The sequence below is a fragment of the Geothrix sp. genome (assembly GCF_049292215.1).
Taxonomy (GTDB): Bacteria; Acidobacteriota; Holophagae; order Holophagales; family Holophagaceae; genus Geothrix.
The window spans coordinates 111,709-199,659 of record NZ_JBATQW010000023.1 but is presented as its reverse complement, the minus strand read 5'-3'; the positions used below and the strand labels follow the sequence as shown (position 1 = coordinate 199,659).

General features: G+C 67.4%; 73 protein-coding genes and 2 tRNA genes (1 of these 75 only partly in view). 35 read left to right on the top strand and 40 right to left on the bottom strand.

Annotated elements, in window-relative coordinates; translation table 11 throughout:
* Positions 1 to 230, top strand: a 230-nt coding sequence (locus tag WAS25_RS04570) for a hypothetical protein (protein WP_422310324.1), incomplete at its 5' end; no start/stop codon positions are given.
* A gap of 6 nt (positions 231 to 236) precedes the next feature.
* On the opposite strand, the gene WAS25_RS04565 is transcribed toward WAS25_RS04570, so the two are convergent.
* The 3 genes from WAS25_RS04565 to WAS25_RS04555 form a co-directional block, all read right to left on the bottom strand.
* Positions 237 to 1,973: an AMP-binding protein gene (locus WAS25_RS04565; RefSeq protein WP_422310323.1), complete on the bottom strand. Its 1,737-nt coding sequence runs from the start codon at positions 1,971 to 1,973 to the stop codon at positions 237 to 239.
* A 146-nt stretch (positions 1,974 to 2,119) separates the two neighbouring features.
* The gene (locus WAS25_RS04560; protein ID WP_422310322.1) at positions 2,120 to 4,831 is read right to left on the bottom strand and encodes a S9 family peptidase; all 2,712 of its coding nucleotides are present in this window, start codon (positions 4,829 to 4,831) and stop codon (positions 2,120 to 2,122) included.
* Between the two features lie 141 nt (positions 4,832 to 4,972).
* Positions 4,973 to 7,300 (bottom strand): PAS domain S-box protein, encoded by a 2,328-nt coding sequence (locus WAS25_RS04555; protein ID WP_422310321.1) that lies wholly within the window; start codon positions 7,298 to 7,300, stop codon positions 4,973 to 4,975.
* Between the two features lie 148 nt (positions 7,301 to 7,448).
* On the opposite strand from WAS25_RS04555, the gene dtd reads away from it, so the two are divergent.
* Positions 7,449 to 7,883: a D-aminoacyl-tRNA deacylase gene (gene dtd / locus WAS25_RS04550; protein WP_422310320.1), complete on the top strand. Its 435-nt coding sequence runs from the start codon at positions 7,449 to 7,451 to the stop codon at positions 7,881 to 7,883.
* A 175-nt stretch (positions 7,884 to 8,058) separates the two neighbouring features.
* The gene (locus WAS25_RS04545) at positions 8,059 to 8,589 is read left to right on the top strand and encodes a hypothetical protein (protein ID WP_422310319.1); all 531 of its coding nucleotides are present in this window, start codon (positions 8,059 to 8,061) and stop codon (positions 8,587 to 8,589) included.
* Positions 8,590 to 8,647: 58 nt separating this feature from the next.
* Here WAS25_RS04545 and WAS25_RS04540 read toward each other — a convergent pair whose 3' ends face one another.
* A complete protein-coding gene (locus WAS25_RS04540; protein WP_422310318.1) occupies positions 8,648 to 11,287 on the bottom strand; it encodes a zinc-dependent metalloprotease in 2,640 nt (879 codons plus the stop codon).
* Between the two features lie 155 nt (positions 11,288 to 11,442).
* Here WAS25_RS04540 and WAS25_RS04535 point away from each other — a divergent pair, with 155 nt between their 5' ends.
* Positions 11,443 to 13,428 carry a TonB-dependent receptor plug domain-containing protein gene (locus tag WAS25_RS04535; RefSeq protein ID WP_422310317.1) on the top strand — a complete coding sequence of 662 codons (1,986 nt, stop codon included), beginning with the start codon at positions 11,443 to 11,445 and terminating at the stop codon, positions 13,426 to 13,428.
* Here WAS25_RS04535 and WAS25_RS04530 read toward each other — a convergent pair whose 3' ends face one another.
* Together WAS25_RS04530 and WAS25_RS04525 are read right to left on the bottom strand one after the other, a co-directional pair.
* Positions 13,429 to 13,938: a lipocalin family protein gene (locus WAS25_RS04530; protein ID WP_422310316.1), complete on the bottom strand. Its 510-nt coding sequence runs from the start codon at positions 13,936 to 13,938 to the stop codon at positions 13,429 to 13,431.
* A gap of 214 nt (positions 13,939 to 14,152) precedes the next feature.
* Positions 14,153 to 14,674 (bottom strand): DinB family protein, encoded by a 522-nt coding sequence (locus WAS25_RS04525; protein ID WP_422310315.1) that lies wholly within the window; start codon positions 14,672 to 14,674, stop codon positions 14,153 to 14,155.
* Between the two features lie 141 nt (positions 14,675 to 14,815).
* Here WAS25_RS04525 and WAS25_RS04520 point away from each other — a divergent pair, with 141 nt between their 5' ends.
* The gene (locus WAS25_RS04520) at positions 14,816 to 15,391 is read left to right on the top strand and encodes a hypothetical protein (protein ID WP_422310314.1); all 576 of its coding nucleotides are present in this window, start codon (positions 14,816 to 14,818) and stop codon (positions 15,389 to 15,391) included.
* A gap of 10 nt (positions 15,392 to 15,401) precedes the next feature.
* On the opposite strand, the gene WAS25_RS04515 is transcribed toward WAS25_RS04520, so the two are convergent.
* The gene (locus WAS25_RS04515) at positions 15,402 to 16,925 is read right to left on the bottom strand and encodes an acyl-CoA carboxylase subunit beta (protein WP_422310313.1); all 1,524 of its coding nucleotides are present in this window, start codon (positions 16,923 to 16,925) and stop codon (positions 15,402 to 15,404) included.
* Positions 16,926 to 16,969: 44 nt separating this feature from the next.
* Between WAS25_RS04515 and WAS25_RS04510 the strand changes: the two genes are divergently transcribed.
* Both WAS25_RS04510 and WAS25_RS04505 read left to right on the top strand, forming a co-directional pair.
* Positions 16,970 to 18,172 carry an MFS transporter gene (locus WAS25_RS04510; RefSeq protein ID WP_422310312.1) on the top strand — a complete coding sequence of 401 codons (1,203 nt, stop codon included), beginning with the start codon at positions 16,970 to 16,972 and terminating at the stop codon, positions 18,170 to 18,172.
* Positions 18,173 to 18,338: 166 nt separating this feature from the next.
* Complete coding sequence (locus tag WAS25_RS04505; RefSeq protein ID WP_422310311.1) at positions 18,339 to 19,484, top strand: MFS transporter; 1,146 nt, start codon at positions 18,339 to 18,341, stop codon at positions 19,482 to 19,484.
* Here WAS25_RS04505 and WAS25_RS04500 read toward each other — a convergent pair whose 3' ends face one another.
* Together WAS25_RS04500 and WAS25_RS04495 are read right to left on the bottom strand one after the other, a co-directional pair.
* The gene (locus WAS25_RS04500; RefSeq protein WP_422310310.1) at positions 19,485 to 20,252 is read right to left on the bottom strand and encodes an SDR family NAD(P)-dependent oxidoreductase; all 768 of its coding nucleotides are present in this window, start codon (positions 20,250 to 20,252) and stop codon (positions 19,485 to 19,487) included. It lies immediately after the preceding gene.
* A 15-nt stretch (positions 20,253 to 20,267) separates the two neighbouring features.
* Positions 20,268 to 21,623, bottom strand: coding sequence for an aminotransferase class I/II-fold pyridoxal phosphate-dependent enzyme (locus tag WAS25_RS04495; RefSeq protein ID WP_422310309.1), 1,356 nt, complete (start codon positions 21,621 to 21,623; stop codon positions 20,268 to 20,270).
* Positions 21,624 to 21,786: 163 nt separating this feature from the next.
* Between WAS25_RS04495 and WAS25_RS04490 the strand changes: the two genes are divergently transcribed.
* Both WAS25_RS04490 and WAS25_RS04485 read left to right on the top strand, forming a co-directional pair.
* On the top strand, positions 21,787 to 22,932 hold the full coding sequence (locus WAS25_RS04490) for an acyl-CoA dehydrogenase family protein (RefSeq protein ID WP_422310308.1): 1,146 nt from the start codon (positions 21,787 to 21,789) through the stop codon (positions 22,930 to 22,932).
* A gap of 220 nt (positions 22,933 to 23,152) precedes the next feature.
* The gene (locus tag WAS25_RS04485; RefSeq protein WP_422310307.1) at positions 23,153 to 25,084 is read left to right on the top strand and encodes a tetratricopeptide repeat protein; all 1,932 of its coding nucleotides are present in this window, start codon (positions 23,153 to 23,155) and stop codon (positions 25,082 to 25,084) included.
* Here the strand turns inward: WAS25_RS04485 and WAS25_RS04480 are convergent.
* Positions 25,081 to 26,139: a tetratricopeptide repeat protein gene (locus WAS25_RS04480; RefSeq protein ID WP_422310306.1), complete on the bottom strand. Its 1,059-nt coding sequence runs from the start codon at positions 26,137 to 26,139 to the stop codon at positions 25,081 to 25,083. The two genes, WAS25_RS04485 and WAS25_RS04480, sit on opposite strands and share 4 nt — an antisense overlap.
* Before the next feature lie 80 nt (positions 26,140 to 26,219).
* On the opposite strand from WAS25_RS04480, the gene WAS25_RS04475 reads away from it, so the two are divergent.
* From WAS25_RS04475 to WAS25_RS04460, 4 genes are all read left to right on the top strand, one after another.
* Positions 26,220 to 27,140 carry a formyltransferase family protein gene (locus WAS25_RS04475; protein ID WP_422310305.1) on the top strand — a complete coding sequence of 307 codons (921 nt, stop codon included), beginning with the start codon at positions 26,220 to 26,222 and terminating at the stop codon, positions 27,138 to 27,140.
* 122 nt (positions 27,141 to 27,262) lie between these two features.
* Positions 27,263 to 28,318 carry a 3-oxoacyl-ACP synthase III family protein gene (locus WAS25_RS04470; protein WP_422310304.1) on the top strand — a complete coding sequence of 352 codons (1,056 nt, stop codon included), beginning with the start codon at positions 27,263 to 27,265 and terminating at the stop codon, positions 28,316 to 28,318.
* Between the two features lie 133 nt (positions 28,319 to 28,451).
* A complete protein-coding gene (locus WAS25_RS04465) occupies positions 28,452 to 28,805 on the top strand; it encodes a PepSY domain-containing protein (RefSeq protein WP_422310303.1) in 354 nt (117 codons plus the stop codon).
* A gap of 116 nt (positions 28,806 to 28,921) precedes the next feature.
* Positions 28,922 to 29,965 carry an SPFH domain-containing protein gene (locus WAS25_RS04460; protein WP_422310302.1) on the top strand — a complete coding sequence of 348 codons (1,044 nt, stop codon included), beginning with the start codon at positions 28,922 to 28,924 and terminating at the stop codon, positions 29,963 to 29,965.
* Between the two features lie 148 nt (positions 29,966 to 30,113).
* Here WAS25_RS04460 and WAS25_RS04455 read toward each other — a convergent pair whose 3' ends face one another.
* The 4 genes from WAS25_RS04455 to WAS25_RS04440 are packed head-to-tail and all read right to left on the bottom strand — an operon-like array spanning position 30,114 to position 32,323.
* On the bottom strand, positions 30,114 to 31,052 hold the full coding sequence (locus tag WAS25_RS04455) for a cation diffusion facilitator family transporter (protein WP_422310301.1): 939 nt from the start codon (positions 31,050 to 31,052) through the stop codon (positions 30,114 to 30,116).
* Positions 31,052 to 31,837 (bottom strand): enoyl-CoA hydratase-related protein, encoded by a 786-nt coding sequence (locus WAS25_RS04450; RefSeq protein WP_422310300.1) that lies wholly within the window; start codon positions 31,835 to 31,837, stop codon positions 31,052 to 31,054. The genes WAS25_RS04455 and WAS25_RS04450 overlap by 1 nt, the downstream gene beginning before the upstream one ends.
* The gene (locus WAS25_RS04445; RefSeq protein WP_422310299.1) at positions 31,837 to 32,049 is read right to left on the bottom strand and encodes an acetyl-CoA carboxylase biotin carboxyl carrier protein subunit; all 213 of its coding nucleotides are present in this window, start codon (positions 32,047 to 32,049) and stop codon (positions 31,837 to 31,839) included. The genes WAS25_RS04450 and WAS25_RS04445 overlap by 1 nt, the downstream gene beginning before the upstream one ends.
* A gap of 37 nt (positions 32,050 to 32,086) precedes the next feature.
* Complete coding sequence (locus WAS25_RS04440; RefSeq protein WP_422310298.1) at positions 32,087 to 32,323, bottom strand: acetyl-CoA carboxylase biotin carboxyl carrier protein subunit; 237 nt, start codon at positions 32,321 to 32,323, stop codon at positions 32,087 to 32,089.
* Between the two features lie 129 nt (positions 32,324 to 32,452).
* Between WAS25_RS04440 and ychF the strand changes: the two genes are divergently transcribed.
* Positions 32,453 to 33,553, top strand: a complete 1,101-nt coding sequence (gene ychF, locus WAS25_RS04435; protein WP_422310297.1) for a redox-regulated ATPase YchF — start codon at positions 32,453 to 32,455, stop codon at positions 33,551 to 33,553.
* A gap of 62 nt (positions 33,554 to 33,615) precedes the next feature.
* Entirely contained in the window at positions 33,616 to 34,866 is a 1,251-nt protein-coding gene (locus tag WAS25_RS04430; RefSeq protein WP_422310296.1) for a PilZ domain-containing protein, read from the top strand.
* Between the two features lie 38 nt (positions 34,867 to 34,904).
* Here the strand turns inward: WAS25_RS04430 and WAS25_RS04425 are convergent, their stop codons facing one another.
* From WAS25_RS04425 to WAS25_RS04405, 5 genes are read right to left on the bottom strand one after another with little or no spacing between them, the layout of a single operon-like run.
* Positions 34,905 to 36,929, bottom strand: coding sequence for a protein kinase domain-containing protein (locus WAS25_RS04425; protein WP_422310295.1), 2,025 nt, complete (start codon positions 36,927 to 36,929; stop codon positions 34,905 to 34,907).
* Between the two features lie 41 nt (positions 36,930 to 36,970).
* Positions 36,971 to 37,810 (bottom strand): zinc metalloprotease HtpX, encoded by an 840-nt coding sequence (gene htpX / locus WAS25_RS04420; RefSeq protein WP_422310294.1) that lies wholly within the window; start codon positions 37,808 to 37,810, stop codon positions 36,971 to 36,973.
* A gap of 45 nt (positions 37,811 to 37,855) precedes the next feature.
* Positions 37,856 to 39,424, bottom strand: coding sequence for a PP2C family protein-serine/threonine phosphatase (locus tag WAS25_RS04415; RefSeq protein ID WP_422310293.1), 1,569 nt, complete (start codon positions 39,422 to 39,424; stop codon positions 37,856 to 37,858).
* A 19-nt stretch (positions 39,425 to 39,443) separates the two neighbouring features.
* Positions 39,444 to 39,869 carry an ATP-binding protein gene (locus tag WAS25_RS04410; RefSeq protein WP_422310292.1) on the bottom strand — a complete coding sequence of 142 codons (426 nt, stop codon included), beginning with the start codon at positions 39,867 to 39,869 and terminating at the stop codon, positions 39,444 to 39,446.
* 14 nt (positions 39,870 to 39,883) lie between these two features.
* Entirely contained in the window at positions 39,884 to 40,243 is a 360-nt protein-coding gene (locus tag WAS25_RS04405; RefSeq protein ID WP_422310291.1) for an STAS domain-containing protein, read from the bottom strand.
* Positions 40,244 to 40,356: 113 nt separating this feature from the next.
* Between WAS25_RS04405 and WAS25_RS04400 the strand changes: the two genes are divergently transcribed.
* The 12 genes from WAS25_RS04400 to WAS25_RS04345 all read left to right on the top strand — a co-directional run bounded on the left by WAS25_RS04400 (position 40,357) and on the right by WAS25_RS04345 (position 51,265).
* Positions 40,357 to 41,391 (top strand): hypothetical protein, encoded by a 1,035-nt coding sequence (locus tag WAS25_RS04400; protein ID WP_422310290.1) that lies wholly within the window; start codon positions 40,357 to 40,359, stop codon positions 41,389 to 41,391.
* 80 nt (positions 41,392 to 41,471) lie between these two features.
* Entirely contained in the window at positions 41,472 to 41,765 is a 294-nt protein-coding gene (locus tag WAS25_RS04395) for an FYDLN acid domain-containing protein (RefSeq protein ID WP_422310289.1), read from the top strand.
* Positions 41,766 to 41,799: 34 nt separating this feature from the next.
* On the top strand, positions 41,800 to 42,729 hold the full coding sequence (locus tag WAS25_RS04390) for an adenosine deaminase family protein (protein WP_422310330.1): 930 nt from the start codon (positions 41,800 to 41,802) through the stop codon (positions 42,727 to 42,729).
* A 211-nt stretch (positions 42,730 to 42,940) separates the two neighbouring features.
* Positions 42,941 to 43,017: transfer RNA gene (locus WAS25_RS04385), tRNA-Arg, on the top strand.
* A gap of 23 nt (positions 43,018 to 43,040) precedes the next feature.
* Positions 43,041 to 43,125, top strand: a tRNA-Leu gene (locus WAS25_RS04380).
* A 159-nt stretch (positions 43,126 to 43,284) separates the two neighbouring features.
* Positions 43,285 to 44,889, top strand: a complete 1,605-nt coding sequence (gene tig, locus WAS25_RS04375; protein ID WP_422310288.1) for a trigger factor — start codon at positions 43,285 to 43,287, stop codon at positions 44,887 to 44,889.
* 72 nt (positions 44,890 to 44,961) lie between these two features.
* A complete protein-coding gene (gene clpP / locus WAS25_RS04370; protein WP_422310287.1) occupies positions 44,962 to 45,558 on the top strand; it encodes an ATP-dependent Clp endopeptidase proteolytic subunit ClpP in 597 nt (198 codons plus the stop codon).
* Positions 45,558 to 46,685: a pyridoxal phosphate-dependent aminotransferase gene (locus WAS25_RS04365; RefSeq protein ID WP_422310286.1), complete on the top strand. Its 1,128-nt coding sequence runs from the start codon at positions 45,558 to 45,560 to the stop codon at positions 46,683 to 46,685. The genes clpP and WAS25_RS04365 overlap by 1 nt, the downstream gene beginning before the upstream one ends.
* 60 nt (positions 46,686 to 46,745) lie before the next feature.
* Positions 46,746 to 48,374 (top strand): RecQ family ATP-dependent DNA helicase, encoded by a 1,629-nt coding sequence (locus tag WAS25_RS04360; protein WP_422310285.1) that lies wholly within the window; start codon positions 46,746 to 46,748, stop codon positions 48,372 to 48,374.
* A 184-nt stretch (positions 48,375 to 48,558) separates the two neighbouring features.
* On the top strand, positions 48,559 to 50,010 hold the full coding sequence (locus tag WAS25_RS04355) for a cytochrome c3 family protein (RefSeq protein WP_422310284.1): 1,452 nt from the start codon (positions 48,559 to 48,561) through the stop codon (positions 50,008 to 50,010).
* Positions 50,011 to 50,045: 35 nt separating this feature from the next.
* Entirely contained in the window at positions 50,046 to 50,711 is a 666-nt protein-coding gene (cmk, locus tag WAS25_RS04350) for a (d)CMP kinase (RefSeq protein WP_422310283.1), read from the top strand.
* Positions 50,708 to 51,265, top strand: coding sequence for a hypothetical protein (locus tag WAS25_RS04345; RefSeq protein WP_422310282.1), 558 nt, complete (start codon positions 50,708 to 50,710; stop codon positions 51,263 to 51,265). Before cmk ends, WAS25_RS04345 begins: the two co-directional genes overlap by 4 nt.
* Here the strand turns inward: WAS25_RS04345 and cydB are convergent.
* From cydB to WAS25_RS04295, 10 genes are all read right to left on the bottom strand, one after another.
* The gene (gene cydB, locus WAS25_RS04340; RefSeq protein ID WP_422310281.1) at positions 51,262 to 52,308 is read right to left on the bottom strand and encodes a cytochrome d ubiquinol oxidase subunit II; all 1,047 of its coding nucleotides are present in this window, start codon (positions 52,306 to 52,308) and stop codon (positions 51,262 to 51,264) included. The two genes, WAS25_RS04345 and cydB, sit on opposite strands and share 4 nt — an antisense overlap.
* A gap of 9 nt (positions 52,309 to 52,317) precedes the next feature.
* A complete protein-coding gene (locus WAS25_RS04335; RefSeq protein WP_422310280.1) occupies positions 52,318 to 53,640 on the bottom strand; it encodes a cytochrome ubiquinol oxidase subunit I in 1,323 nt (440 codons plus the stop codon).
* Between the two features lie 137 nt (positions 53,641 to 53,777).
* The gene (locus WAS25_RS04330; RefSeq protein ID WP_422310279.1) at positions 53,778 to 54,194 is read right to left on the bottom strand and encodes an OsmC family protein; all 417 of its coding nucleotides are present in this window, start codon (positions 54,192 to 54,194) and stop codon (positions 53,778 to 53,780) included.
* Positions 54,195 to 54,202: 8 nt separating this feature from the next.
* Complete coding sequence (locus WAS25_RS04325; protein WP_422310278.1) at positions 54,203 to 54,562, bottom strand: rhodanese-like domain-containing protein; 360 nt, start codon at positions 54,560 to 54,562, stop codon at positions 54,203 to 54,205.
* A 36-nt stretch (positions 54,563 to 54,598) separates the two neighbouring features.
* Positions 54,599 to 54,772, bottom strand: a complete 174-nt coding sequence (locus tag WAS25_RS04320) for a DUF6132 family protein (RefSeq protein WP_422310329.1) — start codon at positions 54,770 to 54,772, stop codon at positions 54,599 to 54,601.
* Positions 54,769 to 54,981 carry a YgaP family membrane protein gene (locus WAS25_RS04315; RefSeq protein WP_422310277.1) on the bottom strand — a complete coding sequence of 71 codons (213 nt, stop codon included), beginning with the start codon at positions 54,979 to 54,981 and terminating at the stop codon, positions 54,769 to 54,771. The genes WAS25_RS04320 and WAS25_RS04315 overlap by 4 nt, the downstream gene beginning before the upstream one ends.
* 3 nt (positions 54,982 to 54,984) lie before the next feature.
* Positions 54,985 to 58,293 (bottom strand): efflux RND transporter permease subunit, encoded by a 3,309-nt coding sequence (locus tag WAS25_RS04310; protein ID WP_422310276.1) that lies wholly within the window; start codon positions 58,291 to 58,293, stop codon positions 54,985 to 54,987.
* Positions 58,283 to 59,308 (bottom strand): efflux RND transporter periplasmic adaptor subunit, encoded by a 1,026-nt coding sequence (locus tag WAS25_RS04305; RefSeq protein ID WP_422310275.1) that lies wholly within the window; start codon positions 59,306 to 59,308, stop codon positions 58,283 to 58,285. The genes WAS25_RS04310 and WAS25_RS04305 overlap by 11 nt, the downstream gene beginning before the upstream one ends.
* The gene (locus tag WAS25_RS04300; RefSeq protein ID WP_422310274.1) at positions 59,305 to 60,609 is read right to left on the bottom strand and encodes a TolC family protein; all 1,305 of its coding nucleotides are present in this window, start codon (positions 60,607 to 60,609) and stop codon (positions 59,305 to 59,307) included. The genes WAS25_RS04305 and WAS25_RS04300 overlap by 4 nt, the downstream gene beginning before the upstream one ends.
* 55 nt (positions 60,610 to 60,664) lie before the next feature.
* Positions 60,665 to 60,994: an ArsR/SmtB family transcription factor gene (locus tag WAS25_RS04295; protein ID WP_422310273.1), complete on the bottom strand. Its 330-nt coding sequence runs from the start codon at positions 60,992 to 60,994 to the stop codon at positions 60,665 to 60,667.
* 141 nt (positions 60,995 to 61,135) lie between these two features.
* Between WAS25_RS04295 and WAS25_RS04290 the strand changes: the two genes are divergently transcribed.
* Together WAS25_RS04290 and WAS25_RS04285 are read left to right on the top strand one after the other, a co-directional pair.
* Positions 61,136 to 61,723, top strand: coding sequence for a KdsC family phosphatase (locus WAS25_RS04290; protein WP_422310272.1), 588 nt, complete (start codon positions 61,136 to 61,138; stop codon positions 61,721 to 61,723).
* Entirely contained in the window at positions 61,720 to 62,253 is a 534-nt protein-coding gene (locus WAS25_RS04285; protein WP_422310271.1) for a hypothetical protein, read from the top strand. Before WAS25_RS04290 ends, WAS25_RS04285 begins: the two co-directional genes overlap by 4 nt.
* A gap of 9 nt (positions 62,254 to 62,262) precedes the next feature.
* On the opposite strand, the gene WAS25_RS04280 is transcribed toward WAS25_RS04285, so the two are convergent.
* Both WAS25_RS04280 and WAS25_RS04275 read right to left on the bottom strand, forming a co-directional pair.
* Positions 62,263 to 63,690 carry an aminopeptidase P family protein gene (locus WAS25_RS04280; RefSeq protein ID WP_422310270.1) on the bottom strand — a complete coding sequence of 476 codons (1,428 nt, stop codon included), beginning with the start codon at positions 63,688 to 63,690 and terminating at the stop codon, positions 62,263 to 62,265.
* Positions 63,691 to 63,751: 61 nt separating this feature from the next.
* A complete protein-coding gene (locus WAS25_RS04275) occupies positions 63,752 to 65,845 on the bottom strand; it encodes a M3 family metallopeptidase (RefSeq protein WP_422310269.1) in 2,094 nt (697 codons plus the stop codon).
* A 102-nt stretch (positions 65,846 to 65,947) separates the two neighbouring features.
* Between WAS25_RS04275 and WAS25_RS04270 the strand changes: the two genes are divergently transcribed.
* Together WAS25_RS04270 and WAS25_RS04265 are read left to right on the top strand one after the other, a co-directional pair.
* Positions 65,948 to 67,144 (top strand): alpha/beta hydrolase-fold protein, encoded by a 1,197-nt coding sequence (locus tag WAS25_RS04270; RefSeq protein ID WP_422310268.1) that lies wholly within the window; start codon positions 65,948 to 65,950, stop codon positions 67,142 to 67,144.
* A 133-nt stretch (positions 67,145 to 67,277) separates the two neighbouring features.
* On the top strand, positions 67,278 to 67,415 hold the full coding sequence (locus WAS25_RS04265; RefSeq protein ID WP_422310267.1) for a hypothetical protein: 138 nt from the start codon (positions 67,278 to 67,280) through the stop codon (positions 67,413 to 67,415).
* 20 nt (positions 67,416 to 67,435) lie between these two features.
* Here the strand turns inward: WAS25_RS04265 and WAS25_RS04260 are convergent, their stop codons facing one another.
* Together WAS25_RS04260 and WAS25_RS04255 are read right to left on the bottom strand one after the other, a co-directional pair.
* Complete coding sequence (locus WAS25_RS04260; RefSeq protein ID WP_422310266.1) at positions 67,436 to 68,074, bottom strand: PAS domain-containing protein; 639 nt, start codon at positions 68,072 to 68,074, stop codon at positions 67,436 to 67,438.
* A 71-nt stretch (positions 68,075 to 68,145) separates the two neighbouring features.
* Positions 68,146 to 70,224, bottom strand: a complete 2,079-nt coding sequence (locus WAS25_RS04255; RefSeq protein ID WP_422310265.1) for a prolyl oligopeptidase family serine peptidase — start codon at positions 70,222 to 70,224, stop codon at positions 68,146 to 68,148.
* 91 nt (positions 70,225 to 70,315) lie between these two features.
* Between WAS25_RS04255 and WAS25_RS04250 the strand changes: the two genes are divergently transcribed.
* Both WAS25_RS04250 and WAS25_RS04245 read left to right on the top strand, forming a co-directional pair.
* Positions 70,316 to 71,764: an HAD-IG family 5'-nucleotidase gene (locus tag WAS25_RS04250; RefSeq protein ID WP_422310264.1), complete on the top strand. Its 1,449-nt coding sequence runs from the start codon at positions 70,316 to 70,318 to the stop codon at positions 71,762 to 71,764.
* Between the two features lie 2 nt (positions 71,765 to 71,766).
* Positions 71,767 to 72,225 carry an acyl-CoA thioesterase gene (locus WAS25_RS04245; protein WP_422310263.1) on the top strand — a complete coding sequence of 153 codons (459 nt, stop codon included), beginning with the start codon at positions 71,767 to 71,769 and terminating at the stop codon, positions 72,223 to 72,225.
* Between the two features lie 7 nt (positions 72,226 to 72,232).
* Here WAS25_RS04245 and WAS25_RS04240 read toward each other — a convergent pair whose 3' ends face one another.
* Positions 72,233 to 73,642, bottom strand: coding sequence for a hypothetical protein (locus WAS25_RS04240; protein ID WP_422310262.1), 1,410 nt, complete (start codon positions 73,640 to 73,642; stop codon positions 72,233 to 72,235).
* A gap of 88 nt (positions 73,643 to 73,730) precedes the next feature.
* A complete protein-coding gene (locus WAS25_RS04235; RefSeq protein ID WP_422310261.1) occupies positions 73,731 to 75,206 on the bottom strand; it encodes a hypothetical protein in 1,476 nt (491 codons plus the stop codon).
* Positions 75,207 to 75,341: 135 nt separating this feature from the next.
* Between WAS25_RS04235 and WAS25_RS04230 the strand changes: the two genes are divergently transcribed.
* A complete protein-coding gene (locus WAS25_RS04230) occupies positions 75,342 to 76,637 on the top strand; it encodes a tetratricopeptide repeat protein (protein ID WP_422310260.1) in 1,296 nt (431 codons plus the stop codon).
* 45 nt (positions 76,638 to 76,682) lie between these two features.
* Here WAS25_RS04230 and mfd read toward each other — a convergent pair whose 3' ends face one another.
* Positions 76,683 to 80,087, bottom strand: a complete 3,405-nt coding sequence (gene mfd, locus WAS25_RS04225) for a transcription-repair coupling factor (protein WP_422310259.1) — start codon at positions 80,085 to 80,087, stop codon at positions 76,683 to 76,685.
* Positions 80,088 to 80,162: 75 nt separating this feature from the next.
* On the opposite strand from mfd, the gene WAS25_RS04220 reads away from it, so the two are divergent.
* On the top strand, positions 80,163 to 82,457 hold the full coding sequence (locus WAS25_RS04220) for a response regulator (protein WP_422310258.1): 2,295 nt from the start codon (positions 80,163 to 80,165) through the stop codon (positions 82,455 to 82,457).
* Here the strand turns inward: WAS25_RS04220 and WAS25_RS04215 are convergent.
* The 4 genes in view from WAS25_RS04215 to WAS25_RS04200 are tightly spaced (at most 25 nt apart) and all read right to left on the bottom strand, a layout consistent with a single transcriptional unit that may run on beyond the window.
* Entirely contained in the window at positions 82,423 to 83,127 is a 705-nt protein-coding gene (locus WAS25_RS04215; RefSeq protein WP_422310257.1) for a nitroreductase family protein, read from the bottom strand. The genes WAS25_RS04220 and WAS25_RS04215 overlap by 35 nt on opposite strands.
* Positions 83,120 to 86,320 carry an efflux RND transporter permease subunit gene (locus WAS25_RS04210; protein WP_422310256.1) on the bottom strand — a complete coding sequence of 1,067 codons (3,201 nt, stop codon included), beginning with the start codon at positions 86,318 to 86,320 and terminating at the stop codon, positions 83,120 to 83,122. Before WAS25_RS04210 ends, WAS25_RS04215 begins: the two co-directional genes overlap by 8 nt.
* A 3-nt stretch (positions 86,321 to 86,323) precedes the next feature.
* On the bottom strand, positions 86,324 to 87,436 hold the full coding sequence (locus WAS25_RS04205) for an efflux RND transporter periplasmic adaptor subunit (RefSeq protein WP_422310255.1): 1,113 nt from the start codon (positions 87,434 to 87,436) through the stop codon (positions 86,324 to 86,326).
* A 25-nt stretch (positions 87,437 to 87,461) separates the two neighbouring features.
* Positions 87,462 to 87,951: the 3' portion of a TolC family protein gene (locus WAS25_RS04200; protein WP_422310254.1), read on the bottom strand. 824 nt of this gene lie beyond the right edge of the window; 490 of the gene's 1,314 nt are visible here — the last part of the coding sequence; its start codon lies beyond the right edge, outside the window; its stop codon occupies positions 87,462 to 87,464.

The following is an 87,951-nucleotide window of genomic DNA, read 5'->3' as shown; positions in this document are numbered from 1 at the left end:
CGACGAAGGCCCTCGCGGCCTGTGTCCTCATGGGCCTGCTGGCCTGGGTCGGGGCCCGGTTCCTGGCCCTGGACGCGCCCCACGCCTTCACGCGCATGGCCCTCGGGCTCCGCCTTCTGCCCCTGGTGGCGCTCTGTGCCGCGGCCTATGGCCTCGCGGCGGCGGGCCTGGGGCATCCCGAAGCCCGGGAGCTGGCGGACAAGCTGCTGCGGCGGCTGCGCAGGAGCTGAAGGCTCTCAGCCCTCGCTGGCGGCGGGCAGGCGCAGCTCCCGCCGGAGGGCCTTGCCCACGGCGTTCTTGGGGATCTCCGCCAGGAAGCGGAAGCTGGTCGGCACCTTGTAGTTCGCCAACAGGCTGCGGCAGTGGGCGCGGATCTCCTCGACGGAGAGCTCCTTCCGGGACACCACGAAGGCCCGCACGGCCTCGCCGGTGTCCTCGCTGGGGATGCCCACCACGGCCACGTCCGCCACGTCCGGATGCAGGGCGATGCAGGCCTCCACCTCGTTGGGGAAGACGTTGAAGCCGCTGACGATGATCATGTCCTTCTTGCGGTCCGTGATGTCGAGGTAGCCCTCGGCGTCCAGGCACCCGATGTCGCCCGTGCGCAGCCAGCCGTCCTGGAGCGCGCGGGCCGTCTCCCCGGGCTGGTTCCAGTAGCCCTGCATCACCTGCGGGCCACGCACCAGGATCTCGCCGTGCTCGCCGGGCTGGAGGTCCCTGCCAGCGTCGTCCACGATGCGCACGTCGGTCCCCGGCAGCGGCAGGCCGACGCCACCCACTTGCCGCATGGTGCGGCGGAGGCGGCCCCCATCCCGGACAGCGGCGTTGTAAGTGACCAGGGGACTCGTCTCGCTGAGGCCGAAGCCTTCGATCACCAGGCAGCCCGTGACGTCCTCCCAGCGCTGCAGCACCGCGGGGTGGGTGCGCATGCCGCCGGCGAAGGCGCCCAGCATCTTCCGGGTCATCTCGGGCTTGAACCAGTCCTCGTCGGGGAGCGCCTTGAGCAGCGTGTTCACGGCCGTCATCCAGGTCAGCTCGTGGTTCTTGAAGGCCGCCCTCAGGTTCTTGAGGGGCCGCGGATTGGGCACCAGGATGCTGTGGCTGCCGGAGTGGAAGGCGAAGAACAGGTTGATGGTGAACGCGATCACGTGGTACATCGGCAGCACCGTGAGCACGGTCTCCTCGCCGTAGGTCAGGTAGATCTTCGTGATCTCGGCGATCTGCTCCAGGTTGGCCAGCAGGTTGCCGTGGGTCAGCATGGCGCCCTTGCTGGTGCCGGTGGTACCGCCCGTGTACTGGAGCAGCGCGAGACTCTCCCGGGTGGGGGCTGGGCGCGGGGCCGATTCGGGGACGAGGTGCTCCTTGGCCCGGTACAGGGTGCCCTGGTGCAGGGCATGGGGCAGGCGCGTGAATGGCAGGCCCAGGGCCGGCACCGCCCCCGAGAGCTTCAGCTTGGCCTTGATGAGGGTCCGCGAGAGCAGCGGGAAGAAGTCCGCGATGCCCGTGACCACGATGGTCTTCACGGCAGTCCTGGGAACGACAGCCGTCACCTTGTCGCCGAAGTGGTCGAGGACCACCAGCACCTCGGCCCCGCTGTCCTGCAACTGGAGCTCCAGCTCCCGGGGCGTGTAGAGGGGGTTGGTGTTGACAACGACGCAGCCGGCCTTCAGGGCGCCGAAGGCGCAGATGGGATAGGCCAGGCAGTTCGGCAGCAGGATGGCCACGCGGGCCCCCGCTTCGAGCCGGAGGCCGTGCTGCAGGTAGGCTGCAAAGGCATCGGAGAGGTGGTCGATCTCCCTGAAGCTGAGCGAGGCCTCCATACCGTTGGGCAGGACGAGGGTTTCGGCCTTCCGGTCCCCATAGCGTTCCGCCGCCCGCCGCACCAGCTGACCCAGGTTGTCGAAGGGAAAGGGCTGGGCCTCGCGACCTACACCCGCCGGGTACCCAGCCCACCACACGCGCTCGCTGTCCACTCAACCGCCTTCATCCACGGATTTCGACACCAGCCGATCCCTCGGCCGACCCAAGTCCCCACCTGCCGGGACACCCCTCGATCTTAGCCCGTCCGGGCAGGAAAACGGCCGGGCAAGCCCGGCCGTTCCGCAGACTCAGCCCGTGGCTATTGCAGCTCGGTGGTCATGGTCGCACCACCCGCGTTGGGCAGGATGGCGACGACCTTCACGAGCTTGCGGGAGGCCTTGTCGATCCAGGCCGTGGCTCCGCCGGGATCCCCCTCGGCGCTGCCGGTCTCGACCTTCCAGGTCTGGAAAGTGCCGGCGGCCACCTTCACTTCCTGCGAACCGACCACTTTGGCCTGCTTGAGGGCGACCTTCTGCTTCTGGACATCGAAGTTGCGATAGGTCGTGCTGAACCCCTCCGCCAGCGGGAGGCAGGCGATGGATTCGAAAGCCCCGGCGCCATCGGCAAAGAGGTCGCCGCCAAGGTCCGCCGCGACAGGCTTCGCCGCGCCACCCATGGCCATGGAGCCGGCTGCCTTGCCGCCCTCGAAGGCGAGGTCGATGGTGACGGGTCCCTGCTTCACGGCCCGCTTCAGGGAGACCAGGCTCCCCTTGGCGTAGGTGCAGGCATCGCTGAGTTCCGTGGGCCCGATCTTGGCCGTGCCCTCCACGATCCACGTCCCGGCCTCGGCCCGGATGGTGTTGGTCATGGTGACGGGGATGCTCTGTCCGCCCATGGCCAGCGCGCCGGCCCAGGTGGTCGAACCGGCTGTGAACTCGGCCACCGGCTTGGGCGCGGCCGCCGTAACGTCCACCTTCTTGGCCAGCACCACGGTCTTGGGATCCACCGTGATCTCGGGGAGGCGCTGCATGACGTCGGGCTTGCCACCCTCCTGGTAACGGGCGTGCAGGTACTTGGCCAGGAACTTCTCGGCGGCGGCGAACATGGCCTGGCTGTTGACGGGCCGCGCGAAGCCATGGCCCTCGTCGGGCGCGCAGAGGTATTCCACGGGGAAGCCACGGTCGCGCAGGGCGATGACGATCTGGTCGCTCTCGGCCTTCTTCACCCGGGGATCATTGGCGCCCTGCACCACGAGGAGGGGCGTCTTGATCTTGGCGGCGGAGTTCAGCGGGGACTGGCGCTCCAGCTGCTTCTTGCCCTCGGGCGTGCTGGGGTTGCCCATGCGGGTGTGGAAGATGATGCGGAAGGATTCCCAGTAGGGGGGGATGGTCTCCAGCAGGGTGAGGAGGTTCGAAGGCCCCACGATGGGTACCGCCGCGGCGTAGAGGTCGGGGGTGAAGGCCACGCCCGCCAGGGCGGCATAGCCACCGTAGGAGCCGCCCATGATGCCCACGCGCTTGGGATCGACGGTGCCGTTGGCCACCAGGTGCTTGACGCCCCAGGTGATGTCGTCCTGCATGAGGTCGCCCCACTGGTTGTTGCCGGCATTGAGGAACGTCTTGCCGTAGCCTGTGGAGGCGCGGAAGTTGGGCTGCAGAACGGCGTAGCCGCGGTTGGCCAGGAACTGGGCCATGTTGTTGAAGCCCCAGCTGTCCCGGGCCCAGGGGCCGCCATGCGGCACCACGACCAGCGGAAGGTCCTTGGCGGGCACGCCCTTGGGCAGGGTGAGGTAGGCCGGGATCTCCAGGCCATCGCTGGACTTGTAGCGGATGGGCTGCATGGCGGCCATGTGCTCACGCGGCAGGTCCTCCCGGGAGATGTACTCCAGGCTCAGCTTCTTGGTCCGGCGGTTGAAGAGGTAGCGGCCGCCGGGATCACGGTCGCTGTAGGCGGCGATCATGACCAGCTTCTCATCGGCGGTCATGGAGCCAAGGCCGATCTCGCGGCCCGGCAGCTTCTTCTGGAGGAGCTTATAGTCGGCCTCCCAGGCCTTGTTCTTCCAGTAGATCCGGGTGCGCTCATCCTCGTAGGTCGTGGCCAGCAGCTCATCTGTGAGGTCGGAGAAGATGGCGCTACCGAAGTCCACGCGCCCCTTGGGATCGGACTCGAGCTTCTCCTCATGGCCCGTGGCGGGATCGAAGAGCACCAACTCGGCGAAATTCCGCTTGCCCTTGTTGGTCTCCATGTAAACGCGCTTGCCGTCCTTGTGGAAGGCCACGGGACCGGCGGACTCGAACACGGAGCACTCATAGACCTTGACGAAGCGGGTGGGATCCACGCGAAGGATCTCGGTGTCGCCCTTCTCCGTGGTGCGCACGGCGAGGCGCAGGTTGGCCTTCTTGTCGAAGACCCAGCCGGCGATGCGCTCGGTGTTCTTGCGGATGAGGGTGCGCTCGCCCGTGGAGATCTTCACCTTGTAGACGTCGTGCCAGGCGGCGTCCCGGTCGTTGAGGCCCACGTAGATCGTGTCGGGATCGGCCTTGGGCACGGAGAGGATCTGCGCCCGGGCGCCCTTGGCGGCGGTCAGGTTGCGGGCCTCGGGGGCATCCTTGCCGGGGGCCGGGGCCGCTGCGGGATCCACGGCGTAGACGTTGTAGTTCTCGTCGCCGTCCTTGTCCTGCACGAAGAGGATCTGCCTGCCGTCCCGGCTCCAGAAGAAGCCCGGGATGGGGCGCTTGGGGTCCGCGGTGATGAGCCGGCCCTTGCTGTAGGGCTCGCCCACCTTCTTCACCCAGACATTGCGCGTCTCCTTGTAGGGCTTGAGGAAGGCGATCCACTTGCCGTCGGGGGAGAGCTGGGCGCCGGCGATCTCCGGGTTGCCGAAGAACTTGTCCCGGTCGATGAGGGGTGGGAGCTGGGCCTGCTTGGCTTCGGCGGCGACAGCTTTGGCGCCCTCAGCGGCCAGTGGCAGCGCCAAGGCGAGCAAGAGGCCCGGCCAGAGCAGGCGGGACAAGGACGAAGGACGATTCATGGGGGGACTCCTTGAGAAAGATGGGGCGAGAGGAAGAGGTTACGCCGATTTGCATCTACCGTTGAGGAGAAGGGCCTGGCGAGACGGACCGCCGGCCCAGCGGCCGCCTGGGCGGGGCCAGCGGTCATGGGGCGGGGCGGATCAGGGGCGCAGGGCCTCGATCAGGGCCTGCCGCAGAATGCCCATCGAGTAGGGTTTCTGGATGAACCCGGCCAACCCCTCGCCAAGGAAGGCCTTGACCGATTCCTGCTCGCTGAAGCCACTGCACAGCACCACGGGCAGATCGGGTCGGATGGCGCGGAGGGCCTTGAAGCATTCCCGGCCGTCCATCCTGGGCATGGTCAGGTCCACCAGGGCCAGCCGGAAGGCCTCCGGGCGCTGGGAGAACAGCTCGATCGCCTCCCGGCCATCCGCGGCCGTTTCGACGTCGAACCCGAGCCGCTCCAGGGTTTTGGCCGTGACCTCCAGGATGGAGTCCTCGTCATCGACCAGAAGCACCCGGCCGCCCAAGACGACGTCGGAGGGATCTGAGTGGACCTGGACGGCCTGCGGCAGGGTGGTGGAGGTCGCAGGCAGGTAGACCTGGAAGCTGGTCCCGCGGCCGGGTTCGGAATACACCTTCAATCCGGCCCGGTGCCCGCGGATGATGCCCTGGATGGCCGAAAGCCCCAGGCCGTGTCCCGCAGGTTTCGTGGTGTAGAAGGGATCGAAGATCCGCGACAGCACCTCGGGAGTCATGCCGACGCCGGTGTCCCCCACCTCCAGGACTGCATAGAGTCCCGGTGCCAGGCCCTGCCCGGGGAAGGTGCCGGAAATGAAGGTCTCGTCCAGGACCCGGGCACAGGTGCTGACCCGGATCTCCCCTTCTCGATCCCCGATGGCATCGCTGGCGTTGGTGACGAGGTTGAGGATGACCTGCTGAAGCTGGGCCTCGTCCGCTTCCACAAGGGGCAAATCCTCCTGCAGCGAGAAATGCAGGCTCACCTTCTTCGCGATGGAGACCTTCACGAGGTCAGCCACTTCCCGCACGACCAGGTTCAGGTCGTGGGGCCTCACCACGAACCGGCCCTTGCCTGAGTAGGCGAGCAGTTGGCGCGTCAGCTCGGCGGCCTTGAGGGCCGCCCCCTCGGTGGCCCGCAACCGCGCGGCCACGGGACTGTCCTCGGGAACCCCGGCTTCCGCCAGGTTGAGGTTGGCGAGGATGGCAGTCAGCAGGTTGTTGAAGTCGTGGGCGATGCCACCGGCCAGGACACCGAGGCTCTCCAGTTTCTGCGCATGGAGCATCTGGCGCTCCAGCTGAAGCCGATCCTGCTCGGCCCTCTTGCGGTCGGTGATGTCCCGCCAGGAGGTGAACAGGATCTCCTTCCCCCCCAGGGGAATGGGGATGAGCGTCACCTCGACGGGAAAATCCTCGCCGGACATGCGCCGATGCATCCACTCGAAGCGGTGCACACCCATGGCATAGGCGGTGGCGATCATGTCCAGGGCTTTCTCCTCGCTGGTGCGGCCGTCTGGTTGGACCTGCGGTGAAAGCTCCCACGGATGGAGCCGGAGAAACTCCGGTTCGGTGCAGCCCATCATGTTCAGGACAGCCTGGTTGCAGTCCGTGAAGCGATCCCCGTCCAGCAGGAGGAGGCCTTCCACGCTGCGCTCGAAGAGCAGGCGGAACTTGTTCTCGCTCTCCAGGAGATGGCGCTCCTTGGCCAGCCGAGGCCTCAGGTCCACCATGCTGCCCCGGACCAGATCCCCGGCGGATCCCGGCAGCTTCAGCAGGCGGACCTCACAGGGGACGAGCCCACCATCCAGGGACCGGTGGGTCCACTCGAATTCCGCCGTCCCCTCCACCAGGGCCCGGCAGATGTGGGCGTGAGCCGCCTCGGCGCTGGCCCGGCCATCGGGCTGGAACTCCGGGCTCAGTTCGGAAGGGCCCAGCGCCATCAGCCGAGACCGCTCCGCCTTGAACAGCACCTCGGCCTGGGCATTCGCCTCCACGAAGTGGCCGGTGTTGGCATCCAGGATCACGATGGCCTCAGGTGCATGCTCGACGAGGGACCGGAACCGCATCTCGGACAGGCGCAGTTGCTCCCGCTCCCGGGCCAGGTCGGAGATGTCCCGGCCTTCGGGCAGGAGGGCCACCACCTGACCCTGGGCATCCAGGAGGGGGCGGATGCTGAAGCTCACCACCAGCATCCGACCATCTGCGGCGGGATGGGTGGTCTCCATCTCGAAGCACTCACCCCGGGCGGCCCGCCGGATGCCGTCCCTGAGTCGGGCCTGCTCGCCCATGTCGTGCGTCCACCAGGGAGTCTCCCAGAAGGGACGCCCCTGGACCTCGGCCAGAGAAAGGCCCGCGGCCCGCAATGCCGTCCTGTTCGCATCCAGAAGGATGCCTTCCGGCGAAAGCACTCCCATGAAGTGGAGGCTCGCATCGTAAACGGAACGCAGGTCGATCGCGTGGGGATCCCGCATGGTGCCTCTTCATCGGCAGGCCCGGATTCTCTCCTGATAAAGCGTCCATACAGAGGTAACAAGTAATTGACCCGACCCTCAGCCGCTCCGAGACCGCCCCGTGACCACCAGGGGCAGCCGTGGCAGAGTCAGGGTGAGGAGAACGCCCATGAAGGCTGTCATCCAGCGCGTGCAGCGGGCTTCCGTGCGGAGCGGAGAGTTGGAGGCCGCCATCGGCCCCGGCCTGCTGGTGCTGGTGGGCCTGGAGACCGGGGACACCGAGGAGACCTGTGCCTGGGCCGCCGCCAAGCTCGCCACCCTCCGGATTTTCGAGGACGCGGAGGGCAAGATGAACCTCGGCCTGCAGGACGTGGGCGGGGAGATCCTGGCCGTCAGCCAGTTCACCCTGGCCGGCAGCATCGCCCGGGGTCGCCGACCTTCCTTCGATCAGGCCATGAATCCCGAGGCCGCACGGGTGCTCTTCCGGAAGTTCCTGGACCTGCTCAAGGCCCAATACCCCCGTGTGAAGTCCGGTTTCTTCCAGGAGCACATGGAGGTCGAGCTGGTGAACGACGGGCCCGTGACCTTCATCCTGGAGCGCTGAGGGCGCAGGAAATCCGGAGCGCGTTGCAGATCGACGCCGCGTGGCGCGGGTCCGCGCGCGGGTGCAACGCGGCGAGCACGGGACCCGCGAGATGCCTTGAAATTCAAAGGGGCTAAACCCCTGGCACAGCCCTGGCATATCCCACCCGTCAGACCTTTTCCCTTCTGGAGGCAACATGCGTGTTCGACCCACGGCGCTCTGCGCCCTTGCCCTCGGCCTGCCCCTGGCCGCAGGCAACTTCGATGTGCAGGCCCAGGTGACGCTGAACCAGCCCACCCAGGACCTGAAGACCGCCCTGGATGGCAAGCAGGGCTTCGGGCTGGGCATCCACGGGCTGCACCGCCGGGGGCTGCACCACACCAGCCGCACCCGCTTTGACTGGAACGTGTGGGGCCAGGGCCCCGCGGTGGACGGCGTGAAGACCCAGGTGAGCAACTACACCCTCGCCTTCGATCATCTGTACCACGTGGAGGACCGGGATCAGGGTCCCTACCTGGTGGGCGGACTGGGCGCGGTGCGGTGGTTCACCGAACAGGAGTCGGCACTGGGCTCTGTCCGATCGCACACCACGAAGCTCGGCATCACCGCCGGGGCCGGCTGGCAGTTCACGCGCAACCTAGGCGCCGAGGCCCGGGTGCTGGTGAGCAGCCTCAACCGTACGTACGACAGCACGCTCCTGCAGGGCGCGGTGGTGTTCCGGTTCTGAGGCGATAGGCCGACGCCCCGGCGGGATTTCCACCGGGGCGTCGGTCGTTCGCGGCTGATCAGAGCGACATGCGCTGCAGGCTGGCCTTCAGGCTTTCATCGACGACGGCGAGGCAGTCGGCGAAGTGGGCCTTGGTCTCCTTGCTGAAGCCGGGCTTGGCCGGGGCGGCCTTGAGCTGGGCCTGCAGGGAGCGCAGGGCCTCTCGGGCCAGGGCCCGCGAGTCCGCAGGCGTGAGCGGATTGGCCCGGATGACCTGGCCACTCAGCTGGCGGAGGTGCTCCCGCTGGAGGTTGCGGCGCATGACGGACACCTCGCGCCCGCTCTTCAGCTCGCTCCAGATGGCGGTCTGCAGCGTGTCGTAGAGCTCAGAGAGCCGGAAGGCCTCCTTGGGGTTGGTCAGCTTGTCCGGCGTGTCGAGGATCCGCTGGGCCACCACCGGCTGGAAGACCTGGGCCAGCACCTGGGTCTGGGTGCGGAGCACCCACTGGGCGGGGGAGGGATCGGCATTCAGCGGACCATTGAACCGGTCGGTGGTGAGCCGGGACAGGAACTCGGGCTTGAACTTGAAGGCCTCCACCGAAAAGATCCCGGTCTCCAGCAGCTTCAGGGCCTGACGCTGCTTGGCCGCGGGAACCGGCGTGAGGGGGGCCCGGCTGGTGCCCGCGTGGTCACGCAGGTGGACCACGCCGCCGATGTACTTGGCGCTCAGGTTGGCCGAGAGGCCCACCTGGCCCAGCGCGCGGAGCAGGCCCCGGCGCAGGGACTGGTAGCCTTCACCCGCGGGGATGGTCTTGACCTGCAGGCGCTCCCACAGCTCCTTCGAGAGCGCCAGGCGCTTCTGGTAGAAGGCCAGCGGATCGGAGCCGAGGTCACGGCGGTTCACTTCAGGATCCATGCCTTCCAGACCGCCGAACCCGAGGGCCTCCTCATCCGTGCCGTAGGCCAGCTGGGGCTCGGAGCTGCGCGCGGCGATCTTGGCCAGACCGGCCTTCTCGTCCGCGGAAGCCAGGGGCTTGTAGCCGTATTCGATGGCCCAGTGGTCATAGGGGCCGAGCGTGCTCATCACGTACTCGCCCTGGGACTGGCCCTTGAGGGCGAGGTTCAAGGCGTTGTAGTCCATGACGGAGCCGGTCAGGCCGTTGGTCTTGGTGAACTCGGCATTCGAGATCTGTTCCAGGGAGTGGATGGTCGAGGCCCGGAAGTTGTGGCGCAGGCCCAGGGTGTGGCCCACCTCGTGGGTGATGACGTCCTTGAGCACCGCCGCCACGTAGGCATCCTCCTCGGGGCTGCCGGGGGCAATCTCACCGCGGGACTCCAGCAGGTCCAGGGCGAAGCCCATCTCCTGGTGGGCCTCCGCCGCGTAGGCGCAGAGGTCGTGGTCGTGCCGGAAGGCAAAGGCCTCCTGGGCCTTGGGCGGAAGGGTCTCCCGGGCTTCCGTGCGGCTACCCCGGGCCCAGACTTCACCGATGCCGATGTCCGCGTCCAGGATCTCGCCGGTGCGGGGATCCACCTGGCTGGGCCCGATGGCGAAGCCGATGTCGGTGCCCGTGAGCCAGCGCAGGGAGGCATGGCGGACATCGTGGGTGTCCCACTCGGCATCGTCGGGCTGCACCTTCACCTGCACGGCATCCTTGAAGCCCTGCTTCTCGAAGGCCTTGTTCCAGATGAGCACGCCTTCGGTGATGGCCGGTCGGTACTTCTCCGGGATATTGCGGTCCAGCCAGAATACGATGGGCTGCTTGGGCTCGGACAGGGCCGCTGCGGGGTCCTTCTTCTCCAGCCGCCAGCGGTTGATGTGGTGGACGCGGGGATCGACGCGGGTGTCGTCGCCGAAGTCCCAGCGGGTGGAGGTGAAGTAGCCTACCCGGTCATCCGCCAACCGAGGCGCCATGGGCTGCTCGGGCAGCTTGGCGAAGGAGAAGTGCCAGCCCAGGAAGAGGCTGCGCATGTCCTCCAGGGTGCCCGGGGGCGGCACCGAGGGCATGGGCGGGGCGCCCGGCATCATCAGAGGCGGCAGCATGATGCGCTGCAGGGCGTAGTGGGCCTGCACGCGGAAGGCGGCCTGGTCCTCGGTGCTGCGGACCTTCTCGAAGAAGCTGTTGGAGGGGTCGAAGCCGTAGGGCTGGCGATAGGTGGCCTCCAGCCGCGTGGCCCCCATGGGGATGTCCCTCAGTAGCAGGGCATTGGCCTCCACCAGGATGGACTTCCGCTCCGGGTGGGGCTGGCTGAGCACGGGGGCGCTGGCGAGCAGGCTGTCCGTGAAGCCCTCGGCCACGGCCCGGGCCGCCGGCGAGCCGGCAGGGGCCATGAAGGTGGTGTTCTTGGCCAGCATCTGCAGCGTGTTCCCCACCCGGCGGAAGCTGGCGAGGAAGCTGTCGTCCATCATGCCGCCATAGAGGCCCCGCTCACCGGTGCCCCGGGTGCTGCTGATGGCGAAGAAGAAGGGGGCGTCCAGTTGGTCGGGTTTCACCTCGATCCAGACCTTCTCCTCCTTGGTCCAGAGGGTGAAGAGGCCCTTCTGTTCCTTGGCGTCCTTGATGACCTCGGCGAAAGGCTTCAGGGCTCCCGGCGCCGGCGGGGCCGGCGGCGTGGCCGCGGCGGGAGCAGCGGGCGCCTTCCCTCCACTGGGTGTCGTCTGGGCCGCCAGACTCAGACAGAGCAGGGACAGGAGCGCGGTCAGGCGCGAACGACAAGGCATACGGATCCTCCTCACGGGTGGGTGTGCACATCACCTTACGATGCCAACCGCCCTGGGTTTAGGCAAAATTCGGCGGGCCCTAGGGGTCCCATCCGCTATCCCGGGATTCCCGGGCCCTGCTTCAATGGGGGACAACCCTGAGTCCCGGAGATCCCATGACTGTCATGAACACGGCGAAGACCGGCGCACGCCTGCTGGGGTCGGTCCTCTCTCTGTGCCTCGCCGCCCAGGACCAGGCTCCTCCGGCTGACCCGGAAGGCAAGAAGCCCCCGGAGTCCTGGGCGGCGGAGTCACGGCCAGTGGCCCTGAGCCGGACGCCGGGGCAGTTACGCGTCTTCGACGAGGACGACATCCAGCGCTCCGGCGCCCGCACCCTGGGAGAGTTCCTCCTGCGCGAGTTGCCCTCCCAGGTGCAGAACCAGGGCGGCCCGGGCCTGCCCTCACGCAGCTACCTGGGAGGCGGCCGCCCCCAGGACACGGTGGTGCTGGTGGACGGCGTACCGCGAATGGATCCGGGTCGGCTGGGCCAGAACCTCAACGAAGTGCCCCTGCTCGGCGTCACACGCATCGAGGTGATCACGGGCTCGCCGGGCTCCGGGGGGCGGGGCGGCACCATTGCCCTGTTCACGGGCCGACCTGAGAAGCCTGGCCTCTCCGGTGATCTCGGTGGTCTCGGCGGCAGCAGCGGCCAGGGCCAGAGCACCGCCACGCCTGGCTTTGCATGGGAGGGCGGCTACTTGAGCGGAGGCAACCTCAGCGCCCAGGAGAAGCAGACCACCGAGACCGACCGCCCCTTCCGCATGGTCACCAACTTCCTGGGGCTGGGCCAGACCTGGGGCTCTGCCCGCTGGACCCTGGCCTGGCGGGGCACCTTCTTCGGCGTGCCCGAGCCCTACCAGCAGGTCACCGAGACCACCCGCGTCTACGATGCCGCCCGCGAGAGCCGGCAGCGCAGCGACACCGGCCAGCTCCGCGTGGAATGGGACCTGGCGCCGGGACTCAAGTTGGAGACGACGCTCGGCCTCGCCCGGTTCCGACACGAGCAGGCCCCCCAGGGCACCTCCCAACCCAGCCCCTTCCAAGGCCGAGAGACCCGCTTCCTGTCGGCCCTTTACTGGGCCACCGGGGCCCGCTCGGACCTCAGCCTGCAGCTTGAGGGCCTGGAGGTCCGCCAGGAAGGGGACGAGAACCCGCTGGTGCTGGGCTCCGCCAAGGGCCGCCAGCTGGGGCTCGGCGTCGAGTGGCGCTTCGAGCCCAGGCCGGGCTTGCGCCTGCTGGGAACGGTGCGGGGCACCCGGGATCGGCAGTCCCTCCTGATCGGCGGCACCGACACGGAGGTGCTCGACGCCTCGGGCCACACGCTGCGACTGGGCGTCAACCAGGAGCTGCCCTACGGCCTGCGGCTCTACTCCGCCCTGGGCGGAGGGCGGACGGCCCCCACGGTCCTCCAGCAACTGCGCAACAGCCTAGTGCCCACCGCCGCGCCGCTGCGCATGGAGCAGTCCACCTTCGTCCAGCTCGGGCTCGGCTGGGGCCAGGGCAACTGGTATGGCCGGCTCGAGAGCCAGCAGCAGACGGGCCGGGACCTGCTCGCCTTCAACGGCCAGGGTTACGTGAATCAGGACCGGGTGCGGGTGCGGGGCACCGAGGCCGCCTTCGGCTGGCGCGCGGCGCAGAAGGTGGGCCTCGAAGGCTTCATCCGGGCCCAGGAGGCCCGCGACCTCAACGCCCCGGAAAGTCAGGCCCTCCGCACCCTGGCCTCCCAGCGGCGCCCCTTCTCCTCCCACGGCCTGAAGGGCTTCATGGGCTGGAGCCGCGTGCAGGCCGAGGTCCATTACACGCTGCAGGGCCACCAGTACGCCGCCGCCGGGGACAGCGAGGGCGGCGGCACCCGCACCAATGGCCTGCCGCCCACCGTCCGCGCCACCCAGGTGGTCTACCGGGATGTCGGTATGTCCACCACCCTGAAGGCGGGCCGGCATTGGACTTTTGTCCTGCGTGGCGAACACCTGCTCCAGCCCACCACCGATGCCGCCGCCTGGGCGGCCCGGTCACGGGAAGGGCAGAACGATGCCTCGATCATCGACGGCTACCCCGCCGCGGGCCCCAGCTACTCCGCGGAGGCGCGGTTCCGGTTCTAGTCAGGGATAGATCAGCTGCTCCGTGGCGAAGCCCTGCGCCTTCGCCTGCGCCAGCAGCCCCTTCAGCGTGGCGGGATCGAGCTTGGGTTCACGGGAGAGGATCCAGAAGTAGGAGCGGTCGGGGCCGCAGATCATCGAGTAACGCTCGGGCTCCAGAGCGATGATGGTGTAGGCCCCGTAGAAAGGTCCGAAGAAGGAGACTTTCAGGCGACCCTCCTGACTGGAGCCGATGAGGACGGCCCGGCCTTCAGCCTGGGACCACTGGCCCTTGGCGGCGTTCCAGCCGCGGTTCAGCACCTTGACGCTGCCATCCGCGTTGAGGCTGTAAGTGGCCGTGACCTTGGTCAGCCCCCGCTCGAAGCGATGGTCCAGCCGGGCCACCTCGTGCCACTCGCCCAGGTAGCGCTGCAGGTCGAAATTCCGCACGGGCGTGATGCCTTCCGGAAGGCGGGTGCATCCCGTGAGTGCCAGGACAACAATCAAGGCCGGCATGTAGATGATGCGATTCATGGAGGCTCCCTGAGGGGTGGGTGGAGTCCTGGGTTGAGCCCCTGGCAACACTTCCACGGCTGGCTTCGGGCAGGATGCCACGAAAGGTCGACGGCAGGTGGGTCTGCAGGCGCACCGGGAGCCATCCAGGTTTCACCCTGCACCGGAACAGCCGGGCATGGTGTCCTCTGCCGATTCCCCGGGAGGGGGCCTTCCGCCTGCGGGCCGAGGGCGCTCAGACCCGGGGCGCCTCCAGCCCGAACTCCGCCCAGCCTTCCTTGGTGGGGCCGTAGGTGCTGGGCACGTGCAGGCCCGCCTGGCGCAGGAGGACGGTCATCTGGCCGCGGTGGTGGGTCTGGTGGCTGACCAGGACGTACAGCGCGAAGGCGCCGGTCCAGGTCTCGCCGTAGAGGCTGAAGTTGCGGCCCAACTCCGTGTTGCTCCAGCTGCCCATGTGGTCCAGCAGCGAGTCGCTCACGGCGCGGTAGGTGGCCGCGATCTCGGCCATGGTGGGGGGCGGCGGGGTGGCGATGAAGCCGTCGGGACCAAGCCCCACGGGGCCCTTCACCTTGAGTCCCAGGTTCTGCGGCAGTTCCAGGATGGTCTCCACCAGGTGCCAGGCGAGGCGCCGCAAGTCCCGGTGCTGGGGGTCCACCGCCTGGTGGGCCGCGGCATCAGGGATGGCCCCGAAGACCGCCAGGGTCTTCTCCGCCTCCTGCTGCCAGATGGTCTTGAAGTCATCCACGCGACGGAACATGCCTGCCTCCGGGAAAGCTGCCCGGAAGCATAGCGCAATGCGACCGGGGTGCATCACTAGGCGGTGGCGTGCTTAACCGCAGGCCCCAGGCAGCTGGCCCCCCGGCCGGGACTAGCCACCTTGCCGTAGAATGGCGCACCCATGTCCGCGTCCACCTTCCCGAGCCTCCCCAAGTACCCCGCCCTCCTGGCCTGCCTGGGCATCATCGCGGGCATCTGCGTGGTCGAGTGCAAGACGCCAGACCAACTGAGCATCGCGACGCTCTACTTCTTTCCGGTGGGCTGGGCCACCTGGGTCGGAGGTGTGCGATGGGGCACCGTCGCGGCCATCTCGGCTTCCGCGGCCTGGGGCATCGCCAACTACGCCACAAGCCCTGTCTACGACCACATCGGCTACCGGGCCTGGACCATCACCAATGACTTGATCGTCTACGGCTTCCTTGTCGGCCTGGTGGACCGGGCTCACCGGTCGCTGGACGCCCAGAGGGAGGCCACGGAGGCCCTGCAGCAAGCCCTGGTGGAGGTCCGGACCCTCGAATGCCTGCTGCCGGTCTGTGCGTGGTGCAAGCGGGTCCGCGACGACAAGGGTTACTGGGGACTGATCGAGGACTACCTCACCAAGAACCGCGGTACCCTCCTCAGCCACGGCATCTGCCCGGAATGCGCAGAGGCCTCCCGCCGGGATGCGGCCTTGGACAAGGAGGCCAGGCAGGTCTGAGGTTGCAGCCTCAGACGGGCGTCACGGCCCTTCGCTTGGTGGGCCAGACCTCCCGGCGGCGGACACGGGAGAGCCGCGTGATGAGCTCGCCGCGCAGATCCGAGGGATCCACGATGGCATCCACGTGCAGTTCCGCCCCCAGCTTCTTCAGGTTGATGTCCTCGTTGTACTCGTCGCGCAGCTGCTGCACGTAGGCGGCGCGTTCCTCTTCGGGCTTCTCGGCGATCTTGTTGGCGAACACCGCATTCACTGCGGCCTCGGCACCCATCACCGCGATGCTGGCTGTGGGCAGGGCCAGGGTGGCGTCCGGATCAAAGCCGGGCCCGCTCATGGCGTAGAGGCCCGCGCCGTAGGCCTTGCGGACCACCACACAAATGCGGGGCGTGCTGCAGCCGGCCATGGCGCTGATCATCTTCGCCCCGTGGCGGATGATGCCCTGTTTCTCCACAGCGCTGCCGATCATGAAGCCCGGCACGTCGCTGAGGAAGACCAACGGGATGCCGAAGGCATCGCAGAGGGTCATGAAGCGCGTGGCCTTATCGGCGCTGTCCACAAAGAGCACACCGCCCTTCACGCGGGGCTGGTTGGCCAGGATGCCCATGGGCTTGCCGTTCATGCGTGCCAGACCCGTGATGATCTCCCCGGCGAAGAGTTTCTTCACCTCCAGAAAGCTGCCCTCGTCCACCAGCCCCTCGATGAAGTCCTTCATCTGGAAGGGGGCCATGATGTCGGTGGGGACGAGGGTCGTCAGATCCTTCGCCTTGGGCGAAACCGGCCTGGGTTCGGCCACGGGCACCGCGTCCTCGCAGTGCTGGGGGAAATAGCCCAGGTACTGCCGGCAGAGCGCAATGGCCTCCACCTCGGTCTTGCAGAGGAAGTCGCCACAACCGCTCACGGAGCAGTGCATCCTTGCACCGCCGAGATCCTCCAGCGAGATCTTCTCCCCGATGACCATCTCCGCCATGCGGGGCGAACCCAGGTACATGCTGGCGTTGCCTTCCACCATGACCACCACGTCGCAGAAGGCGGGGATGTAGGCGCCGCCCGCCGCCGAGGGCCCGAAGAGCAGGCAGACCTGAGGCACCAGGCCTGACAGCGCCACCTCCATGTGGAAGATGGTCCCGGCGTGGCGGCGGCCCGGGAACATGTCCAGCTGATCCGTGATGCGGGCCCCGGCGCTGTCCACCAGGTAGAGCATTGGCACCTTCAGGCGCAGCGCCACTTCCTGGATGCGGATGATCTTCTCCACCGTGCGGGCGCCCCAGCTGCCCGCCTTGATGGTGCTGTCGTTGGCCATGAGCGCCACCGGGCGGCCGTCTACCGTGGCCGTGCCCGTGATCACGCCATCCGCAGGCAGGTCCTTGTGCATGGCATTGGCGAAGAGGCCGTCCTCCACGAAGCTGCCCACGTCCACCAGCAGGCGGATGCGCTCCCGGGCGAAGAGCTTGCCGGCCTCGGCGTTCTTCTCATGGGCCTTGGCCGCGCCGCCCTTCTTGATGCGGTCAACTTCCGAATGGAACAGCTCCGATTGCATGGGAACCTCGGGATGGATCCTTCAGCATATGCGATCCTGAAACGATGGCGGACGCGGAGACAGCGAGGCACGGCGGGTTCCTGACGGCGCCTTTCGTCCTTCTGTGCGCCTTCTACTTCCTGGTGTTCGCGGCCGGCTACCAGCTCTTCCCGGTGGTGCCCCTGCACCTGCGCGATCTGGGCGCGAGTCTGGCGGAGAGCGGGCGCTTCCAGACGGCCTTCATGCTGGGCTCGGGCTTCGGTTCCCTGTTCACGGGGCCCCTGGGCGACCGGCTCGGGCAGCGGCGGGTGCTGCGCGTGGCGTCCCTGGCGCTGGTGGCGATCCTGGTGACCTACGGCTTCCTCAAGGTGCGCTGGGTGTTCTACCTGCTCGCGCCCCTCCACGGCGTGCTCTGGTCGGCGCTGCGCACCGCATCCATCGCCAAGGTGGGCCACATCCTGCCCCTCGAACACCGGGCCCAGGGCTTGTCGCTCTTCGGCCTGACCGGACCCGGCGGCGTGGCCGTGGGTCCCCTGGTGGGCCTGTGGCTGATGCCCCACCTGGGCTTCGCCTGGATGCTGATCCTGCTCGCGGGCGTGTTTGCGGTGCTGCACGGCCTCATCGGCGCCCTGCCCCGGGAGGCCCCGAGGGAGATTGAGCCCGCGGCCCTGTTCCAGTGGCCCGACCGGGCCGTGTGGGGGACGGTGGCCGTGATGATGCTGGTGGGCCTGGGCTTCGGCCCCATGCCCCCTTACAGCGCCCAAGAGGCGAAGGCGCTGGGGATGGCCTGGCCCTCGACCTTCCTCACCTGCTTCGCCCTGGGCATGATGGCCATCCGGGGCCTGCTGGGGCTGACGGGCATGGGCCGGCGCCCCGTGGCGCTGTTGCCGTACATGATTGCCCTGGCCGCCACCGGCTATGCCCTGCTGGCCTTCCTGCCGGGCGGCATGGCCCGGCACCTGCTCTCCGGGCTCATCTACGGCGCCGGCTACGGCATGGTCCACACCCTGCTGATCATGAACCTCTTCGCCACCACGCCACCTCAGCGCACCGGGGCCGCGGTGGGCGCCCTCTTCTTTGCTTTCGACGCGGCCACGGCCCTCGGAGCCCTGGGCCTGGGCTGGGTCATGGAGCACCTGAACTTCCGCTGGGGCTGGGCCATCGGGGCGAGCCTGATGGCCCTCTCCATCCCCGTGGCCCGCCGCATTGTCCGGAAGAGCGCCGCCATGACCACCGGGCCGGTCCCCTCTGGCATCCTGGAGGGATGAGCACGCGGCAGGAGAGGAATGTCACTTTGGCGACCACTCGCCACAGGCGCATGGGACAGGCTGCGACGCAGACGGCCCCGAAGGGGCAAGCGCCCTTGGCGCGCGTCAAGGCGAAACCCGAAGGGTGCCTCCTAAGCGGGAGCGATGCTGGCACAGAGGGTGCCGCATGACGGAACTTCCCAGACCTACCACCAGGCTCGTCACGCGCCAGTTCGCCTTGATGTGGGCACTGACCTTCGTCACTTTTTTTGCTGCCTTCCAGCTCTTCCCGACGGTCCCACTTCGCCTGCGGGAACTGGGCGCAAGCCTGGCGGAAAGCGGCCGGTTCCTTAGCCTCTTCACGGCAGGGAGCGCCCTGGGCGCCCTGTTCACTGGCCCGCTCGGAGATCGCCTGGGCCATCGTCGGCTGGTCGTCAGCTCGGCCCTGCTCTTCGCGGGCTTCCTGGCAGCCTATGCCCTGATGCCCACCCGCTGGGGCATCTACCTTCTGGCCTTCCCCCACGGCATCGTCTGGTCGGGACTGCTGACGGCCACGATGGCGTCGCTGGCCCACGTGCTGCCCGAAGATCGCCGCGCCGATGGACTCAGCCTCTATGGCTTGGCCAGCCCCGGCGGCGTCATCGTGGGGCCCCTGCTGGGACTGTGGATATTCCAGCGCTGGGGCTTCGCGCCAATCGCTTGGTACCTGGCGGCCTGCTTCCTCCTGCTGGGTGCCCTGGCCACAAGCCTGCCCGATGATCATGTCCACGGACGGCCCGAAGGCTTCAAGTGGCCGGATGCCGCCGTGCTCACGCCATGCCTGGTCCTGTTCTGCATCGCCCTGGGCTACGGCGCCCTGAACAGCTACACGGCCCAGGAGGGGCTGGCTTTGGGGATGAAACTCCCCTCAGCCTTCCTCTCTTTCATGGCCGTGGGCATGGTGCTCATGCGCCTGGTCATGCTGCGCCGGGGCTTCGGCAGCCGACCCAGCCGCAAGCTGCCCGGCATGCTTCTGGGTGCCTTCGTCGGCCTGGCCCTCCTTGCACTCCTGCCCGGCGGCATGGCGCGGCACATGGCCTCGGCGCTGCTCTACGGAGCGGGCTACAGCATGCTGCACACCCTCCTCAACGCGAAGCTGCTTGAGTCTGTGGACCCCCAGCGCCGCGGCTCGGCCTTCGGCGCCCTCCTGTTCGCTTTCGACGCGGGCATCGGCCTCGGCAGCTTCAGCCTGGGCTGGATCATCGGGCACTACGGCTACCGGCTCGGCTGGGGCCTGGGTGCCTTGGCCATGCTCGCCGCGCTGCCCCTGGCGCTGAGGCTCAGTCGGGACTGATCAGGTCCTTCGATGGAGCTTGTGCACACTGGCCTGGTCCAGGCACTTCACCAGCATCTCGTCGATATTCACGTGGTCGGGGAGCATCAGGCACCAACGGACGCACTCGGCCACGTCGTTGGCACTGAGTGGCTTCACGCCCTGGTAGACGGCCTTGGCCTTGTCGCCATCCTTCAGCCGCACATCAGAGAACTCGGTCTCGGCCATGCCGGGATCGACAGAGGTGACGCGGATCTGCTCGCCGTTCAGTTCCAGACGCAGGCTGTGGGCTATTGCCTTCACTCCGAACTTCGACGCACAGTAGACGCTGCCTCCCTCGTAGGGCTGGTGCCCGGCGGTGGAGCCGATGAAGAAGACATGGCCCCAGCCCGCCTTGCGGAGGTGGGGGAGGCCCGCCCGGATGGTCTTCACCACGCCTTCGACGTTGGTGCGCATCATGGCCTCGAGATCCTCGTCCGGCGTCTCCCACAGCCTGTAGGTGCCGCTGGCCAGGCCGGCATTGGCCACCAGCACGTTCAGCCCGCCCAGTGACGCGGCAGCCGCCTCGACAAATGCGTTCACGCTGCCAGTGTCGCGGGTGTCCACCGTGCCTGCGAAGACCTTCACGCCATGGGTCCGAGTGAGTTCTTCAGCCAGCGCCTCGACCCGCTCCCGCCGACGGGCGCCCAGGGCCAGGTGGCAGCCCTGGGCGGCCAGCAGGCGCGCCATGGCCGCGCCGAAACCGCTGGACGCGCCGGTGATGAGGACGATGGGATGGTCGGGCCGCACGGGAACTCCAAGGGGTCAGCGGTAGTTGCAGTGGAACTCGCCCACGGCCTCCACCACCTTCTGGATCTTCTCCGTCGGCGGCAGGATGGTGGTGCGGAAGTGGGCGGTGCCTTCCGCCTGGCCGAAGCCCGAGCCCGGCACCACGCAGATGCCTGTCTGTTCCAGCAGGGCCAGGGCGTAGTCGAAGTCGGTCCGGCCGGGGGGCAGCACGATGCTGGGGAAGGCGTACATGGCCCCGGCGATGACGTTGCAGGCGATGCCCTCAACACGGTTCAGGCCCTCGGCCAGCAGAAGGGCCCGCTGCTTGAGCGTGTCCAATATGGCGCCGCGCTCCCTGGCGTATTGGGCGTAGGAAGGCATGCCCGGCTTGGGGGGTCGCACCATGGCGTAGGTCGAGACCTGGCCAGGTAGGTTGGCGCAGAGGCTCACGCTCTGGAGCTTCAGGATCTGGGCCGCCACGTCCTCAGGCACGTTCCGGTACTCGAAGTAGCCGCCCCGTACGCCACACTCGCCCAGGAAGCCTTTGGAGCAGGAGTGAAAGCTAAAGAGGGAGACCTCCTTCGCCTCCAATTTGTGCAGCACCTTGGCGAAGGAGGTGAACTCGTCGCCGGCCAGATAGATGTTCTCCTGGTAGACCTCGTCCGCCAGAATCGAGAGCCCGTGGGCCTGCGCGAACGCGATGATCATCGCGATATTGGCCTCGTCCAGCACCGCGCCGGTGGGATTGCCCGGGTTGATGACGCAGATTGCCTTCACCGCCGTGCCCTCGGCCTTGGCCTTGGCCAGGGAGGCCTCCAGCATGGGGCGACTCAGCTTCCAGCCGTTGGCCTCATCCAGGAAGTAGGGCACCATGCGCCCCTCGTAGAGCGTGATGGTGGCCGAGTAGAGCGGGTACTGGGGGATGGGCACCATGATGCCGTCCTGGGGCCCGCCGATGAGCAGGCGGAGGATGGTCTGCACGCCCTTGCTGGCGCCGTCGGTCAGGCAAATGGCATCGGGATCCACGCCGATGTGGTCGCGCTCGAGGATGAACTCGGCCACGGCCTCGCGGATGAAGCGCACACCGCGGCTTTCGCTGTAGGCGCCGAGCCCATGCTTGGTGCCCGTGAGGATGGCCTTGGCGGTCTCGACCACGTCGGGCGGAAAGGCCCCCGGGGCCTGCTCCATAAGTTCTGGATACTCGCAGAGGGCGAGGATCTGGCGGTTCCAGGTGAGAGCCTTCTGCCCCAGTGACTGAGGATTGCCGATGTTGCAGTAGATGATCTCGCGCCCCTGCCTCTCGAGCTCGGCAGCTCGGGCCACGATGGGCCCCCGCACCGCGTACTCGGTGTCGAGGACAGCCTTCCCCAGGTCGGACAATCGGATGGTCATGGGCACTCCAACCGTCAAGTTTACCCTCGGATCGACATGTGACCGGCGTCATCCTACTCGGCGTCAGGGACACCAGCCTTGGGCGCGGGGACTCGCCGAAGCTAGACTGGAGATTCGATCCACCCACATCGCCACCACCCCCTCCTTTTCCTGACGAGGCACCATGCTTGGTTTCACGCTGTCCCCGGAACAACTGGCCGAAAACGAACGGGCCCACACCTTCGCCGAAAAGATCATGCGCCCCGTGGCCCGCAAGTACGACGAGACCGGCGAGTGGGCCGTGGACGTCTACAAGGCCGCCTGGGACCAGGGCTACCTGCAGGCCCTGGTGCCCGAGGACTGCGGCGGACCAGGCGCCAGCCAGGTGGATGAGGCCATCGTCTGTGAGGAACTGGCCTGGGGCTGCGCCGGCCTCTACACCTCCATCATGGCCAACGGCCTCGCCATGACGCCGTTGCTGGTGGCAGGCAGCCCCGAGCAGAAGAAGAAGTGGCTGGGCATGCTCGCGGAGGAACCTAAGTTCGCGGCCTTCTCCCTGTCTGAACCCAATGCGGGCTCCGATGCCGGCGGCATGACCTGCCGCGCCGAAAAGAAGGGCGACAAGTACCTCGTCAACGGCACCAAGTGCTACTGCACCAACGGCGGCTACGCCGACTGGTACGCCCTCTTCGCCAGCACCGATCCCAGCAAGGGCGCCCGCGGCACCAGTTGCATGATCGTGCCCCGCGACACGCCGGGCCTGGTGGTGGGCAAGGCCATGGACAAGATGGGCCAGCGCGCCAGCAACCAGGTTGAGCTCTACTTCAACGACGCCGAGGTGCCCGCGGAGAACATCCTGGGCAAGGAGGGCATGGGCTTCATCATCGCCATGAAGACCCTCGATCAGACCCGCGCCGCCGTGGCCGCCGGGGGCGTGGGCGTGGCCCGCGCCGCCTTCGAGATCGCGCTGGAATATGCCAAGACCCGCATCCAGTTCGGCCAGCCCATCTTCGCCAACCAGGCCATCAGCTTCATGCTGGCGGACATGGCCAAGAAGATCGAGGCCAGCCGCCTCCTCACCTGGCAGGCCGCCTGGATGACCGACAACGGCATCAAGAACTCCAAGCAGAGCGCCATTGCCAAGACCTTCGCGACCGACACCGCCATGGAAGTCAGCACCGACGCCGTGCAGATCCTAGGCGGCAATGGCTACAGCCGCGACTACCTCGTGGAAAAGTGCATGCGCGACGCCAAGCTGTTGCAGATCTATGAGGGAACGAACCAGATCCAGAGGCTCGTCATCGCGAAAGAGATCCAGCAGGGGAATTAGCCTAAGAGAGAACGACCGATGACAGCGGGGCGCGAACGAACGCGCCTAAATGACGCGTTCTGAGCGGGGCACCCGCTTGGTTCGTTCAAACAACCAGGTTGGCCACGCTTCCCATCGAAGAAGATCCAGCAGGGGATCTGAATTGAATAGGTAGCAACGCGTCATCGGATTACGCGATCAACCTCCAGGCAAGCTGTGATTTGCCCCCAGGAAGCACCTCATGCCGAATGAGGGTGGGGCTGATGTCTTCGTCCACGCTTCCACCTTGCAGGCCATGGACTTCCTTACGCTGAAGGAGCAGCAGCGCGTCAGTGTCGACGTGGTCCAGGGCCCCAAGGGACCGCCGCAGGCCGCCTGTGTCAGCGAGCCATGCCCCTCCGAGGCTGGCTGCAGCCGGGACGGACCGGGGTGCCGCGATCACCGCGGACCCGCTCATACTCGAGTCATGACGGAATCCGGACGATCCTGGCTGCTCCGAACCCTGCTGGCAGGGGTTTTGTCCCTGGCCGCCATGGGTGGCATGGCCCTACTGACTTCGCCCCAGGAGGGCCTCGCCCCGCTGCCGGCCCTGGGCCTCATCCTCGGAACCATGGGCCTGGGGGCCTGGATCGGACTCATGGCCCGCAGCCGCTGGCTGGACCAGCCGAGGCTCCACCTGGCTGAACGACGATGGGCCCAGGGTGACCACCCCGATGACGTGCTCCAGATTCTTGGATCATCGCTCTGGAACCGAGGGGAGCTAGGCTACCGGATCCTTCTGCTGAAGGGCAACCTCCAGCTTTCCCTCGGCCACCGGGACTGGGCCTGGCTGGACGGGCTGGAGGCGCAGCTCGCCCGGCTCCCGCTCTGGAAGAGGGTGATCGTATCCCGGGCCTTCCGGAAGGTCCCGGGCACCCCTTCGGCCCGGCGGTTGGCCTGGGGGGCGCGCCTCATGGCCCTGGCCCCACAGATGGGCCGACTCCGGCACTTGCAGGGAATCCTGTTGCTCCGGGTGGCCGAGCCGGAGGCCCTGCACCGGGCCTGGGTCCACTTCGAGGAGGCCCTGCCTCTTTCCTGGGATGACCCCCTCATCCTGGAGGACCTCATGTTGGCCGGCCTTCAACACGGACGGGAGGATCTAGCCGAGCAGGCGCTGGCAGTCCTCATGTCCCGCCACGGGGATCCCCGGCTGCCCTGGGATCGGGGCGCCGCCGGCATGCACCTCCTCAGGAACCACCGCTACGCGGAGGCCCTCGCGCTGGTCCAGAACCTGCCCCCAGAGCGGCGCACCCAACCCCTGCACTGGCTGGCGGAGACGGTCTCCCGTCGCCAGTTGGGGGACCGGGAAGGCGCCTGGAAGGTGATCGAACGCGCCATCGGCCGCCTGCCCGGCGCCTTCCGGCTCTGGATGGAGCGGTACCAGATCGCCCTTGAGTTGCACCGCGACGAGGATGCCCTGCTGACCCTCGAGCGGGCCTGGGACACCATCCCGGAAGGTGAGGAGGGCGATTCCTTCCGCCAGGAGTGGCACCTCCGCCGCGCCGAGTTCGCCTTCTGGTGGGAGGATCGCCCGGCCTTCGCCAAGGAACTCCTGGAGCAGGTCCCCTGCAATCAGCAGGGTGACCACCACCCACCCCTGAGGCTCCAGATCCTGGTGGCCGAGGGCGGGTACGAGGCAGCCTACGCAGAGGTCCTGACCCTGCTCAAAGAACAGCCCGGAGACGCGGACCTACTGCTGCTGCAGGCGGACTGCCTGGCTGGCATGGCCGCCTGGGAGGCCCTGCAACCCTACCTGGACGGCCTGCCGGAAGGCTGCCGCGAACGGCCCGCCTTCTGGCACCTGCGGGGACTGGCGCGCTCCCACCTGGGGGACGCGCTCCCCGCACGGCTGGACTTGGAGCGGGCCGCGCGCATGGACCCTCACGGGCTCCGCTTCCTGCTGGACGCGGGCCACGCCTGCGCCGAGCTGGGCGACTGGGATCGCGCCGAAGGCCATTGGCGGCAGGCCCTCCAGGTCGATTCTCAGGCCGAGGAGGCGCTCATCCACTTGGCTGAGGCGCGCCGCGAGCTGGAGGACCTGGACGGGGCTCGCCGCTACCTCCGGGAGTGTCTGCTGCACCATCCGGAGAGCGTGGAGGCCCAGAGCCGCTTGGCGGAGCTGGAGGCCAACTAGGAAGTGATCTCAGCTTTCAGCAGCGCGAGCTTGGTGTCGTAGCGGGCCTGCATTTCGGGCATGGCCCACTTGCGGGCCTTCTCCAGGGCCTTGATGGCTTCCTTCCGCTGCCCCTGGGCCAGGGCCAGGCGGGCCTGGATCAGGTAGAAGTCCGGTTCCTGGGGCAGCAGCTTGATGGCCTGCTTGATGCGCTTTTCCGCTTCCTCCCAGTTGCCGTCCTGGAGGGCCTCCTCCGCCAGGAAGGCGTTGAAGAAGGGATCCCGCTTCCGGACCTCCAGACCGCGATCCCGGTAGACCTGCGCCTCCCCTTCCCGGCCCTGGGCCCGCAGGAGGTTCTCCATGTTGCCGCAGGGGGCGCCATCCTTGGGATCGGTCTCGATGGCCTTCAGGAAGGACTTCTCGGCCTCGGCCTCCTGCCCGAGGTTCCGCTGGACCACACCAAGGATGTTCCAGCCCACGCCCAGGTTCGGATCCATCTCAATGGACCGGTGGGCGGACTTCAGCGCCTCCTCCGAGCGGGACTCGGCCATCAGCTCAACGGCCCGGTTGCTGTAGAACAGGGCCAGCACGCGTTTCGGCTCAAGGGGCACGATGAGTTGCGTGTCCCGCCTGATCTCCGGGAGGAAGTCAGCGATCAGTTCCTGCCCAATCGTGCCGGTGGGAAGGACGGCCACGACGTGCCGCTCGTAGCGCACCGTCGTCCCCACCCGCCGCCACCGGCTGACCCGCAGCGATTCCCCGTAGCGGGCCTCGAGGCCGATGGACTTGCAGGCCGCCACATAGAGCGCAGTCAGGGTCAGGCAGTTGGCCTTGCGATCCCGCCAGGCTTCAATGGGGGTGCGGGTGTACGCGTTGTCGTATGTGATTCCAAGGCCGCCCTCTTCGGGGGGCGTGAAAAAGGACTTGAGCAGGTAGCCGACCTTGGTGGCGACCCCCATGTGCCCGATGGTCTGTTTCTGGGCGAAGGTTTTCAGCTCCGGGGGAGCCTCGAAGGGGTCCTCCCCCGCCGCCAGGAGGGCCGCACAGAACAGGAGGGGCAAGGGTCGCAGGCGCACGGGAGCTCCCGACACAACATAGGTCTACGGGCAGGGGATTCAACCGATTATGCGATCCTGGAGACGTTCGAGGGGAAAACATGTCCAAGCCGACCGCCGTGGTTTGCGCCTATTCCAGCGTGGGAACCGCGGCCCTGGAGGGGCTGCTGGAGGCGGGCGTGGAGGTGCGCGCCCTCTATACCTATGCCCAGGGGCCGGACGAACTGTGGTTCACTCCGCCGGCGGTGCTGGCCGCGGCCCAGGGCATCCCGGTGACCAAGGCCCCGGCGTTCAACGAGGATGGGGTGTACGAAGCCATCCGGGACCTCCGTCCGGATTTCCTCTTCAGCTTCTACTTCCGGGAGATGATCCAGGCCCGGTTCCTGGAGCTTCCACGGCTCGGCGCCTACAACCTGCACGGCAGCCTGCTGCCGAAGTACCGGGGCCGGGCACCCATCAACTGGGTGCTAGTGAAGGGTGAGCCCGAGACCGGCGTCACCCTCCATGCCATGACCCCCAAGCCCGACGATGGCTTCATCGTGGCCCAGGCGCGCCTCCCCATCGCCTGGGACGAGACCGCCCTCAGCCTCACGGACAAGGCCGCCGCCGCCGGAAGGGATCTCGTGCGAGATGCCATCCCCGGTCTGGTGGACGGCTCCCGCTCGCGCATCGACCAGAAGACCCTCGGTCCCTCCACCTACTTCGGCGGGCGCAAGCCGGCCGATTCCAGGCTGGACTTCGCCATGACCGCCGCCGAAGCCTTCAACCAGGTCCGTGCCGTGGCGGACCCCTGGCCCAATGCCTTCCTGGAGACCCCCCTGGGGATGGCCAAGGTCGCCTGGGCCTTGCCGACGGCGGAGTCCTGCCCCCAGGGGCAGTTCCGCCTCTCCCGCGAGGGCGTGGTGCTCGGCTTTTCGGACGGCGCCCTGCGCCTGCACACCCTCAAGGTCCGGGGACTGAGGTTGGAGCGCCCCAGCGACCAGGCGAGCACCCTGCGTGATCTCGGGCTGCCAGAAGCCTGATCCCTGGCGTCCGCCCAAGCCTCCAGGCCCCTGCCGCCCTTCCCTTTTCGCCGGGAACGAGTTCTGGGGCCATGCCGGGGTCGCCTCGGGATATCCTGGCCCGGATTCCCGAAAGGCCATCCATGCGAAGCGTCATCATCGGTAGCGGCATCGGCGTGCCTCCGCACGTCATCACGAACGAGGCGCTGTCCAGGCTCATGGACACCTCGGACGAGTGGATCCGCGTGCGCAGCGGCATCCAGGAGCGACGCTACGCCGATCCGGGCCAAGGTTCGGCCGATCTGGGGGTGATCGCCGCCCGCAACGCCATCGCCGATGCTGGCCTGACGCCTGCCGACATCGACGCGGTCCTCTTCGCCACCATGACGCCAGACCATGTCCTGCCCGGCAATGGCCCGCTCCTGCAAGCCGCGCTGGGCCTCCGGGACATCCCCACCTTCGATATCCGCCAGCAGTGCAGCGGCTTCCTCTACGGACTGGAGCTGGCGGACCTGGTCATCCAGAGCGGCCGCTACCGGCGCGTCCTCCTCGTGGGCGCCGAAGTGCATTCGCCCTTCATGCCCTGGCACCTGGGCTGGGACACGCTCATCGGGCTCTCCACCCGCGAGATCACCGAAGCCGAGCGGGCCGCGAACACCGCCATCCGGGATCGGACCGTCCTCTTCGGGGACGGCGCCGGGGCCGTGGTCATCGAGGCCCGCGACGGAGAGACGGGCCTGGGGCCGATCCGACTCCACACGGACGGCACTGCGGCCGGCGTGCTGACGATGCCAGGCGCCAGCTTCAAGCGGAGGCCCTTCGTGTCGCATGAGCAGATCGACGCGGGGGAGACGGTCCCGGTCATGTCCGGCAAGGAAGTCTTCAGGACCGCCGTGACCTTGATGCCCCAGGCAGTTCGGGAAGTCTGCGGTCTCTCGGGCCTGGCCGTGGAGGACCTGGACCTGCTGCTCATCCACCAGGCCAACCTCCGCATCATCGAGGGCGTGCAGAAGGCGCTCGGCCTGCCCCCGGAGAAGGTGCCGCACAACGTCGAGCGCTGGGGCAACACCACGGCCGCCACCCTGCCCATCCTGTTCCACGAGTGCCGCCAGCAGGGCCTGATCAAGCCCGGCATGAACCTCGTGTTCACGGCCCTGGGCTCCGGCCTCCACTGGGGCGCCGCGCTCTACCGCACCTAGCGACCGCCGGGTCGCGGAGCGTTCTGCGGGGCAGGACAGCGGAGCGAGGATCCGGTGAGGAGGCTATGCCATTGGCCGGTTGCTCAATGCACATCTCCAGATCTAGAATGCCCTCACCCCTACTGGAGCAACCATGCGCAGCGCCTCCCTGGCCCTGGCCCTGGCCCTGTTCGTCCCGGCACTCGTCCTTTCGGCCGGGACCACCAAGCCGAAAAGGCCGGCCTCTGGGCTCGTCAGGTCCGCCAAGGAGGCGAAGGCCATCGCCGAGCGGGAGACCGGCGGCAAGGTCACCTCCGCCCGACGCATTCCCTTGAACGGGGCCTCTGGCGGCTGGAAAGTGGAGGTCCGCATGCCCCGTGAAGCCAAGGGCTGGCGCTGCATCATCGATGCGGACACCCGGATGGTCCACAGCAAGACCCGCATCGACCAGCCTAGCGGCAAGGACCACTCCGAAGGCCACCTGCGTGTGGTCAAGGGAACGCGCTGACGACGGCTCCCCGATCCGATCCGACCGTTCACCGGTTTTTCCCAGCCAAAGTCCGGCCCAGCTTGCCAACGGGCCTAGAATCGTTCTCGTGGCCAGTGCCACTAGGAGAACAACACATGGGTCTGATGGACTGGGGCAAAGCCCAATTCCTCGACATCCTCGAATGGCTGGATGACTCCACCGACACGCTGGCCTGGCGCTTCCCCATGCGGGGCCAGGAAATCCAGAACGGCGGCCAGCTGGTGGTCCGGGAAAGCCAGGAAGCGGTGTTCGTCAACGAAGGCCAGATGGCGGATGTGTTCAAGCCCGGGACGCACCGGCTGACCACCCAGAACCTGCCCATCCTCGCCACCCTGAAGGGTTGGAAGTACGGCTTCGAAAGCCCCTTCAAGAGTGATGTCTATTTCATTTCCACGAAGCTCTACAACGACCTGAAGTGGGGCACGTCGAACCCGATCATGATGCGCGACGCCGACTTCGGCATGCTACGCATCCGGGCTTTCGGCATCTACTCGCTCAAGGTGGTGGACAGCGCCACCTTCCTGCGCCAGCTCGTGGGCACCAACGGCGTCTATACCGTGCCTGACATCTCCGAACAGCTGCGCAAGACCATCATGAGCCGCTTCACGGACATTCTCGGCGAGGCCAAGATCCCCGCCCTGGACCTGGCCGCCAAGTACGACGAGATCTCGGATCTCGTGCGCCAGAAGCTCCAGGAAGAGTTCAAGACCATGGGCCTTGAACTCTCCAAGTTCTTCGTGGAGAACATCAGCCTCCCCGAAGAGGTCGAAGCCATGATGGACAAGCGCACCAGCGTGGGCATGATGGCTCCCGTCATGGGCGCCTACACCCAGATGCAGGTGGCCGACAGCATCCCCCTCGCGGCCCAGAACCCCGGTGGCGTGGCCGGCCTGGGCATGGGCATGGGCGTGGGCTTCGGCATGGGCAACATGATGGGCCAGCAGATGGCCGGCGCTCAGCAGGCGATGGGCCAGCAAGGCTTCCCGGCCGGCAACACCCCGGCTCCCACGGCACCTTCGAAATCCCTGAAGGAAGAGCTGACGGACCTCAAGGAGCTCTTCGACGGCCAGCTCATCAGTCAAGTTGAATACGACGCCCAGCGCGCCGTCATCATGAAGAAGCATGGGATGGGGACCTAGGCTTCAGTCCTCAGTCCTACAGTGGATGCGGCCCTTCGGGGCCGCGCCTTTGTTTACCTCTGAGCCGTCCTCATGAGTCGGCGCCTGCTTGAACCAGCATCGCGCCGGGTGGCGGCGCAACAGGAATTCGTACCTGAGCACTGAGGACTCAGTCGTGATGATGCTCATGCCCATCCGGTTCATGCTCATGCACGAACCGGTGCTGGTGCCGCTGCGCCATGGCCGGAGTCTCGAAGTGGAGGGTGAGGTGGCGCACACCGAAGCGCTCCGCCAGCAGGTTCTCGATGAGCTGCTGGTGGGCTTCGGTATCCTCCAGCCGCTCGGCTTCCACGATGATGTGGGCGGTGCAGACCGTTAGGTGGCTGCAGACCCGCCAGGAGCGCAGGTCTTCGACGCCCGAAATGCCCGGCAGCCGGAGCAGTTCGGCCTTGGCCTCCTCCTGGTCGAAGGCGGCTCGATGCATGAGGATCCCCGCGGCGTCCCGCAGCAGCAGGAAGGCGCCACGCAGGATCACCGCCGCGATGCCCGCGGCCAGCAGGGGGTCCACCCAGGTCCAGCCGGTGAAGCGGATCACCACCATGCCCACCACCACCGCCACATTGGCTAGGCTGTCCCCCAGGGCGTGGAGGTAGGCACTCCGCAGGTTCAGGTCCCGCTCCTGGCCGGACCCGCTGGCAGGAACCAGAACGAAGGTCGCCGCCAAATTCAGCAAAAGCCCCATCAGGGAGAAGCCGATGGCCCAGCCCAGCTTGATGGAGACTGGATGCTGAACCCGGTTCCAGGCCTCGTAAAGCACGGCCCCCGCCAGGACCACCAGTAGCAGGACCCCCAGCAGCGTGTTGAAGATCTCGATCCGGTGCCAGCCATAGGTCCAGCGATCGCAGGGTTCGCGCCGATTGGCCAGCCGGATGCTGCCCAGGGCGAGCAGATTCACCACCGCGTCGTTCAGGTTCTCCAGGCTGTCGGACACCAGTCCCAATGACCCGGTCCACAGGCCCCCGATCCCCTGGACCAGGAAGTTCAGGCCGAAGATCAGGGAGCTGAGGGCCAGCCGACCCGTGGTCGTGGGCCCGTGGGAGTGGCTCATCATTGGCCCTTGTACTGGGGTTTGCGCTTCTCGCGGAAGGCGGCCAGCCCCTCCAGCCGATCCTGGGTGGGGATGACCTGGGCATAGCAGGCCTCCTCCAGGGCGAGTCCCGCAGGCAAGTCCAGGTCCAGCCCCTGGCTGATGGCCCGCTTGGCCATGCGGAGGGCGATGGGACCGTTCGGGAGGATTTCCCGCGCCAGGTCCAATGCGGCTTCCAGTGCCTGCCCTGCTGATACCACCCGGTTCACAAGACCCAGCCGACCGGCCTCTTCCGCGCCAAGGCGGCGGGCGGTGAAAATCAGCTCCTTGGCCCGGGCCACACCGACGAGGCGTGGCAGGCGCTGGGTGCCACCGGCGCCTGGGATGATGGCCAGGGCCGTCTCGACCAGCCCCATCTTCGCCTCGGCCCCCGCAATGCGGAGATCCGCGGCCAGGGCCAGTTCCAGTCCTCCTCCGAAGGCAGCGCCCTCCAGAACCGCGATTACAGGTATGGGCAGCGCCTCAAGCTCAGTGAAGGCGGCCCGGATGCCCAGAACGAAGGTCGCCGCCTCCTCGGGGGTCATCCCTACACGTTCCTTCAGGTCGGCCCCGGCACAGAACACGCTGGGGACCAAGCTGTGGAGGACCACCACGCGGACCGCGGGATCAGATCCGAGCGTCCCAACCGCCTCGCGGAATTCCGTCAGGAGTTGGCGCCCCAGGGCGTTCTTCGCTCCTGGGCGGTCCAGTCCCACCAGGACGATGCCCGCGTCCGGCCCTTGGAGATGCTCGACCCGGACCTCCATCAGCCCAACTCGACGATGGGATCCCCTTCGTTCAGGAACTGCTCGGGAGCCACGAAGACCTTCTTGACCGTGCCCTCCTCGGGGCTGCCCACGGGAATTTGCATCTTCATCGACTCGATGATGACCAGGTCCTGGTCCTCCCCCACCGCATCGCCCTCGACGACGCAGACCTCCAGCACCTTCCCAGCCATCTCGGCCCGCACCACTGCCATTCAGTCACCTCACGCGAAGAATGGCCCAGTGTAACGGCTACTCGTCCCGGTCCGAGTCCCCGATCACCACCAGATCGTCATCCTCATAGGCGAAGTCACCCTCCTCGATGAGGATCTCGCGGACTTTGCCGCCTTCGGGGGCATTGATATAGAAGGAGGTGCGGGAGGAATCCGTGCCCTCGAGGATCAGCAGGGGCTCGTCCTCTTCCACTTCCTGGCCGGGGCGGACAAGGACGTCCACCACGTAACCCGGCCATTCCGCCCTCACGATCATGCTGCCCTCCTTCGGTTTCCTGTGACCTTGGCGGGGAGAGTATGGCGCCCCGGGGCTCCGCGCAAGTGCCGGAAGCCTTTCTTTTCGTCACAAGTCTTGTCTGGGATACTGGAGGGCTTGGAGGATGGAATGGCAGTCGCATGTGGCATCGTGGGTCTACCCAACGTGGGAAAATCCACCCTTTTCAACGCACTCACCCGCGCGGGCGCGGCTTCGGCCAACTATCCCTTCTGCACCATCGAGCCCAATACCGGCGTGGTGGACGTGCCGGACCCGCGTCTGGCGCCACTCGCGAAGATCGTGAATCCCCAGCGCATCCTGCCCGCGGCCCAGGAGTTCGTGGACATCGCGGGCCTAGTCCGGGGGGCCAGCAAGGGCGAGGGCCTGGGCAACGCCTTCCTGGGCCACATCCGGGAGACCGATGCCATCGTCCAGGTGGTCCGGTGCTTCGAGGACGGCAACGTCACCCATGTCGAGGGGGGCGTGAACCCCGAGCGGGACCTCAGCATCATCGAGACCGAGCTGGTCATCAAGGACCTGGACGGCATCGAAAAGGGCCTGGAGCGACACCGCAAGATCGCCAAGACCGGCAACAAGGAGTCCATCGCCCTGGTCGCCGTACTGGAGCAGTTGTACGCGGCCCTGAACGATGGCCGCTGGGCCCGGACCGTAGGCCTCTCCGCAGAGGACAAAGCCCTGGTCAAGTCCTACGGCCTGCTCACCCTCAAGCCCACCCTCTTCGTGGGCAACATCGGGGAGGAGGACATCCGGAACCCCGAGGGCAACCCCCACTACGTGAGGCTCATGGCCCTGGCCGCCGAGCGTGGCGCCCCCTGCATCCCCATCTGCTCCAAGCTCGAGGCCGAGATCCAGGACCTCCCTGAGGAAGATCGGCCCATGTTCCTGGAGGAAGCCGGGCTCACCGAGCCTGGCCTGAACGTCCTCATCCACGCCAGCTACGATCTGCTGGGACTCCAGACCTACTTCACCGCCGGCGTGAAGGAGGTCCGGGCCTGGACCATCCACAAGGGCGACACGGCCCCCCAGGCTGCCGGGGTCATCCATACCGACTTCGAGAAGGGCTTCATCCGGGCCCAGGTCATCGCCTACGAGGACTTCATCCAGTACGGCGGGGAGCAGGGTGCCAAGGACGCCGGGAAGATGCGGACCGAGGGCAAGGAGTATGTGGTGAAGGACGGGGATCTGATGAACTTCCTGTTCAACGTCTAGTTTCCCCTTCTAGGATTCAATTCCCGCACCCCCCGGCCCGATGCCATGGGGAAGGCGGCACGATGGATCAGGGGAATGTCAGCAACTGGACGGGACGGGGGACTCCTTTGGAGGATCCGGCCCTGATCCGGCAGGCCATGCAGGACCTCCATGCTCAGGAGGTCGAGTTCCCCATCAAGGTGGAAGGGACGCACACCCTCCCCTACTCCTCCCGCGTCCACCACGTCGATCTCAAGAAGGGCCACATTCATCTCAAGCTCATCCGGCCCCTGCCCCATGAGCTGGCGGTCGGGGCCGCCTTCGACATGGTCTTCCTGCTGGGGGACCAGCGCTACTGGGCCCCCACCCTGTTCCATGGGCGTGAGAACTACCTGCTGTACCGCTTCAGCATTCCCCTCAAGATGGCACCCGCCGACCGCCGCCAGCACAAGCGCTACTCGTTCAGACCCAGGGAAAAAGCCTATGTCGTGGCCCAGGACGGAGTCATCCCGGGTCATGGCATCTCGGGTCCCCTCGTCAATCTGTCGGAAGGAGGCCTGGCCTTCCGGGTGGACCGGGTCATGCGCCTGGACGACCACCTCCGGATCACGCCCGGGCTGGCTTTCTTCGAGCGGGGCAAGTCCTTTCCCCTGCTCAAGGTCCGGGACCTGCCGAACCTCCCCCTCTTCGAGGCGCGGGGGGTCCTGGCCAACGCCCAGGAGCGCCCTGGGGGGATCATCCTCGGTCTCCAGTTCCTGGATCTCCGGGAATCCGAGCTCCGGGAGCTCCGGGTTGTCCTGGACATCCGCGAGCGTATGCAGCGCGCGCCCGCGGCTTCAGCCACGGACGCTTCGCGCCCGTCGGGTCCCCGGAACCTCGCCCTGGCCAAGGAGCCCGCCACCCGGACTGCCCCCGCCGGCGCCCTCAGCCCGGACGCTCTCAGGCTGCTGGGAAGACGCTCCACCCGACTGATCCTGACCATGGCGGCGGGCCCTGAGCGGGACCTGGTCTCCCAGACCCTGGGCGCCACCGGCTACCTTCGTGTGGAAGCCGCCGAGAGTCTGGAACAGGCCCTGGCCGAGCTACGGGCGGACCGCCACTCCAGCTGTCCCCTGCTGCTCGTGGAGACCGGCGCCGGCGAAGCGGACGCCTTGAAAAAGATCCGCGAGGTGCAGGGCGAGCTCGGAAGCAGCCGGGAGTGGTCGGTGGCCTTGATGGCCAAGGGTGCCGTGCCGCCCGAGACGGGGGACCCGCTCGTCCGCCCCATGGCCTGGCCGACGGCCGGAGAGGGATCCTGGGTGACGCTCCTGGACGAGCTGGCGGGGCTGGATTAGAAGCGGGCCCAAGCCACGACCTGCTTCGGAATGGCACCCTAGATCGGGGTCACCTTCACCAGGTTGCCGCCGGCATCCACGCGGAGGAAGCCGTCCTCAATGCGATTCCCGCCCCGCATGACCGGGTCTGCGGCGTCCCGGGCGAGCAGGACGCCGCCCCGGGCATTGCGCCGGACCACGCACTCTTCGAGCGTGACCTCGGAATCCTCCATGAGCAGGAGTCCCGTGTCCCTGCCCTCGTTGAGGCTGCAGCGGACCAGCAGCAGGCTGCCCCCTGGCTCCACCTGGACGCCGGCCCCGGCATTGCCAGAGATCTCGCAGGCATCCAGCACACCCTGGCCGCCATCCGCACAGTCCACGCCCAGGGACCGACCTTCCGAAAAGGTGCAGTTCCGCGCCTGGACGGTGGCTCCCCGGTGGATCAGCAGACCTGCGCCGCCATTGGTCTGAACCTGGCAGCCTTCCATGGTGGCCAGGCCCCGGTCCATGACCGACACACCGAAGCCGGCGTTCCCCGCCAGCCGGGTCTGGCGCAGGACGACATTGGCACCGGCCAGGACATGGACGCCGGCGCAAGTGTGGTTTGCGATGTCCGAGGAATCCACGACGACCTGACTGTGTTCAAGCGCCAGCAGCCCGGCGAAACGGCTGTCCACCAACCGGCAACCCGTGAGCTGGAGCCGACCCTCACTTTCCACTTCCACCCCACCGGCCTCGCCCTGGAGGGTGGACCCCACCAGGGTCGCCTGGCCCCGCCCACGGACCCTGAGGGCCGTACCGGTTCCCGGACCGATGACCACGCCCTCGAGGGAGACCTGGGCCCCTGATTCCACGTCGACACCCGTGCCCTGGAAATCCAGGATCTTGCCACCTTCCACCCGCGCGGCTCCGGACTTGACCCTCAGGACGGCTTCCCCGGCGGGTCCCTGGAGGGTGAGCCCCCGCAGGGTGACCGCCTGGGCTTGGACGACCATGACAGGCCCGGAGCTGGCCTGGATGATCACCTCGCCGGGCTCGCCCAGGGCGAGGATGGCCACGTCCTTGTCCACCACCAGGGACTCCCGGTACACGCCGGGCAGCACCAGGATCTCGCTCCCGGTCTTGGCCTGCCTCAGCGCCACTTTCAAGCTCAGGCAATGGCCCTGCCCACCCTTGCCGACCCGGATCCGGTGCACTGAGCCTTCGGGCTCGGGCCGGAGGGTGGGGGGAGCGGGCGCGGCAGTGACGGGCGGTGCCTCGCTGGAGCCCTCCAGTGCCTCACGGATGGCGGTTCCGAGGCTTTCCGCGTCGTGGTATCGATCTTGCGGCTGCTTGGCCAGGGCCCGGTCCACCACGGCGATCAGTGACCCCGGCACACCCTTGAGGTCCGCGGGACGGATCGGTTCGGGCGCATGGCGGAGGATGCGGTTCAGCACGGAGGTGGTGCTCTCACCCTGGAAGGGCTTGCGGCCGCCGGACAGGATCTCGTAGAGGATCACTCCCAGGGCGAACACGTCGGAGCTGGGGGTGGCGGTGCCCGTATCCAGGTATTCCGGCGCCATGTAACTCACGGTGCCCATCCAGACGCCGGACTGGGTCAGGCCCGAGGGGCCCATGTGGGCCACACCGAAGTCCATGAGCTTGGCGTGGAGCCGCTTGCCCTGCCGGGTGACCAGGACGTTCGCGGGCTTGATGTCCCGGTGGACCACGCCACGGCCGTGGGCATAGCCCAGCCCCTCGCAGACCTGGGCCAGAACCTCCAGAAGGTCACCCTTGGGGGTCTTCCCTTCCCGGATCAGGGCCTCCAACTCATGGCCATCCAGGAACTCCATGGCCAGGTAGTGCACCCCCTCGTCCTCGCCGAACTCGTAGATGGTGACGATGTGGGGATGGTTCAGCAGTGCCGCCGCCCGGGCTTCCCGCTCGAACCGGGCCTGGGCCTCGTCCCCGAAGGCCGTGCCGGCCGAGATGACCTTCAGCGCCACGTCCCGGCCCAGCTTGGGATCGCGGCCCAGGTAGACCTCGCCCATGGCCCCCTTGCCCAGCAGACGCACCACCTCGAATTTGCCCAGCCGATCCCGCATGGGACCCTATCGGCCAGGACCCTGCCGGCGTTCAATCTGGGCTATCTCGCCTCAATGGGCAGGCGCCGGAGGCGCTCCACCCGGACCGCCAGGGGGGGGTGGGTGGAGAAGAGGCTCATGAGGCCCCCTCCGGCCAGCGGGTTCACGATCATCATGTGGGCCGAGGCCGGTTCCACGTGCTGCATGGGGAGCTGCTGATTGTAGGCCTGCAGGCGCTCCAGGGCCGAAGCGAGCATGTCGGGTCGGCCCGTCAGCCGGGCACTGTACTCGTCGGCCATGTACTCCCGCGAGCGGCTCACGGCCATCTGCAGCATGAAGGCTGCCAGCGGGCCCAGGATCATGATGGCGATGCTGGCGATGGGGTTGGAGCGGCCCTCCTCATCCCTGGCCCCGAAGAACCCAGCGAACCGGGACAGGAACATGATGGCCTGGGCCAGCACGGCGGCCAGGCTACCGATGAGGATGTCCCGGTGCTTCACGTGGCCCAGCTCGTGGCCGATGACGGCCTCGAGCTCAGGCCGGCTGAGGATGCGCATGATCCCCTCCGTCACCGCCACCACCGCGTGCTCAGGGTTCCGGCCTGTGGCAAAGGCATTGGGGGTGTCCTCGGGGATGATGGCGATGCGCGGCATGGGCAGGCCCGCCCGCTGGGCCAGGTTCGCCACGATGGCATGCAGCTCGGGGGCCTCGGCCTGGCTGACGGGCTGGGCGCCATAGCTGGCCAGCACGATCTTGTCGGAGAAGAAGTAGCTCACCCCGTTCATGACCAGGCCGACGGCGAGGGCCAGCACCATGCCCGACTCGCCGCCGATCATCCCGCCGATCCACACCAGCAGGCCGGTCATGGCCACGATGATGAGAAGGGTCTTGGTCTGGTTCATGCGATGGCCTCCAGTTACCAGGATACGAAACGGTTCAAGGTCGGTTCAGCCCATGCGCTTGATGACCACCAGCGTCACGTCATCCCGGAACTTGCCCTCGCCCAGGTGCTGGAAGGCCTCCACCAGCAGCGCCTCGAACAGCTCATCCGCCCCGGCCTCGGGCCGGCGCAAGACCACCTCCGCCAGGGGGCCGTCGCCCAGTTCCTCGCCGGCGGCGTTCTCCGCCTCGACCACCCCATCCGTGAAGATCACCAGGACATCGCCCCGGTTCATGTGCGCCCTTCCTTCAGCAAAGGTGACGCCGGGCAGCAGGCCGACCATGGGGCCGGTGGGGGAGAGCCGCACCACCTCCCGGTTCGCCCGCACCAGGAGCGGCGGATTGTGGCCCCCGTTCACATAGCGCAGATCGCCGTTGGCCGGGTTCAGGCTGCCGGCGAACAGCGTCGTGTAGCGGTTCCGGTCCCGGACATCGTTCATCCGGCGGTTCACCCGTTCCGCGAGGCGCCCCCAGTCCGGGACCCGGTGGTCCGCCATGGCCCGGAGGAAGGCCGAGAGCTGGGTCATCATGAGCGAGGCAGGCAGGCCCTTGCCGGAGATGTCGCCCACGGCGAGGTGCAGGCGCTCGCCGGTGCCTTCGTCCCGGGCCATCCAGAGGTCGTAGAGGTCACCGCCCACGGCCTGGTAGGGCAGGTTGGCGGCCGCGCACTGCCAGCCAGCGGGTTCGGGCAGGGTCTTGGGCAGCAGGCTCCGCTGGATGTTGCGCGCCAAGTCCAGGTCCTTCTCCATGCGCTCGGCCTGGATCCGAGCCTCGCGAAGCTCGAGGCTGGACAGCTGGGAGGAGGTCAGGTTCAAAAGGGTGCGGAGGAAGACCAGGTCGTCCTCGGAAAGCAGTCCCACGGCGGGTTCCGCCGCATAGGCGAAACCATGGCTGTGGGTCTGGTCCACCAGCTCGATGGCGTGGACCAGGCCCCGGGCCTCGACCACATGCTGAAGCTGCTCGCCTTCGAGCGACTCGGGAACGGTTCCCAGGCCCTTGGCGTGGAGCACCTGCCCCTGGGCATCAACCACCAGCAGCCGCATGATGCGGAACTCGCCCATGAGCGTGTTCGCCATGAGGCGCACCAGGTCCCGCCGGGTCTCCACCGTGCCCAGGTTGCGGGTCAGCTCGAAGACCGTGTTCAGCCTGGACAGCTGCAGGGCCAACGCCTGGTTCTGGATGCTGCGAACCGCTTCCGCCCTGCGCCAGGCCAGGAGCGGCGCGCTGATGGAAAGCAGGAGGGGGACGGCTTCCGGGAGGACACCGACGCGAAGGACCAGATGCCCGTACAGTTCATCCCCGTACTGCCAGGGGCGCACCTGCCACCCGTCGCCCGGATGGGTCGGAAAGGCCGGGGCGGCGCCGCGCAGGAACAGCCACTTCCCGCCATCCCAGAGACCCCCCTGGCCGGCCTTGGCAATCCCCATGGCCGTGACGCCCACCAGGTGGACCAGGTCCTCCTCGGAACCCTGCTGGGGAAAGGTCTCCAGGAAGTCGATCAGGGGCAGGAGCTCCTGCGCACCCTCGGGAATCTTCAGCGCCAGGTGGCGGAGGCGGTCGAAAGGATTGGTGGGCATGTCGGGTGAACCGGGTGGTTCAGCTGATCTTCTTGATCAGGCAGCACTCGTTGCGACCGGAGACCTCGTCCGCCTTGAACTGCACCTCGTCCATGAACCGGCTCATGAGCAGCAGGCCCAGTCCGCCCTTGCGCGGGTGCTTGATGTATTCCTTGGGATCCGGCAGCACCAGCTGATCGCCACGGATGCCCTGACCCGAGTGCCAGATGTGGATCTCCAGGGCCTGCTCGGTGAAGCGCAGTTCCAGCTCCACGCTGTGCTCGCCCTCGCCATGGTAGGCGTGGAGGATCACGTTGGTGACGGCCTCGTCCACGGCAATGCTCACCTTGGCCGCGGTGGCATCGTCGAGGCCCGCCGCCAGCGAGGCCCGCTTGGCCAGTCCCGTCACCAGGTTCAGGTAGCGGGTCTGGCTCGGGATGATGAGCCGGAACTGGGCGTGATCCATCTTGGCCGCCACCCTCAGCCCTTCCGCTCTGGCGCGGCGGCCGCCATGGCCTGATCCTCGTCGGCGAACACACGGTAGAGCTGGGTGAAGCCGAGGGTGTCGAAGATGGCGAAGACATTGTCCTGGAGGTTGGAGAGCAGGATGTCGCCCTCATGCTCCCGCACGGTCTCGATCAACCCCATGATGGCGCCCAGGCCAGCCGAGCTGATGTAGGTGAGGTCCTTGCAGTTGAGCAGGATCGTGTAGCGGCCGCCCTCGACCAGCCCCTCCAGGGCCTCCTCGAATTCCCGGACGGTGTGGGCATTGATGAATCCGGCGGGCAAAAGCACCGCAACATCACCGACCTGCCTCACCGCAATGGAAAGATCCGCCATCCGACAACTCCAAGGAACCTGGGCCATCCTATCGGTTCACGAGTTCAATTGCCAGCAGACGGGAAAAGGCCAGGATTGGGATACCCTTGAGTCCAACCTTTATCGAGCCCCTGATGAGCGACTCCAGTCCCGTGGATCAGCCCCAGATCGATGCCCTCAAGACCCGTCTGGAAGCCTGGCTCAATCAGCAGAACCAGACTCTCCTTGAGGAGGTCATGGCCACCTGGCAGAACGCCCTGGGGAACTTCCATCCCGACGAGACCCTGCTCGCGCAGCTCCGGGAGGGTGCATCCTCGGCCGGGTCCTTCGCGCCCGCCGGCCCGCAGGCCCCGGACTTGGCTCCGGGCCTGGATCTGCTCGAAGGGGCCGCCAGCCAGAGTGACCTCCTCAAGCGGTTGCTGGACGCCCTGGGCCCTCTGGCCGAGCGCAGCGCCCTGTTCATCCTCAAGCAGGGGCTGGCTTCGCTCTACGCCCACCGGGGCTTCGAGGGTGAGGCCCCCCGGAAGGCGGGGGCCGTGGTTCCCCCCGAAGAACTCGAGGCGCTGATTCAAGGATCCACCAGGGCCATCCGCCGGAAGGGAGCCGCCTACGAGGCCCTCCTTGGTGCGGTCAGCACCTTCGAGGCCTCGGATGCCGCCATCTTCCCCCTGCGGCACAAGAAGCGGGCCGTAGCCCTGGTCCTGGTGGATAGCGGCCTGCGCCCCACGCTGGATCACCCAGAGCAGGTGCGGGCGCTGGTCCTGGTCGCCTCCGCCATGCTGGCGGCCCTGGCCGCGGGCAAGGAGGAGGAGCACCCGCCTCAGCCGCCGCGGGAAACCCACCCCAGCGCCCCCACCCAAGTCGTACCCGAGCCGATCGAGCCGGCCCCGGCCACCGAACTGGATCCCCGGACCCGCGCCGCAGCAGAGCGCCTCGCCCGCGTCCTGGTGGGTGATGTGGAACTCTATTTCCCAGCCAAGGTCGCCCTGGCCCACACCAAGGGCAACCTCTACGGCCAGCTGCGGGACGAGCTCGAGCGGAGCCGGGCCACCTTTGTGGAGCGCTTCGGCGAAGATGTCGAGACCCGATACCGGATTTTCACCACCACGGTCATCCAACAACTGTGCGATGGAGACGCTGTCAAGCTGGGTGCCGCTCCCTGGGCCTAGGTATTGCCGATTACAAAGGATGACAACCGGGTTCGGATCTGGTAGAACCTTGCTTCTTTGGGTTTGGACGGGGACGGGCAATGGCAAATCTCGGCAAGAAATTCACATGTTTCCAATGCGCGGCGAAGTTCTACGACTTCGGGAAGCCGGAGGCCCTCTGCCCGAAGTGCGGAGCGAACCAGAAAACGGCCCCGGCCAAACCGAAGGCCGTGAAGAAGGAGAAGAGCGTCCACGTCATCGAGGACGACTTCACGGCGGAACCCGAGGCCGAGAACTTGGAGGAGACGTTCACCGAGAGTGGCGTCGCCATCGAGCGGGGCCGCGGCGAGGGCTTCGATCCCGGCGACCTGCGCATGGACGACTACGACGAGTAGGCGAACCGGCGAGGGTGAGCATAATGTCCGGGTGATGCCACCTGCGCCGCCCCTCATCGACCGCCACACTCACCTTGAGGGATCGCTCGATCCCAGGTGGGTCCGGGCCGAGGCGCGACGACGCGGCCTTTTGTTGCCCCCCAGCCTGGAGGCGCTCTGGTCCGGGCAGGCCCAGTCCTTCGATGGCTTCATCGAGGCCTTCCTCTTCGGGGCCGCCCTGCTGGACAGCCGTGAGGCCGTTCGCGAAGCGGTGCTGGGAGCGGCCCGCCGTACCCTGGCCGCGGGTGGCAGCGGCTTCGACTTGTGGACCTCCCCGCACTTCCTCGTGGTCCATCGCGGGCAGGTCTCCCTCGGCGATTTCTGGCTCGGCGTCGAGGAAGGTCTCGCAGGCGCCGAGGCCCTTGGTCTCCACGCCTGCCTGGTGGTGGACGCGGTGAACCACTTCGGGCCCAAGCACGGTCACGCGGTCCTCGACCTGCTGCTCCCAGACCTGCCCGCCTTCGTGAGGGGTTTCTCCACCGGGGGGCTGGAAGGCTGCCCCTTCCGGGACTGGGCCCCCGTCTTCGACCGGGCCCGCGCGGCTGGCCTGCGCATCGCGGCCCATGCCGGCGAGAACGGCCCCGGGGAGAATGTCCGCGAGGCCATCCTGGATGGCGGCGTTTCGCGCATCGTCCACGGGATCCGGGCCGACGATACCACCTGGGAACTGCTGGCTGAACGCGGCATTGCCGTGGACGTCTGCCCCAGCTCGAACCGGGCCCTGGCCGCCGACGTGGACCCCCATCCGCTGCCCCGGATGCTGCGGGCGGGGGTCCGCTGCGCCCTGGGGACCGATGACCCCGGCGTCATCCCCTGCGATCTGGCGACGGAAGCCCGGGCCGCCCGGCGCATGGGCCTGGATGAGCCGGCCATGGCGGGGCTCAGGCGCCACGGGGCCGAAGATGCCTGGTGCCTGCTGGATTGAGGGCGCTGGTGGCAGGTGGCATGAACTCCTCGCCGGATCCTCGCTCCATTGGCCTGCCCCGCAGGCCAATCCTCGGTCCGGCGGTCCGCTTGGCATGAACTCCTCGCCGGATCCTCGCTTCATTGGCCTGCCCCGCAGGCCATTCCGCGGTCCGGTGGTCGTTCAGGCTCGAAGCCATGGGCCTTTCCAGGTAGACTAGGGGATTCGGTGCGCGCCCATAGCTCAGTTGGATAGAGCATCAGGCTTCGAACCTGAGGGTCGGGCGTTCGAGTCGCTCTGGGCGCACCACCGGTTTGACAATTCGGCTTCATGCGAGCGTGGCGGAACTGGTAGACGCACTGGATTTAGGTTCCAGCGGTTCACACCGTGTCGGTTCGAGTCCGACCGTTCGCACCATTTGCCAGAATTGGCAAATCAGGACGGAATCGCCGCCAGGCGATTGCCGCCCGAAGGGCGAGGGCACAGGACGTGCCCGAGTCACGAGGCGAACTGCCACCACCTCGAACCGAGAGCCGAATGACTTCCCACGCACTTCCCACGCATCACGGAGCACCCATGTCCGCCACCCTCCACCACAATTCCCCCACTCGCAAGGCCGTCGAGGTGACGGTGCCCGCCGCTGAGGTGAGCGCCGCCTACAACGAGGTGGTGGCCAAGATCGCCCCGAAGGTCCGCATTCCCGGCTTCCGCCCCGGCAAGGCGCCCCGCCCGGTGCTCATGCAGAAATACGCGCGTGAGATCCAGTCGGACGTGGCCCAGCAGCTGGTGGAGAAGCACTTCTGGAAGGCCGCGCAGGAAGCGGGCGCCCTGCCCATTTCCCACCCCTCCCTGGAAAAGCTGGACCTGAAGGAGGGCGCCGATGCCGTCTTCCGCGCCCAGTTCGATGTGGCCCCGGAAGTCACCCTGCCTGACTACAAGACCATGGCTATCACCAAGAAGAAGCGCGCCATCGACGAGGCCACCGTCCAGGAGCACCTGGAAGGTCTGCGCCAGCGCGCCACCAAGTTCCTGCCAGTCGAAGAGGGCGCCGTGGCCACTGGCCTCATCGCCACCTGCGACATCCGCGTGAAGCCCCAGGGGCTCAAGGCCCAGGAATACAAGGACCAGGTACTCGAGATCGACGGCACCCGCCCCTTTGATGCCGAGATGATCGGCATGAAGGTGGATGAGAAGAAGACGTTCGCCCTGACCCACCCGGTCGATGATGCCAACACGGTCCTCGCCGGCAAGACCCTCACCTACGACGTCCAGGTGAAGGACCTTCGCACCAAGGAAGTGCCAGACCTTGGCGACGAGTTCGCCAAGGACATGGGCGACTTCGAGAACCTGGGGGCCCTCAAGGCGGCCGTGCGGAAGGATCTCGAGGAGGCTGCCGAACGCGATGCCGTGGCCCGGCTCCACGCCACCATGCTCGACACCCTGCTGGATGCCGCTCCCTTCGAGGTGCCCCGCTCCATGGTGGGCCTGCAGCTCGACGACTACTGCCAGGAGTTCGCCCAGCACGTCAGCCGCCAGGGCATGGATCCCAAAAAGGTGAACTGGCAGGCCTACCGCCAGTACCGCCTGAACGACGCCGAGCGGGCGGTCCGCAGCGGCTACCTCCTCCAGGCCATCGGCAATGCCGAGTCCATCGAAGTCCCCGAAGCGGACATCGACTCCGAGATCCGGCAGTACATGGCCGAGAACCAGGTCCAGCAGGCCTTCGACGCCTTCAAGGCGGAGCTGGAAAAGCGTGGCAACGCCACGGAGATCAAGGGCCGCCTGCGCACGGACCGGATCTTCGACCATCTGCTGACCACCGCCAAGGTCTCGGAGGAACTGCTGGACAAGGCCGCCTTCGAGGCGCTGGTCGAGCTGGAGCGCAAGCGTGAGGCCGGCATCCCCGTGAACCGCTTCGATGCCGGCGGACTGGAGGGTGGCGATCTGGAAGGCCAGGAGGGTGGCGAACCCGCCGTCGTGGCGCCGGCCACCGAGCACGTCCACGGCCCCGACTGTGACCACGGACACGAAGTCGAAGAGAAGCCCGTCAAGAAGGTGGCGAAGACGGCTGCGCCCAAGGACGAACCCGAGGCCCAGGAAAAGCCCAAGAAGGCCACCAAGGTCAAGGAGCCCGAGGCTGAGGAAAAGCCCAAGGCCAAGAAGCCCGCTGCGAAGAAGTAGTCTGTGCCCGTTTCACGGAGAAGGCGCCACCCGGCGCCTTCTTGCTATTCTGATCCATCCGCCGGAGGGCCCATGCCCAGCAGCTATTATCCCCCCATCGTCATCGAGCAGACGCCCCGCGGCGAGCGCAGCTACGACATCTACTCGCGGTTGCTGAAGGACAACATCATCTTCCTGGGCACTGCCATCGACGACAACGTGGCCAATGCCATCGTGGCCCAGATGCTGTTCCTTGAGAGCGAGGACCCGGACAAGGACATCCAGATCTACATCAACAGCCCCGGTGGCAGCGTCACTGCGGGCCTGGCCATCTACGACACCATGCAGTTCGTGAAGAACGACATCGTCACCTACTGCATCGGCCAGTGCGCCTCCATGGGCGCCCACCTGCTGGCTGCCGGCACCAAGGGCAAGCGGTTCGCCCTGCCCAACGCCCGCATCATGATCCACCAGCCCTCGGGCGGGGCCCAGGGGCAGGCAACCGAGATCGAGATCACCTTCAAGGAGATCCAGCGCCTGAAGGAGAACCTCTCCGCCACTTTCGCCAAGCACACGGGCCAGCCCCTGAAGAAGGTCATCAAGGACATGGACCGCGACTTCTTCATGAGCGCCGAGGAGGCCCTGGAGTACGGCATCGTGGACAAGGTCCTCTCCGAGCGGCCGGCCTGATGACCGCAAGCCTCTCCAGCCTCCCCGGATTCGAGCGCCTGAGCGGCATCCCCCTCTACGTGCCCGGCAAACCCATCCAGGAAGTCCAGCGCGAGCTGGGCCTGACCCGCATCGTCAAGATCGCCTCCAATGAGAACCCCTGGGGACCCACCGAGGCCGTGAAGGCCCGAGTGGCCGCCGTGATCGCCGGTTCCGAGTTCGAAGGCCTGGGTCTGTACCCGGTCAGTGACGGCTACTACCTGCGCAAGCGCATCGCCGAGCGGAAGGGGCTTTCTGTGGACCGCGTGGTCCTGGGCAACGGCAGCAGTGAGATCCTCGAGATGGTGGCCAAGGCTGCCTTCCTGGGCGGCGGCAGCGCGGTCATCCCGAAGCACAGCTTCGCCATCTATGGCATCGCCACCCAGACCGCCGGCGGCCGCGTCATCGAGTCCAGGGCCTCCGCCACAGAACTGGACGTGGACGACCTCCTGCGCTCGGTGACCGAGGACACGCGCCTCGTCTACCTGGGCCACCCCAACAACCCCACGGGCATCCGCTTGGAGCGCGCCGCCCTCGAACGCCTGGTGCGCGACCTGCGCGAGGACATCGTGCTGGTGGTGGACCAGGCCTACGCCGAATACGAGGATCCCGCCGACTATCCGGATGCTGCCACCTACCTGGATCATCGTCCGAACCTGCTCGTCCTCCATACCTTCTCCAAGATCCATGCCCTGGCCGCCCTGCGCATCGGGTACGGCCTCGGTTCGAAGGAGCTGATGGGCTTCCTCGAGCGCGTCCGCAGCCCCTTCAACACGAACCATCTGGCCCAGGCCGCCGCCGAAGTCGCCGTGCAGGATCTGGCTTTCGAAGCCTTCTCGCGCCTGAAGAACGTAGATGCCCGCGCCGCCTTCGTCGAGGAGGCCTCGAAGCACCGCTGCCAGCTCTCGGGCACCAGCGGCAACTTCATCCTGCTGGAGAGCGCCTTCCCCGCCGCGGACCTGTTCAAGGAGCTTCTCCAGCGCGGCGTGATCGTGCGTCCCATGCACGGCTACGGCCTGCCCAACCACATCCGCGTGTCCTTCGGCAGGCCCGAAGAGATGCAGGCCTTCTGGAACGCCGCCGGCCCTCTGCTCGACGGCGGCTGCTGATTGGGGCGGGTTCCGGACGAGATTGAGAGGCTCCGCGCCCTGCTCTCGCAGGGCGCGCACGTGGAATGCCGGGAAAGGCTGCGGAGCCTCCGGGCCCGCTACAAGACCGAGCCCACGGCCTTCGACGTGGAGGATATCGCCGCCCTGAAACGCCTCGCCGCGGAGCTGGAAGCCCCACCTGACCTCGAGGCCGCCCTCAAGGCCACCTTCGGCTACGATGCCTTCCGCCCGGGCCAGCGCACCATCATCGAGGCCGTGCTCTCGGGCCGGGACGTGGTGGGAATCATGCCCACAGGGGCCGGGAAATCCCTGACCTACCAGTTGCCCGCGCGGCTGTTGGGTGGCGTGACGCTTGTGGTCTCGCCCCTGATCGCGCTCATGAAGGACCAGGTCGATGCCCTCACCGAGGCCGGACTCCGCGCCACCTTCCTGAACTCCAGCCTCGATGCCGAGGCCCGGCGCGAGCGAATCCGCGCCCTCAAGAACGGCGAGCTGGAACTGGTCTACGCCGCGCCTGAGGGTCTCGAGCTCTACCTGGCCGATCTCCTCCGCGAGGTGGACCTGCGCCTCATCGCCGTGGACGAGGCCCACTGCATCAGCCACTGGGGCCATGACTTCCGTCCCGCCTACCGGACCCTCGCTGGCCTGAAGCAGCGCTTCCCGGAGGTGCCTGTGCTGGCCCTCACGGCCACCGCCACGCCCGAAGTCCGCCGCGACATCGCCGCCCAGTTGGAGATGCGGAACCCCGTGGAGGTGCAGGGCTCCTTCTTCCGGTCGAACCTCCACATCAGCGCATACCGCAAGGGGGCGGAAGGGCTGCCTCCCGTTCGGGAGGCCCTGCTGCGCCTGGTCCTGGCGCGACGCGGAGACAGCGGCATCATCTACTGCCTGTCACGGAAGGCGGTGGAGGCCACCGCGGCCTTCCTTGTGGACGAGGGCATCCGCGCGGCCGCCTACCATGCGGGCATGGACCCCGCGGCGCGCTCCGCCGCCCAGGAGGCCTTCCAAAGGGATGACGTGGACGTGATCGTGGCCACAGTCGCCTTCGGCATGGGCATCGACAAGAGCAACATCCGCTACGTCATCCACCGCGACATGCCCAAGAGCGTGGAGGGCTGGTATCAGGAGATCGGCCGTGCGGGCCGCGACGGGGCCGATGCCGACTGCGTGATGTTCTACGGCTGGGGGGACGTGCTCAGCTACGACCGCTTCACGGACAGCCTGGAGGCCTCCCTGGCCCAGGCCCAGCAGCGGCAGACCCGCGACCTCTTCCGCCTTGCCGAGGCCACGTATTGCCGGCACCAGGCCTTGCTGGCCCACTTCGGCGAGCGGATGGATGCCTGCTTCGCCTCCTGCGATGTCTGCAGCGGCGACGACCCGCTGCGGGCTGCGCCTTCGCCGGGCAAGGCCAAGCGCGGCTCGCCACGCGGCTCCCGCCCCCCAATCACAGAGGTCCCGGTGGAAGGCGAAGAGGCGCTCTACCGGGAACTGAAGGCCCTGCGGAAGCGCCTGGCCGATGCCAAGGGCGTGCCCGCCTACGTGATCTTCAGCGATGCCACACTCCAGCAGATGGCGCGCTTCCAGCCCGCCACGGAGGCTGAATTCTTAGCCCTCAGCGGCGTGGGGCCGAAGAAGCTTCAGCAGTATGGGAATTCCTTCCTCGAATTGCTCACCCGGCAGGGTTCCTGATAGGCCTCAGGCAGGCCTGGACATCTGTCACAACCTGGAACCAGCCCAATTGATAGCAAAGAGTTTGCGCCTTGAGACGCCCTGTTTCGACCTTGCAGGAGCAGTAGGAGGAAATTAGGGTAATGAGAGACATTTCATACACAAGTGTCCAGTGGTCAAGCCCCTTGGTTTTGGAGGTGGGTAAATGAGCTTCACGGAACGCGTCAGGGACCTCACCCGGCTGGCTTTCCAGCTGGGCAACAACTGGATCACGCTGGCGGGCACCGCCATGACGACCAGTTCTGCCTTCGTGCTCGTCTGGTTCTGGTTCATGGAGCTGACCAGCCCACGATCCATCCATCCCTACCTGGGCATCATCCTCTTCATCATCCTGCCCGCCCTGTTCCTGGTGGGTCTGGGGCTGATCCCCTTCGGCCTTCTCCGCGAGAGGCGCAAGCGCAAAGCCGCAGGTGAGGCTCCCCTGCCCCTGCAGGCCGTGGATTTCAAGCAGCCTGCCGTGCGTCGCCTGCTGACGGTGGTGGGCGTGCTCACCTTCATCAACGTGTCCATCCTGGGCACGGCGGGTCTGAAGGGCGTGGAGTACATGGACTCCAACCAGTTCTGCGGGCTGACCTGCCACACGGTCATGAGCCCCGAATACACGGCCTTCCTTGATTCGCCGCACTCCCGCGTGGGCTGCGCCCAGTGTCACATCGGCCACGGCGCGCCGGCCCTGGTGAAAGCCAAGATCTCCGGCACACGGCAGCTCTTCGCCGTGGCCTTCGGCACATTCTCCCGGCCCATCCCCAGCCCCGTCGAGCACCTCCGCCCCGCCCGTGAGACCTGTGAGCAGTGCCACTGGCCCCAGAAGTTCACGAACGACAAACTCATCGTCCGCACCAAGTTCGCCGAGGATGAGGCCAACACCCCGTCCACGAGCATCCTGCTGCTGAAGATCGGGGGCCACACCCCCAACGGCACCACGGGCATCCACGGCCGCCACCTCGACAACATGGAGCGCATCAGCTACGTGACCACCGATGCCCGTCGCCAGGAGATCCCCAAGGTCACCTACCGCGAGGAGAACGGGAGCCTGACGGAGTACGTCACGGAGGAATTCAAGAACCTGCCGAAGGAGAAGCTCGCCAAGGCCACCACCCGCGGCATGGACTGCATCGACTGCCACAACCGACCCACCCACGCTTTCCACCTGCCCGACCGGGCCCTCGACAAGGCCCTCGCCGACAAGCGCATGAGCACCGAGTTGCCCTTCCTCAAGAAGATCGCCCTTGAATTGCTCAAGGTCGAATACGCAGATCAGAAGCTGGCCGCAGCCAAGATCCCGGTGGCCCTGGCCGAGTACTACCGCACCAACTACCCCGAGATATACAAGCAGAAGCGGGCGCAGGTGGACACGGCCGGCGAGGTGGTGAAGGCCATCTATCTCCGCAATGTCTTCCCCGAGATGAAGATCACCTGGGGCACCCACCCCAACAACATCGGGCACGAGGAAGCGGTCGGGTGCTTCCGCTGCCACGACGGCAACCACACCGCCGCCGATGGCCGCACGATCAAGGGCGACTGCGACACGTGCCACACGATCCTGGCCCAGGACGAGAAGGATCCCAAGATCCTCAAGGACTTCGGCATGAAGTGATGGAATGGTGAGGAGCGGCCGTCCAGAATGTTGGGATGACCGCTGCCGCCCTTCTCCTGATCGCGATTGACGGCCCGTCTGGCGTGGGGAAATCCACCACGGCCAAGCGGGTCGCCATGCGTCTGGGCTGGCAGTACCTCGATACCGGGGCCATGTACCGGGCCGCCGCCCTGGCCATCCGTCGGGCAGGCGTGGACCTCACGGACCGATCCGCCCTTGAAGGCGTGCTGTCCAGCCTGGACCTCTCGCTGAATGAGGGCCGGACCTACCTGGCCGGCGAAGATGTCAGCGAGGCCATCCGCAGCCAGGAGGTCACCCTCCTGGTCACCCCCGTAAGCGCCGACGCCCGGGTGCGCGAGGTGCTGGTGGATCAGCAGCGCCGCATCGGCGCCAGCGGCCGCTGGGTGGTGGACGGCCGAGACATCGGCACCGTGGTGTTCACGCAGGCCTGCTGCAAGGTCTTCCTCACGGCCAGTCCCCAAGCCAGGGCCCGAAGGAGGTTCCTCGAACTGCAGGCGAAGGGCCCAGCGCCAGACTTCGAAGCGGTCCTCACCGACCTCCAGCGCCGCGACCTGGCCGACAGCACCCGGGCGACCTCGCCCCTGCGCAAGGCCGAGGACGCGGTCGAGCTCGATTCCAGCGACATGAACCTCGACCAGGTGGTGGACTGGATCGTGGCGAGGCACCAGGCCCACCTGTGATCCCGCTGCCCGAGGCGCTGCAGACGGCCCTGGACGAGCCCTGGCGCCCCGTCGGCACCGCCGGCCTCGTTGCTTTCTCCATCGGCTCCGGCCTGCTCTTCCTGGCCGCCCTCACGGCCGAAGAGGGCTGGATTCCCCTGCTGGACGGGGTGAACCTGCTCTTCCACGAGGCCGGGCATCCGCTGTTCGGGGTCTTCGGCTGGGAGACGCTGGTCATCCTCGGAGGCACCCTGATGCAGCTCCTGGTGCCTGCGGTGGTGGCAGCCTCCTTCTGGCTGCGGCGGGATGCCTACGGGACCGCCGCCGCTGGCCTTTGGACCGGTGAGAACTTTCTGAACATCGCCCGCTACGTGGCCGATGCAAGGGCCCAGGCGCTGCCGCTGGTGGGCGGCGGGGAGCATGATTGGGCCACGCTCCTGGCCCAGTGGGGCTGCCTTGCCTCGGACCACCGCATCGCCCAGGCTCTCCGCAGCTTCGGCTGGCTGGCCATGGCCGGAGCCTGGGGTTGGCTGGTCTGGCGTTGGCATGTCACCCGGCGGGACGGCCTGCTTTAGTAGCCCTCGCCCTCGGCCGCCGCCTTCACCTTGCCGCGGTGGAACCGGAACAGGAAACCGGCGTAGCCGATGGCCAGGGGGAATCCAAGGAGCCACCAGACGAGGCCGCTGCGCAGCCCGTGATGGCCCACGCTGGCGTTCAGGGCCGTGAGGTCGAAGGCAGGGTCCAGGGTGGACTTGAGCATCACGGGATAGAGGCTGGCGGCACTGGCCGCGAGGATGCCCAGGATGAAGGCGCCCGAACCCAGGAAGGCCAGCAGGAACCGCTGCCTCCGCAGGCCAAGGAAGGCCAGGCCCAGGCCAACGACGAAGAGGGCCGTGAAGGCCCAAGCCAGGGGTGACCTCGCCAACCCGAGGAAGATGGCGGGATTCACGATGCGGGTGCTCGCCGTGGCAACCACCCACAGGAACAGCACGAGCCCCCAGAGCGGCGCGGCCAGCGCGCGCGATCGCTCATGCACGGCTCCCTCCGTCTTCCAGGCCAGGAACAGGGCACCGTGGGCGGTCACGGTCACCAGGGTGAACACACCGATCAGCACGGTGTACCAGTCCAGCACGCCGGGCTGCGGGCCCAACCGGAAGGTGGTCCACATGGGCACGGAGAAGTAGCCACTGGCGTCCAGGGGCACGCCCCGCAGCACGTTGCCCAGGGCCGCCCCGAAGAGCACGGGCAGCAGCACGCTGGCCAGGGCGAAGGTGGTGTCCCAGAAGTGGCGCCAGAGGCCATCCTGCACGTGGGAGCGGAACTCGATGGAGATGCCGCGCAGCATCAGGCACCAGACCAGCACCCACATGGCCAGGTAGAACCCGGAGAAGCCCGAGGCCAGCACCTTGGGGAAGGCCAGGAAGAGCGAGCCGCCGGCCGCGAGCAACCACACTTCGTTGCCGTCCCAGAAGGGCCCGATGGCGCCCAGTACCTCCCGGCGCTCCTCGTTGGTCTTGGCCACGGCCAGGTGGAGGATCCCCGCCCCGAAATCAAAGCCGTCCATCACCACGTAGATCGAGAACATCACGGCGACCATCCAGAACCAGAGCTGCTCCATGGCGGCCTCCTAGTGCTTCACGGGGCCGTGAGCGAGCTCCCGGCCGATGAGGTAGAGGAAGAGGATGCTCAGCACCACGAAGATGCCCGCAAACCCAAGCGTGGTAAAGGCCGTCTGGCCCGCGTGCACCATGGGGGAAGCACCCTGATTGGTACGCAGCACCCCATGGATCAGCCAGGGCTGCCGCCCAAATTCGGCCACGGCCCAGCCGGCCGTGGTGGCGATGTAGGGGAAGGGGAAGGCCAGCATCAGCGCCCACAGCATGGGCCGGTTCGTGTCCAGCCGCCTCCGCCAGAGCAGGAACGCCGCCAGACCCATCACGGCGATCATGAGCGTGCCCAGGCCCGCCATGATGTGGAAGCTGTAGTAGAGCAGCTCGATGTTCTGGGGCCACTGGTCCTCGGGGAAGGAGGACAGGCCCTTCACGTCGCTGCTGAAGGTGCCGTAGGCGATGAAGCTGAGCACGGCAGGCAGCTGCACCGGGTTGTCGATCTTCCGCTGGGCGACATTGGGCTGTCCGATGAGGGTGAGCCCCGCCCGGGGACCGCTCTCGAAGCGCCCCTCCATAGCGGCCAGGGTGATGGGCTGGTACCGCGCCACGAGCTTGCCCTGGAGGTCGCCGGTGGGGAAGGCCACCAGGACGCTGAAGATCAGCCCCATGAACGTGCCCATCCGCAGGTTCAGGCGCGCCTGCTCGGCATGCAGGCCCTTGAGGGTCCAGAAGGCCCCCACGGCCGCCACCACGAAGGAGCCCGTCACCACCGAGGCGATCATGGTGTGCGCGTACTGGCCCAGGGCCCAGGGATTCAGGAGGAAGGCCCAGAAGCTGGTGAGCTGCAGCGTGCCATCCGGTGCCACCGTGTAGCCCACCGGGTGCTGCATGAAGGCGTTCGTGGCCACGATGAAGTAGCCGGAGAGCCAGCTACCCAGCCAGAGCGCCACGGCCGCGCGGAAGTGCCCCTTCGGCGACAGCCTTTTCTCACCCCAGATCAGCAGCCCAAGGAAGCTGCTCTCCAGGAAGAAGGCGAACATGCCCTCCATCCCCAGCGTCTGGCCGATGATGCCCCCGGACAGCTGCGAGAAGCGCGCCCAGTTCGTGCCGAACTGGAACTCGAGGGGGATACCCGTCACCACGCCCACGGCGAAGTTGATGCCGAAGATCTTGATCCAGAACCGCGCGGCGTCGGCGTACCGGGCCTCGCCGGTGCGCAGCCCCATCGCCTTGAACACCACGATGAGGAAGGCCAGACCCATGGTGAGCTGGGGGAACAGGTAGTGGTAGGTCGCCGTGAAGCCGAACTGAAGCCGGTGCCAGAAAAGTGGATCGCCCATGGTCCCTCCGGTCACGACATCAATCAGGCGACGCCAGAGATCCAGTATCCCATGACTGAGGTCACCCAACATGCGACAAACTGCCGCAACCCATGTGAAAGCTCGAGATATCTTGAGACTTACAGGTAGGGAAATCCTCAGGCCTCGACCACGATCTCCGAGGTGATGGGCACCGCGGGCCGCAACATGGCCGACACCCCGCAGTAGGTCTCCTCCGAGAGCTGCACGGCCCGCTGCAGCTTCTCCACCGGCAGGTCCTTCCCGCGGAACACATACCGGACATGAATCCCGGTATAGATCCTGGGGTGCTCGTCGCGCAGCTCTGCGGTCACCTGGACCTCCAGGCCCTCGAGCGGCACCCGCATCTTCTCGAGGATGCCCACCACATCGATGCCGGTGCAGGCACCGAGGCCCGACAGCAACAGCGCCTTGGGGCGCGGGCCGAGTTCCCGGCCACCCGCATCAGGGCTGGCATCCAGCATGAAGCGGTGGCCGTCCTGCTCTACCTGGAAGGCGCGACCGGAATCCCAGCGGACGGTGCTTGAGTGACCCATGGTGAACCTCAGGAAAGCAGGTTGGAAAGACGGCGCCACGATCCTAGGTTCGCCACCTCGGTGAACCCTGCGCGCTTGAGCAGGGAGACCGCGAAGCCGCTGCGACTTCCGGTTTCGCAGCACACGAGCACCGGCCGGGCCTGGTCGAGCTCCCGGACCCGGCCCTCCAGTTCACCAAGGGGGATGTTGATGGCCTTGGAATGGGCTCCGGCCTTGAACTCGGACCGGGTGCGCACGTCCACCACCTGGGCGTTTCGGCCCAGCAGCGCCTGGACATCCGTGGCCGAGGCCGACCGGCGGCTCCACCACAGGTAGCCGATGGCCGCCAGGGGGAGCAGGTAGTACCAGTGGTCGAGCAACAGGGACATGCGCCCTCCGGATCAGGTTGGATGGTTCCTGGCGGCCTAGCGGGACAGCGCCCAGAGCAGACCCATGGCGGCGCCGTAGCTGATGCCCCGCAGGGGCGTGGCGGTCAGGGGGCAGGCGCCTGTGCTGCAGCCCACCAGCCGGTGCCAGCCGTAGCCCAGGATGCCGCCCACGAGCAGGCCCAGCGCCACGCGGATCGCCGTGGCCTTCACCGCGAACAACCGACGGCAGAGCCTTCGGGCACGCCCAGCTTGCGCAGGATGGAGGACATCAGGCACCAGTTGGTGAGCCCGCTCTGCAGCAGGTTCGCGCCGACGAAGGCGGTGAACCAGAGCCAGTTGGGGCTGTGGAAGTGGGCCAGCGCAAGGCTGCCCAGGATGAAGGTGCCTGCGACGATGTGGACGATGCGATCAACGGACATGAGTTACTCCTCAGAGGCGGCAAGCGCCGCCTGGCGTTGCAGGTTGGCGGCATGGCCCCGGCGGGCCACGAGGTAATAGAGAACGGGAACGGCGATGCGGGACAGCAGGGTGGCGGCGACTTCGCCGGCCATGAGGCTGATGGCCAGGCCCTGGAAGATGGGGTCCGCCAGCATGACGGCGCTGCCCACCAGCACAGCGGCGGCGGTCAGCAGCATGGGGCGGAAGCGCACGACGCCTGCTTCCTCCACGGCCGATTCCAGGGACATCCCCTCCTTCAGCTTCAGCTCGATGAAGTCCACGAGGATGATGCTGTTGCGGACGATGATGCCGGCCCCGGCGATGAAGCCGATCATGCTCGTGGCTGTGAAGAAGGCGCCCATCAGGCCGTGGGCGGGGATGATGCCGATGAGCGAGAGCGGGATGGGCACCAGGATCACCCAGGGGATCTCAAAGCTTTCAAACCAGCCCACCACCAGCACGAAGATGAGTACCAACACGGCCGCAAAGGCCATGCCGAGATCCCGGAAGACTTCGAGGGTGATGTGCCACTCGCCGTCCCACTTCAGGGACAGCGATTCGGTGTTCTCGGGGTGCGCGAGGCCCAGGCGGGGCACGGCCCCTCCGGCCGTTCCCTTGAGCGCATCGATCTTCTTGTTCAGGGCCGACAGGGCGTAGACCGGGCTTTCGATGGTGCCCGCCAGGTCCGAGAACACGTAGGTCACGGGCATGAGGTTCTTGTGGTGGATGGCAGCTTCCTCCACGCCCTCCTTCACGGTCACCAGCTCGCGCACTGGGATCATGCCGCGGACGCCGGGCACGGTGAGCTGCAGCAGTTGATCCAGGTTCTGGCGCTTGCCTGGGGCCAGCTGCACCACCACGGGCACCTGGCTGGAGCCCCGCAGCACATGGAAGGCCCCGGCCTGGTAGCCGTAGCCTGCCGTGGCGAGGGTCTGGATCACATGGGCGGGTGCCACGCCGTGGAGCGCCGCCTTCTCGCGATCCAGCACCAGGCTGACCTTGGGGGTCGTGGCATTGAGGGTGGAGTCCACATCGACGATGCCATCCACGCTCTTGAAGGCCGCGAGGACTTCACTGGAAAGGCGCGAGCGCTCAGCTTCGCTGGGCCCATAGATCTCCGCCACGATGGTGTCCATAACGGGCGGTCCCGGCGGGATCTCGACGAGTTTCATCCGGGCGTTGGCGGGCTTCGCGATCTTCTCCAGCTCGGGGCGCAGGCGCACCACGATCTCGTGGCTCTGTTCCTTGCGGTCCCCTTTCGGCACCAGGTTCACCTGAAGGTCCACCATCTCCGCCTCCTGGCGGAGGAAGCTGTGGCGCACCATGCCCACGAAGGTGAAGGGCGCGGCCTCACCCGCGTAGACCTGCACATCCTTGACCGTGGACTCCTTCAGCAGGCGACGGGCGAGGTCCTGGCCCACAGCGAGGGCATCCTCCCTCGGCGTGCCGGCCGGCAGGTCCAGCTGCACCATGAACTCCGACTTGTTGTCGAAGGGGAGCATCTTCACCTTCACCACGCCGAAGCCCACCAGGGACATGGCGCCCAGCAGCAGGGCGACCACCCCCCCGAAGAAGGCCCAGCGCACGGAAGCGCGGGTGAGCAACGCATGCATGACCTTGCGGTAGAGGGCCGTCATGCGGCTGTCCGGCGCCACTTCGGGGTTCTTGTGGGGCCAGTCGTGGATGGGCTCAGGCGCGGCCGTGTCGGGCGTGGCCGGGTGCAGACCGGTGGCATCCGTTTCCGGCAGGTTGGCTTCCTTCTTGAAGACGATGAGGCTAGCCCAGGGGCTGATGACGAAGGCGATGATGAGGCTGAACAGCATCGCCAGGCTGGCGCCCACGGGGATGGGCCGCATGTAGGGGCCCATGAGCCCGCGCACAAAGGCCATGGGCAGGATGGCGGCGATGACCGCGAAGGTGGCCAGGATGGTGGGATTGCCCACCTCATCCACCGCCTCCACCACCATGCGGGCGAAGCTCTTCCGCCGACCCGGCAGGTGCATGTGCCGATGGATGTTCTCCACCACCACGATGGCGTCGTCCACCAGGATGCCGATGGAGAAGATCAGCGCGAAGAGCGTGACGCGGTTCAGCGTGTAGCCGAACAGGTAGGTGATGAGCAGCGTGAGGGCCAGAGTCACGGGCACGGCGATGCCCACCACCACGGCGCTGCGCCACCCCATGGCCAGCATGATCAGCGCGATGACGCTGAGGGTGGCGATCATGAGGTGCTCAATGAGCTCGTTGGACTTGTCCCCGGCGGTCTCGCCGTAGTTGCGCGTGACCGTGAGCTTCAGGTCCCGGGGGAGGAGGCCGCCGCGCAGCGCCTCCACTTTGGCCAGCACCTGTTCGGCCAGGGCCGTGGCATTGGTGCCAGCTCGCTTGGAAAGCGTGACGCTGACGGCGGGCTCGAAGCCCTGCACGCCGCCTCCGGCGAAGAGCACCACCGGCGGTTCCGGATCCGGCGCGTCCACGATGCGGGCCACGTCGCCCAGGTAGATGGGTTTCTGGTTGCGCACGCCCACCACCAGGCGCTGCAGTTCGGCGGCTTGCAGCACGAAGCCCGTGGCCTCCACCTCCGTGCGCCGGCCGCGATCCACCAGAACCCCGGCGGGCAGCTGGGCCTCGGCGGACTGGAGGGCGGGTTGCAACTCCGCCAGGGAGAAGCCCAGCGAGCGCATGCGGTCGGGATCGGGCTCCACGCGCACCATTCGGCGGGCCCCGCCAACCACTTTCACCTGGGCCGTATTGGGCACGGTGGACAGTTCCTGACCGAGCACCTCGGCCACCTTGCGGAGGCCACCAGGCGTCTGGTCCTGGCCGTGCAGGGTCAGCACCAGGAAGGGCACGTCATCGATGGTCTGCAGCTTGACGATGGGCTTCATGGCGCCGGGCGGCAGCAGCTGCGGATTGGCCGCCAGCTCCTGGTGGACCTTCACGAGGCTGGGTTCCTGGGGCTCGTTCACCTTGAAGCGCACGGTGATGAGCGCCATGCCGGGCCGGCTCACGCTGTAGAGATACTCCACCCCAGGGATGCCCCAGAGGCGCTTCTCCAGCGGCGTGGCAACCTGGCTTTCCACTTCTTTGGGGCTCGCACCCGGGTAGGGCACGTAGAGGTCCACCATAGGCACGACGATCTGGGGTTCCTCTTCGCGGGGCGTGAGCCACACGGCCAGCAGCCCCAGCAGTAGGGAGGCGAACACGAGCAGTGGCGTCAGCTTGCTGCGGAGGAAGCCCTTGGCCAGCCGTCCGGCCAGTCCGAGCTTCAGGTCATCCGTCTCCCTACTTGACACGGTTCACCCCGCTGGCGATCTCGATGGGCTGGCCATCCTGGAGGCTGCCGGGCCGGTCGATGACGCGGTCCTCGGCCTTGAGGCCGGAGCGCACGGGCAGGCTGTCCCCGGCTCCGTCGCCGAGGGTGATCCAGCGCAGCTCCGCGTGGCCATCCTTGGCCACGAAGACGCCCGTCAGCTCGCCTCGGGTCACCAGGGCACTGCGGGAGAGGGTCAACCCCTCGGCCTTGGTGCCCGGCACGAGGATGCGCGCGAAGGTCCCCTGGCGCAGGCCCTTGGGGGACAGCACCCGGGCCCGCAGGGTGCCCTTGTGGCTGAAGGCGTCGCCGCCAGGGGCGAGCGCGGTGACCTGGGCCTCCCCTGTGGCGCCCTCCGCCTCGAAGCGCACCCTGGCGCCCTGCTTGAGCGCCTTGGCCTCGCCTTCGGACAGGGTTGCCACCAGCTCCTGCTCGCCTTCGCCCACCAGCTCGAGCAGCGGCATGCCGGGCCCCACGAAATCGCCTTCGTTCACCTTGCGGGACTGCACCACGCCGGAGAACGGCGCGCGGATCTGGGTGTAGGCGAGGTTGGCCCTCAGGGACGAGACGCCGGCCTGGGCCTGGGCGAGCTGGGCCTGGGTTTGTTCCAGTTCCGACAGGGTGCTGGCCTTCTGCGCGAAGAGCGCCTGGATGCGCCGGTGGTGGGCCTCCGCCGTGGCCAGCCCGGTTTCGGCGGCCTTCAATTGGGCCTGGAGGTCCTCGTCGCCGAGGGCCATCAACAGGGTGCCACTGGCCACCCGCTGGCCCTCCTGGACCAGCACTCGCTTGACCTGGGCCGCCATCCGGGTGGCCATGGTCGCGGTGCGGGTGGACTGGAGTGTGGCGGCCACCCAGCTGCCGCCCTCCGCCTGGGTCTGCGCCACCAGGGACACGGCCACCTTGGGCAGGGCTTTCGCATCAGGGGTGGCTTCCTTGTGGCCGCAGGCCAGCGTTCCGAGCATGAGGCCCGCGAGGGCGAGGGTCATGGACACCTTCATGGGGTGACTCCTTCAATGGGGGCGCCGGTGGCCAGGTCGAGGGCCGCGCGGCTGGTACGCAGGTCATAGAGGCTCTGGAGCAGCAGGGTGCGGGCGCCCTGCCGGGCGGCCTCCGCATCCAGCACGTCCGTGAGGGGCGTCAGGCCTTCGCGGTGACGGGCTTCCCGTAGCCGCTTGGATTCCTCGGAGGCGACCAGGGCCTCCTTCGCGGCGGCATGCTTCGCCTCGGCGGCCCGCACGGCCTCCCGCGCCACGCGCACCTCGTGCTCGGCCTGCTGCTGCTTGAAGGTCCGCATGTCCTCGGCGGCCCGGGCCTGGGCATGGGCCGCGTTGGACTTGGCCCGGTCTGGTCCGGAGAACACCTTCCATTTCAAGCCCACCGCGGCCCAGGTCCAGGTGCCGCCCTGGTGCCAGGACTGGCGCAGGGTGCCAGCACCCAGCTCGAGGCCAACCTCGGGCTTCAGGCTGCCAGAAGCGGCCTTGGCGGCCTGACCTGCCGCTTTGGCCTGCAGCTCGGCCGCCTGCAGGTCGGCGCGCACAGCCGTCCGGGCTGTTCCATCCAGCACGATACCTTCCGCCTGCAGCGGGGTCGCGAGGGGAGCTTCGACGGGTGCGCTGCCGGTAAGGAGGCCGAGACCCGAGCGGGCAGACCGTACTTGACGCACCACCTCGGCCTTCTGGGCGTCGACCTGAGCGTGAACGGCCTTCAGGCGCTGCAGCTCGGATTCGAGCATGAGGCCCTGCTGCACGCGGGCCCCCACAAAGGCCTCCAGACCCAGGATCCAGGTGCGGGTGTCCTCCACCCACAGCAGCGCCTGCTCGGCGACCTGGGCGCCAAAATAGGCCTCCACGATGGCCATGGCTGTCTCCTGCTCGCGGCGCGCCTGACTGGCGGACTCGGCCTGGGCCGCGTATTCACCGGCCCACTTCGCCGCCGAGATGCGGCCGCCCGCGTAGAGGGGCTGCTGCACCACCGCCGAGCCCCCAAAACCCATGATGGCGTCCGGCTTGTTGAGGCTGGCTGGATTGAAGTCCATGGCCGTGATGCGGCTCTGGTTGAGCCTCATGCCAAAGGCCATCATGGGCTCGTCCGTGCGCACGCCCTGGGCGTTCAGGGTCAGCGTGGGCAGCTTCAGCGCGGCGAAGCCCTCAGCCTCGTCCCGCTTGACCTCGACCAGGGCCCGGCCTGCCCTCAGCCCGGACTGATCGCGCCAGGCCGTGCGGATGGCGGTGGCCACTGTGAAGGGTTCCTGCGCCAGGGCGGCAGTTCCGGCCACCAGGCACAAGGTGAGGCATTGCATGGTTTTAATGCTCATAGAGGAATACTCCAAGCCAAAAAAAGGGCTCACGCCCTTTTCACTTCAGAGCTTTGTAGGTCACCCGGGCGCGGTCGCTGACATGGCCGCACACCAGGTCGCAGAGTTCGCCCACCAGGGGCATCACCGGGGCGAAGTATACCGCGTTGCCTTCGGGCTCGCGGCTCACCAGACCCACGCGCACCAGGCAGGCCAGGTGCTTCGAGGCGTTGGCCTGGGAGAGGCCGGAGGCCTCGGCGACAGCCCCCTGGCTGAGGGGGGCCTTGGAATCCAGGAGCGAGCGCAGGATCTTCAGGCGGGAGGCATCCCCCAGGGCGCTGAAGAGGCCGCTTACCTCGTCGATCATGGGATTGCTGAGCTGGTGGTTCACGGAATCAACTCCATGCGACTATGATCATTTAGTTTTGACCTTTGTCAAGGCCAAAAGATTTCGATCTCCATGAAAACTGTATACCCATCGGATCATTCAGCAACGGAAGGTTCCACTCTAGTGCCAATTTGAGCCTCAATCGTGACGACGCTCATGCCCGGCGCGGCAGATTTGCTAGGCTGGCAGATGGGAGATGCCGTGGACGACCTGGACCTGCGCGCCACCAAGATCCGCCTGCTCTGCACCGACATCGACGGGGTGCTCACCACCGGCGCCCTCCATTACGGGAAGGAGCCTGGCCACACCAAGGCCTTCCATGTGCGGGACGGTGCGGCCATCAAGTGGCTGCAACGCTCGGGCATCCCCGTGGCCTTCATCTCGGGGCTGGCTTCGGATGCCACGGTGAACCGCGCCCAGGACCTGGGCGTGGAGGACTGCTTCGCCGGCCACCTGGACAAGGGGCCTGTGTTGGACCAGCTCTGCGCCAAGTACGGCCTGGCCCTCGACCAGATCGCCCACCTGGGCGACGACCTGCCCGACCTGCCCCTGCTGCGGCGCGTGGGCCTGGCCTGCTGCCCTGCGGACGCGGTGGCCGAGGTGCAAGCGGCCTGCCACTGGGTGACGCCAGTCGAAGGCGGGCAGGGCGTGCTGCGCCTCGTCGCCGAGCGCATCCTCAAAGCGCAGGGACGCTGGAACACCATCCTTTCCACCTACGAGGTCCGCCCATGAAGCTCCGCCCACTGCCCCTCCTGCTGGTCGCCGCCCTGCCCCTCGCTGCCCAGGATGCCGCCATCGGCCTCAAGGCCCATGGCCTGGTGCCCATGAGCGACCTGCGGAACCTCACCAACGGCCAGACGGGCCTGGGTCTCGCGGTGTTCGTGGAGATCCCCATCAGCGAAGGCATCGTCTTCCGGCCCAGCATCGGCGCCCAGCAAATCCCCAAGGGTGACACGCTGGGCCTGGCCGGGACCAAGACCAGCGTCACCTCGGTCGACCTCATGCTCGACGCGTTGTGGTATCCCGGCGACGATCCCAAGCAGGGCCCCTATCTGGTGGGCAGCGTGGGCGGCCAGCAGTGGCGCGTGAGTTCGTCCGGGAGCAGTTCCGAAGTCATCTCCGCCACCCGCCTGGGCGTGGCCGGCGGCATCGGCTACCAGGCCTCTCCCCACCTCGGCATCGAGGTAAAGGGCTTCTGGAGCCCCATCCGGGCCAACCTCACGGCCACGGGACTCAGCCTGGGCGCGACCTGGCGGTTCTGAGCACCCCGCCTAACGCCGGGACCTGGCACCGTCGCGGACGATCCGTTCCAGTTCCTCCGGCTTGCGGGGCAGGCGCGCACTGAGGTTGCGAGGCCCCTCCGGCGTCACCAGGATCACGTCCTCGATGCGGATGCCAATGCCCTGCCATCTTGCCTCCACACCCTCAATGCCCTTGGGGATGTATATGCCGGGCTCCATGGTGAGCACCATGCCCGCTTCCAGGGGACGGCTGCCGCCGTGCTTATGGAAGGGGTGCGGGGCGCCGTAGCTCCCGGCGTCGTGCACATCCATGCCCAGGTAGTGGCTCACGCCGTGGGGGAGGAACTTGTTCCAGTCGCCGCGCTTGAAGGCCTCTGCCTTCTCGCCCTGGATGAGGCCCAGGTCCACCAGTCCATCGCTGATGATGCGGGCCGCCGTCATGAAGCTGGCGATGTGAATGTTGCCCGGCCGCAGCTCCTGGATGCCCGCCTCCTGCGCCTTGAGCACCAGGTCGTAGAGCGCGCGCTGCTCGGGACTGAACTGGCCCTTGGCGGGCCAGGTACGGGTGATGTCGGAGGTGTAGTAGCCGATCTCACCACTCGCATCCATGAGAATGAGCGCCCCCGGCAGGATGGGCTGATCGTTGAAGGGGTAGTGCAGGACGCAGCCGTTGCTGCCGGCGCCGGCGATGGTTTCATACGAGAGGAACCGCGCCCCGAGGGACCGGACCGTGCCCTCGAGCGCCGCCGCGACCTGGCCTTCGTTGGTGAAGGCCGCGCTTCCGCGCATGGCGGCCAGATGGCCTTCGATGCTCGCGTCGACCGCACGCTGGATCATCTCCACTTCGCAGGGCTGCTTGATGACTCGCATCTCCGCAAGGATGCTTCGCCCGTCCACGAGGCTCTTCTCATAGCCACTCTTCCAGCGGGCGGCCCCCCGAGGATAGGCGGCATCGAGGACCTTCATCCGGAAGTCATCGTCGAAGTTGTTGATGAGCAGGATGCGCCTGGCCTGCTTGAGCGCCTCGCCCAGGACCTTCTCAGCGGCAGGGAACTCCACTGCGTCATCGGCGCCCCTGGCCTTGGCCCCGGCCACTCCCAGCCGCTGTCCCGTGTAGGTCTCGCGCTTGGGATCCCGGGCCTGGACCAGCAGGGTGTAGGTGCCCTTGTCCCCGTCCAGCAGAGCCACGACGTGCTCCTCCTCCACCCCGGTGAGGTAGTAGAAGTCCGAATCCTGACGGTAGAGGCGCTCACCGTCGCCCGAGCTGGGCTGGGTGGGCATGGACTTCACCACGACCAGCGTTCCGGGGCCCATGGCCTGCGCCATGGCCAGGAGCTTTGCCCGGTTGCCCGCGAAGAAGGCACCGGGAAGCCTCAGGCCGTGATAGGCCAGAGGCGCCACCGGCATCTGGGCCGTCAGGACCGACGCCAGGAGCAGGGCAGAAAGGCATCGCGACATGGAACCTCCCGAGGGTGGAACCACTCTGCCACACCGCCTGCGGCCAGCGTATGGAGTATCGCTACTTCAGACCGCGCTTCGCGAGCAACGGCTCCACCTTCGGATCCCGCCCGCGGAAGCGCTGGTAGAGGAGCGCGGGGTCCTCGGTGCCGCCCTTCGAGAGCACCTCGGCGCGGAACTTCGTGGCGGTGGCGGAATCAAAGAGGTTGCCCTTCTCCTTGAAGGCCTGGAAGGCGTCGCTGTCCAGCACGGCGCTCCAGATGTAGCTGTAGTAGCCCGCCGCATAGCCGCCCATGATGTGGGCGAAGTAGGGGCTACGGTAGCGGGGCGGGATCTCGGCGAGGAGCCCCCACTTGGCCAGGGAGGCCTTCTCGAAGGCGGCGGTGTCCTGGGGCTTGGTGCTGGTCAGCGTGTGCCAGTCCATGTCCAGCAGCGAAGCGGCCATGTATTCCACCGTGGCAAAGCCCTGCCCGAAGGTGGCGGCCTTCTTCATCTTCGCCACCAGCGCATCGGGGATCGCCTCGCCGGTCTGGTAGTGCTTCGCGTAGAGCTTCAGCATCTCGGGTTCCATGGACCAGTTCTCCATGACCTGGCTGGGCAGCTCCACGAAGTCCCGCGGCGTGCCGGCCGTCCCCCGATAGCGGCCCTTGTAGAAGAGGCCGTGCAGCCCGTGGCCGAACTCGTGGAAGAGCGTCTGCACCTCGTCGGAGGTCAGCAGGGCGGGCCGATCCCCGGCGGGGGCCGTGAAGTTGCAGACGTTCACCACGACGGGATCCACCTGCTGCCCGTCCTTCACCCAGGCCGAGCGGTAGTTGCTCATCCAGGCCCCGCCGCGCTTGCCGGGCCGCGGGTGGTAGTCCACGTAGATCAGGCCCAGGTGGCGGCCGTCCTGCTCCTTCACCTCGAAGCAGCGCACGTCCTTCTGGTAGGTGGGCAGCCCCTTCACCTCGGTGAAGGTGATGCCGTAGAGCCTGCCCGCCAGCGTGAAGGCACCCTGACGCACGGCATCGATGGCGAAGTAGGGCTTCACCGACTCCTCATCGAAACCGTACTTGGCCTGCTTCACCTTCTCGGCGTAGTAGCGCCAGTCCCAGGACTCCAGCTTCTGCCCCGGCAGGTCCTTGGCCATCATGGCCTGCAGCTCCGCGCGCTCCTTCTTGGCGACCTCCAGCGCGGGCTTCCAGATCTGATCCAGCAGCCCGTAGACGCCCTTGGGATCCTTCGCCATGTTCTCTTCGAGCACGTAGTCGGCCCAGGTCCGGTAGCCCAGCAGCTGGGCCTTTTCCGCCCGCAGCGCCCCCACCTTGGCCACGATGGCGTTGGTGTCGGTGTCGCCACCCTGGTTGCAGCGCTCCAGATAACCGGTGAGGAGGCGCTTCCTCAAGTCGCGGTTCTTGGCATATTCCAGGAAGGGCCAGATGCTGGGGCCATCCAGCGTGAACAGCCACTTGCCTTCATGCCCGGCCTTTTTGGCCGCGGCCGCCGCGGCGGCGCGGGTGCCCTCGGGCAGGCCCGCCAGGTCCGCGGGATTCTCGACCACGAGCTGGAAGCCCTTGGTGGCCTTGAGCAGGCGATCGTTGAAGTCCACGCCCAGCTTCGACTGCTCGGTGTTGATGGCACGCATCCGGACCTGCTGGTCGGGCGTCAGGGCCGCCCCGGCCCGGACGAAGCCCTTGTAGGTGCGCTCCAGCAGCCGGGCCTGATCCGGCGCGAGCTTCAGCGTGGCCCGCGCGTCCCACACCGCCTTCACGCGCTGGAAGAGCTTCGGGTTCAGCTGCACGTCGTCCCGGTGGGCCGACATCAGGGGCATCACCTCGCGGTTCACCGCCTGGAGCTTCGGGTTCGTCTCGGCGCCGGTGAGGTTGAAGAACACCGAGCCCACCCGGTCCGTGAACTGGCCCGCGAGCTCCAGCGCCAGGATGGTGTTCTCGAAGGTCGGGACCGCCTGGGCCTCGGCGATGGCCGTCACCTCCGCCTTGTGCCGGGCAATGCCTTCGCGGAAGGCGGGCAGGTAGTGCGCTTCCTGGATCTCCGCAAAGGGCGGGACTCCAAAGGGGGTCTTCCATTCCGCGAAGAAGGGATTGGTGGCGGGGGCCGGGTCCGCGGCCAGGGCGGGCAGCGTCATGAGGGCGGCCAAGACAGAAACGGTGCGCATGAAGACTCCGGGAAAGGCATTCCATACCGTAGCATCATCTTACGAGGGAGGCCAGACGCCCACCCCCATGGGACACTCCTTCCTCGCCCGTCAGGAGCCTGCATGTTCCCCATCCTTCCGCGCCGGATCATCCTCCTGCTGTGTCTGCTGCCCCTGGCTCCCGGTGCGCAGGCACAACTGGCGCCGCAGGTGGCCGTGAGCTTCCAGGTCACCGTGCCGGCCACCACGCCGGCGGACGCCAGCCTGCATGTGGCTGGCAACATGAATGGCTGGAATCCCGGCGATCCCCAGTGGAAGCTCCGGCGGCAGCCCGACGGCAGCTGGGCTGGTCATTTCTCCCTTGAGGTCGGCTACAGCCTGCAGTTCAAGATCACCCGGGGCAGTTGGGAGACCGTGGAGAAGGATGCCAAGGGCGAGGAGCTTCCCAACCGCGCCGTGGAGGTAGGCCAGATCATGGCCGTGCGGGTGCAGGTGGAGCGCTGGCGGGACCAGGTCCTCGCGCCGAAGGTCGCCCCCACGGTGAGCGGCGACCTTCGGCTGGTCGAGGGCTTCGCCATGCCGCAGCTGGGCACGACCCGCACCCTGCGCATCCTCCTGCCACCTGGCTACGAGACCTCCGGCCGACGCTATCCCGTGCTCTACATGCACGACGCCCAGAACCTGTTCGACGCAGCCACTTCTTTCGCCGGTGAGTGGGAGGTGGACGAGACGCTGGCGAAGCTGAGCGCCAGCCGAGCGCTGCAGCCCATGATCGTCGTGGGCATCGACCACGGCGGGAAGGAGCGGCTGGCCGAGTACTCCCCCTTCCGCGACGAGCGCATTCCCACCGCGAAGGGCGATGCCTACGCGGACTTCCTCGTGAAGACCCTGAAGCCCTGGGTGGACCGCACCTTCCGCACGAAGCCCGAGGCCGCCCACACCGCCCTGGCTGGCAGCTCCCTGGGCGGGCTCATTTCCCTCCACGCGGTACTGCGTCATCCCGGCGTCTTTGGCAAGGCCGCCTGCTTCTCCAGTTCCTTCTGGGTGGGTGGGCGACAGATGCTGAAGGAGGCTGCGGTTGCGAAGCCGGATCCCGCCCTGCGCCTCTACCTCGACATTGGCGACCGGGAAGCCGGAGCCCCTGCCGACAGCCGCCAGGCGGTGCAGGACACGCAGGATGTCGCCGCGGCGCTGCGAGGGCTAGGCCTTGGCCCGGAGCTCCTGCGCGTGGTGGTGGCCCCGGGGGCGCGGCACACGGAAAGCGCCTGGGCCGCGCGGTTCCCGGCGGCGCTCCAGTGGCTGTTCCAACCTGCGCCCTGAGCCGCCGGGCCCGCCGAGGAATCGGCAGGCATTCAAACTGATCGACGAATAAAATCGGCCGTCACAGGCAATGGGTCCATGCTGAGCCAGGGTCCGAATCCCAAAGAACCGGGGACCCGCTCACAGAGGGCACATGTCCAACGACAAGAAACCCAAGAAGGCCAAGCCGGCCGTGATCCACGGCGCCACCCACAAGGGCGGGGGCCTTAGCGGCGCCCTGGCCGAAGTCGCGAAGCCCTCCCCGCTGTCACCGGCCAAAAAGAAGAAATAGGGGCCGGCAGAAGCTGGCCGCTAGCGACCAACCTCCGGGTACTCCCTCCGCAGGCAGTCGGGGCAGATGCCATGGCTGAACTTGGCTTGGCTGTGCGCGCTGACGTAGGACTCCACGCGGGTCCAGTGCCCACGGTCATCCCGGATCTTGCTGCAGTGCGCGCAGATGGGCAGCAAGCCGGAGAGGGTGCGGACCCTGGCCAGCGCCTCCTGGAGTTCAGCGATGAGCCGCTCGCGCTCCAGCTCAATCAGCTTGCGGTCCGTGATCTCCTTCGAGATGCAGACCACCGAGCCGATGGTGCCGTCCGGACCGGGAATGGGCCTGACGGACGTGATGTAGTGGCGGTCTCCCGTCGAGGTGGGAACCCGCACCTCGAAGACGATGGTCTCGCGGGTGGCGAAAGCCCGGTGGACCACCCTCATGCGCTTCTCGGCCTCCGCGGGTTCGAAGAGATCCCAGATCCGCCGACCGATGACCTCCTCTGGCGTCTTGCCGAAGGGTCCGGAGAAGGCGGCATTCACATAACGGTAGGTGCCATCCTCGAGGATGTTGAAGATCGGGTCGGTGGAGGCATCCAGCACCGTCTGCATCACCTCGACGCGGTCCGGCCAGGAGGAGGGATCTCCCGGGCTCGGATCTGTCTTGTCGATGTCCAGCATGGCGGCCCCCGACGGTCTGCCCTACACGATCATGTCCGTCTCCGTTGGATCGGCCAGCCTGAGGCGGGGAGTTACTTCCGGTCCTTGTCGAAGGCCAGGTTCCGCACCAGGTCCTCGGTCTTCCAGGGGGCAGCGCCGCCGCCCAGGTACTTCTGGAACCACTCGATGTGGGCGTTGTAGTACACGGGCATGGACTTCAGGTTGTCGGGCCAGTGGCCGTCGTTCTTGAAGACAATCAGCCGGCTCGGAACGCCCATCTCCTGCAGGCCGGTGAAGAACTGCAGGCTCTGGGTGTAGGGCACGCGGTAGTCGCGCTCGCCGGTGATGACGAGGCACGGTGTCTTGAAGGCCTGCACATGGGTGCTCGGATTCATGCGGTCGTAGGCTGCTGACTTCTCCCAGGGAGTGCCCGTGAGGTCGTGCTCAGGGAACCACAGTTCCTCGGTGGCACCGTGCATGGAGCGCAGGTCATAAACGCCCATCATGGCGGCCAGGGCCTTGAAGCGGGTGGTGTGCCCTTCCAGCCACATCATGGCGTAGCCGCCCCAGCTCCAGCCCATGGCGCCCATGCGGTCCTTGTCCACATAGGGCAGCGCCGCCAGGTGGTCCGTCACCTTCTCGATGTCGGACATCACCTTGCCGTCCCAGTCGCCGCTGATGGCATCCGTAAAGGCCTGGCCGTAGCCCGTGGAGCCGTGGGGATTGGGGAAGGCCACGATGTAGCCCGCGCCGGGGTAGACCTGCCAGTCGCCGCGCAGGGTGTCGGACCACATCATCTGCGGACCGCCGTGCACATTGAGGATGAGCGGGTACTTCTTCGCGGGGTCGAAGCCGTGGGGCTTCACCAGGAAGACATGGATGTCCTTGCCGTCGGCGCCCTTCACCCACTGTTCCTCGGCGGGACGGAGGTCCACTTCGTCAGCCACGGCCTGGTTGAAGGCAGTTAGCCGCTTCAGTTCCTTCGTATCGAAGGTGTATCGCCACACTTCCACCGGTTCACCCACCCGGGTCTTGGTGAGCAGGACGTTCTTCTGGTCGGGGCTAACCACGAATTCCTTGATGCTCTGGCCCTCCAGCATGCGGCTGATCTTCCCGGTGGCAACCTCGACGCGATGGAGCGGCCAGCGGCCCTTCTCCTGCACGGTGAACCAGAGGGCCTTGCCGTCCGCCGACCACTGGAAGGCGTCCACCCAGTTGTCGATGCCTTCCGTCAGCACTTTGCGGTTCTTCGCCTGCCGGTCGTAGATGGCCAGGCGGAAGCGGTCGGACTCGTGGCCCGGCTTGGTCTGGAACTTGTAGGCGATGAAGCGGCCATCCGGCGAGTACTTGGGGTCCTGGTCCGCGGCCGGGTTGTCGCCGGTGATGCGCCGGGGGGTGCGGTCGCCCTCCAGGGAGACGAGGAAGAGGTCCTGGTTCGTGCTGCGGGCCTGGACCGCGTCGGTGTTCGTGGTGACGCAGACCTCCCTGCCGTCGGGACTCAGGTCCCAGCTCTGCCAGAAGCCCGGATAGTCCTGCTTGCCTCCGGTAAGCGCCTCCACCTTGCCCTCGAAGGTGGCCGTGAACAGGTGGCTGTACTGGAAGTCGCGCCAGCCGGTCCAGTGCCGGTAGAGCAGCTCGTCGGCCAGGTGGGCCTGCACCGGGCCGCTCTCCAGCTTGTCGCTGAGCTCCTTGTGCCGGGCGCCGTCCGTCAGGGCCTCGGGGAACACGGTGGCCTCGAACACCACCTTGTCCCCGCCGGGCATCAGCTTCGGCGCGCCCACACCTGCCTCGAAGGAGGTCACCTTGCGGGCCTCCCCGCCGCTGGCATCCAGGGCCCAGAGCTGGCTGCCCCCGCTGCGGCTCGACAGGAAGGTGAGGGTCTTCCCATCCTTCGACCACTGGGGCGCCGTGTCCGATTTGCCGGAGAAGGTGATCTGCTTCACCTGCCCCGAGGCCACGTCCAGCAGCCAGAGCTGGGTGTTCCGCGTGGACGCCTTCAGATCCTGGCTGGACACCTCGAAGGCCAGCTTCGAGCCATCCGGGCTCAGGGCCAGGTGCTGCACACCCTTCAGCCGGTAGAGATCCTCGATGTGGAAGGCCCGCTTCTCCGCTGCGGCGACCGGCAGGGAGATGACGAGGGCGGGAACCAAGAATCGATGCAGCAGGGACACAGAAGCCTCCGAATGCGAGGTATCAGCTTCGCATGGAGAGCCGACAGGCCACCACTCCCAGGCCGGGGACCTCGCCTTGCTATCCTGGGCCATGCCGAACCCCGCCCTTCCCGTCACCGCCCCCGGCCGCGGGATCTTCTGCAACCGGACGCTCAACCTGCGCTCCGTGCGGGCCATCGGCTACGACATGGACTACACCCTGGTGGACTACCGGGTGGAGGCCTTCGAGCGCATGGTCTACGCCCAGGCCCGGGCCCGGCTGGCCGCCGAGGGCTGGCCCATGGAGGGTCTCGAGTTCGACGGCTCCATGGTGACCCGGGGCCTCGTGATCGATACGGAGCTGGGCAATCTTGTGAAGGCGAACCGCTTCGGCTTCGTGAAGCGGGCCATGCACGGCACCCGCATGCTGGAGTTCGGCGAACAGCGGGACGCCTATGCCCAGACCCTGGTCGACCTCTCCGAGTCCCGCTGGGTCTTCCTCAACACCCTCTTCTCGCTGTCCGAGGGCTGCCTCTACGCCCAGGCCGTGGACCTGCTGGACCGGGGCGCCCTGCCCCGGTCCTTCGAGTACGCCAGCCTCTACCGCCACGTGCGCTCCGGCGTGGATGCCCAGCACATGGAGGGCCACCTGAAGGCCGAGATCGCCGCGGCCCCGGAGCGCTACGTGGTGCAGGATCCCGAGGCGGCCATGGCCCTGCTGGACCAGAAGGCCGCCGGCAAGAAGCTGCTGCTCATCACCAACTCCGAGTGGAGCTTCACCACGAAGATGATGAGCCACGCCTACGATCGCCACCTACCGGAGGGCATGACATGGCGGCAGCTCTTCGACGTGGTCATCGTCGCCGCCCGTAAGCCGGCCTTCTTCGTGGAGCAGGGTCCCTTCTTCGAGGTGGTCGACGAGACCGGACTGCTGCGGCCCCTGGTGGGTCCCCTGAAGCCCGGCGGCATCTACCTGGGCGGCTCGGCGCCGCAGGTGGAGCGGGACCTGGGCATCGCCGGGGACGAGCTCCTCTACGTGGGTGACCACATGTTCGGCGACGTCCACGTGAGCAAGCGCACGCTCAGCTGGCGCACGGCCCTGGTGCTGCGGGAGCTGGAAGCCGAGGTGGCCGCGCTGGAGGGCTACCGCCCCATCGAGCTGCGCCTCATGGCCCTGATGCAGGAGAAGGAAACGCTGGAGGCCAGGCTCTCCCAGGCCCGCCTGGCCCTGCAGCGCCTGCATGCGGGCTATGGCCCCGCCATCCAGGGCGATGCGGCCAGCGCGGAAGCTCGGGTCCACGATCTCCGTGGCCACCTGCTGGCCCTCGATGCCGAGATCGGCCCCCTGGCCCAGACCGGCGGCGGGCTGACCAATGCCCGCTGGGGCTTGCTCACCCGCGCCGGCAACGACAAGAGCCACCTCACCCGCCAGATCGAGCGCTACGCCGACATCTACACCAGCCGCGTCTCGAACTTCCTCCTCGCCACACCCTACGCCTACTTCCGCTCGCCCCGGGGCAGCCTGCCCCACGATCCCGTGGGCCCGGCGACGGGGGCTTGACCATGGGCCCCCGCGGCCTCTTCGCCCAGGCCTTCACCGTCCCCGCAGCCGCCATCGATGCGAACGGCCACGTCAACAACCTGGAGTACCTGCGCTGGATGCAGGCGGTGGCTACGGCCCACTCGGACGCCTGCGGCTGGACGCTGGACCGCTACCAGGAAACCCGGACCACCTGGGTGATCCGTTCCCACACCATCGACTACCTGCGGCCGGCCTTCGAAGGCGAGTCGCTCAAGTTGCTCACCTGGATCGGCGGCTTCGAGGACCAGGAGTCCCCGCGCCACTACCTGTTCTGGCGGGAGCGGGACCGCAAGGTGCTGGCTCGCGCCAAGACCCTCTGGGTGTTCATCGATACTGAAGCCGGCAGGCCCCGGATCATCCCGGAGGCCTTCCGCGAGGCCTTCGAGGTGGTGACCGGTGAGCAGGAGGCGCTGCGGGCCCTGCGGACGGGCGAGATCTGAACTCCATTCACTTCGCCGCGTAGACCGTGACTCCGTAGTGCTCCTGGTCCCAGGGCGAGGGGCTGTTCCAGCGACCGTAGGCATGGCTGTCGTCGGTCCGGTAGCGCAGGGTGTAGGCGCCCCTCGGCAGGCTGACGATCTCGTCGCTCACCCGGTTCTTGCTCGCCCCGCCAGCGTGCTGGGTACGGCCACGATCCATGACCCACACCCGCTTGCCTACGCCATCCTCGATCCAGGCAAAGTCCGCCATCTCGTCCCCGCTGCCTTCGCCGATGGCGTAGACGCGCACGGACTGGGCCGAAGCCAGGCTGAAGGAGACGGACCGGTCCTGGTCGTTGCCCACCCGCACGGCCTCAGCCAGCACGGTCCAGGCCAGGGGTTTGGTGACGGAGAAGGCAGCGAGATCCTTGTCCGCGGGGAGGGCCAGCGTCAGGCCATAGGTGCCGGGGTCCGCCGGGGGCGCGGCATTCCAGTCCACGGGCGAGTGGGAATCATCGGTGATGAAAGTGGCCTCGTAGTCGCCGGCGGGCAGCTGGATGGTCTCCACTTGGCGCCGATTCTTGTGGGCGCCCCCGGCGAACTTGGACTTGTCCATGCTCATCTCCCAGACGCGGGTGCGGGTGCGGGCATCGGTGATCCAGCCGTAGTCGATCATCAGCCGCCCGCTGCCCTCGCCCTGTGCATAGACGTGCAGGCTCACAGGCCGGGCCAGGCGGAAGGTCTGGGTCCAGTGGCCGTCATCGGAGGTGGCGGCCAGGGACACCACGATGTTCCGCCAGCGCAGGGGCGCCTCGAAGAGGTTCACCTCCTTGGGATCGCCCGCGGGCAGGTAGATCTCCATGCCGTAGTTCCCCACCTGCTCCCGCCAGTGGCGGACCAGGCTGGCGTCATCGGCCCCAATGGCCTGCAGGAAGCGGTGGTGGCGGTCCTCCTGGGCCGCCAGGGAGCGGCGGTCGATGTTGCGGAACCACTGGGCGAAGAGGAGGCCCTGGCCGAAGCCGTGGTTGCTGAAATAGGCCTCGTAGCTGCCGGCCGGCAGGTCCAGGTACTGGTCGGCGACCCGGTACTCCCAGTTCCGCTTGGTGTTCGGGCCATCCATCTGCCACACCACTTCCCGGGTGACGGCATTCAGGATCCAGGCATGGGCGAAGAAGGGGTGCTCCCGGGCGATGCGGGTGGGAAAGCGCAGCCCCGCGCCCTTGGCGTAGACGTGGATCTTCATGGGCCGGGGCAGCGTGAAGCCCTGGGAGCGCACCTCGGCGGCCTCCAGCCCGTGCAGGGCCAGGATGCGGGGCTCAGGGCGGGACTCAGCGCCGTGCAGCGCGGCCGGGGCAAAGGTGGTCATCAGCACGAACAAGGCCACGGCCTGCACCACCCGGACCAGGACGGCGGCTTCAGAGAACAGGAAGGACAGCATGGGGACTCCAGGACTGACTCCAAGCTAGTCCTCCGGAAGGTCCCCATTCAGGGGGATCGGCGAATGGAGGGCTCCCACCGGCGAACGGCTACCACTGCTCCAGGAACGCCTGGGCTTCCTCCCAGGCCGCGGGCGACAGGTGGGCGAACCGCATGAGCCGGTCGTTGAATTCATAGTGCAGCTCGCGGTTCTCCTCCAGCAGCAGCTCCAGCTGCTCCCGGTGGATGGCCTCGTCCGCCAGGAAGCGCCAGAAGATGGCCTCGGCCACCTCCTTCAGCCCCCGGGACCTGGCTTCCCAGTGGGTGCGCAGGATGGTGCGCCACCCCACCTTCTTCATGGGGCTGTCCGGGGCGATGGCCTCCTGCCAGACCGGCCCCGCCCAGGCCTGGATCAACTCCACGGCCGCAGCCTCATCCCGTAGGCCCAGGCTGAGCACCAGCTCACCCAAGTCGTAGACCACGGTCTCGAAGGCGAAGGTGAGGCCCTGCCGCACGGCGAGGCGGGCGTAGTGCAGGAGGTGGCGGGTGGCCTCGTGCATCCGATCCGGGCTGGCGTGGAAGGCCTCGATGAGCAGGCGGTAGTGGTAGGAGAGGTTCTGGAAGCGCCGCAGGTCCTTCTCCTCCAGGGCCTCACGCAGCAGGGTGTTGAAGGTCATGACGTGCAGCTCGATGACGGGCTCGGCCCCGATGGCCGAGGCCAATCGGGCCGTGTCCACCAGCTGGGCGGCCAGTTCCGAGAGCAGCTCGTGCTGCCGACGGGTCGCCACCTCCGCGACCTTCAGGGTCTGCGCCAGGACATAGGCTTCGGGCCAGACCCGCTCACGGGTGAGGAACTCCTGGCCCTCCTTGGCCAGGCCCGGTACGAACCAGGGCCGCGAGCCCCGCCACGCGGACAACTCCGCCCCACCGCACTGGATGATGCCCGTCAGCAGTGCGTGCAGGCTCTGCAGGGCCAGCATCACCAGCTGCCGGTCGCCACGGGTCATGCCCGTGAGCGCCACATTGGTCACCACGTCGATGGTCTCGAAGAGCTCGTCCTTGTTAGCTTCGAGACGGCGGCCCCGGGACAGCTCCTGGAGGCTGCGCAGACCCTTCCGGGTGAGCATGGGCATGAAGTAGCTGGGCCGGATGAAGCGGCTGATCCCGAAGAGATAAGGCAGGATGCCTGCCAGGGCCACCAGGTAGATCAGGGAGAGGCCCCAGACGGCCACCGGCAGATAGGGGTGTCCTGGAGGGAAGAAGTGCAGGGACATCAGCAGCAGGTTTCCGGCGACCAACAGAGAGAGTCCGCCCACGATGAGGGGATGCGTCACATAGAGCTTCACCAGGCGTGGCGTGTAAAGGTTGGCCGTGAGTGGCAGGATCAGGGCGATGCAGGTCATGGTGACCGTCATGAGGGCATTCAGCGCGCGGCTGGCCGTGGAGAAACCCAGAGGCTCGAAATCCTTGATGCCGCCATGTTGTGCAGTCGCCAGACCCAGCACCGCCGCAGCCAGGAAACATCCGGCGGCCACCATCGTCGGACGGTGGCCGCTCCAGAAGCTGGTGCTCCGTTCCTGGGCCATGCCAGCCTTTCGGTGGCAACCCCGAACAAGCTGAATCCCCACCACCTTGCCCCTGCCCCCGGGCTCTGGGATGCTGGAGGACCCCTGCGACCCCGCGCCTTTTTACACCCTTCTGCCCCCCCCGCCGGAGCCCCCATGAACCCCCTGGTCCCTTCCCTGCTGGTCCTGCTGAGCCTCAGCGCACCCCTCTGCGCCGGAACCAAGCCAGCCAAGACCACCCAGAAGAAGAAACCCGAGGCCCCGAGTCCTGAAGCCCTGAAGGCCCAGGAAGCCGCCTACACCGAAATGCAGAAGAAGGCCTACGCGGACGCCCTCCCTCTCTACGAGAAGGCCCTGAGCCTGGCGCCCTCCCGGGGCGAGATCTGGAACGAATACGCCATCTGCCTGCGGAACCTACGGCGGCTGCCTGCTGCCGCCCGGGCCGGTTGGCGCGCGATCCAGCTGGCCGGGAGCAAGACCGCCCCCCTCTGGACCGCCCAGGCCAACACGTTCATCGAGGCCCGGGAGTGGACGGCCGCGGAGGGCTGCCTGGAAAAGGTGGAGGCCCTGAATAAGGATGTCCCATTTGTGGCCAAAGCCTGGCTCAACCTGGCCTTCCGCAAGATGGTGGCAGGCGAATCCGCCGGCGTGGTCGATCACTGCCGACGGGCCACCCGGCTGGACCCCGGGAATTCGTTGGCCTGGATCGACCTGGGTCAGGCTCTGGCCTGCACGGGCGGCGATCCCAAGGAAGTGACTGCTGCCCTCGACCAGGGGCGCACCCTCGCCGAGGCGCAGAAGGATGTGCAGCGGGCAGACTATGCTGGGCAACTTAAGGCAAAGGTGAAGGCGGGTGAGTCCATCCGGCCCCCGGCGGAGCCCGGCCAGGCCTGGCAGCTCATCCCTGAGCCGCTGCGCACCCTGCCCGCCGAGGATGCCAGCCGCCTCCTCCTCCCCGCCCAGGTGGAACACCGCTACACCCTCCCCGAAGGGGCGGTCCTCGCCCTCTCGCTGCCCGAGAGCTGGACCGAGTCCTTCGACCGGGCGCGGCCGGACCACCTATTCGCCGTGCGCTACGGCGTGGTGGGACTGGCGGGGTTCAAGGCCTTTCTCTATCCCATCAAGGGCATCGGCAACCCCTTGGGCGTGTGGTCCAGTGCCGAACAGGCCGCGAAGCGCCTCAAGGAAAGCTCCGCGGAGACCGATCTCAAGCCCCAGCCGCTGGCGTCCACGACCGTCCAGGGCTGGTGGCTCCTCTCAACAGACAAGAAGTCCGTGGACAAGGAGCCTGCCAAGGGCGAATACCGCCACTTGCTCACAGTGATCTTCGATGCGCAGAAGCTCCAGTGTGTGGGGACCGTGCTGACGAATTCCAAGGCACCCGAGGTCGTGGATCCCTGCCTTGCGGCGTTTGGATCCGCACGGAAGATCGAGGCGACCGCCAAGAAGTAGCCAGAAGGTGAGACCAGGGTCCGGGTCCGGCTCCTGGTCTGGCTCCTACAGCCCAGCCCACTCCACCAGCACCCGCTGGGCCTGCAGGATGGGGCCGTCGGCGGTGCCTTGCAGGGGCAGGCGCACGGCACCATCGGGGCTGAGGCTGGCGCCCTTGGTGCGGCCCACCCAGGCCATGAGCTTCGCCGGGTCCAGGGGCGTCTGGGGGCTGAGGCGGAACTTGAGTTGGCCCTTGTCGATGGCTACTTCAGAGACGGCCAATACCTGGGCCCGCAGCTTGACCTTGAGCAGCTCGAAGAAGCGCAGCGTGTCCGGGTCATCGTCGGCGATGCGACCGAAGCGATCCTCCAGATCCAAGCGGTAGAGCTCCAGGTCCTTCTCTTCGCGCAGCCGCGAGATGCGCTTGTAGGCCACCAGGCGCTCGCTGGCCTGGTCGATCCAGCGGCGGCCCAGCTGGGCGCCGGGGGCCAGGTTGTCCAGCTTCACCTCGAAGGTGCCGCTGGGCTGGCCCTGCAGCTCCGAGAGCGTCTCCTCCAGCAGCTTCACGTAGAGCTCGAAGCCGATGTCGTGAATGTGGCCAGACTGCTCACCCCCCAGCAGGTTGCCCGCGCCGCGCAGCTCGAGATCCATGGCCGCCACCCGGAAGCCCGAGCCCAGCTCGGAGAAGTCCTCCAGGGCCTGCAGTCGCTTGCGTGCCTCGTCACTGATCTCGTGCTTGGGCGGGATCATCAGGTAGGCGTAGGCGGGCACGTCGCTGCGGCCCACGCGGCCCCGCAGCTGGTAGAGCTGGCTGAGGCCGAAGGCATCGGCGCGGTGGACGATGAGGGTGTTGGCGTTAGGCACATCCAGGCCGTTCTCCACGATGGTGGTGGCCACCAGCACATCGATGCGGCCCTCCATGAAGCCGAGCATCACCCGCTCTAGCCCTTCGTCCGTGAGCTGGCCGTGGCCCACGCCCACGCGCGCATCGGGCACCAGCTCGCGCACCCGCGCGGCGATGCTGACGATGGACTCCACGCGGTTGTGCACCAGGTACACCTGCCCGCCGCGCCGCAGCTCGAACTGGATGGCGGTCTGCACCAGCTCGTCGCTCCAGGGGGCCACCACGGTCTCGATGGCGAGACGATCCTTGGGCGGCGTCTCGATGAGGCTGATCTCCCGCAGGCCCGTGAGGCTCATGTGCAGGGTGCGGGGGATGGGCGTGGCACTGAGCGCCAGCTGGTCCACGTTGAGGCGCAGCTTCTTCAGCTTCTCCTTGTGGCCCACGCCGAAGCGCTGCTCCTCGTCGATGACCACCAGGCCCAGGTCCGCGAACTTCACCTTGGCGCCCAGCATCTGGTGGGTGCCGATGACGATCTCGATCTTGCCGTCGCCCAGCTCCTGCAGGATGCGCTTCTGGTCGGCGGGGTCCACGAAGCGGTTCAGCATCTCGATGCGGATGGGGAATCCCGCAAAGCGCTCCTTGAAGGTGCGGAAGTGCTGGAAGCAGAGCACGGTGGTTGGACACAGCACGGCCACCTGCTTGCCTTCCAGGGCCACCTTGGCGGCGGCGCGCATGGCCACTTCCGTCTTGCCGAAGCCCACGTCGCCCACCAGCAGCCGGTCCATGGGACGCGGCGACTCCAGGTCAGCCTTCACCGCCTCGATGGCCTCGACCTGGTCCGGCGTCAGGGTGAAGGGGAAGCTCGTGTCGAAGGCCGCCATGTCCGGCCCGTCCGGCGGATAGGCGTGGCCCTTCTCCAGCTTGCGCTGGGCGTAGAGCTTTAGCAGCTCGTCCGCCATGTCGCGGATGGCCTTCTTGGCCCGGCGCTTGACCTTGGCCCAGGAAGCTCCGCCCAGCTTGTCCAGGGGCGGCAGGTGGCCCTCGGCGCCGGTGTAGCGCTGCATGAGGTCGGCCCGCTCGAGGCTCACGTTGAGCTGGCCGCCATCGGCGTAGCGCAGCTGCAGCACCTCCTGCTCCTCGCCCCCCACGGTGAGCGTGGCGAAGCCCACGAACTCGCCGATGCCGTGGTCAAGGTGCACCACGCGGTCCCCGGGCTTGAGGTCCCGCAGGTCCGACAGGAAGGCCGAGCTGCGGGATTTCTTCGGGGCCGCCTGGACGGCCTTGCGCCCGAAGACCTCGCGCTCGGTGAAGATCACCAGACCGGGCTCTTTCAGGTGGAGCCCTGCGCTCAGGGACAGGTGCATGGCGCGGCAGCCCACTTCGGTGCCGTAGGCCTGGGGCAGCTCGTGCTCCCTGATGAACGCCTGGAAGCGGTCCCGCATGCCCGGCGTGGAGCCCGCCAGGAACACGCGATGCCCGGTGAGGGCGAGGTCCTGCAGGTGGTCAGCCAGGTCGGAGAGGCGGCCCTGGAACTCGCGCACGGGCTGGGCGGCCAAGGGCACCGTGGCCTCGCTCTGCCACTCGGTGAGCAGCAAGGTGGCTCGGCTGGGGTCCGTGGGCAGGAAGCGATCCTCGAAATCGGGGCAGACCACGCCGCCCCGGCGCAGCATGGCCAGGCCCTCCTCGATGCGGGCGCGCTCGGCCTCCCGCAGGGCCTCCTCCCAGGCTGGATCCAGGCGCACCCGCAGGCAGGGTGGCACCCAGTGCACCAGCTGGCCCTTCGCCTGCGCCAGCAGGGGATGGAACAGCTCCTCGCCCGGGAAGTGGCCGTGAGTGGCCAGCCGCGCACGGCGGAAGGCCAGGTCATCTCCCGGTTCCTGCGTGAGGCTGGCGCGGGAGGTTACAGCGGCCAGCAGGGCCTCGCCGTCGCCCCGGTCGCCTTCAAAGCGGGGGTAGAGCGTCAGGGTCTCCAGCGCCTCGCCCGTGCGGCGTTGGGTGTCGGGATCGAAGGGGCTCAGTCGCTCCAGCTCGTCGCCGAAGGTCTCTAGGCGCAGGGGCTGGTCCAGGTGGTCAGGCCAGAGGTCCACCACCATGCCGCGGGAGCTGAATTCCCCGGGGGCCGAGGCCAGCTCCGTGCGGCGGTAGCCCAGGGCCACCAGCGTCTCCAGCAGCAGCTCGCGCGGCACCTCGGCCCCCTTGCGCAGCTCCAGCTTCTGCTTCTGGAACCAGGTGGGATGGGGCAGCCTCTCGCAGGCCGTGAGGGGCCCCGTGACCAGCACCTGGACCCGGCGCTCCAGCAAGCCCACCAGAGTGGCCAGCCGTTCCCTTAGCACCATGCCGGGCGGGCTGCTTTCGCCACCGGCGTAGGCCGCGAAGCCCGGGAAATGCGCCACGCCCGCCCCGGGCAGGAGGGCTTGCAGATCCTGGGCCAGGGTGCGGGCCTCGGCCTCGCTGGGGGCGTCGACCCAGAGGGTCTGGGGCTTCCCCTCACGACCCACCCACCGCGCCAGCACCAGGGCCAGGGCGGCCGGTGACATCCAGCGGAGCCGGGCTCCCGGGGCCCCGAGGTCCCCGGTGGGTCCGGTCGACCTCAGTAGCTCCCGCAGCTCGTGACCCGTATCATTCATAGATCCTTCCAGAGTGCCTGATGAACCCCTGAGTGTCTGTCAGAAAGGTCGGGAACCATGTCCCTCGCTGGACCCGTGAATCGCAGATGGAGCATCGGCACCCACCTGACCTGGGTGGTGCTGCTGGCCCTGCTTCCGGCGCTCGCCATCCAATACGCCTCCAACCTTGAACACCGGAATGCTGCGAAGGTGCGGGCCCAGGAACACCTCCTGCGTGTGGTGGCGGACCTGGCCAGCCAGCAGGAGCAGGTGACCAGCTCGGTCCAGCAGATGCTGACAACGCTTTCCTTCCTGCCGGAACTGCGGCGCGGGGACGGTCGCGCCTTCAGCCGCACCCTGCGGTCCATCCAGCAGGCGGATCCGCGCTTCGTGAACATCTTCGCCCTGGACCCGGCAGGCATGAATTTCGCCGCTGCCATTCCCAGCCCCGCCATCCCGCGGAAGGACCGCAAGTACTTCTGGGAGGCGGTGGAAACCCGGCGCTTTACCGTGGGCGAATACGTCCTCAACCTGGACACCGGCAAACCGGTGCTCCACTTCTCCCTCCCCGTCATGAACGACCAGGGCGAGCTCCTCGCCGTCCTGGCCGCCGCCTACGACCTGCAGGGCTACGCGGACCTGTTCAACCGCTCGGGACTGCCTGCAGAAACTTCCCTGGCGGTGCTGGACCATGCGGGCACCGTACTGCTGCACCTCACCCACATCTCCAACCGATACGGGACCTTGGTGGGGAAGACCCTGCCTCCGGACCAGGCCAGTCGTGTCCTTGGCGGCGAAAACGAGGGGACCTACTGGGCGCCCCGGAGGGATGGCCAGCCGACCCTCTTCGCCTTCCACCAGATCCGTACCACCGGCCAATCCAGGCCCTACCTCTTCCTCCAGGTGGGGCGGTCGGAGCATCAAGTGCTGGGCGAGAGCCTGAAGGCTCACCGCCGAAACATGACACTACTCGCAGTGACGGGCCTGCTCGCTCTGGTGGCCGCCCGGACCATGGGGAACCGGGTGATTGCTGGACCCATCCGCCGCCTTGTCCACGCATCGCGGCACATCGGCCGGGGCAACCTCTACCACCGCCCCGAGCTGCGGGCCGCCTCCCGGGAGGTCGCCCAGCTTGGTGAGGAACTGGGCCGCGCGAGCCAGGCCCTGGCCCAGCGCGAAGACGAGCGGCTGCGCAATCAGGAGGTCCTGCAGAACACCCAGCGGCTGGAGAGCCTCGGCGTGCTCACCGGGGGCATCGCCCACGACTTCAACAACCTGCTGGCCGCCGTGCTGGGGAACCTCAACCTGGCGCAGATGCGCCTCGACCCGGCGGATCCGGCCCGCCGCTCGCTGGACCAGGCGGAGAAGGCGGTCCAGAAGGCCACCGATCTCACCCGGCAGATGCTGGCCTACGCCGGCCGCGGCCACTTCGTCGTGAAGCCCCTGGATCTGAACCAGGTCGTGTCGGAGATGACCCACCTCCTGCAGGTCACCCTGGCCAAGAATGCGGACCTGGACCTCGATCTGGCTCCGGACCTGCCCCCGATCCTGGCCGACTCGGCCCAGATCCAGCAGGTGGTGCTGAACCTGGTGACCAACGCAGCGGAGGCCATCGGCCAGGGGGACGGCGCCGTCACCGTCCGTACCCTGACGAACGATTTCGACCAGCCGCAGCTCGAGGCCCTCTGTCCGGCCCAGGGCTTGACCCCGGGGCGCTACGCGATCCTCGAAGTCACCGACACGGGCTGCGGCATGGGCCCCGAACTGGTGGAGCGCATCTTCGACCCCTTCTTCACCACCAAGCCCAAGGGCCATGGCCTGGGCCTGTCTGCCATGCATGGAATCCTCAAGGCCCACCGGGCCGGCATGGCCATCCGTAGCATTCCTGGCGCGGGGACGACCTTCCGCATCCTCTTCCACGCCACCGGCGAAAAGCTTCAGCCTGTCTCGCCACAGGACTCGGGCCCTCTGCGGGTGTTCCAGGGACTGGCCCTGGTGGCCGACGACGAGCCCATGGTCCTGGACTTCGCCGCCTCCGCCCTGGAGTCCATGGGCTTCGATGTCATCCGCGCCAAGGACGGCGCCGAGGCCGTGGTCCGGTTCCTGGAACACCGGGACCGCATCCGGCTGGTCCTGCTCGACCTCACCATGCCCCGCATGGATGGCATCGAGACCTTCACCGAGCTGCGGCGGATCCAGCCGGGCATTCCCATCATCCTCAGCAGCGGCTATGACACCGACGCCGCCGCCCGGGAGCTAATGGCCCAGGGACAGGCCCAGTTCCTGCCGAAGCCCTATCCCGTGCGCGACCTACGGAAGGTCGTCAACGACATCCTGATCGCAGGGGAGGACCTGGTCAGAGCTCCCGAACCACCCACTCTCGGGGCATGAGCACCCGATCCCACCACACGCCTTTATCCGTTCGCTTGCCCACGGCCAGGAACATGTTCACCTCGGCGCCCCGGGACAGGCCGAGGAGGGCCTTGGCCCGCCAGGGATCGAAGCCCTCCATGGGACAGGAGTCGTAGCCCTCGGCCCGCAGGGCGAGCATGAAGGTGGCCGCAGCCAGGGCCGTGCTCTTGTGGGCCATGACGCGGATATCTGCCCGGGACATGAGATTCGGCGTCGGCCTGAAGAGCGAGGCGAGGCGGCTGACGGCCCGCTTCAGCGGCCCGAGAAGACCGAAGGGCCCCGTGGTGTAGATCACCGGGATGATCTTCCGGTAATAAGCAGCCTGGCTGGGCCGCATGGGCCCGCGGCCCTCGAAGATCCGCAGGATCTCGTCCCGGTTCCGGCGCCAAGTTTCCCGATGGGTCACCAGCGCGATAAGGACTGGAGCGGTCTTGGCCGGCAGCTGGTCCAGGCAGGCGGCATTGGCGGCCTGCCGGACCCTGGGGTCGCGGATGACCACGAACTCCCAGGGCTGCAGGTTGCTGGAGCTGGCGGCCAGACGGGCCGCGTCGAGGCTGCGGTCGAGCACCTCCTGCGGCACAGGATCGGGCAGGAAATCCCGCACCGTGCGCCGGGTCTCCACGGCGGTGTAGAAGGCTGGATCAGGCATCCGGCGCCTCCGCGAGGGGCTGGTCCGGCGCGGGCTCCACGACCGTCATGCCGAGGCGGCGGCGCGTCCAGGTCCAGGCCTTGGCCAGGGTGAAGTCCTCCAGGATCTCGAAGAACACCGGCACCACGATCAGCGTGAGCAGGGTGGAGGTGATGAGCCCCCCCACCACGGCCCGGGCCATGGGCGCCCGCATCTCGGCGCCGGCGCCCAGGGCCAGGAAGAGCGGCAGCATGCCCCCGATCATGGCGAAGCTGGTCATGAGGATGGGCCGCAGCCGCACGGTGCCCGCCCGGATGATGGCCTGGCGGCGGGAGATGCCCTCCTCACGCTCTAGATGCAGCGCATGATCCACCAGCAGGATGGCGTTCTTGGTGACCAGGCCCATGAGCAGGATCATGCCGATGCTGGTCATCATGGACATGGAGTCGCCCGTGACGAGGAGCATGAGCACCATGCCCACCATGGAGAGGGGCAGGCTGGCCATGATGGCGATGGGCAGCTTGAAGCTCTCGAACTGGCTGGCCAGCACGAAGTAGATGAAGAAGATGGCCAGCAGCAGCGAGGTGCCCATGTAGCCAGCGGTCTCCTTCTGATCGCGGGTCTGGCCCAGGAACTCGACGCGGACCCCCTCCGGCAGCTGGCCACTGGCCTTCAGCTCGGCCACCTTCTTGGCGGCGCCGGCGCTGACTTCGCCGAGGGTGGAACCGTCGAAGTTCGCGTTCACCTCCACCTCTTCCATCAGGTCGTGGCGCTGTAGCTTGGCTGGGGCGATGCCCTCCTCGAAGCGAACAACCTGGTTGAGGCGCACGAGCGGGTGCTTGCCGCCGCCCAGGTCCTTGGTGCTCACGACCGTCATGTTGGCTAGCTGCGTGCTGAAGCGGCGCTGCTGATCGTCGAGCCGGACCCGCACGTCCCGCTGCTCGCCCCGCTCGTCTTCGTACTTGGCGACCTTTTCGCCATCCACCATCGGACGCACCATCTGGGCCACCAGGGCCGGGCTCACGCCCAGATCGGAAGCAGCCTTGCGGTCGATGACGAGCCGCAGCTCGGGCTTGCCGCTGTCGAGGCTGGTGGTGATGTCCACGGCACCGGGGACGCTCTGCAGCGCCTCCTTCACCAGGGGCACGGCCCGGATGACCGCGTCGCGATCCGGCGCCTGCACGGCCACCATGATGGGGAAGGCCATGCCCCAGTCGTTCACGGGGCCCACAGCGGCATCCACTCCGGGAATGGCGCGGAAAGCCTCGCGAATCTGGCGGCGGATCTTCACATGGTTGGGGCGGCGGCCCTCCTTGAGCTTCACGTAGATGCCGCCGTTGTTGACGGTGCCGTTGAGCCCCGTGCCGATGGTCGTGTAGGTGAACTCGACCCCGGGCACGGCCTGGATGGCGGTCTCCAGGGCCAGTGCCTTTTCGCGGGTGGTGGCGAGGCTGGACCCCGGTTCGGTCTTGAAGGTCGCCTGCAGGTCACCCCGGTCGAAGTCGGGCATGAAGTTGTTGCCGAGCAGGCCGGCCAGCATCATGGCCAGCACCCAGCTGAGCCCGCCCGCCACCATGACCTGCCAGCGGTGATTGAGGGCCCACTCGATGGCCCGCTTGTAGAGCTGCTCCCAGCGGTCGAGCACCCGGCCGAAGGCCTCCACGCTCCGCATGATCCAGTTGCGGCCTTGGTAGTGCACGTGGCCGTCGGCGCTCTTCTCGTGCTCGGGGTCGGGCCACACGGCGCTGAGCATGGGATCCAGGGTGAAGCTCACGAACAGCGACACGGCCACGGCAAACGCCACGACGATGCCGAAGGGGAAGAAGAACTTGCCCACGATGCCGCCCATGAAGGCCACGGGCACGAACACCGCGAGGATCGACAGGGTGGTGGCGATGACGGCGGGGCCGATCTCGGCGGTGCCCTCCCGGGCCGCCGTGACGTGGTCCTTGCCCATCTCCGCGTGCCGGGTGATGTTCTCCCGGACCACGATGGCGTCGTCGATGAGGATGCCGATGGCCAGGCTGAGGCCCATGAGGGTCATGGTGTTGAGGGTGAAATCCAGGGCCCGCATGACGATGAAGGTCGAGATCACGGACACGGGCAGGGTGAGGCTGGTGATGAGGGTGGAGCGCCAGCTCTTCAGGAAGAAGAACACGATGATCACCGTGAGCAGGCCGCCCACGTAGATGGAGATGTTCACGTCCTCCACGTTGTTGATGATGAAGCGGGCGTTGTCCTTGGCCGTGACCACCTCGACGCCCTGCTTCTGGAGCTCGGGCTTCAGCTCGTGGAGGGCTTTCTCCACCGCCGTGACCATGGCCACGGTGTTGCCGCCGGTCTGCCGCTGGATCTCCAGGGCGACCACGTCCTTGCCGCCCAGGCGGGCCAGGCTGCGCTTCTCCTTGATGCCGTCCACGACCTTGGCCACTTCCTGCAGCTCGATGGGGCGTCCTTCCTTGTTGCCCACGATCACGCGGTTGAAGTCGTCCACGGACCGGGCCTTGGCGTCCACCTTCACCGAGACCTCGCGGCTGCCCTGGAGCAGGTTGCCGCTGGGAATGGCCATGGTGTCGCTGGCCAGGGCGCTCTTCACGGCCCCCAGGGCCAGTCCCTTGGCTTCGAGCTTCTGGGGGTCGATCTGCACGAGGATCTCGCGGGTGCTCACACCTGCCGGATCCACCTTGCCCACGCCGGGGATGTTCTCGATGCGGCGCTTCAGGAAGTCCTCGGCGATGCGGGTGAGCTCCCGGTCGTTCATGCCCTGGTGCTTGGCATCGGGCTGCACCACCAGGGAGAGCACCGGCAGCTGGGCGGGGTCGAACTTGGAGATGACCGGTTCTTCGATGTTGTTGGGCAGGTCCCGCCGGATCTGGCCGATCTTGGTGCGCACGTCGTTGAGCGCATTGTCCACGTTGCGGCCCAGGTGGAACTGGACCACCAGGGTGCCGAGGCCCTCCTGGCTGGTGGAGCTGATCTCCTTAATCTTCTCGATGGGATTGACGGCCTCCTCGATCTTGCGCACCACGTCCTGCTTGACGGACTCGGGGCTGGCGCCGGGGTAGATGACGGAGACGGTGACGGTGGGGATGTCCGTGTTGGGGTACTGGTCGATACCGAGGCTCTTGACGGAGAAGAGGCCCAGCACCACCAAGGCCAGCATGATGCAGACTGTGAGGACAGGCCGGCGGATGGAGAGATCAGATAGGAACATGGCTCACTTCCCCCCGGCGGCGGGGGTGGCGACGCGGAGGCGGCTGCCCACACCCACCAGGTCCTTGCCGCTGTCGATGACCTGCGTGCCCACGGGCAGACCGCTGATGGGCCGGTAGCCGTCCTGTTCTGGACCCAGCACTACCTTGCGGCGGGCGGCCACGCCCTGCTCGGCGACGAAGAGCTCCGCATCGCGATCCTGGGCCTTCAGCAGGGTGGCAGGCAGAGCGGGGGTCTTGGTTTCGCCTTCGCCCAGGATCACGCCCTCCACGAAGAGCCCGCCCTTGAGCAGGCCGTCAGGATTGGCGACCTCGACGCGGACCCGCAGCGTGCGGCCGTCCTGAGAGAGGCTGGGGCTCACCTGCGCCACGCGGCCTTCCACGAGCTGGTTCAGGCCGATGGCGCGGAAGGTGGCCCGCTGGCCGACCTTGATCTGGGCCATGGCCTCCGTGGGCAGGTCGGCGCGGATCTCGAGCTTCCGGTTATCCACCACCTCGAAGGCGGTCTGGCCGGGATTCAGCATCTCGCCGGGCTGCACCAGACGGCGGGCGACCTGCCCCGCGAAAGGCGCCACCAGGCGCGCCTTCTTCAGGCGGAGCCGGGCCAGGCCGAGGTTGCTGTCAGCGGCCTGGGCGGCGGCCTTGGTGGCGTGGTAGGCCGTCTCGGCCTGCTGGGCCGCCTGCCGCGTGATGCTGCGTTTCTCCAGCAAGGCCACGGCGCGGTCGTTGTCTCGCTGGGCCTGCAGCGCCTGGGCCCTGGCCTGGGCGGCCTGGGCCTCGGCAGCCTGCACCCCCAGGGCGTAGTCATCCTCGTCCTGGGCCCCGAGCAGGGCGCCGGCGGCGACGGTGTCGCCCTCCTGCACCGCCACGCGGGTGACGCGGCCGGTGACCTCGGCCTTCAGCTCGGCGCGATTCACGGCCAGCAGCGTGCCAGTGAAGGCTACGGCGGGACGGAAGGTGCGCTCCTGGACACTGACCAGGGTGACGGCCACCGTGCCTTCGCCCTTCACGGTGGCCTGATGGCTCAGCTCGTTGTTGCGCTGTGTGCGGTGGTAGGTGGCGGCCCCGGCGATGAGCACGATGGGCAGGGAGATGTAGAAGAGGGTTCGGCGGTTCATGGTCGGCTCCAGAGATTCGTCAAGGTCACAGAGGGGGCAGGCCGAGGGATCGACGCTGGTCGAAGCGGGCGGACCAGAGGCCCAGCTCGGCGCGGCGGCGCTGGCTTTCGGCCTGGCGTTCCGCGCGCTCCGCCTGGAGCAGGTCCAGCGACGTGATGAGACCCTGGTCGAAGGCTTCGCGGCTCATTCGGAGGGCCTCGAAGGCGGCATCATGGGCGCGGTGCGCAGCCTCGTTGAGCGCGATGGCCTTCTCCAGCTCGCGGTCGGCGCTGCTCTGCTCGATGGCCACGGACCGCTCCCGGTCCATGCGCAGCTGCTTCACCTGCTCCAGCTGGGCGTTGTTCTGGGCCCGCTTGCCCGAGCTGCGCAGCCCATCGAAGACCGGGAACTTCATGGTGAGGCTCACCTTCCAGGTGTCGTAGGGTTCCTTGAAGAGGTTGTCCGACTTGCCCGCCTGGTAGCCGTAGCTGGCGCTGAGGTCGAACTTCGGGCGCAGGTCGGACTTGATGATCTTG

Bases quoted from the DNA above. Each gene is read 5' to 3' on its own strand.
- htpX (WP_422310294.1), bottom strand. From the start codon at position 37,810: ATGAACCAGACCAAGACCCTTCTCATCATCGTGGCCATGACCGGCCTG.
- WAS25_RS04210 (WP_422310256.1), bottom strand. From the start codon at position 86,320: ATGTTCCTATCTGATCTCTCCATCCGCCGGCCTGTCCTCACAGTCTGC.
- WAS25_RS04305 (WP_422310275.1), bottom strand. From the start codon at position 59,308: ATGAAGGTGTCCATGACCCTCGCCCTCGCGGGCCTCATGCTCGGAACG.
- WAS25_RS04535 (WP_422310317.1), top strand. From the start codon at position 11,443: ATGACTGTCATGAACACGGCGAAGACCGGCGCACGCCTGCTGGGGTCG.
- WAS25_RS04455 (WP_422310301.1), bottom strand. From the start codon at position 31,052: ATGAGCCACTCCCACGGGCCCACGACCACGGGTCGGCTGGCCCTCAGC.
- WAS25_RS04215 (WP_422310257.1), bottom strand. From the start codon at position 83,127: ATGCCTGATCCAGCCTTCTACACCGCCGTGGAGACCCGGCGCACGGTG.
- WAS25_RS04355 (WP_422310284.1), top strand. From the start codon at position 48,559: ATGAGCTTCACGGAACGCGTCAGGGACCTCACCCGGCTGGCTTTCCAG.
- cydB (WP_422310281.1), bottom strand. From the start codon at position 52,308: ATGGAGCAGCTCTGGTTCTGGATGGTCGCCGTGATGTTCTCGATCTAC.
- WAS25_RS04555 (WP_422310321.1), bottom strand. From the start codon at position 7,300: ATGCGGGATCCCCACGCGATCGACCTGCGTTCCGTTTACGATGCGAGC.
- WAS25_RS04530 (WP_422310316.1), bottom strand. From the start codon at position 13,938: ATGAATCGCATCATCTACATGCCGGCCTTGATTGTTGTCCTGGCACTC.
- WAS25_RS04515 (WP_422310313.1), bottom strand. From the start codon at position 16,925: ATGCAATCGGAGCTGTTCCATTCGGAAGTTGACCGCATCAAGAAGGGC.
- WAS25_RS04510 (WP_422310312.1), top strand. From the start codon at position 16,970: ATGGCGGACGCGGAGACAGCGAGGCACGGCGGGTTCCTGACGGCGCCT.
- WAS25_RS04405 (WP_422310291.1), bottom strand. From the start codon at position 40,243: ATGGCGGATCTTTCCATTGCGGTGAGGCAGGTCGGTGATGTTGCGGTG.
- mfd (WP_422310259.1), bottom strand. From the start codon at position 80,087: ATGAATGATACGGGTCACGAGCTGCGGGAGCTACTGAGGTCGACCGGA.
- WAS25_RS04415 (WP_422310293.1), bottom strand. From the start codon at position 39,424: ATGCCCACCAATCCTTTCGACCGCCTCCGCCACCTGGCGCTGAAGATT.
- WAS25_RS04300 (WP_422310274.1), bottom strand. From the start codon at position 60,609: ATGCAATGCCTCACCTTGTGCCTGGTGGCCGGAACTGCCGCCCTGGCG.
- WAS25_RS04235 (WP_422310261.1), bottom strand. From the start codon at position 75,206: ATGGCCCAGGAACGGAGCACCAGCTTCTGGAGCGGCCACCGTCCGACG.
- dtd (WP_422310320.1), top strand. From the start codon at position 7,449: ATGAAGGCTGTCATCCAGCGCGTGCAGCGGGCTTCCGTGCGGAGCGGA.
- WAS25_RS04545 (WP_422310319.1), top strand. From the start codon at position 8,059: ATGCGTGTTCGACCCACGGCGCTCTGCGCCCTTGCCCTCGGCCTGCCC.
- WAS25_RS04485 (WP_422310307.1), top strand. From the start codon at position 23,153: ATGCCGAATGAGGGTGGGGCTGATGTCTTCGTCCACGCTTCCACCTTG.
- WAS25_RS04335 (WP_422310280.1), bottom strand. From the start codon at position 53,640: ATGGGCGATCCACTTTTCTGGCACCGGCTTCAGTTCGGCTTCACGGCG.
- WAS25_RS04365 (WP_422310286.1), top strand. From the start codon at position 45,558: ATGACCGCAAGCCTCTCCAGCCTCCCCGGATTCGAGCGCCTGAGCGGC.
- WAS25_RS04390 (WP_422310330.1), top strand. From the start codon at position 41,800: ATGCCACCTGCGCCGCCCCTCATCGACCGCCACACTCACCTTGAGGGA.
- WAS25_RS04490 (WP_422310308.1), top strand. From the start codon at position 21,787: ATGCTTGGTTTCACGCTGTCCCCGGAACAACTGGCCGAAAACGAACGG.
- WAS25_RS04495 (WP_422310309.1), bottom strand. From the start codon at position 21,623: ATGACCATCCGATTGTCCGACCTGGGGAAGGCTGTCCTCGACACCGAG.
- tig (WP_422310288.1), top strand. From the start codon at position 43,285: ATGTCCGCCACCCTCCACCACAATTCCCCCACTCGCAAGGCCGTCGAG.
- WAS25_RS04450 (WP_422310300.1), bottom strand. From the start codon at position 31,837: ATGGAGGTCCGGGTCGAGCATCTCCAAGGGCCGGACGCGGGCATCGTC.
- WAS25_RS04280 (WP_422310270.1), bottom strand. From the start codon at position 63,690: ATGTCGCGATGCCTTTCTGCCCTGCTCCTGGCGTCGGTCCTGACGGCC.
- WAS25_RS04230 (WP_422310260.1), top strand. From the start codon at position 75,342: ATGAACCCCCTGGTCCCTTCCCTGCTGGTCCTGCTGAGCCTCAGCGCA.
- WAS25_RS04250 (WP_422310264.1), top strand. From the start codon at position 70,316: ATGCCGAACCCCGCCCTTCCCGTCACCGCCCCCGGCCGCGGGATCTTC.
- ychF (WP_422310297.1), top strand. From the start codon at position 32,453: ATGGCAGTCGCATGTGGCATCGTGGGTCTACCCAACGTGGGAAAATCC.
- WAS25_RS04330 (WP_422310279.1), bottom strand. From the start codon at position 54,194: ATGGGTCACTCAAGCACCGTCCGCTGGGATTCCGGTCGCGCCTTCCAG.
- WAS25_RS04410 (WP_422310292.1), bottom strand. From the start codon at position 39,869: ATGGATCACGCCCAGTTCCGGCTCATCATCCCGAGCCAGACCCGCTAC.
- WAS25_RS04285 (WP_422310271.1), top strand. From the start codon at position 61,720: ATGAAGCTCCGCCCACTGCCCCTCCTGCTGGTCGCCGCCCTGCCCCTC.
- WAS25_RS04505 (WP_422310311.1), top strand. From the start codon at position 18,339: ATGACGGAACTTCCCAGACCTACCACCAGGCTCGTCACGCGCCAGTTC.
- WAS25_RS04275 (WP_422310269.1), bottom strand. From the start codon at position 65,845: ATGCGCACCGTTTCTGTCTTGGCCGCCCTCATGACGCTGCCCGCCCTG.
- WAS25_RS04475 (WP_422310305.1), top strand. From the start codon at position 26,220: ATGTCCAAGCCGACCGCCGTGGTTTGCGCCTATTCCAGCGTGGGAACC.
- WAS25_RS04270 (WP_422310268.1), top strand. From the start codon at position 65,948: ATGTTCCCCATCCTTCCGCGCCGGATCATCCTCCTGCTGTGTCTGCTG.
- WAS25_RS04240 (WP_422310262.1), bottom strand. From the start codon at position 73,642: ATGCTGTCCTTCCTGTTCTCTGAAGCCGCCGTCCTGGTCCGGGTGGTG.
- WAS25_RS04395 (WP_422310289.1), top strand. From the start codon at position 41,472: ATGGCAAATCTCGGCAAGAAATTCACATGTTTCCAATGCGCGGCGAAG.
- WAS25_RS04325 (WP_422310278.1), bottom strand. From the start codon at position 54,562: ATGTCCCTGTTGCTCGACCACTGGTACTACCTGCTCCCCCTGGCGGCC.
- WAS25_RS04430 (WP_422310296.1), top strand. From the start codon at position 33,616: ATGGATCAGGGGAATGTCAGCAACTGGACGGGACGGGGGACTCCTTTG.
- WAS25_RS04315 (WP_422310277.1), bottom strand. From the start codon at position 54,981: ATGTCCGTTGATCGCATCGTCCACATCGTCGCAGGCACCTTCATCCTG.
- WAS25_RS04205 (WP_422310255.1), bottom strand. From the start codon at position 87,436: ATGAACCGCCGAACCCTCTTCTACATCTCCCTGCCCATCGTGCTCATC.
- WAS25_RS04460 (WP_422310302.1), top strand. From the start codon at position 28,922: ATGGGTCTGATGGACTGGGGCAAAGCCCAATTCCTCGACATCCTCGAA.
- WAS25_RS04445 (WP_422310299.1), bottom strand. From the start codon at position 32,049: ATGGCAGTGGTGCGGGCCGAGATGGCTGGGAAGGTGCTGGAGGTCTGC.
- cmk (WP_422310283.1), top strand. From the start codon at position 50,046: ATGACCGCTGCCGCCCTTCTCCTGATCGCGATTGACGGCCCGTCTGGC.
- WAS25_RS04245 (WP_422310263.1), top strand. From the start codon at position 71,767: ATGGGCCCCCGCGGCCTCTTCGCCCAGGCCTTCACCGTCCCCGCAGCC.
- WAS25_RS04465 (WP_422310303.1), top strand. From the start codon at position 28,452: ATGCGCAGCGCCTCCCTGGCCCTGGCCCTGGCCCTGTTCGTCCCGGCA.
- WAS25_RS04400 (WP_422310290.1), top strand. From the start codon at position 40,357: ATGAGCGACTCCAGTCCCGTGGATCAGCCCCAGATCGATGCCCTCAAG.
- WAS25_RS04440 (WP_422310298.1), bottom strand. From the start codon at position 32,323: ATGATCGTGAGGGCGGAATGGCCGGGTTACGTGGTGGACGTCCTTGTC.
- WAS25_RS04470 (WP_422310304.1), top strand. From the start codon at position 27,263: ATGCGAAGCGTCATCATCGGTAGCGGCATCGGCGTGCCTCCGCACGTC.
- WAS25_RS04260 (WP_422310266.1), bottom strand. From the start codon at position 68,074: ATGCTGGACATCGACAAGACAGATCCGAGCCCGGGAGATCCCTCCTCC.
- WAS25_RS04540 (WP_422310318.1), bottom strand. From the start codon at position 11,287: ATGCCTTGTCGTTCGCGCCTGACCGCGCTCCTGTCCCTGCTCTGTCTG.
- WAS25_RS04265 (WP_422310267.1), top strand. From the start codon at position 67,278: ATGTCCAACGACAAGAAACCCAAGAAGGCCAAGCCGGCCGTGATCCAC.
- WAS25_RS04520 (WP_422310314.1), top strand. From the start codon at position 14,816: ATGTCCGCGTCCACCTTCCCGAGCCTCCCCAAGTACCCCGCCCTCCTG.
- WAS25_RS04525 (WP_422310315.1), bottom strand. From the start codon at position 14,674: ATGTTCCGTCGCGTGGATGACTTCAAGACCATCTGGCAGCAGGAGGCG.
- clpP (WP_422310287.1), top strand. From the start codon at position 44,962: ATGCCCAGCAGCTATTATCCCCCCATCGTCATCGAGCAGACGCCCCGC.
- WAS25_RS04425 (WP_422310295.1), bottom strand. From the start codon at position 36,929: ATGCGGGATCGGCTGGGCAAATTCGAGGTGGTGCGTCTGCTGGGCAAG.
- WAS25_RS04560 (WP_422310322.1), bottom strand. From the start codon at position 4,831: ATGAATCGTCCTTCGTCCTTGTCCCGCCTGCTCTGGCCGGGCCTCTTG.